Source organism: Mycobacterium sp. 141 (assembly GCF_000382405.1).
Lineage (GTDB): Bacteria > Actinomycetota > Actinomycetes > Mycobacteriales > Mycobacteriaceae > Mycobacterium.
On record NZ_KB908255.1, the window covers coordinates 379,861 to 494,927 of the forward strand.

106 protein-coding genes and 1 pseudogene are annotated in these 115,067 nt (G+C 66.7%); 82 read left to right on the plus strand and 25 right to left on the minus strand.

The features are described from left to right. The first annotated feature begins 71 nt into the window (after window positions 1–71). Together rnc and mutM are read left to right on the plus strand one after the other, a co-directional pair. Window positions 72–764 (plus strand): ribonuclease III, encoded by a 693-nt coding sequence (rnc, locus tag H276_RS0101945; RefSeq protein ID WP_026356482.1) that lies wholly within the window; start codon window positions 72–74, stop codon window positions 762–764. A 3-nt stretch (window positions 765–767) separates the two neighbouring features. Continuing rightward, the gene (gene mutM, locus H276_RS0101950; protein ID WP_019969624.1) at window positions 768–1,634 is read left to right on the plus strand and encodes a bifunctional DNA-formamidopyrimidine glycosylase/DNA-(apurinic or apyrimidinic site) lyase; all 867 of its coding nucleotides are present in this window, start codon (window positions 768–770) and stop codon (window positions 1,632–1,634) included. Between the two features lie 5 nt (window positions 1,635–1,639). Here mutM and H276_RS25145 read toward each other — a convergent pair whose 3' ends face one another. Then, on the minus strand, window positions 1,640–2,281 hold the full coding sequence (locus H276_RS25145; protein ID WP_036460411.1) for a hypothetical protein: 642 nt from the start codon (window positions 2,279–2,281) through the stop codon (window positions 1,640–1,642). Between the two features lie 197 nt (window positions 2,282–2,478). Here H276_RS25145 and H276_RS0101960 point away from each other — a divergent pair, with 197 nt between their 5' ends. From H276_RS0101960 to H276_RS0102000, 9 genes are all read left to right on the plus strand, one after another. After that, window positions 2,479–2,898, plus strand: a complete 420-nt coding sequence (locus H276_RS0101960; protein ID WP_019969626.1) for an OsmC family protein — start codon at window positions 2,479–2,481, stop codon at window positions 2,896–2,898. Further along, entirely contained in the window at window positions 2,895–3,182 is a 288-nt protein-coding gene (locus H276_RS0101965) for an acylphosphatase (protein WP_019969627.1), read from the plus strand. Before H276_RS0101960 ends, H276_RS0101965 begins: the two co-directional genes overlap by 4 nt. Window positions 3,183–3,208: 26 nt before the next feature. Then, the gene (smc, locus tag H276_RS0101970; protein WP_019969628.1) at window positions 3,209–6,796 is read left to right on the plus strand and encodes a chromosome segregation protein SMC; all 3,588 of its coding nucleotides are present in this window, start codon (window positions 3,209–3,211) and stop codon (window positions 6,794–6,796) included. A 137-nt stretch (window positions 6,797–6,933) separates the two neighbouring features. After that, entirely contained in the window at window positions 6,934–8,457 is a 1,524-nt protein-coding gene (gene ftsY, locus H276_RS0101975) for a signal recognition particle-docking protein FtsY (RefSeq protein WP_019969629.1), read from the plus strand. A 174-nt stretch (window positions 8,458–8,631) separates the two neighbouring features. After that, complete coding sequence (locus H276_RS0101980) at window positions 8,632–9,987, plus strand: ammonium transporter (protein ID WP_369758385.1); 1,356 nt, start codon at window positions 8,632–8,634, stop codon at window positions 9,985–9,987. 6 nt (window positions 9,988–9,993) lie between these two features. Beyond that, window positions 9,994–10,332, plus strand: a complete 339-nt coding sequence (locus tag H276_RS0101985) for a P-II family nitrogen regulator (RefSeq protein ID WP_019969631.1) — start codon at window positions 9,994–9,996, stop codon at window positions 10,330–10,332. Between the two features lie 44 nt (window positions 10,333–10,376). Then, a complete protein-coding gene (locus tag H276_RS0101990) occupies window positions 10,377–12,827 on the plus strand; it encodes a [protein-PII] uridylyltransferase (protein WP_019969632.1) in 2,451 nt (816 codons plus the stop codon). 76 nt (window positions 12,828–12,903) lie between these two features. Beyond that, on the plus strand, window positions 12,904–14,472 hold the full coding sequence (gene ffh / locus H276_RS0101995) for a signal recognition particle protein (RefSeq protein WP_019969633.1): 1,569 nt from the start codon (window positions 12,904–12,906) through the stop codon (window positions 14,470–14,472). Between the two features lie 11 nt (window positions 14,473–14,483). After that, a complete protein-coding gene (locus H276_RS0102000; RefSeq protein ID WP_019969634.1) occupies window positions 14,484–15,572 on the plus strand; it encodes an amidohydrolase family protein in 1,089 nt (362 codons plus the stop codon). 10 nt (window positions 15,573–15,582) lie between these two features. On the opposite strand, the gene H276_RS0102005 is transcribed toward H276_RS0102000, so the two are convergent. The 3 genes from H276_RS0102005 to H276_RS0102015 all read right to left on the minus strand — a co-directional run bounded on the left by H276_RS0102005 (window position 15,583) and on the right by H276_RS0102015 (window position 19,043). Then, window positions 15,583–17,163, minus strand: coding sequence for a sulfite reductase flavoprotein subunit alpha (locus tag H276_RS0102005; protein ID WP_019969635.1), 1,581 nt, complete (start codon window positions 17,161–17,163; stop codon window positions 15,583–15,585). Between the two features lie 93 nt (window positions 17,164–17,256). After that, window positions 17,257–18,078 carry a D-alanyl-D-alanine carboxypeptidase gene (locus H276_RS0102010; protein ID WP_019969636.1) on the minus strand — a complete coding sequence of 274 codons (822 nt, stop codon included), beginning with the start codon at window positions 18,076–18,078 and terminating at the stop codon, window positions 17,257–17,259. Window positions 18,079–18,155: 77 nt separating this feature from the next. After that, the gene (locus H276_RS0102015) at window positions 18,156–19,043 is read right to left on the minus strand and encodes a D-alanyl-D-alanine carboxypeptidase family protein (protein WP_019969637.1); all 888 of its coding nucleotides are present in this window, start codon (window positions 19,041–19,043) and stop codon (window positions 18,156–18,158) included. A gap of 294 nt (window positions 19,044–19,337) precedes the next feature. Here H276_RS0102015 and rpsP point away from each other — a divergent pair, with 294 nt between their 5' ends. Genes rpsP through trmD form a run of 4 tightly spaced genes read left to right on the plus strand, consistent with a single transcriptional unit; the run spans window position 19,338 to window position 21,317 of the window. Then, window positions 19,338–19,823 carry a 30S ribosomal protein S16 gene (gene rpsP / locus H276_RS0102020; protein WP_019969638.1) on the plus strand — a complete coding sequence of 162 codons (486 nt, stop codon included), beginning with the start codon at window positions 19,338–19,340 and terminating at the stop codon, window positions 19,821–19,823. 8 nt (window positions 19,824–19,831) lie between these two features. Beyond that, window positions 19,832–20,074: an RNA-binding protein gene (locus tag H276_RS0102025; protein ID WP_003881089.1), complete on the plus strand. Its 243-nt coding sequence runs from the start codon at window positions 19,832–19,834 to the stop codon at window positions 20,072–20,074. A 12-nt stretch (window positions 20,075–20,086) separates the two neighbouring features. Beyond that, window positions 20,087–20,605 (plus strand): ribosome maturation factor RimM, encoded by a 519-nt coding sequence (gene rimM / locus H276_RS0102030; RefSeq protein WP_019969639.1) that lies wholly within the window; start codon window positions 20,087–20,089, stop codon window positions 20,603–20,605. Window positions 20,606–20,618: 13 nt separating this feature from the next. Beyond that, on the plus strand, window positions 20,619–21,317 hold the full coding sequence (trmD, locus tag H276_RS0102035; RefSeq protein ID WP_019969640.1) for a tRNA (guanosine(37)-N1)-methyltransferase TrmD: 699 nt from the start codon (window positions 20,619–20,621) through the stop codon (window positions 21,315–21,317). 81 nt (window positions 21,318–21,398) lie between these two features. Here trmD and H276_RS0102040 read toward each other — a convergent pair whose 3' ends face one another. Further along, window positions 21,399–22,328: a hypothetical protein gene (locus tag H276_RS0102040; protein ID WP_026356485.1), complete on the minus strand. Its 930-nt coding sequence runs from the start codon at window positions 22,326–22,328 to the stop codon at window positions 21,399–21,401. Window positions 22,329–22,671: 343 nt separating this feature from the next. Here H276_RS0102040 and rplS point away from each other — a divergent pair, with 343 nt between their 5' ends. From rplS to H276_RS0102060, 4 genes are all read left to right on the plus strand, one after another. Then, the gene (gene rplS / locus H276_RS0102045; RefSeq protein WP_019969642.1) at window positions 22,672–23,013 is read left to right on the plus strand and encodes a 50S ribosomal protein L19; all 342 of its coding nucleotides are present in this window, start codon (window positions 22,672–22,674) and stop codon (window positions 23,011–23,013) included. Between the two features lie 10 nt (window positions 23,014–23,023). Then, window positions 23,024–23,917: a signal peptidase I gene (gene lepB / locus H276_RS0102050; protein WP_369758389.1), complete on the plus strand. Its 894-nt coding sequence runs from the start codon at window positions 23,024–23,026 to the stop codon at window positions 23,915–23,917. A gap of 20 nt (window positions 23,918–23,937) precedes the next feature. Further along, window positions 23,938–24,612 carry a ribonuclease HII gene (locus tag H276_RS22430; protein ID WP_051111360.1) on the plus strand — a complete coding sequence of 225 codons (675 nt, stop codon included), beginning with the start codon at window positions 23,938–23,940 and terminating at the stop codon, window positions 24,610–24,612. A gap of 79 nt (window positions 24,613–24,691) precedes the next feature. After that, window positions 24,692–24,997: a DUF2469 domain-containing protein gene (locus H276_RS0102060; protein WP_018600763.1), complete on the plus strand. Its 306-nt coding sequence runs from the start codon at window positions 24,692–24,694 to the stop codon at window positions 24,995–24,997. Window positions 24,998–25,006: 9 nt separating this feature from the next. Here H276_RS0102060 and H276_RS0102065 read toward each other — a convergent pair whose 3' ends face one another. Genes H276_RS0102065 through H276_RS0102075 form a run of 3 tightly spaced genes read right to left on the minus strand, consistent with a single transcriptional unit; the run spans window position 25,007 to window position 27,590 of the window. Next, window positions 25,007–25,711 carry a dienelactone hydrolase family protein gene (locus H276_RS0102065; RefSeq protein WP_019969645.1) on the minus strand — a complete coding sequence of 235 codons (705 nt, stop codon included), beginning with the start codon at window positions 25,709–25,711 and terminating at the stop codon, window positions 25,007–25,009. A gap of 23 nt (window positions 25,712–25,734) precedes the next feature. Next, window positions 25,735–27,207 carry a YdiU family protein gene (locus tag H276_RS0102070; protein ID WP_019969646.1) on the minus strand — a complete coding sequence of 491 codons (1,473 nt, stop codon included), beginning with the start codon at window positions 27,205–27,207 and terminating at the stop codon, window positions 25,735–25,737. Continuing rightward, complete coding sequence (locus H276_RS0102075) at window positions 27,204–27,590, minus strand: DUF2237 family protein (RefSeq protein WP_019969647.1); 387 nt, start codon at window positions 27,588–27,590, stop codon at window positions 27,204–27,206. The genes H276_RS0102070 and H276_RS0102075 overlap by 4 nt, the downstream gene beginning before the upstream one ends. A 157-nt stretch (window positions 27,591–27,747) precedes the next feature. On the opposite strand from H276_RS0102075, the gene H276_RS24440 reads away from it, so the two are divergent. The 4 genes from H276_RS24440 to H276_RS0102095 all read left to right on the plus strand — a co-directional run bounded on the left by H276_RS24440 (window position 27,748) and on the right by H276_RS0102095 (window position 32,518). Further along, window positions 27,748–27,927 (plus strand): hypothetical protein, encoded by a 180-nt coding sequence (locus H276_RS24440; protein ID WP_019969648.1) that lies wholly within the window; start codon window positions 27,748–27,750, stop codon window positions 27,925–27,927. A gap of 114 nt (window positions 27,928–28,041) precedes the next feature. Continuing rightward, complete coding sequence (locus tag H276_RS0102085; protein ID WP_026356486.1) at window positions 28,042–29,427, plus strand: aspartate aminotransferase family protein; 1,386 nt, start codon at window positions 28,042–28,044, stop codon at window positions 29,425–29,427. Window positions 29,428–29,529: 102 nt separating this feature from the next. Continuing rightward, a complete protein-coding gene (locus H276_RS0102090; protein WP_026356487.1) occupies window positions 29,530–30,303 on the plus strand; it encodes an HAD-IIA family hydrolase in 774 nt (257 codons plus the stop codon). Window positions 30,304–30,346: 43 nt separating this feature from the next. After that, a complete protein-coding gene (locus H276_RS0102095) occupies window positions 30,347–32,518 on the plus strand; it encodes a thiamine pyrophosphate-dependent enzyme (protein ID WP_019969651.1) in 2,172 nt (723 codons plus the stop codon). 4 nt (window positions 32,519–32,522) lie between these two features. Here the strand turns inward: H276_RS0102095 and H276_RS0102100 are convergent, their stop codons facing one another. After that, a complete protein-coding gene (locus H276_RS0102100; RefSeq protein ID WP_019969652.1) occupies window positions 32,523–33,332 on the minus strand; it encodes a class I SAM-dependent methyltransferase in 810 nt (269 codons plus the stop codon). Window positions 33,333–33,532: 200 nt separating this feature from the next. Between H276_RS0102100 and H276_RS0102105 the strand changes: the two genes are divergently transcribed. From H276_RS0102105 to H276_RS0102165, 13 genes are all read left to right on the plus strand, one after another. Beyond that, entirely contained in the window at window positions 33,533–34,993 is a 1,461-nt protein-coding gene (locus tag H276_RS0102105) for a PPE domain-containing protein (RefSeq protein WP_019969653.1), read from the plus strand. Window positions 34,994–35,134: 141 nt separating this feature from the next. After that, window positions 35,135–36,004 carry a TauD/TfdA family dioxygenase gene (locus H276_RS0102110; protein WP_019969654.1) on the plus strand — a complete coding sequence of 290 codons (870 nt, stop codon included), beginning with the start codon at window positions 35,135–35,137 and terminating at the stop codon, window positions 36,002–36,004. After that, a complete protein-coding gene (locus H276_RS0102115; RefSeq protein ID WP_019969655.1) occupies window positions 36,001–36,555 on the plus strand; it encodes an FcoT family thioesterase in 555 nt (184 codons plus the stop codon). Before H276_RS0102110 ends, H276_RS0102115 begins: the two co-directional genes overlap by 4 nt. A gap of 26 nt (window positions 36,556–36,581) precedes the next feature. Beyond that, window positions 36,582–38,183, plus strand: a complete 1,602-nt coding sequence (gene fadD10 / locus H276_RS22435) for a fatty acid--CoA ligase FadD10 (RefSeq protein ID WP_036460415.1) — start codon at window positions 36,582–36,584, stop codon at window positions 38,181–38,183. Then, window positions 38,176–38,421: an acyl carrier protein gene (locus H276_RS0102125; protein ID WP_019969657.1), complete on the plus strand. Its 246-nt coding sequence runs from the start codon at window positions 38,176–38,178 to the stop codon at window positions 38,419–38,421. Before fadD10 ends, H276_RS0102125 begins: the two co-directional genes overlap by 8 nt. Continuing rightward, window positions 38,408–42,589, plus strand: a complete 4,182-nt coding sequence (locus tag H276_RS0102130) for an AMP-binding protein (protein WP_026356489.1) — start codon at window positions 38,408–38,410, stop codon at window positions 42,587–42,589. The genes H276_RS0102125 and H276_RS0102130 overlap by 14 nt, the downstream gene beginning before the upstream one ends. Before the next feature lie 94 nt (window positions 42,590–42,683). Beyond that, window positions 42,684–43,046 carry a heavy-metal-associated domain-containing protein gene (locus H276_RS22440; RefSeq protein ID WP_231376579.1) on the plus strand — a complete coding sequence of 121 codons (363 nt, stop codon included), beginning with the start codon at window positions 42,684–42,686 and terminating at the stop codon, window positions 43,044–43,046. A gap of 382 nt (window positions 43,047–43,428) precedes the next feature. Next, the gene (locus tag H276_RS0102140; protein ID WP_026356490.1) at window positions 43,429–43,797 is read left to right on the plus strand and encodes a YraN family protein; all 369 of its coding nucleotides are present in this window, start codon (window positions 43,429–43,431) and stop codon (window positions 43,795–43,797) included. A gap of 1 nt (window position 43,798) precedes the next feature. Next, a complete protein-coding gene (locus H276_RS0102145; protein WP_026356491.1) occupies window positions 43,799–45,310 on the plus strand; it encodes a YifB family Mg chelatase-like AAA ATPase in 1,512 nt (503 codons plus the stop codon). Beyond that, window positions 45,307–46,428 (plus strand): DNA-processing protein DprA, encoded by a 1,122-nt coding sequence (gene dprA / locus H276_RS0102150; RefSeq protein WP_019969662.1) that lies wholly within the window; start codon window positions 45,307–45,309, stop codon window positions 46,426–46,428. Before H276_RS0102145 ends, dprA begins: the two co-directional genes overlap by 4 nt. Window positions 46,429–46,506: 78 nt before the next feature. Beyond that, the gene (locus H276_RS0102155; protein WP_019969663.1) at window positions 46,507–47,376 is read left to right on the plus strand and encodes a siderophore-interacting protein; all 870 of its coding nucleotides are present in this window, start codon (window positions 46,507–46,509) and stop codon (window positions 47,374–47,376) included. Window positions 47,377–47,400: 24 nt separating this feature from the next. After that, window positions 47,401–48,561, plus strand: coding sequence for an alpha-hydroxy-acid oxidizing protein (locus H276_RS0102160; protein ID WP_019969664.1), 1,161 nt, complete (start codon window positions 47,401–47,403; stop codon window positions 48,559–48,561). Between the two features lie 249 nt (window positions 48,562–48,810). Further along, window positions 48,811–49,698, plus strand: coding sequence for a tyrosine recombinase XerC (locus tag H276_RS0102165; RefSeq protein ID WP_026356492.1), 888 nt, complete (start codon window positions 48,811–48,813; stop codon window positions 49,696–49,698). Window positions 49,699–49,768: 70 nt separating this feature from the next. Here the strand turns inward: H276_RS0102165 and H276_RS22445 are convergent. Continuing rightward, window positions 49,769–50,733 (minus strand): annotated as a pseudogene (locus tag H276_RS22445) (TIGR03621 family F420-dependent LLM class oxidoreductase). 94 nt (window positions 50,734–50,827) lie between these two features. Further along, window positions 50,828–51,322: a M23 family metallopeptidase gene (locus H276_RS0102175; RefSeq protein ID WP_019969666.1), complete on the minus strand. Its 495-nt coding sequence runs from the start codon at window positions 51,320–51,322 to the stop codon at window positions 50,828–50,830. Window positions 51,323–51,646: 324 nt separating this feature from the next. Here H276_RS0102175 and rpsB point away from each other — a divergent pair, with 324 nt between their 5' ends. Genes rpsB through H276_RS0102190 form a run of 3 tightly spaced genes read left to right on the plus strand, consistent with a single transcriptional unit; the run spans window position 51,647 to window position 54,829 of the window. Further along, entirely contained in the window at window positions 51,647–52,480 is an 834-nt protein-coding gene (gene rpsB, locus H276_RS0102180) for a 30S ribosomal protein S2 (protein ID WP_019969667.1), read from the plus strand. 29 nt (window positions 52,481–52,509) lie between these two features. Beyond that, window positions 52,510–53,337, plus strand: coding sequence for a translation elongation factor Ts (tsf, locus tag H276_RS0102185; RefSeq protein ID WP_019969668.1), 828 nt, complete (start codon window positions 52,510–52,512; stop codon window positions 53,335–53,337). 49 nt (window positions 53,338–53,386) lie between these two features. Next, window positions 53,387–54,829, plus strand: coding sequence for an amidase (locus H276_RS0102190; protein WP_019969669.1), 1,443 nt, complete (start codon window positions 53,387–53,389; stop codon window positions 54,827–54,829). Window positions 54,830–54,872: 43 nt separating this feature from the next. Here the strand turns inward: H276_RS0102190 and H276_RS0102195 are convergent, their stop codons facing one another. Then, complete coding sequence (locus H276_RS0102195; protein ID WP_019969670.1) at window positions 54,873–55,301, minus strand: MarR family transcriptional regulator; 429 nt, start codon at window positions 55,299–55,301, stop codon at window positions 54,873–54,875. Window positions 55,302–55,337: 36 nt separating this feature from the next. On the opposite strand from H276_RS0102195, the gene H276_RS0102200 reads away from it, so the two are divergent. From H276_RS0102200 to rlmN, 5 genes are all read left to right on the plus strand, one after another. Continuing rightward, window positions 55,338–56,027 carry a class I SAM-dependent methyltransferase gene (locus H276_RS0102200; RefSeq protein WP_019969671.1) on the plus strand — a complete coding sequence of 230 codons (690 nt, stop codon included), beginning with the start codon at window positions 55,338–55,340 and terminating at the stop codon, window positions 56,025–56,027. Window positions 56,028–56,186: 159 nt separating this feature from the next. Then, the gene (gene pyrH, locus H276_RS0102205; RefSeq protein ID WP_019969672.1) at window positions 56,187–56,936 is read left to right on the plus strand and encodes a UMP kinase; all 750 of its coding nucleotides are present in this window, start codon (window positions 56,187–56,189) and stop codon (window positions 56,934–56,936) included. Window positions 56,937–56,964: 28 nt separating this feature from the next. Beyond that, entirely contained in the window at window positions 56,965–57,522 is a 558-nt protein-coding gene (gene frr / locus H276_RS0102210) for a ribosome recycling factor (protein ID WP_019969673.1), read from the plus strand. Beyond that, complete coding sequence (locus H276_RS0102215; protein ID WP_019969674.1) at window positions 57,522–58,412, plus strand: phosphatidate cytidylyltransferase; 891 nt, start codon at window positions 57,522–57,524, stop codon at window positions 58,410–58,412. The genes frr and H276_RS0102215 overlap by 1 nt, the downstream gene beginning before the upstream one ends. 123 nt (window positions 58,413–58,535) lie before the next feature. Further along, a complete protein-coding gene (gene rlmN, locus H276_RS0102220) occupies window positions 58,536–59,651 on the plus strand; it encodes a 23S rRNA (adenine(2503)-C(2))-methyltransferase RlmN (RefSeq protein ID WP_036460418.1) in 1,116 nt (371 codons plus the stop codon). Window positions 59,652–59,773: 122 nt separating this feature from the next. On the opposite strand, the gene H276_RS0102225 is transcribed toward rlmN, so the two are convergent. Beyond that, window positions 59,774–60,325 carry a TetR/AcrR family transcriptional regulator gene (locus H276_RS0102225; protein ID WP_026356495.1) on the minus strand — a complete coding sequence of 184 codons (552 nt, stop codon included), beginning with the start codon at window positions 60,323–60,325 and terminating at the stop codon, window positions 59,774–59,776. Between the two features lie 428 nt (window positions 60,326–60,753). Beyond that, window positions 60,754–61,992: a glucose-1-phosphate adenylyltransferase gene (gene glgC / locus H276_RS0102230; RefSeq protein ID WP_019969677.1), complete on the minus strand. Its 1,239-nt coding sequence runs from the start codon at window positions 61,990–61,992 to the stop codon at window positions 60,754–60,756. A gap of 236 nt (window positions 61,993–62,228) precedes the next feature. On the opposite strand from glgC, the gene H276_RS0102235 reads away from it, so the two are divergent. The 3 genes from H276_RS0102235 (at window position 62,229) to H276_RS0102245 (ending at window position 66,146) form a co-directional block, all read left to right on the plus strand. Beyond that, window positions 62,229–63,764, plus strand: coding sequence for a sugar porter family MFS transporter (locus H276_RS0102235; protein WP_255327452.1), 1,536 nt, complete (start codon window positions 62,229–62,231; stop codon window positions 63,762–63,764). Further along, on the plus strand, window positions 63,764–64,711 hold the full coding sequence (locus H276_RS0102240; RefSeq protein WP_019969679.1) for a carbohydrate kinase: 948 nt from the start codon (window positions 63,764–63,766) through the stop codon (window positions 64,709–64,711). The genes H276_RS0102235 and H276_RS0102240 overlap by 1 nt, the downstream gene beginning before the upstream one ends. A 181-nt stretch (window positions 64,712–64,892) precedes the next feature. Then, the gene (locus H276_RS0102245; RefSeq protein WP_019969680.1) at window positions 64,893–66,146 is read left to right on the plus strand and encodes a MinD/ParA family protein; all 1,254 of its coding nucleotides are present in this window, start codon (window positions 64,893–64,895) and stop codon (window positions 66,144–66,146) included. A gap of 36 nt (window positions 66,147–66,182) precedes the next feature. On the opposite strand, the gene H276_RS0102250 is transcribed toward H276_RS0102245, so the two are convergent. Both H276_RS0102250 and H276_RS0102255 read right to left on the minus strand, forming a co-directional pair. Next, complete coding sequence (locus H276_RS0102250) at window positions 66,183–66,437, minus strand: DUF2631 domain-containing protein (protein WP_019969681.1); 255 nt, start codon at window positions 66,435–66,437, stop codon at window positions 66,183–66,185. A 76-nt stretch (window positions 66,438–66,513) separates the two neighbouring features. Further along, complete coding sequence (locus tag H276_RS0102255; RefSeq protein ID WP_026356496.1) at window positions 66,514–67,836, minus strand: deoxyribodipyrimidine photo-lyase; 1,323 nt, start codon at window positions 67,834–67,836, stop codon at window positions 66,514–66,516. Between the two features lie 101 nt (window positions 67,837–67,937). Between H276_RS0102255 and H276_RS0102260 the strand changes: the two genes are divergently transcribed. Both H276_RS0102260 and H276_RS0102265 read left to right on the plus strand, forming a co-directional pair. After that, entirely contained in the window at window positions 67,938–68,414 is a 477-nt protein-coding gene (locus tag H276_RS0102260) for a hypothetical protein (RefSeq protein WP_019969683.1), read from the plus strand. A 25-nt stretch (window positions 68,415–68,439) separates the two neighbouring features. Then, complete coding sequence (locus H276_RS0102265; RefSeq protein WP_019969684.1) at window positions 68,440–69,252, plus strand: DUF4097 family beta strand repeat-containing protein; 813 nt, start codon at window positions 68,440–68,442, stop codon at window positions 69,250–69,252. Here H276_RS0102265 and H276_RS0102270 read toward each other — a convergent pair. Further along, complete coding sequence (locus tag H276_RS0102270; protein ID WP_019969685.1) at window positions 69,249–69,689, minus strand: nitroreductase family deazaflavin-dependent oxidoreductase; 441 nt, start codon at window positions 69,687–69,689, stop codon at window positions 69,249–69,251. The genes H276_RS0102265 and H276_RS0102270 overlap by 4 nt on opposite strands. Window positions 69,690–69,741: 52 nt before the next feature. Beyond that, window positions 69,742–70,590 carry an NAD(P)H-binding protein gene (locus H276_RS0102275; RefSeq protein WP_019969686.1) on the minus strand — a complete coding sequence of 283 codons (849 nt, stop codon included), beginning with the start codon at window positions 70,588–70,590 and terminating at the stop codon, window positions 69,742–69,744. A gap of 81 nt (window positions 70,591–70,671) precedes the next feature. Here H276_RS0102275 and H276_RS0102280 point away from each other — a divergent pair, with 81 nt between their 5' ends. From H276_RS0102280 to H276_RS0102330, 11 genes are all read left to right on the plus strand, one after another. Then, a complete protein-coding gene (locus tag H276_RS0102280; protein ID WP_019969687.1) occupies window positions 70,672–71,442 on the plus strand; it encodes a sigma factor-like helix-turn-helix DNA-binding protein in 771 nt (256 codons plus the stop codon). Between the two features lie 43 nt (window positions 71,443–71,485). Continuing rightward, window positions 71,486–72,658, plus strand: coding sequence for a 1-deoxy-D-xylulose-5-phosphate reductoisomerase (dxr, locus tag H276_RS0102285; protein ID WP_026356497.1), 1,173 nt, complete (start codon window positions 71,486–71,488; stop codon window positions 72,656–72,658). Next, window positions 72,655–73,881: an RIP metalloprotease gene (locus tag H276_RS0102290; protein WP_019969689.1), complete on the plus strand. Its 1,227-nt coding sequence runs from the start codon at window positions 72,655–72,657 to the stop codon at window positions 73,879–73,881. Before dxr ends, H276_RS0102290 begins: the two co-directional genes overlap by 4 nt. Window positions 73,882–73,913: 32 nt before the next feature. Continuing rightward, on the plus strand, window positions 73,914–75,047 hold the full coding sequence (gene ispG, locus H276_RS0102295) for a flavodoxin-dependent (E)-4-hydroxy-3-methylbut-2-enyl-diphosphate synthase (protein ID WP_019969690.1): 1,134 nt from the start codon (window positions 73,914–73,916) through the stop codon (window positions 75,045–75,047). A gap of 55 nt (window positions 75,048–75,102) precedes the next feature. Further along, window positions 75,103–75,957, plus strand: a complete 855-nt coding sequence (locus H276_RS0102300; protein WP_026356499.1) for a GNAT family N-acetyltransferase — start codon at window positions 75,103–75,105, stop codon at window positions 75,955–75,957. Window positions 75,958–76,147: 190 nt separating this feature from the next. Further along, a complete protein-coding gene (locus tag H276_RS0102305) occupies window positions 76,148–77,914 on the plus strand; it encodes a penicillin-binding transpeptidase domain-containing protein (protein WP_019969692.1) in 1,767 nt (588 codons plus the stop codon). Window positions 77,915–77,951: 37 nt separating this feature from the next. After that, window positions 77,952–78,539: a DUF1707 domain-containing protein gene (locus H276_RS0102310; protein ID WP_019969693.1), complete on the plus strand. Its 588-nt coding sequence runs from the start codon at window positions 77,952–77,954 to the stop codon at window positions 78,537–78,539. Window positions 78,540–78,628: 89 nt separating this feature from the next. Continuing rightward, window positions 78,629–79,486 (plus strand): type I methionyl aminopeptidase, encoded by an 858-nt coding sequence (gene map, locus H276_RS0102315; RefSeq protein WP_026356501.1) that lies wholly within the window; start codon window positions 78,629–78,631, stop codon window positions 79,484–79,486. A 130-nt stretch (window positions 79,487–79,616) separates the two neighbouring features. After that, entirely contained in the window at window positions 79,617–81,071 is a 1,455-nt protein-coding gene (locus tag H276_RS0102320) for a cobyric acid synthase (protein ID WP_051111370.1), read from the plus strand. Window positions 81,072–81,080: 9 nt separating this feature from the next. Next, window positions 81,081–81,743 (plus strand): hypothetical protein, encoded by a 663-nt coding sequence (locus H276_RS0102325; protein ID WP_026356502.1) that lies wholly within the window; start codon window positions 81,081–81,083, stop codon window positions 81,741–81,743. Between the two features lie 90 nt (window positions 81,744–81,833). Continuing rightward, complete coding sequence (locus H276_RS0102330) at window positions 81,834–82,397, plus strand: alpha/beta fold hydrolase (RefSeq protein WP_019969697.1); 564 nt, start codon at window positions 81,834–81,836, stop codon at window positions 82,395–82,397. A gap of 14 nt (window positions 82,398–82,411) precedes the next feature. On the opposite strand, the gene ngg is transcribed toward H276_RS0102330, so the two are convergent. Both ngg and H276_RS0102340 read right to left on the minus strand, forming a co-directional pair. After that, complete coding sequence (gene ngg / locus H276_RS0102335; RefSeq protein ID WP_026356503.1) at window positions 82,412–84,199, minus strand: N-acetylglutaminylglutamine synthetase; 1,788 nt, start codon at window positions 84,197–84,199, stop codon at window positions 82,412–82,414. After that, on the minus strand, window positions 84,196–86,004 hold the full coding sequence (locus tag H276_RS0102340) for an N-acetylglutaminylglutamine amidotransferase (RefSeq protein WP_019969699.1): 1,809 nt from the start codon (window positions 86,002–86,004) through the stop codon (window positions 84,196–84,198). The genes ngg and H276_RS0102340 overlap by 4 nt, the downstream gene beginning before the upstream one ends. A 372-nt stretch (window positions 86,005–86,376) precedes the next feature. Between H276_RS0102340 and H276_RS0102345 the strand changes: the two genes are divergently transcribed. The 6 genes from H276_RS0102345 to H276_RS0102370 are packed head-to-tail and all read left to right on the plus strand — an operon-like array spanning window position 86,377 to window position 91,509. Next, window positions 86,377–87,099: a gamma-glutamyl-gamma-aminobutyrate hydrolase family protein gene (locus H276_RS0102345; protein WP_019969700.1), complete on the plus strand. Its 723-nt coding sequence runs from the start codon at window positions 86,377–86,379 to the stop codon at window positions 87,097–87,099. Next, entirely contained in the window at window positions 87,096–88,475 is a 1,380-nt protein-coding gene (locus H276_RS0102350) for an aldehyde dehydrogenase (RefSeq protein WP_019969701.1), read from the plus strand. The genes H276_RS0102345 and H276_RS0102350 overlap by 4 nt, the downstream gene beginning before the upstream one ends. Next, entirely contained in the window at window positions 88,475–89,248 is a 774-nt protein-coding gene (locus H276_RS0102355; RefSeq protein WP_019969702.1) for a 3-oxoacyl-ACP reductase, read from the plus strand. Before H276_RS0102350 ends, H276_RS0102355 begins: the two co-directional genes overlap by 1 nt. Before the next feature lie 17 nt (window positions 89,249–89,265). Then, on the plus strand, window positions 89,266–90,012 hold the full coding sequence (locus H276_RS0102360; protein ID WP_019969703.1) for a FadR/GntR family transcriptional regulator: 747 nt from the start codon (window positions 89,266–89,268) through the stop codon (window positions 90,010–90,012). 14 nt (window positions 90,013–90,026) lie between these two features. After that, entirely contained in the window at window positions 90,027–90,365 is a 339-nt protein-coding gene (locus tag H276_RS0102365; protein ID WP_036460422.1) for a helix-turn-helix transcriptional regulator, read from the plus strand. 49 nt (window positions 90,366–90,414) lie between these two features. Beyond that, on the plus strand, window positions 90,415–91,509 hold the full coding sequence (locus H276_RS0102370; protein ID WP_019969705.1) for a HoxN/HupN/NixA family nickel/cobalt transporter: 1,095 nt from the start codon (window positions 90,415–90,417) through the stop codon (window positions 91,507–91,509). Here the strand turns inward: H276_RS0102370 and mtr are convergent. Beyond that, window positions 91,506–92,891, minus strand: coding sequence for a mycothione reductase (gene mtr, locus H276_RS0102375; protein WP_019969706.1), 1,386 nt, complete (start codon window positions 92,889–92,891; stop codon window positions 91,506–91,508). The two genes, H276_RS0102370 and mtr, sit on opposite strands and share 4 nt — an antisense overlap. Before the next feature lie 8 nt (window positions 92,892–92,899). Next, window positions 92,900–93,904: an alpha/beta hydrolase gene (locus tag H276_RS0102380; RefSeq protein WP_019969707.1), complete on the minus strand. Its 1,005-nt coding sequence runs from the start codon at window positions 93,902–93,904 to the stop codon at window positions 92,900–92,902. Window positions 93,905–94,083: 179 nt separating this feature from the next. Here H276_RS0102380 and mqo point away from each other — a divergent pair, with 179 nt between their 5' ends. From mqo to H276_RS0102420, 8 genes are all read left to right on the plus strand, one after another. Further along, entirely contained in the window at window positions 94,084–95,586 is a 1,503-nt protein-coding gene (gene mqo / locus H276_RS0102385; protein WP_019969708.1) for a malate dehydrogenase (quinone), read from the plus strand. Window positions 95,587–95,599: 13 nt separating this feature from the next. Further along, entirely contained in the window at window positions 95,600–96,085 is a 486-nt protein-coding gene (locus H276_RS0102390) for a GNAT family N-acetyltransferase (protein ID WP_019969709.1), read from the plus strand. Between the two features lie 78 nt (window positions 96,086–96,163). After that, on the plus strand, window positions 96,164–98,026 hold the full coding sequence (locus tag H276_RS0102395) for a magnesium chelatase subunit D family protein (protein ID WP_026356505.1): 1,863 nt from the start codon (window positions 96,164–96,166) through the stop codon (window positions 98,024–98,026). A 13-nt stretch (window positions 98,027–98,039) separates the two neighbouring features. After that, on the plus strand, window positions 98,040–98,654 hold the full coding sequence (gene cobO / locus H276_RS0102400) for a cob(I)yrinic acid a,c-diamide adenosyltransferase (RefSeq protein ID WP_019969711.1): 615 nt from the start codon (window positions 98,040–98,042) through the stop codon (window positions 98,652–98,654). A gap of 105 nt (window positions 98,655–98,759) precedes the next feature. After that, window positions 98,760–100,142 (plus strand): cobyrinate a,c-diamide synthase, encoded by a 1,383-nt coding sequence (locus H276_RS0102405; RefSeq protein ID WP_019969712.1) that lies wholly within the window; start codon window positions 98,760–98,762, stop codon window positions 100,140–100,142. A gap of 20 nt (window positions 100,143–100,162) precedes the next feature. Further along, on the plus strand, window positions 100,163–101,383 hold the full coding sequence (cobA, locus tag H276_RS0102410) for a uroporphyrinogen-III C-methyltransferase (RefSeq protein WP_019969713.1): 1,221 nt from the start codon (window positions 100,163–100,165) through the stop codon (window positions 101,381–101,383). A 91-nt stretch (window positions 101,384–101,474) separates the two neighbouring features. Further along, a complete protein-coding gene (locus tag H276_RS0102415; protein ID WP_051111371.1) occupies window positions 101,475–102,995 on the plus strand; it encodes an MFS transporter in 1,521 nt (506 codons plus the stop codon). A 58-nt stretch (window positions 102,996–103,053) separates the two neighbouring features. Then, on the plus strand, window positions 103,054–104,811 hold the full coding sequence (locus tag H276_RS0102420; protein ID WP_019969715.1) for a proline--tRNA ligase: 1,758 nt from the start codon (window positions 103,054–103,056) through the stop codon (window positions 104,809–104,811). Window positions 104,812–104,890: 79 nt separating this feature from the next. On the opposite strand, the gene H276_RS0102425 is transcribed toward H276_RS0102420, so the two are convergent. Both H276_RS0102425 and H276_RS0102430 read right to left on the minus strand, forming a co-directional pair. Next, window positions 104,891–105,370 (minus strand): ferritin-like domain-containing protein, encoded by a 480-nt coding sequence (locus H276_RS0102425; RefSeq protein ID WP_019969716.1) that lies wholly within the window; start codon window positions 105,368–105,370, stop codon window positions 104,891–104,893. Further along, on the minus strand, window positions 105,367–105,909 hold the full coding sequence (locus H276_RS0102430; protein ID WP_019969717.1) for a hypothetical protein: 543 nt from the start codon (window positions 105,907–105,909) through the stop codon (window positions 105,367–105,369). Before H276_RS0102430 ends, H276_RS0102425 begins: the two co-directional genes overlap by 4 nt. Window positions 105,910–106,098: 189 nt before the next feature. Here H276_RS0102430 and rimP point away from each other — a divergent pair, with 189 nt between their 5' ends. From rimP to H276_RS0102470, 8 genes are all read left to right on the plus strand, one after another. Beyond that, complete coding sequence (gene rimP / locus H276_RS0102435; RefSeq protein ID WP_019969718.1) at window positions 106,099–106,647, plus strand: ribosome maturation factor RimP; 549 nt, start codon at window positions 106,099–106,101, stop codon at window positions 106,645–106,647. Continuing rightward, complete coding sequence (gene nusA, locus H276_RS0102440; RefSeq protein WP_019969719.1) at window positions 106,644–107,675, plus strand: transcription termination factor NusA; 1,032 nt, start codon at window positions 106,644–106,646, stop codon at window positions 107,673–107,675. Before rimP ends, nusA begins: the two co-directional genes overlap by 4 nt. 174 nt (window positions 107,676–107,849) lie before the next feature. Next, window positions 107,850–108,071 (plus strand): YlxR family protein, encoded by a 222-nt coding sequence (locus tag H276_RS25155; RefSeq protein ID WP_231376580.1) that lies wholly within the window; start codon window positions 107,850–107,852, stop codon window positions 108,069–108,071. A 101-nt stretch (window positions 108,072–108,172) separates the two neighbouring features. Continuing rightward, a complete protein-coding gene (gene infB / locus H276_RS0102450) occupies window positions 108,173–110,989 on the plus strand; it encodes a translation initiation factor IF-2 (RefSeq protein ID WP_081625378.1) in 2,817 nt (938 codons plus the stop codon). A 34-nt stretch (window positions 110,990–111,023) separates the two neighbouring features. Beyond that, a complete protein-coding gene (gene rbfA / locus H276_RS0102455) occupies window positions 111,024–111,542 on the plus strand; it encodes a 30S ribosome-binding factor RbfA (RefSeq protein WP_019969721.1) in 519 nt (172 codons plus the stop codon). Then, window positions 111,532–112,515 (plus strand): bifunctional oligoribonuclease/PAP phosphatase NrnA, encoded by a 984-nt coding sequence (locus H276_RS0102460; protein WP_019969722.1) that lies wholly within the window; start codon window positions 111,532–111,534, stop codon window positions 112,513–112,515. The genes rbfA and H276_RS0102460 overlap by 11 nt, the downstream gene beginning before the upstream one ends. Next, on the plus strand, window positions 112,508–113,842 hold the full coding sequence (locus H276_RS0102465) for an MATE family efflux transporter (RefSeq protein WP_019969723.1): 1,335 nt from the start codon (window positions 112,508–112,510) through the stop codon (window positions 113,840–113,842). Before H276_RS0102460 ends, H276_RS0102465 begins: the two co-directional genes overlap by 8 nt. A 203-nt stretch (window positions 113,843–114,045) precedes the next feature. After that, window positions 114,046–114,276 carry a hypothetical protein gene (locus tag H276_RS0102470; RefSeq protein ID WP_026356507.1) on the plus strand — a complete coding sequence of 77 codons (231 nt, stop codon included), beginning with the start codon at window positions 114,046–114,048 and terminating at the stop codon, window positions 114,274–114,276. 133 nt (window positions 114,277–114,409) lie between these two features. On the opposite strand, the gene H276_RS0102475 is transcribed toward H276_RS0102470, so the two are convergent. Beyond that, entirely contained in the window at window positions 114,410–115,054 is a 645-nt protein-coding gene (locus H276_RS0102475) for a class I SAM-dependent methyltransferase (protein ID WP_019969725.1), read from the minus strand. Window positions 115,055–115,067: the final 13 nt, after the last annotated feature.

Consider the following 115,067-nt stretch of genomic DNA (forward strand, 5'->3'; position numbering starts at 1 on the left):
CGCGCATGAGGGTCAGCGAGAAGCGGAGCGGATCGCGCATGAGGGTCAGCGAGAAGCGGAGCGGATCGCGCATGAATGAAGCTCATGCGCAGCTGCTGGAGGCACTCGGGGTCGTGCTTCCCAGTGAATTGCTGACCATTGCGTTGACCCATCGCAGCTACTCGTACGAACACGGTGGGCTGCCCACCAACGAGCGACTGGAATTCCTCGGCGACGCCGTGCTCGGGCTCACCATCACCGAGGAGCTGTATCACCGCCACCCGGACCGATCCGAAGGCGACCTGGCCAAGCTGCGGGCCAGCATCGTCAACACCCAGGCGCTGGCCGATGTCGGCCGTGGGCTCAGCGATGGTGGCCTCGGCGCCCACCTGTTTCTGGGCAAGGGGGAGGAAAACTCCGGTGGCGCTGACAAGTCGAGCATTCTCGCCGACGGTGTCGAATCACTGCTCGGGGCAATCTATGTGGAGCACGGCCTCGACATCGTCCGCGAGGTGATCCTGCGGCTGTTCAGTGAACTGCTCGACACGGCACCGACTTTGGGCGCTGGTCTGGACTGGAAGAGCAGCCTGCAGGAGCTGACTGCCGCGCGCGGCATGGGTGTGCCCGTCTACCTGGTCACCTCGACCGGTCCCGATCACGACAAGGAGTTCACCGCGACCGTGGTGGTCGGCGAGGTCGAGCACGGCAGAGGAGTGGGCCGCACCAAGAAAGAAGCCGAACTCAAGGCTGCCGCCGCTGCCTGGCAGGCGCTCGACGATGGGTGATCGGTGCCCGAACTCCCCGAAGTAGAGGTTGTTCGGCGGGGGCTGCAGGAGCATGTCGCGGGCAAGACCATCACCGCGGTACGGGTGCATCATCCGCGTGCGGTGCGCCGGCACGAGGCCGGCCCGGCCGATCTGACTGCCCGACTGCTCGATGTGCAGGTCACCGGTACGGGACGGCGCGGAAAGTACTTGTGGCTGACGCTTTCTGACGGGTCGGCGTTGGTCGTGCACCTCGGCATGAGTGGCCAGATGCTGTTGGGTCCCATCGCCGATGACCGGCATCTGCGGATCGCCGCCCTGCTCGACGACGGCACCGCGCTGAGTTTCGTGGACCAGAGGACGTTCGGCGGCTGGCAGTTGACCGACCTGGTCGAAGTCGACGGTTCTGAGGTACCCCAGCCCGTCGCGCACATCGCCCGCGACCCGCTCGACCCCCGCTTCGATCGGGACGCTGTCGTTACGGTATTGCGGCACAAGCATTCTGAGATCAAGCGCCAACTGCTGGACCAGACTGTGGTGTCGGGCATCGGCAACATCTATGCCGACGAGGCGTTGTGGCGGACGAAGCTTCACGGGGCGCGGTTGGCGGCGTCGCTGCCGCGGGCCCGGCTCGGCGAGTTGCTCGATGCAGCCGCCGCGGTGATGGGCGAAGCGCTGGCGCAGGGCGGCACGTCGTTCGATTCGCTCTATGTCAACGTCAACGGGCAATCCGGGTATTTCGCACGATCACTGGACGCCTACGGCCGCGAAGGGCGACCCTGCCGCCGGTGCGGTGCACCGATGAACCGGGACAAATTCATGAACCGGTCGTCGTTCTACTGTCCGAAATGCCAGCCCCGCCCGCGAACGCGGGCGGTAGGTCGGCGGTGATCAGGTCAGGGCAGCCCGGGCAGAGAGGACAGACCGAGCGCATCGGTGGTGCACAGCTTCCAGTCGCCGCTTTCCTTGCGGAAATAGATGGTGCTGGTGTTGCCATTGACCTCGACTTTGGCCGTGGCCCGGTCGCCGTCAACCTTGATATCGCTGACCTTTGCTGATTCTGACGGGGCCTTGATCGTGGGCTTGGGCACGTTGATGCCGTACTTTTCCAAGCCGCTGTTGTCGATAGCGTCGAGAATCTTGCGGTCGCCCGCGCAGACGTACTTCTTCATGTCCGACATGCTGTTGCCGGAATTGCTGATGTTCTTGAGCAGTTGCCCGATCGCGCGCTCGTCACCAGAGGGCATCATCACGACGATCACGATGCCGATGATCACCACCAGAGCCACTGCGGCCGCGGCGATACCGCCGATGATCAGCACTTTGCGGTTGCCTCCGGGGGGCTGCGGCGGCATGCCGTAGCCGTAGGGCGGTTGGCCGTAGAGAGGTGGGCCGTATTGGGGCGCGCCGTACGGTGGGGCGCCGTATTGCGGCGCGCCGGGGTACTGCTGCGGACTCCCGTACTGCTGGGGCGGCCCGTACTGCTGAGGCGGCTGCTGCTGTGCCCACGGGTCGGGCGGTCCAGACGGAAATGTCATCGTGCTCCTCGGCAGAACGGCGGTTATGTCGAGTTTATCGTCCGCACGCCGCACCCCGCGGGTGCTGAGTCGGGCCGTCTCGCGGATGTGAGGAGCAAAACGGGTCTGCAGACGTGAGGGACAAGACGTGAGGAGCAAATGGTTGAGGGAGCCTTCCTGCGGGAACAGCCGATCGTCGCGGCGTGTAGAAATACCGCATGACCGAACTGTGGATGGAACGCACCGGCGTGCGCCGTTACACCGGGCGCAGCTCCCGGGGGGCTGAGGTGTTGGTTGGCAGCGAGGACGTCGAGGGTGTGTTCACCCCCGGCGAGCTGATGAAGATCGCCTTGGCGGCGTGCAGCGGGATGAGTAGTGACGGTCCGCTACGGCGCCGGCTCGGCGACGACTACGACGCAACCATCCGGGTCTCCGGGCCTCCAGACCGCGAGCAGGAGCGGTACCCGCTGCTCGCCGAGAAGCTCGAGGTGGACCTGTCCGGTCTCTCCGAGACCGAGGTGGCCAGGCTGTTGACGGTTGTCGAGCGGGCCATCGACCAGGTCTGCACTGTCGGCCGGACGTTGAAATCGGGCACTGAGGTGACCTTCGAGATTGTGGACAAGGTCACCACGGCGTGACCCGACCGGAAGACCAGGTGCGGCTCAACGCTTGGGTGCACGGCCAGGTCCAGGGGGTGGGGTTCCGCTGGTGGACGCGCGCGCGGGCGCTGGAACTGGGCCTGACGGGGTTTGCCTCCAACCGACCCGACGGCCGCGTCCACGTGGTGGTGCAAGGTCCGCGCGCGGGCTGTGAGCGACTCCTTGACCTGCTGCAGAGCGGTCAGACTCCAGGTGTTGTGGACAACGTCGTCGTCGATTGGTCTGACGCGGGCACACCGATGACGGGCTTTCACGAGCGGTAGCCGACTCGGCGGTAGGGTAAGTCGACGTGCACCTCAAGAGTCTGACGCTGAAGGGCTTCAAGTCCTTCGCCTCGCCGACGACTCTGCGCTTCGAGCCGGGTATCACCTGCGTCGTCGGCCCCAACGGGTCGGGTAAATCCAACGTCGTCGATGCGCTGACCTGGGTGATGGGCGAGCAGGGTGCCAAAACACTGCGCGGCGGCAAGATGGAAGACGTCATCTTCGCCGGCACCAGCTCACGGGCACCGCTGGGCCGCGCCGAGGTCACCCTGACCATCGACAACTCCGACAATGCGCTGCCGATCGAGTACTCCGAGGTGTCTATCACCCGCAGGATGTTTCGTGATGGCGCCGGTGAATACGAGATCAACGGCAGCAGCTGCCGGCTCATGGACGTTCAGGAGCTGCTCAGCGACTCCGGCATCGGCCGGGAAATGCACGTCATCGTCGGGCAGGGCAAGCTCGCGGAGATCCTGGAATCGCGGCCGGAGGATCGGCGCGCATTCATCGAGGAAGCCGCCGGGGTGCTCAAGCACCGCAAGCGCAAGGAAAAAGCGGTCCGCAAGCTCGACTCGATGGCCGCCAACCTGGCCCGGCTCACCGATCTGACCACCGAACTGCGCCGCCAGCTCAAGCCGCTGGGTCGCCAAGCCGAGATGGCCCGCCGAGCCGCAACCATCCAGGCCGATCTGCGCGACGCGCGGCTGCGGCTGGCAGCCGATGACTTGGTGACGCGGCGTGCCGAGTTCGAGAACACCAACCAAGCCGAGACGACGCTGCGCCGCGAGCATGAGATCGTCGCCGCGCGGTTGGAGGCGGCGACCGTCGAGCACGACGCCCACGAAGCGGCCGTCGCCGAACTGACGCGCCGCGCCGAGGCCGCGCAGCAGACCTGGTTCCGTGCGTCGGCACTGGCCGAGCGCGTCAGCGCAACCGTGCGCATCGCCACCGACCGGGCCCAGCTGCTCGAGGCCGAGCCGGAGGCGTCTTCGGGGCGTGACCCCGAGGAACTGGAGGCCGAGGCCGAAGAGGTCGCCGAGCTCGAAATGGAGTTGCTCGGCGAACTGGAGATCTCGCGCATCGCCTTGGAAACCGCGCGCGCCGAACTCGCCGACCGGGAACGCGTGGCCGCCGAGGCCGAGCGTGCCCATCTGGCCGCGGCCCGCGCCGAGGCCGACCGGCGTGAAGGACTGGCTCGGCTGGCCGGTCAGGTCGACACCATGCGCACGCGGGTCGAGTCGATCGACGAAGGCCTCGTGCGGCTTTCGGTCAGCATCGAAGAGGCTGCCGCCCGGGTACATCAGACCACGGCCGAGTTCGAAACCGTGCAGGGCCGCATCGGTCAGCTCGACGCCGGGGAAGTGGGTTTGGACGATCACCACGACCGCACCATGACCGCGCTGCGGCTGGCCGACGAACGGGTCGCCGAACTCCAGGCCGCCGAACGCAGCGCCGAACGTCAGGTGGCCTCGTTGCTGGCCCGTATCGAGGCACTCTCGGTCGGGCTCGATCGTCGCGACGGCGCTGCTTGGTTGCAGAAAAACCGGAGCGGCTCAGGTCTGTTCGGTTCGATCGGCGAGTTCCTCAAAGTACGCGGCGGATATGAGGTCGCCGTGGCGGCGGTGCTCGGAACGGCTGCCGATGCCCTCGCCGCCGAAGACTTCGGTGCCGCGGCGTCCGCGGTCGCCGCGCTCAAGGAATCCGACGGCGGCCGGGCTGCTCTGCTGCTCGGTGACTGGCCCGCGAACGGCTCGGAGCCGGCGGTGCCGCTGCCCGACGGCGCGATCTGGGCGGCCGACGTGGTGACCGTTCCCGATCGGCTGCGGGGTGCGATCACCGCGATGCTGTCGGGTGTAGCCGTGGTGGCCGACATGTCGGCCGGGCTGCGCCTGGTCTCGGGGCGGCCCGAGTTGCGTGCGGTCACCGCGGACGGGGACCTGGTCGGTGCCGGTTGGGTGAGCGGGGGGTCCGACCGTAAGCCCAGCACCTTGGAGATCGCCGCGGAGATCGACAAGGCCCGCCATGAGCTCGAAGCAGCCGAGAGACAGACGGCAGAGCTGGCGGCTGCCCTGTCCGGCGCGTTGACCGAGCAGTCGTCGCGCCAGATTGCCGCCGAAGAGGCGCTGGCCGCCCTCAATGAGTCTGATACCGCGATCTCGGCGATCTACGAGCAGCTGGGCCGGCTTGGTCAGGACGCGCGTCTCGCCGACGACGAGTGGCGGCGGTTGATCAAGCAGCGCGACGAGCTGGAAGCCGGACGCACCAAGACCGTTGAAGAGCTGGTCGAACTCGAGGCTCGGTTGCGCGGGGCCGAACAAGTCCCGATGTTCGAGGCAGAACCGGTGGACCGGCAGGAGTCCGTGGTTGCCGCCGAGGCAGCTCGATCGGTCGAGGTGGAGGCCAGACTGGCAGTTCGCACGGCCGAGGAACGCGCGAATGCTGTTCGTGGACGAGCGGATTCACTGCGTCGCGCGGCCGCTGCCGAACGTGAGGCCAGGTTGCGGGCGCTGCGGGCGCGCGAGGCGCGCGAACATGCCGCCAAGGTCGCCGCGGCCGTCGCCGAGTCGGGACGTCTTGTGGCCCAACGCTTGAGCACCGTGGTGGCGGTGGCCTCCCGAGCCCGCGACGAGCTGGCCACCGAGCGTCAGATCCGCGGCTCCGCCCTTGCCAAAGCACGCGAAGAGGTCAGCGAGCTCGGCGCCAAGATCAGCCAGTTGACCGATGCGCTGCACCGTGACGAAGTGGCGAAAGCTCAAGCCTCTCTTCGCATCGAACAGTTGGAAGCCCAGGTGCTCGAGCAGTTCGGGATGCCGACGGGCGATCTGATCGCCGAGTACGGACCACACGTGCCGCTGCCGCCCACCGAGTTGGAGCTGGCCGAATATGAGCAGGCCCGGGAACGCGGCGAACAGGTCACCGCACCGGCGCCCATGCCGTTCGACCGCCCCACCCAGGAGCGCAGGGCCAAGAAGGCCGAGCGCGAGCTGACCGAGCTGGGCCGAGTAAACCCGTTGGCGTTGGAGGAGTTCGCTGCGCTGGAAGAGCGCTACAACTTCCTGTCCACGCAGCTCGAGGATGTCAAGGCGGCCCGGCAGGACCTTCTCGACGTCATCGCCGACGTCGACACCCGCATCCTGCAGGTGTTCACCGAGGCCTACGCCGACGTGGAACGCGAATTCGAACAGGTCTTCGCCACCTTGTTCCCCGGCGGCGAGGGCCGGCTGCTGCTGACCAATCCCGACGACATGCTCACTACCGGCATCGAGGTCGAGGCTCGTCCGCCGGGTAAGAAGATCAAGCGGCTTTCGCTGCTCTCCGGTGGCGAGAAGTCGCTGACCGCGGTGGCGATGCTGGTGGCGATCTTCCGGGCCCGGCCGTCGCCCTTCTACGTGATGGACGAGGTTGAGGCCGCCCTCGACGACGTCAACCTGCGCAGGCTGATCAGCCTGTTCGAGCAGCTGCGGGAGCGTTCGCAGCTCATCGTGATCACCCATCAGAAGCCCACCATGGAGGTCGCCGACGCGCTCTACGGGGTGACCATGCGCGGTGACGGCATCACCACGGTGATCTCCCAGCGGATGCGCGGCCAGGAGCTGGTCGCCAACTCCGGCTGACCGCCGGATCGGCAGCTGCGTTCTGCTTTCCACCGCGCAGTGGGCGATCGGTTTCCCGTGCGCTCTGATTGTGATGCGGTCGTGCTCGACCACGGCCTTGGCGGGGCCGATCGTCCGTCGGCGACACCCCTGAGACAATGGCTTCCGTGTCGGAAGGTCTCTGGATCGCGATAGCGGTCATTGCTGTTCTGCTGGTTACCGCGCTTGTCGTCGGGCTGGTCCGCTACCGCCGTGGGCGGATCAGCTTGTCCGGTCCGGACGAAGCCAAACCGATCGACCGGTCAGGCGGGTATTCGGCTTCTTCTGGCATAACGTTCAGCCAGTCGCCGACCGCTCCACCGGAGCCCCCGAAAGTGCGACGCATCGACACCAGCGGGCTTCCCTCGGTCGGTGACGATGCCACGATCCCGCGCGACGCGCCGAAGCGTCCCATCTCCGACGTGCGGCTGCCTGAACCCCCCGTCAAGGAGGCTGCACCTGCGCCTGAGGCTGCACCGGAGGAAGCGCCACCCGCGCCTGAGGTCACGCCGGTTCAGGATGCAGCACCGGCACCCGCCGCACCGGTGGCACCCACCGCACCGGTGGAACCCGCCGAGCCGGAAGCCCCTGCCGAGCCGCAGGTACCGGCCGAGCCGGAAGCCCCTGCCGAGCCGCAGGTACCGGCCGAACCGGAAGCCCCTGCCGAGCCGCAGGTACCGGTCGAACCGGAGGCGCCCGCCGCGGCTGTGCTCGAGGAGATTGCGCCCACGGACGGGCGTTTGGACCGCCTGCGCGGGCGGCTGTCGAAGTCACAGAATGCGCTGGGTCGCAGCATGCTCGGCTTGCTCGGCGGCGGCGATCTGGACGAGGACTCCTGGGAGGAGGTCGAGGACACGCTGCTGATCGCCGACCTCGGGCCGGTCGTCACCGAATCCGTTGTTGCCGCGCTGCGTTCGCAGATGGCCAGCAAGGGCGTGCGCACCGAGGCCGAGGCGCGAGCGGTGCTGCGTGACGTTCTGATGTCCGAGCTGCGGCCCGAGCTGGACCGCTCGATTCGTGCCCTGCCGCACGCCGACAAGCCGTCGGTGCTGCTGGTGGTCGGGGTCAACGGCACCGGCAAGACCACCACGGTCGGCAAGTTGGCGCGTGTTCTGGTGGCCGACGGTCGGCGGGTGGTGCTGGGTGCCGCCGACACGTTCCGGGCGGCCGCTGCCGATCAGCTGCAGACCTGGGCGGTGCGCGTGGGTGCCGACGTGGTGCGCGGTGCCGAGGGCGCCGACCCTGCGTCGGTGGCGTTCGACGCCGTCGATGAGGGTATCTCCACGGGCGCCGACGTCGTGGTCGTCGACACGGCCGGTCGGCTGCACACCAAGACGGGCCTGATGGACGAGCTGGGCAAGGTCAAGCGGGTGGTGGAAAAGCGTGCCGCCGTGGACGAGGTGTTGCTCGTGCTGGACGCGACCATCGGGCAGAACAGCCTGCCGCAGGCCAAGGTGTTCGCCGAGGTCGTTGACATCACCGGCGTGGTGCTGACCAAGCTCGACGGGACGGCCAAGGGCGGCATCGTCTTCCGCGTGCAGCAGGAGCTCGGCGTACCGGTCAAGCTCGTCGGTCTCGGCGAGGGACCCGACGACCTGGCTCCGTTCGAGCCCGCCGCATTCGTCGACGCCCTGCTCGGCTGAGGTCCGCAGCGGAAAACGCACGGTGTAACACCGGCGAAACGCGACTCGTCTATCCGTTCACGCGAGCGAAACACGACGGCGCTGTAGCTGAAACATCCACTCAGCATTGTCTTGGACCAGGTCAACGGTTCGTAAACCCTTGCGGCCGTGGCGTGGTGAAGGAGGAAACTGCGAGTGGAGCAATTCCCGTTGATGGGCGCACCGGATACCGGTGATACAGCGTGGATGTTGGCCAGTGCGGCGCTGGTGCTGTTGATGACGCCAGGTTTGGCCTTCTTCTACGGCGGTATGGTGCGCGCCAAAGGTGTGCTCAACATGATCATGATGAGCATCGGCGCCATGGGCGTCGTGACCGTGTTATGGGTGCTGTACGGCTACTCGGTTGCCTTCGGCGACAACACTGCCGGTGTGATCGGTGACCCGGCCCAGTTCTTCGGTCTCAAGGGTCTGATCGGAACGAATGGGACGGCCGATGCGCCAATCGCGCTTGCCGGCACCATTCCTGCCACCGTGTTCGTCGGCTTCCAGCTGATGTTCGCGATCATCACCGTCGCGCTGATCTCCGGCGCGGTCGCGGACCGCTTGAAATTCGGCGGATGGCTGCTGTTCGCAGGGTTGTGGGTCACGATCGTGTACTTCCCGGTGGCGCACTGGGTGTTCGACTTCGATGTCAAGGATCCCAAAACCGCAGCGATCATTCACCACGGTGGCTGGATCGCCAACCAGCTCAAGGCAATCGACTTCGCCGGTGGCACCGCGGTGCACATCAATGCCGGTACCGCAGGCTTGGTCCTCGCGATCATCCTGGGCAAGCGCCTCGGCTGGCCGGGTACGCCGATGCGCCCGCACAACCTGCCGTTCGTGATGCTCGGCGCCGGCCTGTTGTGGTTCGGCTGGTATGGCTTCAACGCCGGATCCGCGGTGTCGGCGAACGGGGCCGCTGGTGCGACCTTCATCACGACCAGCGTGGCGACCGCCGCGGCGATGTTGGCGTGGCTGCTCACCGAACGCATCCGCGACGGCAACGCGACTTCGCTGGGTGCGGCTTCTGGCATCGTGGCCGGACTGGTCGCGATCACCCCGTCGTGCTCCTCGGTGAATGTCTTGGGCGCGCTCGTGATCGGCGCGGCCGCAGGTGTGTTGTGCGCGTTGGCGGTCGGGCTGAAGTTCAAATTCGGGTTCGACGATTCTCTCGACGTCGTGGGTGTCCACCTCGTTGGCGGCATCGTCGGCACGTTACTCATCGGCCTGGTGGCCACCAAGGAAGCACCCGCCGGCGTCGCCGGGCTGTTCTACGGCGGCGGGTTCGACCAGCTGTGGCGACAGGCGGTCGGGGCCGGTGCGGTTCTACTCTATTCGGCGGTGGGTACCGCTATCTTGGCGTTGATTGTCAAATACACCGTGGGCCTGCGCCTGGACAAAGAAGAGGAGGCGTCCGGCGTTGACGAGGCCGAACACGCGGAAAGCGCGTACGACTTCGTCGCAGTCGGAACCGGATCTGTTCTTGGTCGTCGCGGCGGGGAGGGATAAGGAAATATGAAGCTAATCACTGCGATCGTCAAACCGTTCACTCTGGAAGACGTCAAGACGGGTCTCGAACAGACCGGCATTCTCGGAATGACGGTCAGTGAGGTCCAGGGATACGGCCGCCAAAAGGGACACACCGAGGTCTACCGGGGCGCTGAGTACTCGGTCGACTTCGTACCCAAGGTGCGGGTGGAGGTCGTCGTCGAGGACTCCGCGGTGGACAAGGTCGTCGACGTCATCGTGCAGGCTGCCCGCACCGGCAAAATCGGCGACGGCAAAGTGTGGGTCAGCCCCGTCGACACCGTCATTCGCGTTCGCACCGGGGAGAGGGGCGCCGACGCCCTGTAGCCGGTCGGTCGAGGGCGTAATCGCCCGGGGGAGGGGAGTCGAAAATGTCGGAGCAGCAACCGGACTCGTTGCGGCCGGCCACTGATCTGGCGGCGGCCACCGCACAGTTATTGTCGGGTCCGCATCAACTGGAAGCGGCAGCACTGCGGAACGCCTTGCTCGACCTACACGAATTCTGGCTCGCCACAAAGGCAACCGAGATCGGTATCACGGCCGACAGTGGGTTCGCGATCGTGGCGTCCGGTGGGCTCGGCCGCGGTGAGATGCTGCCGTATTCCGACTTGGATCTGATGCTGCTGCACAACAACATGCCGGCAGAAGTGGTCAGCGAGGTCGCCGAGAAGCTGTGGTATCCGTTGTGGGACGCCAACATTCGCATCGACCACAGCGTGCGGACGGTGCCGGAGGCATTGCAGGTCGCCAATGACGACATCTCGGTCGGCCTGGCGATGCTCGAGGTGCGACACATCGCCGGCGACGCCGAGCTGTCCTCGCTGCTGGTCGGCGGGGCGCGGCGGCAGTGGCGGATCGGCATCGCGTCGCGATTCGACGAACTCGTCGAGAGTGCGCAGGCCCGGTGGCAGCGCAGTGGCCAGATCGCCCATCGTGCCGAGCCTGATCTCAAGTCCGGCCGTGGTGGGTTGCGCGATGTCCAGCTGCTCAACGCCCTGGCCATCGCGCAGTTGGCCGACGTGTACCCGAGCCCGGCCCTGGCTTCCCCGACCGGAACCCTGGGTGACGCACACCTGGCGTTGCTCAACGTTCGCACCGAACTGCACCGGGTCTCCGGGCGTGGCCGAGAACTGTTGCTGGCCCAGCACGCCGACGAGATCGGTGCGGCCCTGCGCATCGGGGACCGGTTCGACCTCGCCCGGGTGTTGTCCGATGCCGCACGTACGGTCAGCTACTACGTCGACGCCGGTATTCGCACCGCCGCGAATGCATTACCCCGCCGTGGGTTCGCCGCGTTGCGGCGACCGGTGCGCCGCCCGCTCGACGAGGGTGTCATCGAATATGCCGGAGAGGTGATCCTCGCTCGCGACGCGCGGCCGGAACGTGACCCCGGCCTGATCCTGCGGGTCGCCGCCGCATCGGCCACCACCGGGCTGCCGATGGCCGCGTCGACCCTGGGTCGGCTGGCGGAGAGGGCACCCGAGCTGCGCACGCCATGGCCCCGTCAAGCCCTCAAGGATCTGCTGGTACTGCTCGCGTCCGGCGCCGCTGCGGTGGCCACCATCGAGGCCCTGGACCGGACCGGACTGTGGGGCCGGCTGTTTCCCGAATGGGGCGCGGTGCGCGACCTGCCGCCCCGCGACGTCGTGCATATCTGGACCGTCGACCGGCACCTGGTCGAAACCGTCGCGCGGGCAAGCGCTTTCACCACCCGGGTGTCCCGCCCCGACCTGCTGTTGCTCGGCGCCCTGTGCCACGACATCGGCAAGGGCCGCGGCGGCGATCACAGCGTGATCGGTGCGGAGCTGGCCGCGCAGATCGGTACGCGGCTGGGCCTGTGGCCATCGGACATCGAGGTCCTGTCGAAAATGGTGCGCTACCACCTGCTGCTACCCAACACGGCCACACGGCGTGACCTGCAGGACCCCAAGACCATCGACGCCGTCGCCGAAGCACTCGACGGCGACCTGGTGTTGCTGGAGCTGCTCGCCACCTTGGCCGAGGCCGACTCGCTGGCGACCGGCCCCGGGGTCTGGGGTGAGTGGAAGGCTTCGCTCATCGGCGATCTGGTGCGACGCTGCCGACTGGTGATGGCCGGTGACCCGCTGCCGCAACCGGATCCGATCGAGCCGCGGTTCGTGCAGTTGGCCGCGGATGGCGGCGTGCATGTCGAGCTGGCCGAGGGCGACGGGCAGCACATCTACAACGTCACGATGATCGCGCCGGACCGGCGCGGTCTGCTGTCGAAGGCCGCCGCGGTGTTGGCGTTGAATTCTCTGCGGGTGCACTCGGCCTCGGTGAACAGCCATGACGGGTCGGCGATCAACACCTTCGTCGTGTCCCCGCTGTTCGGTTCGCCCCCCGCGGCCAGGCTGCTGCGTCAACAGTTCATCCTGGCCCTCGACGGGGAGCTCGATGTGCTCGGCATGCTGCTGACCCGCGAGCGCGAGGCAGCCCAGCATCCGACCACGCGAGCCGGCGAGATCCTGGCCTCCGTTCCGGCCAATCATGTGCCGGCACCACCACGGATCCTGTGGTCGGACGACAGCGCATCGGGGGAGATGGTCGTGCAGATCCGCAGCATCGACCGGCCCGGGCTGCTGGCCCGGTTGACCGCGGTGTTCGAGCGCGACGGTGTCGACATCGCCTGGGCAAAGGTGACGACGCTGGGATCGTCGGTGCTCGACGCGTTCGGCATCACCGTGCCGGGTACCGGCGCCGACGGCTTCGGCCGCGCCGCGCTGCGCGAGGAGCTGGAACGCGACCTGTACGCGATCCTGCCCACGCCGCCACCGGCCAAACCCGCCGAGCAGGCGAGCTGAGCCGCCGGACACCGGATAAGACGAGGTCCGGCGACACGCGGCACCCCCTGTCGCGGTCGCCCGTTAGGCTTACGACGTGTTTGAGAGCCTGTCTGACCGGTTGACCGGTGCCCTGCAGGGGCTACGCGGCAAGGGGCGGTTGACCGACGCCGATATCGATGCCACCGCCCGGGAAATCCGGCTGGCCCTGCTGGAGGCCGACGTCTCGCTACCGGTGGTGCGTGCGTTCGTCGCACGTATCAAGGAGCGAGCCAAGGGCGCCGAGGTATCTGCCGCGCTGAACCCGGCCCAACAGGTCGTCAAGATCGTCAACGAGGAACTGATCGGCATCCTCGGCGGTGAAACCCGTCAGCTGGCATTCGCGAAGATTCCGCCCACGGTGATCATGCTGGCCGGTCTGCAGGGCGCCGGTAAGACCACCCTTGCCGGCAAGTTGGCGAAATGGCTTAAGGGCCAAGGGCATACGCCTTTGCTCGTGGCCTGTGACCTGCAGCGCCCCGGCGCCGTGCACCAGCTCAAGATCGTCGGCGAGCGCGCCGGGGTCGCGGTGTTCGCGCCTCATCCCGGCACTTCGGTGGAAGGCCTGGAGAACGCCGGTCACGGTGATCCGGTCGCGGTCGCCGGCGCCGGTCTGGCCGAGGCCAAAGCCAAGCACTTCGACGTGGTCATCGTCGACACCGCCGGTCGCCTCGGCATCGACGAGGAACTGATGGGCCAGGCGGCCGCCATCCGCGAGGCCGTCAGCCCCGACGAAGTCCTGTTCGTGCTCGACGCCATGATCGGCCAGGACGCCGTCGCCACCGCCGAGGCGTTCCGCGAGGGCGTCGGCTTCACCGGTGTCGTGCTGACCAAGCTCGACGGCGACGCCCGCGGTGGTGCAGCACTGTCGGTGCGCGAGGTCACCGGCATGCCGATCCTCTTCGCGTCGGCCGGCGAGAAGCTCGAAGACTTCGACATCTTCCACCCGGACCGGATGGCGTCGCGCATCCTCGGCATGGGTGACGTGCTCACCCTGATCGAGCAGGCCGAACAGGTCTTTGATCAGCAGAAGGCCGAGGAGGCCGCGGCCAAGATCGGCTCGGGGGAGCTGACGCTGGAGGACTTCCTCGAGCAGATGCTCGCCATCCGCAAGATGGGCCCGATCGGCAACCTGCTCGGCATGCTTCCCGGCGCGGGCCAGATGAAGGACGCGCTGGCCGCGGTCGACGATAAGCAACTCGACCGGGTCCAGGCCATCATCCGCGGTATGACGCCCACCGAGCGGGCCGACCCGAAGATCATCAACGCCTCGCGGCGGTTGCGCATCGCCAACGGTTCGGGAGTCACGGTTTCGGAGGTCAACCAACTCGTCGACCGATTCTTCGAGGCACGCAAGATGATGTCCTCGATGGCCGGCCAGATGGGCCTGCCGTTCGCCCGCAAGAGCGCCACGCGTAAGGCCGCCAAGGGTAAGAACAAGCAAGCCGGGAAGGGCCGCAAGTCGGGGAAGGGCCCGACGCCGCCCAAGGTGCGCAATCCGCTTGGCGGACCGGGTATGCCCGCCGGGTTCCCCGACCTGTCCAACATGCCCAAGGGGCTGGACGAGTTGCCGCCCGGCCTGGCCGATTTCGATCTGTCGAAGCTGAAGTTCCCGGGCCAGAAGTAGGGCCATGGCCGATGAGTGCTTGCGCGAAAGAGCAGACCGTCGCGCTGCACGTTCGCGGTCGGGAACTCCCTGACGGCGAAGCCGTGCAATGGTGGATCGACCGCGGTGTGCTGCATGCGGATCCGGTCGCCGGCGCCGAGACGGTGTTTGACGGCGGCTGGATCCTGCCCGGCCTGGTCGATGCACACTGTCACGTCGGCCTCGGACCGCACGGGCCGGTCGAATTCGACGAGGCGGTCACCCAGGCCGAGACCGAACGTGGGGTCGGGGCGCTGCTGTTGCGCGACGCCGGGTCACCGGTGGACACCCGCAGCATGGACGACCGCGAGGATCTGCCCAGGATCATCCGCGCCGGCCGACACCTCGCCCGGCCGAAGCGGTATTCGCCGGGTCTGCCGATCGACATCGAGGACGAATCGCAGCTGCCGGACGCGGTGGCCGAGCAGGCGCGCTGGGGCGACGGCTGGGTCAAGCTCGTCGGTGACTGGATCGACCGCGCCGTGGGCGATCTGGCGCCGCTGTGGTCCGACGAGATCCTCAAGGCCGCGATCGAGGCTGCCCATGCCAACGGGGCCCTCGTCACCGCCCACGTGTTCGGTGAAGACGCGCTGCCCGGGCTGATCAACGCAGGTATCGACTGCATCGAGCACGGCACCGGCATCACCGACGAGATCATCGAGTTGATGCTGGCCAACGGCACCGCACTGGTGCCGACGCTGATCAATATCGAGAACTTTCCCGGGATTGCCGACGCCGCGGCGAAGTATCCGGTCTACGCGGCGCATATGCGGGAGTTGTACGCGACGTGCCGAACGCGTATCGGCGCCGCACACGACGCAGGGGTGCCGATTTTCGCGGGCACCGACGCCGGCGGCATGATCGCCCACGGTCGGATCGGTGACGAGGTCGAGGCGCTCAAATCGGTGGGGCTGAGCCCGACCGATGCCCTCGGTGCGGCATGTTGGGACGCGCGGGCCTGGCTAGGTCGGCCGGCGCTTGCCGACGGCGCCCCCGCCGACCTGATCTGTTATGCCGACGACCCCCGCGCCGGTGGCGTCGACCACCCGGATCTGGTGATCCTCCGCGGCCGGGTGTACTGACTGCGCGAGCTCAGTACACGTCGCGCACGTAGCGGTGGGTCTTGACGAGGTCGTTGACGTAGGCATGCGCGGCCTCGGCGTCCATGGCGCCGCAGCGGGCGACGATGTCGTGCAGCGTCGCGTCGACATCCTTGGCCATCTGCTTCTCATCGCCGCACACGTAGAGATGTGCGCCATCGGATAGCCAGCCGAACAGCTCGTCTGCATTCTCCTGCATACGTTGCTGGACATAGACTTTCGTGCTCTGATCGCGCGAGAAGGCGAGGTCCAGCCGGGTCAGTGTGCCGGACCCGGCGAAGCTCTCCAGTTCGGCGCCGTAGAGGAAGTCGGTGGCGCGGTGCCGGTCTCCGAAGAACAGCCAGGCCCGGCCAGGAGCGTCGATCGCCCGGCGTTCCTGCAGGAAGGCGCGAAACGGCGCGATACCGGTGCCCGGCCCGATCATGATGATCGGTACGTCCGCGGCGGGCAGGCGGAACGTGTGATTGGGGCGCAGGTGCACGCGCGCCGTGGCGGTGCGGTCGGCCAGGAACGTCGAGGCGACACCGCCGTGGCGGCGGTCACCGACGGTGTAGCGCACCGACGCGACAGTGAGATGGACTTGGTCGGGATGCACCAGCGGGCTGGATGCGATCGAGTAGTCACGGGGCTGCAGCGGCCGCAGGGTGTCGACGACGTCGTCGACGGTTAGGGTCGCGAGCCTGATCAGGTCGAGAACGTCTCTGCTCACGGTGTCATCGGCCAGGGCTGCGGCAATGTCGGGGTCGCCGGTGCGGGAAGTGACGAGCGCCAGCAGGGCCCGCGACGGCGTGCGGATCTCGAAATGGTCGGTGAGGAGCACCCCGAGCGATTCCCGGTGATCGAGCACCCGATGCTCGGGGCCTACGCCCAGTGCGCTCAGGATGTCCGTGACGAGGGCGGGGTCGTTGCTCGCGTGCACCGCGATGGAATCGCCCGCGTGGTAGGTGATCCCGGAATCGGTGAGGTCCAGTTCGTAATGGCGGACCTCCTTGTCGGACGCGGGGGAGGTGAGCAGCCGATTGACGGCGACGCGGACCGCGACGGGATCGTGGTGTTCCCGGCCGGCCGTTGCGGGCGTGCCGGCCGCGACAGCCGGTGCGGCGCTGCTGTTCACAGTGTCGGCGAGTAGCTGTTTGACCAGGTCGGTCGTCCATGCCGCGGCCTGCTGCCGATAGGGGCCGTCGATGTCGACGCGGTCGGTGAGCCGCGTGGCGCCGAGAGCTTCGAGCCGCTCATCGAGCAATTTGCCAGCGTTGCAAAAGAATTCGTAGCCGCTGTCCCCGAGGGCGAGCACCGCGAAGCTCAGGTTGTCGAGCCGGTCGGTGGCGTCGCTGATGGCCTCCCAGAACAATGTGGCCGTGTCGGGGAACTCGCCGTCGCCGAACGTGGAGGTGGCGACGACGAAATGGGTTGCCATCTGAAGCTCAGCCAGATCGACCTGGTTGAGTTCAACCGCGGTGGCTGCGACCCCGGCAGCCGTGACGGCCTCGGCGAACGCGATGGCGGCATCCTCGGCATTGCCCATGTCGGTGCCGTAGGCGACGATCAGGGAAAGATCGCGGTGTCCGGTCACGGTGACCCCCTAGGTTGCACGTAGGACGATGTCCCGCACTAGTTAGGGTTACCTTACTTCTATGTCGACACCTGTAGGGACGTCCGTCCGGCGTCAGCCGTACTGACCGAAGCCCCAGTCCAGCAGCTGTATCGCCTGGCCGTACAGATCGCCGGTGCCGTACATCTGCACGACGATCAGCCGGTGGTTGCCGCGCTGGGCGGCGCCGACATAGGTCTTGCGGGCCAGATCCGTGTAACCGGTCTTGCCGGCCAGATCACCCGGGTAGCGGGTGAGCAACTCGTTCTGGTTGGTCAGCGTCCTGCCCGGGAACTGGGCCGTCGTCTGCCGCATGATCTGGGCGATCAGCGGATAGGTCAGCGCCGCCCGGTAGATCACCGCGAGGTCGTGTGGTGTGGTGAGCGATTCCCAACCGGGTCCGTCCAGGCCAGACGGTGAGCCTGCGTGGGTGTTGCGCGCACCCAGGCTTGCCGCCTTACGGTTCATCGCGGCCACTGCGACGCGCTGCCCGCCGAGCATGTCGGCCAGCATGTTCGCGGCGTCATTGCCCGACACCATGAGCAGCCCCTCCAGCAGCTGCTGGGTGGTGTACGCCTGACCAGGTTTGAGCCCGACGCACGAGCATTCCACCTTGGTGTGCGAGTTGTTGGCTCTGGCGAAGTTGTCCGGCCGCAGGTTGTCCAGGACCACCATGGCCAGCAACGGTTTGATGGTGCTGGCCGGAGCGTAGGAGCCATTGGGATCCTTGGCTGCCAACACCTGGCCCGTGTCGAGGTCGGCGACCAGCCACGCCTTGGCGGGGCCGTTCGCGAACGCTTGTGCGCCAGCGGGTTCCACGGACGGTTCGGCCGCGGCTACAGGCGCCGCCAGCACCGTGCTGAAGGCGAGCGTGGTCGCCACGAGCAGTCTGCGCACGAGCGCCGACCCTACGGTTTGCAGGACTCGTTCGGCGCGCGCTCAGGTCTCTGTCGGGTATCGACGCCGAACCGGTTTCAGAGCGAGCCGATGCTGGCGGCGTGATCCTGCAGGAAACCCCAGTCCAGCAGGGCAGCGGCCTGATCCCAGTACGTCGGGCCGCCTTCTTTTACCAACCCGTGCATCATCGAGATGACCAGTCGACGACCATCACGCTGAGCTGCCGCGACGAACGTCTTGCGCGCGATGTCGGTGAACCCTGTCTTGCCGCCGATCGTGCCGGGATACCGACGCAGGAGCTCGTTCTGGTTCTGCAACACCCGCTCGCCGGACTTGGTGGGGAACACCGTCGATGGCATGGCCGTGATCTGGGCGAACACGGAGTTGGCCATTGCGGCGCGGAAGATCACCGCCATGTCGTGCGGGGTGGACCAGAACGGCATGCCGGGGGCGTCCAGGCCCGACGGTGTCACCACATTGGTGTCGTGCGCACCGAGCTGGGCGGCCTTGGCGTTCATCTTGGCCACCGCAGTGTCCGGGCCGCCGAGCATGTGGGCCAAGGTGTTTGCGGCGTCGTTGCCCGAGTCCAGCAGCGCGGTCTCCAGCAGTTGGCGTGCGGTGTAGGTCTGGCCGGGGGTGACGCCGGCGCACGTGCACTCGGCCTGCGAATCGGCCTCGTCGGCGACGATGGTGCTGTCCAGCGGGAGCTCGTCGAGCACGACCTGAGCGAGCAGCGTCTTGATGGTGCTCGCCGGTGCGTAACGGGTGTTCTCGTTACGAGCCGCCAACACTTCGCCGGTGTCCAGGTCGGCGACCACCCAGCCTTCCGCGGGCCCGTCGGGGATCGGCGCCGAGCCGATCTGCTGCACGCCCATATCGGCTCTGGCGGCGGGCGGCTCGACCGAGCTCAACACCGTGCTCAAAGCCGCCAACAGGACTGCGAGCGCGCAGATCAACCTCCCCATGGCCGGCCAGCCTAATCGTGTTGAATCGAGACATTTGAGCCTGGCTGAGATTTCGTCGAGGCTAAATGCTTCGATGACGCTTGGTCTTAGTCGGCTCCGACGACGCCTGGCCTGAGTCGCTTCCGGCGACGTAGATTTGGGTGGGCCGGACGCCCTCTGGCACAATGTTGGGCTGTCTGCCGTGCGACTCGTTCAATGCGCTGCGCGGTGGTCACACACGTAAGGCAAAACCGGACCCGGGCAACCCGCCCTGATCGCTGAATTGCAGCGTGGCAACCATCTAGGAGTTCCATCATGGCTGTCAAGATCAAGCTCACCCGGCTTGGCAAGATCCGCAACCCCCAGTACCGCATCGCTGTCGCCGACGCGCGCACCCGCCGCGACGGCCGCGCGATCGAGGTGATCGGCCGCTACCACCCGAAGGAAGAGCCGAGCCTGATCGAGATCGATTCGGAGCGCGCGCAGTACTGGTTGGGCGTTGGCGCACAGCCCACCGAGCCGGTGCTGGCCCTGCTGAAGATCACCGGTGACTGGCAGAAGTTCAAGGGCCTGCCAGGCGCCGAAGGCACGCTGAAGGTCATGGAGCCCAAGCCGTCCAAGCTGGATCTGTTCAATGCCGCGCTCGCCGATGCGGAGGGCGGCGCCACCACCCAGGCCGTCACGCTGAAGAAGAAGAAGTCCAAGGCGGACGAGGCCGCTGCTGAGACCCCGGTCGCCGCTGAGACCCCGGCCGCGGCCGACGAGGCTGCCGCCGACGAGTCTGCCGTCGGCGAGAGCTGAGCGCCGAAGTGAGTTCTGTCGTGGTCGACGCCGTCGAGCACTTGGTCCGCGGGATCGTGGACAACCCTGACGACGTGCGGGTCGATATGGTGACCAGTCGCCGCGGACGCACCGTCGAGGTGCACGTCCACCCGGACGACCTGGGCAAGGTCATCGGCCGCGGCGGCCGGACCGCCACCGCGCTGCGTACCCTGGTCGCCGGTATCGGCGGGCGGGGTATCCGCGTCGACGTGGTGGACACCGACCAGTAGCGTCGGCGCCATATGGATCTGGTTGTTGGACGGGTCGTCAAGGCGCACGGGATCACCGGCGAGATCGTCGTCGAGGTCCGCACCGACGACCCGGACGCCCGCTTCGCACCCGGTATGGAGCTGCGGGGCAGGGCCAAAGGTGGCGCCGAGCGACCCTTCGCCGTCGAATCCGTGCGTGAGCATGGGGGCCGGTTGCTGGTCAGGCTGGTCGGGGTGGCCGATCGCAATGCCGCAGACGAACTGCGTGGCACCGTTTTCGTCGTCGACACCGCCGATCTGCCCGCCATCGACGATCCCGACGAGTTCTATGACCATGAGCTCGAAGGTCTGCAGATGGTGTGCATTGACGGCACACCGGTCGGCAAGGTCTCGGAGGTTCTGCACACCGCGGCGGGGGAGTTGCTCGCAGTGACAGACGCCGACGGCCGCGAGGTGCTGGTGCCGTTCGTCAGCGCCATCGTCACCGCGGTCTCCCGGGAGGACGCTACGATCGTCATCGACCCGCCCGACGGCCTGCTCGACCTGAGCTGACGGGAGCGTCGCTGTGCGCATTGACGTCGTGACCATCTTCCCGGCGTACCTCGATCCGATCCGGCAATCGCTACCGGGCAAGGCCATCGAAGCCGGCATCGTCACGCTGGCCGTGCACGACCTGCGGACATGGACCCACGATGTGCACCGGTCGGTCGACGATTCTCCGTACGGCGGTGGACCGGGCATGGTGATGAAGGCCCCGGTATGGGGTGAGGCGCTCGACGAAATATGCACGAACGAAACACTTTTGGTGGTACCCACCCCCGCCGGCCGGCTGTTCACCCAGGCGGTGGCCGAGCGCTGGAGCGCTGAGCGGCACCTGGTGTTTGCGTGCGGCCGATATGAGGGTATCGACCAGCGGGTCCCCGACGACGCGGCCCGTCGGATGCGCGTGGAAGAGGTGTCGATCGGGGACTACGTGCTCACCGGTGGCGAGTCCGCGGCGTTGGTGATGATCGAGGCGGTGGTTCGCCTGCTGCCCGAGGTGCTCGGCAATCCCGAGTCCCACCAACAGGATTCGCATTCAGACGGACTGCTCGAAGGGCCCAGCTACACTCGTCCGCCGAGCTGGCGGGACTTGGAGGTGCCTCCGGTGCTGCTGTCGGGTGACCACGCGAAGGTGGCCGCCTGGCGTCGGGAACAAGCGCTGCTGCGCACGCGGGAACGCCGGCCCGACCTCCTCGACAACTCCCCGCGAGCAGACGCATAGGTCCCCGACACGCCGGTTTTCAGGGACCTCCGCTGGGGGCACCTCCCGCTTGCGGGGGACTGCTCGCGCGGTGGAGGTGCGTCAGATGCGCCCGCCGGGGAACATCACCTTGACCGCGTCGGTGATGGTCTTACGCGCGGTGGCGTCGTCGGTGGGTTGCATCGAGCCGATCACCATGATGAACCGGCGGTCAGCGCCGATCACCCCGGTGGACAGATGCACCCAGTTGCCGCCGTTCCAGCAGCACATCCAGCCTTGCTTGACGGCCACGGGTTCGGCGTACAACCCATCAGGGATACCGAAACGCTGTGGGTAGCCGTCGATTCCGTTCGCGGTGGACTGGGCCAGGTTGGACAGGATCGTGTTGGCCTGTTCCTGCGGCAGGCCGCCGCTGCCGTTCATCAGCATGTCGTAGTAGCGCGCCAGGTCGTCGGCGGTACTCATGGTGTTCCACCAATGGCCGTCGTACGGGGTCGTGGTGGACGTCAATCCGTAGCGCGCCGCCACGCGGGTGATAATTGCGCTCCCGCCGCTCTGGTTCCAGAAGTTCTCTGCAGCACTGTCGTCAGAGGATCGCAGCATCACGTCGAGGGCGTGACGGTCGTCAGCGCTCACCGTGGTCTGTCCCTTGGACTCCTGCAGCAGCAGGTCATCGGCGATGAAGAGTTTGGCCACCGATGCGATCGGGATGGGCGTCGAGTTCCCGTTGGAGACCACTTGACCGGTGCTGCGGTCGAGTACCAGTGCCGTGATGGTGGCTCCGGCTTTCGACGCGGATGCGGTGGCGAGGCTCGTCCGGTTCTGCAGGCCGTCGAACGTTGCGGCGGGGCCGTCTGGAGGTGCCTCAGGCAGTGGTGCTGCGGTGCCCTGGGGCACGACCACGGTGAACTGCGGTGCGGTGGGTACCGGTGGTGGTGTTCCGTACACCCTGGCTTCGCAGCCGGCGACGGTGACCATCCCGATCACGACGGCCGCGGTCACGGTCATCACTCTCGACGGCCGCCGTTGCATGCCTCTCCTTAGACCCGGTAACTGGAATCCAGACGTCCGAGCCGAGCGACAGATGCGCATCGGTCGTCGGCAACCGCGTGTGCGGACGGTTCAGAATAACTGGTGCCCGGCGGAATCGCGTAGCTTGTCGGTTGCGGTAATTCCGGTGGTTGCGGTGCAGCCCAACCGCCGGATTTCACTGGACCGGTGCTCATCTGGCACAATTGAGCAGTTGTCTGCTGCAGCCTAGGGCTGGGTGCTGCCTGCCCGCTGTCAGATACGCCCCGATACACCCGAAAACTAGCTTCGGCTGCGCGAGTCTGCGCATCGGCCCGGAGCCGCTAACAACAAGGAAGTGTCACCGATGAACACGCTGGACTTCGTCGATCAGGCGTCGCTGCGCGACGACATCCCGACCTTCAGCCCCGGCGACACCGTCAACGTGCACGTGAAGGTGATCGAGGGCTCGAAGGAGCGCATCCAGGTCTTCAAGGGTGTCGTGATCCGTCGCCAGGGCGGCGGCGTCCGCGAGACCTTCACCGTGCGTAAGGAGAGCTACGGCGTCGGCGTCGAGCGGACTTTCCCGGTGCATTCGCCCAACATCGATCACGTCGACGTCGTGACCCGCGGTGACGTGCGTCGCGCCAAGCTGTACTACCTGCGCGAGCTGCGGGGTAAGAAGGCGAAGATCAAGGAAAAGCGCTGAGCGCGTTGTCCTGCTCGGTGTGGTTCGGCGGTCAGACGCCGCTACTGTGGACGCCGTGACCGGACCCACCGACTCTGCCGACTCGTCATCGGAAGACTCCGTCAACACCGATTCCGAGACGCCCAAGCCGGATCCCGGCGCAGCTGAAGTCACTGAAGAAGACCCCAAACCCAAGCGGTCCTCGCTGCGTGAGGGTGCCATCCTGGTGACCATCGCGATTGTCCTGTACTACGTGATGCTCACGTTCGTCGCCAGGCCGTACCTGATTCCGTCGGAGTCGATGGAACCGACGCTGCACGGCTGCAGCGGCTGTGTCGGCGATCGGATCATGGTCGACAAGGTCACCTATCGGTTCTCCCATCCGAGCCCCGGTGACGTGGTGGTGTTCAAAGGCCCGCCGTCGTGGAACATCGGCTACAAATCGATCCGCTCGGACAACGCCGCCGTGCGTTGGGTGCAGAATGTGCTCTCCTTCGTCGGTTTCGTACCGCCCGACGAGAACGACCTGGTCAAGCGGGTAATCGCGGTCGGCGGTCAGACGGTCGAATGCCGCGCAGATACAGGTCTGACTGTCGACGGCAAGCGACTCCACGAGCCATACCTGGACCCGGCCACCATGAACGCCGATCCGGCGGTGTACCCGTGCCTCGGCAACGAGTTCGGTCCGCTCACCGTGCCGCAGGGCCGGCTGTGGGTGATGGGCGACAACCGCACCCATTCGGCCGATTCCCGGATCCATTGCGCGAATGTGCCCGCCGATCTGCAACGCGGCGTGCATTGCACCGGGGATCCGAGGGCCGGCACCGTACCGGTGGACAATGTGATCGGAAAGGCCCGATTCATCGCCTGGCCGCCGAATCGCTGGGGTGGCGTCAGCGACGTGAATCCGCAGACCGCCTCGTAGGACTCGTAGGAGCTGTCCCAGTGCCGGCATCGTGGCCACCTCGAACGGTGATCCGGAAGGCCTCGGGCCTGCGGACCCTGGAGTCCGCGCTGTACCGGAACGGGCTGGGACCCGTCGCCGGCGTGGACGAGGTGGGCAGAGGTGCCTGTGCGGGCCCGTTGGTTGTGGCCGCATGTGTGCTCGGGCCGAACCGGCTGGAGAGCTTGGCGGCTCTGGACGATTCCAAGAAGCTCGGCGAGAAGGAGCGGGAACGCTTGTTTCCGTTGATCCGCCGCTATGCGCTGGCCTATCACGTGGTGTTCATTCCGTCGGAAGAGGTGGACCGCTGCGGCGTGCACGTCGCCAACATCGAAGGCATGCGGCGCGCGGTGGCCGGGTTGTCGATGCGGCCGGGTTATGTGTTGTGCGACGGATTCCGGGTACCTGGTCTGGCTGTGCCGTCCCTTCCGGTGATCGGTGGTGACGGAGTTGCCGCGTGTATTGCCGCCGCCAGCGTACTGGCGAAGGTCAGCCGCGACCGGCTGATGGTGGAGATGGAACGTGAGCATCCGGGCTACGGGTTCGCCGACCACAAGGGTTACAGCACGCCTGCGCACACCGCGGCGTTGGCGGAGCTGGGGCCGTGTGTGCAGCACCGCTACTCGTATGTGAACGTGCGGCGGGCCGCAGAGACGGCTGGCGTGTGGCGGGCGTGAAGTTTGGGGGATCAGTGCGACGTGATGAGCTCGGGTGGGGAATGATGGAACGCAACCTAGACGAAGGACAGCAGAGTTTATGAGTGCCGAGGATCTCGAGAAGTACGAAACCGAGATGGAGCTCTCGCTGTACCGCGAATACAAGGACATCGTCGGACAGTTCAGCTACGTGGTGGAGACCGAACGGCGGTTCTACCTGGCCAACAGTGTCGAGCTGGTGCCGCGCAATGCCGATGGTGAGGTCTATTTCGAACTGAGGTTGGCTGACGCGTGGGTGTGGGACATGTACCGGCCGGCCCGGTTCGTCAAGCAGGTACGGGTCATCACCTTCAAGGACGTCAACATCGAAGAGGTCGAAAAGCCTGAGCTGCGGCTGCCGGAGTAGCCGACGCGGTCAGGCCGATTCGGTGTGTAGGTGTTGATCGAAAAACGCGAACACGCGGTCCCAGGCGTCGGCGGTGGCCGCCTCGTTGTACCCGAATCCAGTGACCCGCAGGAGCGGTTGAGCCGGTAGCTGATTGGCGAAGGCGTGTCCGGCTTCGGGGTACACCTTGATGTCGGACGTGATGTTCTTGGCGGCGACAATCCTGCGTAGCCGTGCCGGGGCGCCGATGCCCAGCGGGTCGCGGTGGCCGAAGCTGGCCACGACCGGGCAGGACGCGTCGAGGGTCTCGTCGAGCCGCCGCGGCAGGGGAGTGCCGTAGAACGGCGCCGATGCGGCGAAGCCCTTGGGACCCATGAGAAGTGCGAATTGTCCGCCCATGCAGAAGCCGGCGATGCCGACCGTTCCGGTGCATTCCGGCAGGGACCGTAGGTGATCCCGGGCGGCAAGGATGTCATCGAGCGTTCGGCCACGTTGACTCAGCAGATCGCGCATCACCCGCGTGATACACCGCGCCCGGCCGCCGCGGGCGTACAGGTTCGGGGTCAGTGCGAGGTAGCCGGCTGCGGCGATGCGTTCCGATATCGACTCGTTGTCGGGTGCGTAGCCGATGCCGTCGTGGACCACCACGACACCCGGCCATGGCCCGTTGCCTTCCGGCCGGTCCAGTAGCGCGTCGATGGGGCCGTCGGAGGTGTCGAGACTGATCGTCGTCACCCTTGCCAACCTAATCGCGCGGTTCAGGTCCCGCAGAACGTGCGGTAGGCGCCGAAGTCGGCCGGTGCGGGTGCTGCGTAGCGCTGCAGGCCTGGCTGCTCGTCATACGGCGTCGACAGTGCTACCAGCAGGTCGTCCAGCGGGGTCAGTTCGCCACTGGTAGCCGCGGCCAGCGCCTCCTCGACCAGATGGTTGCGGGGGATGTAGATGGGATTGACGCGGTCCATCGCATCAGGCCGCGGGTCGAGTGCACGCCAGCGCGTCAACCAATCGTCGAACCCGTCGGGCCCGGCGAACAACTCCTGCGTCGGAGTGATGTTGCCCCGCCCTGCTCCGGCGAGGCTGCGGAAGAACGACGTGTAGTCGACGCGGCCGGATTTCAACAGCGTGAGCAGATCGTCGACCAGGCCGGTGGCCTGCTCGTGCGAAACACCTTCCGGCAAACCGAGTTTGGCCCGCATTCCGGCCAACCACGCGTTCTGGAATCGGATGCGGAACCCGGCGAGCGCGTCGGTTGCCAGCGCCGCTGCCCGGTCGCCGTCCTCGGCGATCAACGGCAGCAGGGTTTCGGCGAACCGGGCGAGGTTCCATTGGGCCACCGCGGGCTGGTTGCTGTAGGCGTAGCGCCCGCCGTGATCGATCGAGCTGAACACGGTCGCCGGGTCATAGGCCTCCATGAAGGCACACGGGCCGTAGTCGATGGTCTCGCCCGAGATGGTCATGTTGTCGGTGTTCATCACACCGTGGACGAAGCCGACCAGCATCCACCGTGCCACCAGCTCCGCCTGCACCGCGACGACCGCTTCGAACAAGGCCAGATACGGGTTGTCGGCTGTCGCGGCGTCGGGGTGGTGGCGGGCGATGGCGTGGTCGGCCAGGCGCCGCAGCACGCCGGGGTCGCCGGTGGCCCGGCCGTAGGCGGCGGCGTACTGGAAGCTGCCGACCCGCAGATGACTGGCTGCGACCCGGGCCAGCACGGCCCCCGGCTGGCGGGTTTCGCGTAGCACATCGCGTCCGGTCGACGTCACGGCCAGCGACCGCGTGGTCGGGATGCCCAGTGCATGCATGGCCTCGCTGACGACGTACTCGCGCAGCATGGGCCCGACCACAGCCAGGCCGTCGCCGCCCCGCGCGAACGGCGTGCGTCCAGAACCCTTGAGATGCAGGTCGCGGAGCTGCCCGTCGCTATCGACGAGTTCGCCGAGCAGCAATGCGCGGCCGTCGCCCAGCCGCGGTACATAGCCGCCGAACTGATGGCCCGCGTAGGCCTGGGCCACCGGGCGGGCACCTTCGGGAACCGTGACACCCAGCAACAGTTCGATGCCGTCGGTGCTGTGCAGCCACGCGGGGTCGAGGCCTAGTTCGGTGGCCAGTGCCTCGTTGAGTACCAGCAGCCGAGGTGACGGCGCGGCCTCGGCCTGCCACTCAACGGCCAGTTCAGGCAGCTCGCGGGCGAACCAGTTGTCGAGCACGACAGCCGGTTTCACGCCCGTCACAGGTCGCCCAGATCGTCGGGGACGTCAACGGCGTAGCGCTGAAGGACGTCAAGGGACACGACGTCGAGCGTGCGTTCATGGGTCGCGGCCAGCACGACGGGGGCAGCGCAGCCGTCATGATGGGCCCGTAACCAGTTGACCGCGGTGACACACCAGCGGTCCCCAGGTTTCAGGCCGGGGAACCGGAAATGTGGCGCGGGCGTCGACAAGTCGTTTCCGATCGATCGCTGATGGTCGAGGAATTCGGCGGTCACCACCGCGCAGATGGTGTGGCTGCCCGCGTCGGCCTCGCCGGTCGAACAGCAGCCGTCGCGGTAGAAGCCGGTGAGGGGATCGGTGCCACACTCATCCAGCGGGCCGCCCAGCACGTTGCGATCAGCCATCGCACCAGTATCGCTCGTCGTTTCCCGTCCTCCGTCGCAGGCCGGGAATCAGGACAGCGAAACGGACACGTGCTCCGGTCAGCGACGTGCCGCTGTTCACGAACGGCGACCAGAATCGCACCAGATCTCGCAGGCAGGAGTTGATGCCACCGTCGATGTGCCGGATTCGCTGAGCGATGTCCACGACGACCCCAGCTCAGCGCGGAACGGCGCCACCATCAAGACCGGCGACGGCACCGCGATCTTCACCAACGACGGCGGCGCCGCGCGGCGCTTTCAGAACGAGGTCGAGGTGTGCATGGTCGGCATCAACCTGGGCTTCCCGCAGAACGGGTAATCCCGGATTGCTGTGTGGCCCAGCCGGACAACCCTTCGCCGGACGGGCCATGCAACTGGAGAAGGAACGGCAATCGACCCCCAGCTGCTGCGAGCATAAGTGAGAGACTTGACCATGACTTTGACTGACGAGTCCACCCTGCTGCCCAACGGATTGACCGTGCAGGCGGCCCGCGCCGAGGCTGCGCGTACCTACGAGCTCGACCGTGTGCACGTGTTCCACTCCTGGTCCGCGCAGGCCGAGATCACCCCGATGACGATCACCGCATCGCAGGGATCGTATGTCTGGGACGGTGACGGTAACCGGCTGCTGGATTTTTCCTGCCAGCTGGTCAACACCAACATCGGTCATCAGCACCCCAAAGTCGTTGCCGCCATCGCCGAACAGGCCGCCAAGCTGTGCACGGTGGCCCCGCAGTACGCCAATGACGCGCGCTCGGAGGCAGCGCGGCTGATCGCCGAGCGCACACCGGGCGATCTGAACAAGATCTTCTTCACCAACGGTGGCGCCGACGCCATCGAGCACGCGGTGCGCATGGCCCGGCTGCACACCGGACGGTACAAGGTGCTCACCCGGTACCGCTCCTACCACGGTGGCACGGAGACCGCGATCAACATGACCGGCGACCCGCGCCGGTGGCCCAACGACCACGGCAACGCCGGCATCGTGCACTTCTTCGGGCCGTTCCTCTACCGCTCGCGCTTCCATGCCGCCACCGAGGCCGAGGAGGCCGAGCGCGCGCTGGAGCACCTCGAGGAGACCATCCGCATGGAGGGTCCGTCGACCATCGCCGCCCTCGTGCTGGAGTCCATCCCGGGTACCGCGGGCATCATGATCCCGCCGCCGGGGTACATCGCCGGCGTGCGTGAGCTGTGCGATCGCTACGGCATCATGTACATCGCCGACGAGGTGATGGCCGGCTTCGGGCGCAGCGGAAAGTGGTTCTCCGTCAACCACTTCGACGTGGTACCGGACCTGCTCACCTTCGCCAAGGGCGTCAACTCCGGGTACGTACCGCTCGGCGGCGTCGCGATCAGCCCGGCCATCGCCGAGACCTTCGACCACCGCGCCTACCCGGGTGGGCTGACCTACTCGGGTCATCCGCTGGCCACCGCGGCCGCCGTCGCCACCATCAACGCGATGGAGGACGAAGGCATGGTCGACAACGCCGCGGCCGTCGGCGCCGAGGTGATCGCGCCCGGCCTGGCCGAGCTGGCCGCCAAGCATCGCAGCATCGGTGAGGTGCGCGGTACCGGTGTGTTCTGGGCCGTCGAGCTTGTTGCGGACCAGCAGACGCGCGAACCGCTGGCCCCGTACGGCGGTTCGAGCCCGGCGATGAACGCGGCGATCGCGGCGTGCAAGGCCAATGGTCTGCTGCCGTTCGCCAACTTCAACCGGATCCACGTCGTGCCGCCTTGCAACGTCACGGCCGACGAGGTGCGCGACGGTCTGGCGATCCTGGACAAGGCGTTCGACGTCGCCGACGAGTACACCCGCTGACTTCCCGTCCGACGCCCGGCCGGGACCGGGTGTCCGATTGTGACGCCTGCCTGTGGATGTGTTGAAGTGCCATATCCGAGCCGGCTTGGCACACTTATCCTCGTGCGTTCACATGCCCAGTGCTGGCTTACCGATATGGATGGCGTCCTCGTGCACGAAGACGCCGCGATTCCCGGCGCCGATGAGTTTCTGCAGACGTTGGCCGACAAGGAACGACCGTTCCTGGTTCTGACCAACAACTCGATCTTCACGCCGCGAGATCTAGCGGCCCGGCTGCTGCGCTCGGGCCTGTCGATACCCGAGTCCGCCATCTGGACGTCCGCGCTGGCGACAGCGGCGTTCCTCGACGATCAATTGCCCGGTGGGTCCGCCTACGTCATCGGCGAGGCCGGGCTCACCACTGCGCTGCACGAGGTCGGCTACACCCTCACAGATACCGATCCCGACTTCGTGGTGCTGGGCGAAACCCGCACCTATTCGTTCGAGGCGATCACCAAGGTGATCCGGCTGATCATCGGTGGCGCCCGGTTCATCGCTACCAACCCCGATGTCACCGGCCCGTCGGCGGAAGGCCCGCTGCCGGCGACGGGGTCGGTGGCAGCGATGATCACCAAGGCCACCGGCCGCGAGCCCTACTTCGTCGGCAAGCCCAACCCGATGATGTTCCGCAGTGCGCTCAACCGGATCGCGGCGCATTCGGAGAGCACCGTGATGGTGGGGGACCGGATGGATACCGACGTGGTGGCTGGTATCGAGGCCGGGCTCGACACCATTCTGGTGTTGACCGGTTCCACCCAGGTGGACGACATCCAGCGTTATCCATTCCGGCCCAGTCGCGTGCTGCCGTCGATCGCCGAGGCGATCAGCCTCATCTGAACCGGTCCACCGCGACCGAGCCACATCGCGTTCAGGAGGTCGGGTGACCGAGTCCATCGACGAGTATTTCACCGCCACCGTTTCGGGCTGGCCCGATATCGAGGTCACCGAGGCCGGTTGCGGGCTGACAGTGCCGAATGCGTTGGTGCTCTTCGATGCTCAGCTGGCCAGCCGCCACCTTGACCTGGCGGCCCGCTGGTTGCGGTCGCAGGGCAAGGGGTTTTACACCATCGGCTCATCCGGGCATGAAGGCAACGCCGCCGTTGCCGCCGCACTACGGCCCACCGACCCGGCGCTGCTGCACTACCGATCCGGCGGTTTCTATCTGGCCCGGGCCGCGCAGGTGGGCGGATCGGATCCGGTGCGCGATGTGTTGCTCGGCCTGGTTGCGGCGACCGAGGAGCCGATCTCGGGCGGACGGCACAAGGTGTTCGGCCGCTACGACTTGAACATCATTCCGCAGACCTCCACCATCGCCTCGCACCTGCCGCGCGCGGTCGGGGTGGCGTTCTCGATCGCCCGGGCCCGCAAGCTCGGCGTGGCCTGTCCGTGGCCGGAGGACGCGGTGACGGTGTGCAGTTTCGGCGACGCGTCGGCCAACCACTCGACCGCCGTCGGTGCGATCAACGCAGCGCTGCACGCCTCCTATCGAGGACTGCCGATGCCGCTGCTGTTCGTGTGCGAGGACAACGGAATCGGGATCAGCACACCGACGCCGCGCGGCTGGGTGGAACACGCCTACGGGCATCGCGAAGGACTGCAATACTTCGCCGCCGACGGTTGCGATCTGGCCGACGCATACGGCACTGCGGCCGCCGCTGCCGACTGGGTGCGCAGCCAACGCCGGCCGGCCTTTCTGCACCTGAGCACCGTGCGACTGATGGGGCATGCCGGCTCCGATTACGAGCCCGGGTATCGCCGGCCCGCCGAGATAAGCGCGGACTTCGACAGGGACCCGGTGCTGAGAACGGCTGAACTCCTTGTGGCGCAGGGGATCCTGACACCGGATCGGGTGCTGGAGCGGTACGAGGCCATGCGCACCGAGGTGGTCGAGCTGGCCCGCGAACTCGCCGAATATCCTCAGCTCGACTCCGTACACGCGGTGACCCGGCCGCTGGCCGATGTCATCGAGGCGGCGCGCGCGGTGTCGGTCACGCCGCCGGCGGGCGAGCCGAATCTGACTGTGGCCCTTGCTATCAACCGCGCGCTACACGATGTGCTGGCAGCCCATCCCGAGGCCATCGTGTTCGGGGAGGACGTCGCACGCAAGGGCGGGGTGTATGGAGTGACGCGCGGCCTGCAGGCCGCCGCGGGCCCGGCCCGGGTGTTCGACACCCTGCTGGACGAACAGACCATTCTCGGACTGGCCCTCGGCGCGGGGATCTCGGGCCTGCTGCCGATCCCGGAGATTCAGTACCTGGCTTATCTGCACAACGCGGCCGATCAGATCCGCGGTGAGGGCGCCACGCTGCAGTTCTTCTCCAATCGGCAGTATCGCAACCCGATGGTGGTGCGTATCGCGAGCTACGGCTACCAGAAGGGATTCGGCGGGCACTTCCACAACGACAACTCGATCGCCGCGATCCGCGATATCCCCGGTGTGGTGATCGCGTCGCCGGCGCGCCCCGACGACGCAGCGGCCATGCTGCACACCTGCGTCGGTATCGCGAAAGCCAGTGGGGCGGTATGCGTTTACCTCGAACCCATCGCGCTGTATCACACCCGCGACCTGTACGTCGACGGCGACGGGGAATGGTTGTCCGACTATCCGGCGCAACCGGTCGGGCTCGGCCGGGCCCGCACCTACGGCGAGGGAACCGACCTGACGATGCTCACCTTCGGCAACGGGCTGAGAATGAGCCTGCGCGTCGCCCGGCGCCTGGCCGGCCTCGGCGTCAACGCCCGCGTGGTCGACCTGCGCTGGCTGGCCCCGCTGCCGATCGAGGACATGCTCGCCGAATCCGACGCGACGGGCCGCGTGCTCATCGTCGACGAGACCCGCCGGACCGGCGGCGTCGGGGAGGGCGTGCTGGCCGAGCTACTGGCGCACGGCTATTCCGGGCAGGTGGCGCGAGTGGCCAGCAGCGACAGCTTCATCCCGCTGGGTGACGCCGCGCTGCAGGTACTGCTCTCCGAGGACACCATCGAGGCCGCGGCGGTGGTGCTGGCCGCTGCACCGCAAAGACACACCGATTATTCAGCGCCCTCCCGCTAGCCCATCAACCGAATTCGACCAACGTGGTCGGGGCTCGAAACCGCGCCAGGCAGCGGGTCCGGTAGGCAAATGCAGCAGCATGGCGGAGCAGCTTGCCTCGCCCCGCAGGCATCCGGAGTTCTCGTACGGCCCGAACGCCGGGAAGCGCGCGCAGTTCATCGTATTGGCCGGCGGTGAACCAGAATGGCATCGCCGGCGCCGTGTACTGTTTGCTGAGTCTGATGCCGCGGCGCTGCGAATAGTGGCTCAGAAAGCGCGGGACACTGTCGAAGATCAGCTGTCCACCCGGAAAACGTCTGGCGCACATACCAATGAGCCCGAACACAGCGTCGCGATCCAAATACTGGAACAAGCCCTCGGCGGTGATGAGCATGCCGTTGGTGTCGTCGACGTGGTCCATCCACGAATGATCGAGCGCGGATTGCGCGAGATAGCGCAGCCGTTCGGAAGATGGCAGCGATTCCTCGCGTAGCCGCACGATCGGTTCAAGGTCTACCGACAGCCAGGTCACCGCGCCGTTGTCGATACGCCAGAAGCTCGTCTGCAGCCCCTCGGCCAGGGCGACGACCGTTGCCCGTGGGAATCGCGCCAGGTAGTCGCGAGAAGCGTTGTCGAACACCAAGGCTCGCAACGCCGTCGCCTGATGGGTGCGGCCGAAAGCGCAGTAGTCATAGCCAAGATTGTCACGGAGGCTGATCGCCATCGGGTCATCGATGATGCCGTCGGGCCGCGCGGCTTCGGTCGCCCGCTGATGCAGCGTCAGCAGCGCGGTTTCCGAAACACCATTCAGATGACGGGCGTCGATCACTGGCATATGTCCACCGTACTAGCCGCAGATCGTCCCCGGTGACTGTGCTGGTGTGTCGAGAACCGCTGCCGCCGCGGCGTTATCGAGCACATCAGCGAAATCTCCGGGAACTTTCTGGACGCGGCGGCCGACTAACGGACCGAAGGACGGCTAGCGCGACGCACCCGACATCGACGGGTGCAGCGTTGCCGAGAGGAGGTGATGCGGTGACAGTGCCGATCTGGCTGGCTGTCCCGCCCGAAGTGCATTCAGCCTTGCTGAGCACCGGCCCGGGTCCTGGCCCGTTGATCGCGGCGGCAGCGCAGTGGCAGGCCCTGAGTTCTCACTACAGTGCGGCAGCGGTGGAACTCACCAGGCTTCTGGCAGAGATCCACGTCAGCAGCTGGCAAGGGGCCAGTGCCGTACAGTATGTCGCCGCCCACCTGCCCTATCTCGCGTGGCTCGAACAGATGTCGGTGGACAGCGCTGTGACCGCCATCCACCATGAAACAGTCGCCGCCGCGTACAGCAGCGCCGTGGCGGCGATGCCCACACTCGGGGAACTCACCGCCAACCATGTCACGCGCAGCCTGCTGGTCGCCACCAATTTCTTCGGAATCAACACGATCCCGATAGCCCTCAACGAGGCTGACTACGTCCGAATGTGGTTGCTGGCCGCCGAGACGATGACTGCTTACGAGGCCGTCGCAAGTGCCGCGGCCGCAGCGATGCCCGTATCTGCACCCGCACCCGCGATTCTTCAGCCCGGCGGTGAAGTCCGGAGCGGGCAGCAGAACACGCCGAACCCGACATCGGGTGGTCTGTTCGACGACGTCGTGAAGTTCATCTCGGAGCTGGGCAGCCCGCAGCAGATCGAACAACTCCTCCAAGGCTTTCAACAGTTTTTCGAGCAATTGGGTTTCAATCCCGCGGAGGCCGCGGCACTTGCCGCGATCGCACTGGTGTTGTACGACATGCTGTGGTATCCGTACTACGCCTCCTACGCTTTGCTACTGGCCCCGCTTTTCGCCCCGGCGCTCAGCGCGTTGAGCGCCCTGGGCGTGCTGGCCCATCTGCAGAATCAGCAGCCCGACCCGGGTACTTCACCGACTCCAGCACCGGCGAACAACCCGCCCGGCCGCATCGAGTCGAACATCAAAGCGGGCACGACGTCGGCCTCAGCCGAAGGCTCCGGCGGAGCACCTCAGACGGGCAGCCCGGCGACAGGCACTCCCGTGCCCCCCTCGGGCAGCTCCGTGGCCCTGTCGGCAGTCAGTTATGCCGTCCCGGGTCTGCAGCCACCAGAGGAAACCTCGGGCCCCACCATCAACGGGCAGGCCCGCGACTATGTAGCGCAGGCACTTTCAGCACCGGGCGCAGCACGGTCGGTAATCGCGGCGCGCGGTCGGCGCAAGCGCGCCGGCAGTGCCCGTGATCGAACCCGCGGCCACCGCTACGAATTTCTCGACGCGTCAGCAGATTCGAAGGCAGTCGGCGACCTGGGCGGCGCCGCACCGATATCGACCTCACCGAGCCGGCAAGGAGCCGGCGTGCTCGGGTTCGCGGGCACCGTCGCGGTCCCGACTGCCGCATCCGCTGGCGGGTTGGGCATCTCGCAAGACTCGGGAGGTTCAGTTCCCATGCTGCCGACCAACTGGCGAAACGACTTCGAGGAAGACCACGAATAACTGGAACTTCCCGAGAGTTTCATCCGACTACTTCAAGGGTCGCCACTCGATGAAGTCGAACTCGTTGCGTCCGACCAACACGATCGCCAGCGGGTCTCACCTAGCTACCCCCATACCGGGCCCACCGACCAAGGAGAACAGATGACCCTCAACGTCAAAGGGGAGGGACTCGGGGCGCAAGTCACGGGTATCGATCCGGAGAATCTCGATGACATCACCACCGAGGAAATCCGGGAAATCGTCTACCGGAACAAGCTCGTCGTTCTGAAAGACGTTCATCCAACGCCCGACCAGTTCATCAGACTGGGCCGCATCATCGGAGACATCGTCACCTACTACGAGCCCATCTACCATCACAAGGATCACCCGGAGATCTTCGTCTCCTCGACCGAAGAGGGCCAGGGCGTGCCAAGGACCGGCGCGTTCTGGCATATCGACTACATGTTCATGCCCGAACCCTTCGCATTTTCAATGGTGGTTCCGCTGGCCGTACCGGGACGCGACCGCGGGACATATTTCATCGACCTCAACAAGGTGTGGGAATCCTTGCCTGCGACGCAGCGGGACCCGGTTCGCGGCACATTCGCCACCCACGATCCGCGCCGGCACATCAAGATTCGTCCCCGCGACGTGTACAAGCCGATCGGTGAGATCTGGGACGAGATCACCAGGACCACTCCGCCGATCAAGTGGCCGACCGTGATCGAACACCCGAAGACCGGGGAAGAGATCCTCTACATCTGCGCATCGGGGACCACGAAGATCGAGGATGACGACGGAAATGTCCTGGAACCGACCGTCCTTCGAGAACTCATGACTGCGACGGGGCAACTCGACCCCGATTTCAGTTCACCGTTCATCCATACCCAGTACTACGAGGTCGGCGATGTTGTGTTGTGGGACAACCGAGTTCTGATGCACCGTGCGAAACATGGAACGGCTTCGGGAACTCTCACCACTCATCGGCTGACCATGCTGGACGGTCTCCGGACCCCGGGGTACGCGGCATGAGCACCACCGAAATGACGGCTTGGACGGAGACCGGGCAGGCGATCACGGATATCGCCGCCATCCCCGAAGAGTTGCTCGTCAAGGTACTGGAGCCCTATTCCTACAAGGGATGCCGTTACCTCCTCGACGCAGAGTACAAGGCTACGAAGAGCTCCGTGTTCGCTCAGGGCAACTTCAGCATTGCCGAGCCGGCTTACATCCGCGACACGGGCCATTTCAACGCCGCCGAGTGGGTCCTGTGCTTCAACCAACTGGCCTACAGCGCGTTCGCGCCGGCCATCGTCAACGAGGAAATCCCAGAACTCCGCGGATGGTCGATCGAGGACTACTTCGATTACCAGCTCCCCAGCATGTTGATCAAGGCCACGGTGGCACGGTTCAGACGACCGATCAAGGCCACGAAGTTCTCGGCACGCTTGTTGTGCAAGGACTTCGAGGTCGTCGAACGTAGGGTTCGGTATCTCAAGATTCCGTGTGCCATCGAGTTCTGGGACGAGCACGGGGGCGCCGCGTCCGGCGAAGTAGAGCTCGCGGCACTCAACATCCCATAACGCGGGTAGGGAGAGAAAACACAACCATGGCACACCTGCCAGCTACGGTCTTGGAACGGATCTTCGAGAAAGCCTGGGAGCGGCCCGAAGCCATTGCCTTACGTCGTTGCGACGGCACCGGCGTTCTGCGTTACACAGACCTGGTGGCCGAGATCGACAAACTTGCCGACGACCTCGAGTCACGGAATGTTTCGCCGGAGTCTCGGGTTTTCGTCCTCTCCGACAACGGACCCGAAACATATCTTGCGGTATTGGCCTGTGCCAAGATACGCGCTATCGCAGTCATCGTCGACGGGAACCTGCCACCGGCTGCCGTCAACAGATTCGCCGAGCTCACCGGTCCGGAGGCGATGCTGATCGCACCGCAGATCCGGCTTCAAACGTCGGATCTGTGCGAGACACTTCAGTCGATTCCCACCCGCACCGTTCAGATTCCCGCCGACACCACCGATTCCCCTCGTGACCTGATCTCAGAACAGCTCATCGCCCCCGCGGACGCTGGCGCCGACGATCCGCTGGCCATGATCTTCACGAGCGGTACCACAGGCACACCGAAAGCCGTGGTACTGCCCAACCGCTCCTTCTTCGCGATCGCCGATATCCTGCGGCAAGAGCAGTTGACCTGGGTCGACTGGGTGGATGGCGAGACCACATACTCGCCGCTGCCCGCGTCGCACATCGGTGGATTGTGGTGGATCCTGAACTGCCTTATGCACGGCGGATTGTGTGTCACCGGTGGTGAGAACACATCGTCCATCCTGAGCACCCTCGCGGTGAACGGCGTCGCTACGACATGTCTGGTGCCCACACTGTTGACCCGGCTGGTATCGGAGCTCCGGTCCACGGGAGGTTCCGTCCCGTCGTCACTGCGCCTGATCGGGTACGGCGGGTCCCGCGCGATCGCCTCAGACGTCGCCTTTGTCGAATCGGCAGGTGTTCGCACCGCGCAGGTTTACGGGCTGAGCGAAACAGGTTGTACGGCCCTGTGTCTGCCCAGCGGTGGGCTGTCGATCGCGAGAATCGAGGCCGGCGCGGTCGGCCGCCCCTATCCCGGGGTGCAAGTCCGGCTGGCCAACGAGGACGGCGGTGAGCCCGGTCGGATCGGAGCCGATTCGGCTTCGTTCGGAACCCTGTGGATCAAGTCGCCGGCAAATATGCTGGGGTACTGGAACGACCCGGACCGCACCGCGGAAGTGCTGGTCGACGGATGGGTGAACACCGGAGATCTCCTGGAACTGCGCCACGACGGCTTCTTCTATATCAAGGGCAGGTCGTCGGAGCTGATCATTTCAGGTGGGGTGAACATCGCGCCCGACGAGGTCGATCGAATTGCCGAAGATGTCGCGGGCGTCCGCGAAGCCGCATGTTTCGAGATCCCCGACGAGGAGTTCGGTGCACTGGTCGGACTGGCTGTAGTCGCATCGACACCGCTGAGTGAACCCGGATCGCGCAAGCTCAAACAAGACATCGCCGCGCGGTTCCGGCGGGAGTTCGAGACGATGGCTCGTCCGGCGGCGATCGTCGTCGTGCAGGACATCCCGCGAACCCCGTCCGGCAAGGTCGTGCGGTCGGCGCTGGCCGCGACTGGCGCCTTTGAATTCGGAGTCGAAGTGGGCGCCGGTGACTGAAACCCCGCGGGAGAGAATACTCGCGGCACTTGCCGAGGTGCTCTATGCGGACGAATCGGATCTCGTCGACGGCGAAGCCACCGATCTGCGAGACCTAGGGCTGGATTCGGTTCGATTCGTCCTTCTGATGAAGCATCTCGGCATCGACAGGGAATCTGACGTACCGAGGCGATTGGCCGACAACCTGTCGATCGCAGGTTGGGTCCGGGAACTGGAGTGTCCCGATGCCGTTACCTGAAAGTGCCAGCAGGCAACGTATTCCATTGAGTGCAGCGCAGCGCAATATCTATCACGGTGTGCTGCAGGCTGCTGATCCGGCGCTGTACTTGATCGGTAGACACTATCGGTTTCATCCGCTGCAGCCGTCGAGGTTCTTGGCGGCGCTGCACGCAATGATCCTGGCGAACCCCATTCAGTTGTGTGTTCTCGATATGGCGTCGGGAGCCGCCGGGTATCCAGACCTCGTGCCCCAGCTGCAGGTCGATGACATTGTGGGGGTGCGCGTGAACGGCGGCCGCCCGACCGGTGCGGCCGGCGAGCTCAGCGGCACGTGGGCGTCGGGGCTTTTCGGTAAGCCCCTGGTGCGCTACACGGTGTACCTCGACTCCGCGGGTCTGGTGAGCGGCCTCGGCGCCTATTCGCACCACATCGTGGTTGACGGCGGGGCGACGGGAATCCTCGAAGCTCACCTCGGGCGCCGCCTCGTAGCCGCGAACCGATGCGAGAATACCTGTGTCAGTGACGGATTGGACAAGGTTGCGGCGGCACATCGCCGAGAGGCGGGCCGCATTTCCGAATCGCTGGAGCGGCTCACGCCGCTCGTCGAGCGCGAACTCACCGCGGACGCCCGCGCGGCCGATCACGGACATGAATCCCACGTTGGGGCAATGGCGGCAATAGGGGTTCTCAACGAGTCCGCGGTGATCTCCGGCAGCGGGTTCGACGCAATTCTCGATTTGGCCGACCAAAAGCGCGTACCGCTCAACGTTCTGCTCGCCGCGGCGGCAACCGCCGTGGACGCAAGCATCCGGCAGAGCACGCAGGGTCTCCTGGTGCACGCTGTGGACAACCGGTTTGGCGATCCCGATCTCGACGTCGTGACATGCCTGGTCAACTCTGTTGCACAGCCGATTCGATTCGCACCGTTCGCGTCGGTCGCCGACGTGGTGCGCACGCTCGACCGGGGCTATGTCAACGCCGGTAGGCGCCGCTGGTTCCGCGAAGAGCTCTACCGCCGCAGGTATCTGGCAATCAACCGAACATCCGCCGTGGACGCCCTGACACTGAATTTTCTGCGTGAACCCTGTGCCCCGGAACTGCGCCCGTTCCTGTCCGATACGCCGGTCACGACTGATATCGGCCCGATCGAGGGCATGACGGTGGCGGCTGTGCTGGACCAGCAGAAGCGCACCCTCACCCTGAATATCTGGAACAAAGCCGGCCTCGGATCCGGGAGCCGCACCGAACACATCGGGGACCGAATCGCCGCTGTCCTGGCAGCCATGCCATCGATGTGGGAGCACCCCGTTGCGATGATCGTCGACGAATGGTCGGGGATAGCAGACGACGGTACGCGACGCCAGGCCGCCCCGACGTCGCCGCCGGAGAATCCTGCACCCGCCTGGTTTCTCGACGCCTCGTGGGACAGGCCGCGCTGTCTACAACAGCGGCGCCACGTATTGCCCTGGGTGAGTTGGCTCATCGGCATCGGGGCAGAACCGGGTGATGTCCTGGTACTCATCGACGACAACACGGACAAGACAGTCGATCTGCTGATCGCGGCGCACTTGGCCGGTTGCGGCTACAGTGTCTGCGACCGCACGGATCAAATGATCATCCGGGCCGAACGGATCGCCGAACTCGGCGTCTCGACACATATCGTCGACATCGGGTCGGCGACTGTCTCACGAGTCCTCGACGAGGGATGTCGGGATCTGCTCGAGGCACGTCTCGTACGGGTGGCGCAGGATCCGCACCTCGCCGCCAAGACCGCCTACGTCATGCCCACCTCCGGTTCGACGGGCGAACCCAAACTCATACCCGTCAGCCACAACTCGCTGGCGGTGTTCATCGCGGCGGTGGTACGCGCCTACGGTTGGGGCCCGAACGACACCGTTCTGCAGTGCGCACTGCTGACGTCGGACATCAGTGTCGAGGAGGTTTTCGGGGCCGCTCTGAGCGGGGCGACACTCATCCGCTCGACCGCCATGAAACGTGCGGACCTGCAGGCCCTCACCCGCGACCTGGTCACCCACCGGTCCACAATCGTCGATTTGCCGACGGCGGTGTGGCACCTGTTGTGCGACGACGACGAGGCGATCGAGGCGATCAGCCGCTCTCAGCTGCGCCAGATCGTCATCGGTGGAGAGGCGATCCGCCCCAGCACCGTCGCCAAGTGGGTCAATACCGATGCCGCGGAGAATATTTCGTTGATATCGAGCTACGGTCCGACAGAAACCACTGTCGTGGTCACCTACCTGCCGATCACTGGACACGGGCATGTTGTCGAGCCCGCCGCATGTCTGCGGCTGGGCCGGCCGATCATTCCGAACACTGTCGTTATCGCGTTCGGCGAGATCGTGGTCGTCGGGGAGATGGTGGCGGCGGGCTACCTCGGGCAGGCGGGGCCGAGTTTCGGGACGGTCGCGATGGTCGGCGGCGCTCAATACCGGGCTTTTGCGACCGGCGACCGGATAGCCGTCGACCAGGACGGCTATCCAGTCTTCTCCGGGCGTAAAGACGCCATCGTCAAAGTTTCCGGCATGCGGGTCGACACCGCCGAGATCACCGGACAGATCGTGGCGGACCCGGCGGTATCCGATGTCGCCGTCAAACTTCACAACGGCGGCTTGGGTGTATGGTTCGAGACCTCGCGCACCCGCCGCGGTGTCGACGACCCGGCCGTCGCCGCGCGGATCAGGAGCATCCTGGTGAGTGCCCGCGTGCCCTCGTTCTTCCTCCTCGGTGTAGAGGGCATCGCGCGGAAGCCGAACGGCAAGATCGACGTTGTCGGCCTGCCGGCGATTCCTGCGTCGCGGCAAGCCGGGTCGCCCCATACGGAACCTCCCGAGAAAGCGGCTGGCCTTGCCGCCATGTGGAGCCGGCAGCTCGACCGGGTGATCGCCCCGGAGGCGTCTCTGCTGCGGGAAGGTGTCGGTTCGTTGGATCTGATCCGAATCCTGCCCGATACCCGCAGATATCTTGGTCGACACATCTCCATCCTGGACGTGATCGGTGCCGACTCCGCTGCCAATCTTGTTGCCACGCCGATCATCGACACCTGGATGGACGCCGACACCGCGGCTGCGATCGACCGTGACTTCGCCGCACTGGCGACGCGCCGCGCGGACGATCCGGCGAATATACGGCGACCGGCGGCAGCCGGAAGTGCCGGGCCGATCCTCGTGCTGGGCGCGGCCGGGATTCTCGGCACCGGATTCGCAGCGGCCGTCCGGGATTTCGCGCAGGCAGGGGTCGACCTTCCCCCAGTGGTGCTGGCCATGAGGTCAATTCCACCTGCCCGAGGTGTCTGGACAGCGCTGAGTAACTTGCGCGGCGTTCGGATCGAGCACCTCGCGCCCAAGCTCGGTCCAGCGGAGTTGGCCACGCTCATCCGCGAGACCGGAGCCCGAACTCTGGTGAACTGCATCGGAAGCACCAATGTGCTTGTGCCGTACCGTGAATTGCGGCGGGCCAATGTGGAGCTGGTGGCAGCCATGGCCGAGGCGTGCGCGATCACCGGTACGAGGCTGGTGCACCTGTCGACATACGTCGTCAATGCGGAAGCCGCCGCGCCACAGGTGGTGGACCCACGCGAGGCGCCGTACCCGTACGCGGCTTCCAAGTCGCTCGCGGAGTTGGCGGTGGCTGGGGCTCCAGAAGAACTCGATTTCTCGATCGTGCGCTTACCCAGGGTACTTGGAGAACCCGAGCAGATACGTGAGTCCGCCGACATCCTGGTCTCGATCGTCGATGCGTGCCGGGCGCTGCGGGTCTATCCGATGGTGGAGCTGACCGAGGAAGTCACCACCGGCCGCGCCGCTGCGAGAAGCATCCTCCGCCGGCTGCCGGAGCTCGCCGGGCCCGCCGAGCTGGGACGCGGAATCGACGTGCTTCGTGGGGAAGCGGTCGGGTATCCGGAATTGCTCAGCACATTCGCCGACGACCCACTCGATGTCCTCGAGTGGAGACGGCTCTTGGATGAAAGCGATTGGGCAAGAAGGAATCCACGACGATGGTCGGTCATAGACGCGTGGATCGGGCTGGGAACGAAGCTCGGTGGGCGTTCATACGCGCGGTACCTGGCCGACTACCCGGCTCTCGCACTTGGCATTGAATCCGTGGCGGAGCTTGTCGCAATGCCTGCATCGGTGGACGGTCTGTTGGCCCACGGATGTTCGCCCTGACGAAACGCGTTGACCGAGAGCCGATGGTCGAGAACCTGACACGCACTTCCAACGATCCTCTGACCAGAACGACACAAGAAAGTGGGGAATGACCATGACAGACACAGCGACCCGCGAGAACGAGTCATCAGGTGTCAGACAGGTGCGGCTCGACGTGGCAGGCATGTCCTGCGGGGCATGCTCGCGGCGGGTCGAGAAGGCGCTGAACAACATCGACGGAGTACGCGCATCGGTCGATATCGGTACCAAGGTGGCCACCATCGACGTCGGCCACGAAATCAGTGTCTCCGACCTATGCGAGGTAGTTCGGCAGGCCGGTTACCTGGCCGAGGAGTGCCCGGCCGGCAGCATCGGTCCCGGTCAAGGCGGTGAAACGGGCCAGAGCCGGTCCTCAGGCGCCGCGAGGTTCATCGGCTGGCTGACGCTTGGGCATATGGGAGGTGCCGGCCGTGGGTAGTCCGCCCCCGGCCCGACTCCGCCGCTTACTGAGGCCGATTGGGGCGTAGCACTCATGCATGACCAGCGATAAGACAACCGAGTCGACGCGATGTGAGAATCCCGACTGTCGGTGCGAAAACTGCACTTGTGGGGACACCTGCAGCTGCGGTTCCGACCCTGCTGAGTTAATCGAGCGCACCGGCGCTCACGCTGCGGGCGGTGACGACAGCACGACTGGCGGACCGCAGTGGGTGACATCTGTCTGAGGCAGTACGCCCCTCTTTACCGTCCTCGGCGCTTGTTCCGAAGTCGCCGTTCCTGGCTTGTGGATGAAGTGCAGATTGGGGATAACCGACCGGGTGTGAGCGAGTTCTGTCGGACCCGGGGCGCACGGTGTGCGCATGACTTCAATGACTCGGACCGAGATCGGCGCGCTGGGTGAGCAATTGGCCGTTGAGCATCTGACAACTGTCGGGCTGCGGGTCTTAATTCGCAACTGGCGGTGTCGGTACGGCGAACTCGATGTGATCGTTGAGGATCCGGTCAGACGCACCGTGGTGTTCGTCGAGGTGAAGACCCGTACCGGAGATGGTTTCGGTGGACTGGCTGAGGCCGTGACGGCACAGAAGGTCCGCCGTATCCGCCGACTGGCCGCGTTGTGGCTTGCCGAACAGGACATCAGATGGGCTGAGGTGCGTATCGATGTGATCGGAGTGCGCATCGGCCGGCACCGGGAACCGGAGATCGTGCATCTGCAGGGGGTGGGTTGAAATGGGTTTGGGTAGAGCTTATTCGGTGGCAGTGCGCGGTCTGGACGGTGTGATCGTGGAGATCGAGGCCGATATCACCTCCGGTCTGCCCGGCGTGCATCTGGTCGGGCTACCCGATGCCGCCTTGCAGGAGTCGCGCGACCGGGTGCGCGCGGCCATCACCAATTGTGGCCACAGCTGGCCGATGTCGCGACTCACCTTGGCGCTCTCACCGGCGACGTTGCGCAAGGTCGGTTCGGCCTATGACCTAGCCCTGGCCAGCGCGGTGCTGTCGGCGCACACCAAGACCGCCTGGGCGAGGTTGGAGAAGACGGTGCTGCTGGGTGAGCTGGCACTCGACGGCAGGGTACGTCCGATTCACGGTGTCCTGCCTGCGGTGCTCGCAGCCAAGCAGGAGGGGTGGCCGACAGTGGTGGTGCCTGTCGACAACCTCGCAGAGGCCAGCTTGGTCGATGGAGTCGAGGTGTGGGGCGCGCACAGCCTGGGTCAGTTGACGGCGTGGTTCGAGAACAAGGTTGAACTGGAGAATCGGGTCACCGTCGGGAGAAGCGTTGTTGAACCAGCCGCTGACCTGGCCGATGTCGTCGGTCAAGCGCAAGCCCGCTACGCCGTCGAGGTCGCCGCGGCAGGCGCGCACCATTTAATGCTCACCGGACCGCCAGGTATCGGTAAAACCATGCTGGCACAACGGCTTCCCGGTCTGCTGCCGGCGCTGTCGCACAGCGAATCACTTGAGGTGACCGCGGTTCATTCCGTCGCCGGGTTGCTGGCCGGTGACACCCCGTTGATCACGCAGCCGCCGTTCGTCGCGCCGCACCACACCTCGAGTGTCGCTGCCCTCGTCGGCGGCGGCAGTGGCTTGGCGCGCCCCGGTGCCGTCAGCCGCGCCCACCGCGGTGTGCTGTTCCTCGATGAATTCGCCGAGATGGGCAGCAGCGCACTGGAAGCATTGCGAACACCGTTGGAGGACGGTGAGATCAGGCTGGCCCGGCGTGACGGGGTCGCTTGTTATCCGGCCCGTTTCCAGCTGGTCTTGGCCGCCAACCCATGTCCTTGCGCACCGCCCAACCCCGCCGACTGTATCTGCTCGGCACAGGCCCGGCTGCGGTATCGGGGCAAGCTGTCCGGGCCACTGGTGGACCGGGTGGATCTGCGGGTCGAGCTTCACCCCGTCAGCACGGGTGCCTTCGTGCCGGACGCAGGGGAGTCCAGCGCCACGGTGCGCCAACGGGTTGCGGCTGCACGGCTCGCCGCGGAGGAACGGTGGCGGCCCCACGGTATCCGGACCAACGCCGAGGTAAGCGGGCCACTGCTGCGACGTGAGTTCAGGTTGTCCAGGGCCACGATGGCGCCGCTGCAGAACTCGCTGGACCGTGGCGTGATCAGCATGCGAGGGGCGGACCGGTGTTTGCGGGTGGCGTGGACCTTGGCCGATCTGGCCGGGCGGACTACTCCCGCGGCCGCAGATGTGTCCACCGCATTGAGTTTCCGCCAATCCGGAGGTGTGCGATGACCGAGGAAGAGCGGCTGGCCTGGGCATACCTGTCACGTGTGGCCGAACCGCCGTGCCCTGAGCTGGCCGCGTTGGTGATGAAGTGCGGCCCGGTCGATGCGGCCGGGAAGGTGAAAATGGGAGATGTCGATACGTACCTGGCGCGCAGGACCGAGGCACGCCGCGAGTTGGATTGTGCCGTAGCCGATCTCGACATCCTGGACCGGATGGGTGGCCGACTGGTCACACCCAATGACAGCGAATGGCCGTTGTTGTCGTTCGTGGCGTTCAACGGGATTGACAACCGGCCGAACGGGCATCCGCCGTTGGTGCTGTGGGCGGTCGGGCCGGTACGCCTCGACGACGCTGCCGCGCGGGCCGTGGCCGTCGTGGGCACCCGCGCCGCCACCGCCTACGGTGAGCATGTATCGGCTGAACTGGCGGCAGGTCTGGTGGCACGGGACTTCGTGGTCGTCTCGGGCGGTGCTTACGGTATCGACGGAGCGGCGCATCGCGCCGCGCTGGCCTGTGAGGGGATCACCGTCGCGGTGGTGGCCGGCGGCATCGACAATCCTTATCCGGCCGGGCACAGCGCATTGTTCCGGCGGATTCGTGAGGAGTGTCTGCTCATCAGCGAGTACCCGCCTGGCACTGCGCCGGGGCGGTTACGCTTCCTCACCCGCAATCGTCTGGTCGCCGCGCTGTCGCAGGCGACAGTGGTTGTCGAGGCCGGTCTGCGCAGCGGTGCGGCCAATACCGCGTCGTGGGCCAAAGGGCTCGGGAGGCCGGTGTGTGCGGTACCGGGTCCGGTGACCTCGGCGGCCTCCGCGGGTTGTCATGCGCTGCTGCAGGGTGACGCCCGGCTGGTCGCCCGCGCTGACGATGTTGTCGAATTGGCTGGCCGCATCGGCGAATTTGCCGCTGATGAGCCGCACCCGGTCGGGCCGCTCGACGCGCTCGGCCCGGATGAGAAACGGGTATACGACGCGCTGCCCGCGCGTGGTGGTCACACCGTCGACGAGATCGCAGTGGCCGCCGGTATACCAGCGCACGAGGTGCTGGGCCCGCTGACCATGCTTGAGATCGCCGGGTTGGCGTCCGCGCAGGCCGGTTGTTGGCGTAGGCGCAGACCTCGGTAGACCCCAACTGCGCGGACCGGCTCCGTATAGTCGGTGAGGTCGGCTAACCATTGGCCACGACTGAATTTTGGAGGCGGTATGGCGGGACGTCCGGTCCACACGTTTGCGGTGGTGCGTCGTGAGCAGGTGACGCCGCACATGGTCAGGGTGGTACTCGGTGACGCCGGTCCAGGCACTGGGTTCGACACCTTCTCGCCGAATGAATTCACCGATGCCTACGTCAAAATCGTCGTCGTCCCCGACGGTGTAGATGTCGGCGCCTTGCCGCGGCGGAGGCTGACCCTCGACAGTTTTGCCGATCTGCCCGTAGAACAGCGGCCAGTTCTCCGGACCTACACCATCCGGTACGTCGACCCGCAGCGCCGCGAGATCGCCATCGACTTCGTCGTGCACGGAGATCAGGGTGTCGCTGCGCCATGGGCCGCCGCGGTCGTCCCGGGCCAACCCGCCTACCTGATGGGCCCGGGCGGTGCCTACGCACCGGACCCGGCGGCGGACTGGCACCTGCTGGCCGGTGATGAAGCCGCGCTCCCGGCGATCAGCGCGGCCTTGGAAGCCCTCCCCGCTGACGCGATCGGCAAGGCCTTCATCGAAGTCGCGGGACCCGACGACGAGGTGGCTCTGACCGCACCTGCGGGTGTCGAGGTGAGCTGGATCCACCGCGGTGGACGGGCCGACCTGGTCGGTGATGACCGGGCCGGTGACAATGCGCCGTTGATCGCCGCTGTCAAGGCCGCCCAGTGGCTGCCAGGCCAGGTACAGGTGTTCATCCACGGTGAGGCCCAGGCGGTCATGCACAACCTACGGCCCTACATCCGCAAGGAACGTGGCGTCGCCGCCAAATGGGCCGCGTCGATCTCGGGTTACTGGCGCCGCGGCCGCACCGAGGAAACGTTCCGGCAGTGGAAGGCCGAGCTGGCCGAAGCCGAGTCCGTCACCGCTGGCTGACGAAGAACTGGCAGGGTAGCCGTCATGGCATTCGGCGACTACCAACTCGAGATCTACCTCCAGGGCCTGGCTGGTGTTTTGCCAAGTCTGCCGATGGACTATGCGGGACTGGAAGCCAAGGCGCAGGCCGCCATGCCACCATCGGTGTGGTCCTATGTCGCCGGTGGGGCCGGTGACGAACGCACCCAACGGGTCAACCGCACAGCGTTCGATCGGTGGGGCCTGATGCCGCGCATGTTCAATGCGCACAAGGATCGCGACCTGAGCATCGAACTGTTCGGCCTCAAGCTGTCGTCACCGGTATTCATGGCCCCGATCGGGGTGCTCGGCATCAGCAGTCAGGATGGACACGGCGACCTCGCCGCTGCCCGCGCAGCCGCGAAAATCGGTGTTCCGTTGATGCTTTCGACCCTGTCCGAGGACCCGATGGAAGATGTCGCCCTTGAATTCGGCGACACCCCAGGCTTTTTCCAGCTCTACACTCCGACCGACAAGGAGTTGGCGGCCAGTCTGGTGCAGCGCGCCGAGGCCGCGGGGTTCAAGGCCATCGTCGTCACGCTCGACACGTGGGTGCCGGGGTGGCGCCCACGCGACCTGGCTACGTCGAACTTTCCGCAACTGCGTGGGAAGTGCCTGGCCAACTACACTAGTGATCCCGTGTTCCGCGCTGGGCTGGCCCAGCCGCCCGAACAGAACCCGCAGGCCACAGTGCTGCGCTGGGCGAGTGTGTTCGGGAATCCCCTGACCTGGGACGACCTGCCGTGGTTGAGGTCGTTGACCACACTGCCGCTCATCGTCAAGGGCATCTGCCACCCGGACGACGCCCGGCGGGCCAAGGACGGGGGAGTGGACGCCGTTTACTGTTCCAACCACGGTGGACGCCAGGCCAATGGTGGCCTCCCTGCGATCGACTGTTTGCCGGGGGTGGTTGAGGCCGCCGAGGGGTTGCCGGTGTTGTTCGACTCGGGTATCCGCAACGGCGCCGACATCGTCAAGGCGCTTGCGCTCGGTGCCACCGCGGTCGGTGTCGGCCGGCCTTACGTGTACGGGTTGGCGATCGGTGGCGCGGACGGCGTCGTGCACGTTTTGCGTTCGCTGCTCGCCGAAGCCGATCTGATCATGGGCGTCGACGGGTATCCCACACTGGCCGATCTCACGCCCGACGCATTGCGTCGAGTTGACTAACACCGTCTCCTGATCGCCGTGGGGAGGGGGCCGACAGATGCTGGATCCAATTTTCATTCATGGAGTATTTTCCTTCATGCCTGCAGGAATGCGCCGTGAGCGGGCCGCTCATGTGGGGCCCGAGCGGCGCCGGGCTCGCTACGAGATGAAGCCGTGATGATGACAGGCGGCGCGTCGGGTGCGTGGCTGTCGGGCGTCTGCCACGGTAGGACCGTGGACACCGGCGGGCGGGAGTGCAGCGACCCGGGGATCAGGCCTGTACTCGACGGGTTCGATGAGTATCTCGCGCTGCAGCGAGGCCGGTCCGAACACACCCGCCGGGCCTACCTGGGCGACCTGCGGTCATTGTTCGACTACACCGGCGGCGGGCTGGAGACCCTGACCCTGCCGACGCTGCGGTCGTGGCTGGCCGCCCAGGCCGGCGCGGGGGCGGCGCGCACCACCCTGGCCCGCCGCACGTCGTCGGTCAAAACGTTCACCGCCTGGGCCTGCCGGCGCGGACTCATGGCCAATGATCCGGCCGCGCGGCTGCAAACCCCCAGATCGCGTCGCACCCTGCCCGCGGTACTGCGCCAGGATCAGGCCCTCGACGCCATGTCTGCGCTGAATTCTGGTGCACAGCAAGGAGATCCGTTAGCACTGCGGGACCGCTTGATCGTCGAGATGCTCTACGCCACCGGTATCCGGGTCAGTGAGTTGTGCGGGCTGGACATCGATGACGTCGACCATCCGCGGCAGGTTGTGCGGGTTCTGGGCAAGGGCAACAAGCAGCGCACCGTACCGTTCGGTGCACCTGCCCAGCGAGCGTTGACCGCATGGCTCTCCGACGGGCGGCCCGCACTGGCCACAGCTGACTCTGGTCCGGCGTTGTTACTCGGAGCGCGCGGTGGACGACTCGACCCGCGTCAGGCCCGCACTGTGGTGCACCAGACCATGGCAGCGGTCGATGGCGCGCCCGACATCGGTCCGCACGGCCTGCGGCACAGTGCGGCCACTCACCTGCTGGAGGGCGGTGCCGATCTGCGCGTCGTGCAGGAGTTGCTCGGCCACTCCACGCTGGCGACCACGCAGCTCTACACCCATGTCACCGTGGCACGGTTGCGCGCGGTGCACGACCAGGCGCATCCGCGAGCTTGACGCGCCGAGCGGGAGAAAAGTGCACGGGCCGACACGCACGACCGTCGGGTTCAGCACGACCGGCCGGACGCTAACGCAACAGCTTGATGACCTCCGCCAGATGCGGCAGTGCTGAGGCGCGGCCCGGCCACGCGTCGAATACGGTCCAGTAGCTGATGCCGAACCGGCGCTGCCGGTCAACGAGGGCTTCGGCCATCTGCTCGTAGCTGCCGAGCAGCGCGAACGGGGATTCCACCAGCAGGTTCGCCGATACTCCGAGCGGACCGGCCAGTTCGGCGGCGGTTGCGGCCCGATTCTCGGTATGCACGACGAACTGCAGCAGCGCGTTGAGTTCGATGGCTTCGAAACGGTCACGCGCGGCGTCTCGCACCACGCTGATCCGGTCCGCCAGGCCGGTGGGATCGAAATGGGTCAGCCGTACTTCAGTGGCGGCACTGTTGTGGCTGAAACCGGCGAGTCCGGCGATGTCGGCGACCCGCCCGGCAAGCTGCAGCACCCGGGTGCCGTTGCCGCCGATGAGCAGCGGAACCGGCACGCCCGGTGGCGCAACGAGTTGGCCGGCCGGGGCCCGCACACAGTAGTGGGAGCCGTCGACATCCACGGCCTCGCCGGACAGCAGCGGACGGATCACCTCGACGGATTCGATCAACCGATCCACCCGGGTGGCGCCGGGATCGAATCTCAGCCCGGCCGCGTCATATTCGGATTTCATATGGCCGGCCCCGAGCCCCAACTCGAAGCGGCCGCCGGACAGCGCCGCCAGCGTTACTGCCTCGCGCGCGGTGTCTACCGGGTGGCGTAGATCGTTGTTGAGCACGAGCGTGCCGGTATGCAATGACGAGGTCGCAGCGCGCACGCCGTCGCGGCGCCGGCGAACGGAGCCAGCGAGGCCGTCAGATGGTCGGGGATGGTCAGCACGTCGAACCCCGATTGTTCGACGGTGACGGCGAATTCGGTGAAGTCCGAGCTGCGGGGCAGGGCGGTGTGCAGACCGAATCGCATCGGTCGGTTGCGATGAGCCACCGCCGCAGTCATGGTTCTGACAATAGGCCGCTCCGATCGCGGCGGTGAGTGTGCGCAAACTGCTGACATTCGTCGGTGTGCCGGGCAGCAGACGCGCACGCTCGCGTTAGGGGGCGAGCGGCTTGAGTCGAATTGGGGTTTCCGCCAGCAGCCCCAGCGGATCGATGTAGTCGGCTCGCGCTGCCGGACCCCACATCGCACCCCAATGCAGGCATGCGGCGACCGGACACCCGGGATGGCCCGCGGCCAGCTCGCCGAGTAGCTGCCCGGAGGTCACGAGTTGTCCCACCCGCACGGCGGCCTGCACCGGCTCGTAACTGGTGTGCAGTCCACCCGGATGAGCGATGGACACCACGGGACGCCCGGCGAGCATCCCGGCGAAGATCACGGTGCCCGCGCCGGCCGCGTAGATGGATTGCCCAGCTGTCCCGGCCAGATCGACGCCCCGGTGGCCGCGGCTCCAGTTCGGCGACGGCGCGTCGAACCCACGGGTGACCATCGGCCGCGGTGTCACGGGCCACTGCAGCCGTCCGTCGTCGGCTCGTGCGGTAACCGGCCAGATCAGCGTGGCGACCGTCAGGACGAGAGCCAGCGTCTTCATCCGATCAGTTCAGCGCGGCCGCGTTCCGGTGGAAAGTCTGAAGTCGCGGGGCTGTGGATAACCTCGGGACGGGGCGCGGTGTGACGGTGGACGCCGTCCGCGCGTGGACAAAGCACGCCACGTCGGCGTGTAAGCTTCTACCCGCAGCTCGCCGAGCGGGCTGACTTCGCGTGTTCGCGCCACGATCGCCCCAGTGGGGAATCGTAACCGGATGCCGGCGGTCCTGACCTGGGATTCCAGGGCGGGTCCGGCAACCAGCGGACACCAGGGCCCGGCATCACCGATATCGGGCGACAACCGACAATAAGAGGACATCGGCTCACTATGGCTGTTGTAACCATGAAGCAGCTGCTTGACAGCGGCGCCCACTTCGGGCATCAGACGCGGCGCTGGAACCCCAAGATGAAGCGGTTCATCTTCACCGACCGCAACGGCATCTACATCATCGACCTGCAGCAGACGCTGACCTACATCGACAAGGCGTACGAGTTCGTCAAGGAAACCGTGGCCCACGGTGGCAGCGTGCTGTTCGTCGGCACCAAGAAGCAGGCGCAGGAATCCATCGCCGATGAGGCCACCCGCGTCGGCATGCCGTACGTGAACCAGCGCTGGCTGGGCGGCATGCTCACCAACTTCTCCACCGTGCACAAGCGCCTGCAGCGCCTCAAGGAGCTCGAGGCCATGGAGCAGACCGGTGGCTTCGAGGGTCGCACCAAGAAGGAAATCCTCATGCTCACGCGTGAGAAGAACAAGCTTGAGCGCAGCCTCGGTGGTATTCGGGACATGCAGAAGGTGCCGTCGGCGATCTGGGTCGTCGACACCAACAAGGAGCACCTGGCGGTCAACGAGGCCATCAAGCTGGGCATTCCGGTCATCGCGATCCTCGACACCAACTGCGACCCCGACCAGGTCAACTACCCGATCCCGGGCAACGACGACGCGATCCGCTCAGCAGCGCTGCTGACCAAGGTGATCGCCTCCGCCGTGGCCGAGGGTCTGCAGGCCCGCGCCGGCCAGGGTGGGGCCAAGCAGGACGCCGAAGGTGCCGAGCCGCTTGCCGAGTGGGAGCAGGAGCTGCTCGCCGGGGCGGCCGCGACACCTGCCGAGGGCGGTGCCGAAGGTGCTCCCGCAGCTGAATCATCCACTGACGCTTCCTGATTTTTTTCGGTCCAAGGAGGACTGCCTACATGGCTAATTACACCGCTGCCGACGTCAAGCGGCTTCGGGAGCTGACCGGTGCCGGCATGCTCGACTCCAAGAACGCGCTGGTCGAGTCCGAGGGCGATTTCGACAAGGCCGTCGAGCTGCTGCGCATCAAGGGTGCCAAGGACGTCGGTAAGCGCGCCGAGCGCGCGACGGCCGAGGGCCTCGTCGCCGCCAAGGACGGCGCCCTGATCGAGCTCAACTCCGAGACCGACTTCGTCGCCAAGAACGCCGAGTTCCAGGCGCTGGCTGATCTGGTCGTCGCGGCTGCCGCCGCCTCGAAGGCCGCCGATGTCGAGGCGCTCAAGGCCGCACCGGCCGGCGACACGACCGTCGAACAGGCCATCGCGGACCTGTCGGCCAAGATCGGCGAGAAGCTCGAGCTGCGCCGGGTCGCCTACTTCGACGGCACCGTCGAGCCCTACCTGCACAAGCGTGCGGCCGACCTGCCGCCCGCCGTCGGTGTGCTGGTGGAGTTCGAATCCGGTGGCAACGGAAAAGGCACAGAGGCCGCCCATGCGGTCGCGTTGCAGATCGCTGCGCTGAAGGCCCGCTACCTCACCCGTGAGGACGTGCCGGAGGACCTGGTGACCAACGAGCGCCGCATCGCCGAGGAGACCGCTCGCAACGAGGGCAAGCCCGAGCAGGCGCTGCCCAAGATCGTCGAGGGTCGCGTCACGGGCTTCTACAAGGACGTCGTGCTGCTGGATCAGCCGTCGGTGTCCGACAACAAGAAGACCGTCAAGGCTCTGCTCGACGAGGCCGGCGTGACCGTGACCCGGTTCGCCCGCTTCGAGGTCGGCCAGGCCTAGCTGATAATCGCGCTCATGGGCTGGCGGTACCACTTGGTACCGTCGGCCCATGAGTCGTATTAGCGCCTTTGGCGATGACGCCCTCGGCGAGTATGACGCCGTCGGACTCGTCGAGGAGTTGCGGGCCGGTCGGGTATCGGCCGACGAACTCGTCGAGGCCGCCATCGCCCGCGTGGGGGCCGTCAATCCCGCCCTGAACGGTCTGGCGTTCGAAGCGTTCGACCGCGCCCGTACCCGGGTGGCCGCGCCCAGCCGCTACGGCGGCTACTTCGACGGCGTGCCGAGCTTCATCAAAGACAACGTCGCCGTCGAGGGCATGCCCACCATGCAGGGCACCGACGCGTGGGAACCCCGCCCGCAGAGCACCAATGGTGATTTTGCGCGTGCCTACCTCGCGACAGGTCTTGTGCCGCTGGGCAAGACGCAATTGTCCGAGTTCGGCTTCAGCGCGTCAGCCGAGCATCCGCGGCTGGGGCCGGTTCGCAACCCATGGAATCCCGACTACACCGCCGGTGCGTCCTCGGCGGGCGCGGCCGCCTTCGTCGCGGCCGGGGTGGTACCCATTGCGCACGCCAACGACGGCGGCGGCTCGATCCGGATTCCGGCCGCTTGCAACGGATTGGTGGGGCTCAAACCGTCCCGCGGCAGGTTGCCCCAGGACGCCGAATTCCGGCAGATGCCGCTGCGGATCGTCGCCGACGGCGTCGAAACCCGTTCGGTGCGTGACACCGCGGCGTTCTACCGGGAGATGGAGCGGGTGTACCGCAGCCCGAAGCTGCCACCGATCGGGGACGTCAGCCGTCCCGGCAAGCAGCGGCTGCGCATCGCGGTCTGCACACAGTCCGTCGTTCGCGACGCCAGCCCGGAGATGCGCGAGCACACCCTCGAGACGGCGGCGTTGCTGGAAGAACTCGGCCACCGGGTCACCCAGATCGGCAATCCGGTGCCGGTGCAGTTCAAAGACGACTTTCTCTTGTACTGGGCGTTTTTGGCGTATGCGTTGGTGCGCGGTGGGGAACGGGCCTTCGGCCCGAGCTTCAACCGTGACCGGCTCGACAACCTGACCCGCGGGCTCGAGACTCTGGCTGGCAGCCATCTGTACAAACTGCCGGTTGCCATCACCAGGCTGGCGCGCTCGCACAGGATCACCGAGCGGCTCTCGAACAGTTACGACGTGGTCCTCATGCCGACCCTGGCGGAGACCACGCTGCCGATCGGGCAGCTCGACCCGACCGCCGACTACGAACAGATCGTCGAGCGACTCATCGACTGGGTGGCATTCACGCCATTGCAGAATGCGACCGGTGATCCGGCCATCTCGCTGCCGCTGGTGCAGACCGCCGACGGAATGCCGGTCGGCATGATGTTCTCGGCCACCCTCGGCCGCGAGGCACGCTTGCTGGAGTTGGCCTATGAGCTGGAAGAAGCGCGTCCGTGGCGCCGCATCCAGGACGCGAAGCCTCGCAAACGCGCCCGAAAAACCATGAGATAGCGGCTATTACGCGCCAGGAAGACGCGCCGACAAGTTCGTCGTGCTAATCGACGGCGCGTGCGAGCAGGTGTTTGAGCTCGTGGAGTTCCTCGGCGCTGAGATTGGCCAGCGCTGCCACGTCCGCGGCGTGGACCACGTCCTCGGCCCGTTTGAGCAGGGCCGAGCCGGCGGGTGACAGTTCGGCAGGCAGGGCGCGTCCAGAGGGCACGCTCGCGGGTCTGCGCACCACGCCCCGGTCTTGTAGGCCGCGCAGCACGTTGTTCATCGCCTGCGGCGAGACGTTGATATGGCGGGCCAGCTCGGCGTTGGACTGCCCGGGGGCCGTCGACAGCACCCGCAAACAGACGAATTCGGGCAGGGTCAATCCCAGCGGTTGGAGCCGTGCGGCCACGATCGGCTGCAGCACCGCAGTGACGCGGTAGATCAGGAAACCGAGCGGCTGGTCGGCCAGGATGTCACCCATGTCAACCATATTGACACATATCAACGTGGTTGATATACCGGACCTATGACCACACCTCAGGAAGTACACGAAGTATTCGAATCGGCATATCGCGGCGAGGCTCCCGAGTTCGCCGGCGTCCGGCCGCCGTGGAGTATCGGTGAGCCGCAGCCGGAAATCGCGGCACTGATCGCCGAGGGCAAGTTCCACGGCGATGTTCTCGACGCCGGCTGCGGGGAGGCGGCGACCGCGCTCTACCTTGCCGAACAGGGCTTTACCACCGTCGGCTTGGACCTGTCGCCCACAGCCATCGAACTGGCCCGGTCCGAGGCCGCCAAACGTGGACTGGCCGACGCCAGCTTCGAGGTCGCCGACATCAGCTCATTCACGGGCTACGACGGCCGATTCGGCACCATCGTCGACAGCACGCTGTTCCATTCGATGCCCGTCGAGCTGCGCGAGGGCTACCAACAGTCGATCGTGCGCGCCGCCGCGCCCGGCGCGTCGTACTTCGTGCTCGTATTCGACAAGGCATCCATGGGCGATACCGGCCCGGCCTACCCCGTCACCGAGGACGAGCTGCGTGAGGTGGTCGGCAAGTACTGGGTGATCGACGACGTCCGCCCTGCCCGCATCCACGCCAACGTGCCGGCGGCGATGGCCAACTTCGCCGATTTCGCCGGCACCGACATCCGCGACGAAGGCGGTGACCGCAAGTCCGTGGCCGCCTGGCTGTTGCAGGCGCACCTGGACTAACCGGTCGGTCGGCGACACACGAGCCCGGGCGTTCCCTGTCACTTCGCTGGTCTGGGAACAACCCGGGCTTCGCGCGCTGCCCGCGATAGGGCAGGATGGGGTTGCCGTCCTGGGGTATCCCCGGATGGCTCTCTGATGCGAGGAGTGCCGAGGAAACCAATGGCGGATCCGAATATCGCCGGCCAGGCCGCAGCACCAATTCGCCCCCTCTATACGCGGGTTCTGCTCAAGCTCGGTGGTGAGATGTTCGGCGGCGGCCAGGTGGGCCTTGACCCCGATGTCGTGCACCAGGTGGCCCGCCAGATCGCCGAGATCGTTCGCGCCGGCGCCCAGGTCGCGGTCGTCATCGGTGGGGGCAATTTCTTCCGCGGCGCCCAGCTGCAGCAGCGCGGTATGGAGCGCACCCGCTCGGACTACATGGGCATGCTCGGCACTGTGATGAACAGCCTTGCCCTGCAGGACTTCCTGGAGAAGGAAGGCATCGACACCCGCGTGCAGACGGCCATCACGATGGGTCAGGTCGCCGAGCCCTACATCCCGCTGCGCGCCGTGCGGCACCTGGAGAAGGGCCGTGTGGTCATCTTCGGCGCCGGCATGGGCCTGCCGTACTTCTCCACCGACACCACCGCTGCCCAGCGCGCGCTGGAGATCGGCGCTGAAGTGGTGCTGATGGCCAAGGCGGTCGACGGTGTCTACACCGACGATCCGCGCACCAACCCGGACGCCGAGCTCATCACCGCCATCAGCCATCGTGAGGTCATCGACCGCGGTCTCAAGGTCGCCGATGCGACGGCGTTCAGCCTCTGCATGGACAACGGAATGCCGATTCTCGTGTTCAACCTCCTCACCGACGGCAATATTGCTCGAGCGGTCGCGGGTGAGAAGATCGGAACACTGGTCACCACCTGAGGGTGCGACAGGGACGGGAGAACCCAACGTGATCGACGAGACTCTCTTCGATGCCGAAGAGAAGATGGAAAAGGCCGTCACCGTGGCCCGCGACGATTTGGCGTCGATTCGCACGGGTCGGGCCAACCCCGGCATGTTCTCCCGCATCAACATCGATTACTACGGTGCGATGACCCCGATCACGCAGCTGTCGAGCATCAACGTGCCCGAGGCGCGGCTCGTCGTCATCAAGCCCTACGAGACATCTCAGCTCAGGCCGATCGAAGACGCCATCCGCAACTCCGACCTCGGCGTCAACCCCAGCAACGACGGCAACGTCATCCGCATCTCCGTCCCTCAGCTGACCGAAGAGCGCCGTCGGGACCTGGTCAAACAGGCCAAGTCGAAGGGCGAGGATGCCAAGGTGTCGGTGCGCAACATCCGGCGTAAGGCGATGGAAGAGCTCGGCCGCATCAAGAAGGACGGCGAAGCCGGTGAGGACGAGGTAGCGCGCGCCGAGAAGGATCTCGACAAGTCGACGCACACCTACACCGCTCAGATCGACGACCTGGTCAAGCACAAAGAAGGCGAACTGCTGGAGGTCTAGTGACCAATCAGCAGGCAAGTTCAGTGGCAAACACACCGGCTTCCGAGCCGACGAACGAGGCCGTGAAAAAGACGGGACGCGCCGGGCGCAACTTGCCGGCAGCAATCGCCGTCGGCGCCGGGCTCGGCGGCTCGGTCATCGCCATACTGCTGTTCGCGCCCAAGGTCTGGGTCGGCGTCGTTGCAGTGGCTATGGCGGTGGCCACCCACGAGGTGGTGCGCCGACTGCGGGAGGGCGGCTACTCGGTGCCGATCGTGCCGCTGCTGATCGGTGGGCAGGCCATGATCTGGCTGACCTGGCCGTTCGGCCCGGCCGGCGCGCTGGGCGGGTTCGGCGGCACGGTGGTGCTGTGCCTGATCTGGCGACTGCTGTCCGGTGGCCTGTCGGCAGCGCCGGTCAACTACACCCGTGACGTCTCGGTCACCATCTTCCTGGCCGCCTGGATACCTTTGTTCGGCGCGTTCGGCGTGCTGCTGATCTACCCGCCCGACGGTGCGGGCCGGGTGTTCTGTTTGATGCTCGGTGTGGTGGCCTCTGACGTAGGCGGCTACACGGCCGGGGTGTTGTTCGGAAAGCACCCCATGGTGCCGGCGATCAGCCCGAAGAAGTCCTGGGAGGGCCTCGCCGGCTCACTGGTGCTCGGCGTCGTCGTGTCGGTGCTGGCCGTGCGGTTCCTGCTCGACAAGCCGGCCTGGGTGGGTGTGCCGCTCGGCATAATGCTCGTCGTCACCGGCACGCTGGGCGACCTGGTCGAATCCCAAGTCAAACGCGACCTGGGGATCAAAGACATGGGCACGCTGCTGCCCGGCCACGGGGGCCTGATGGACCGCATCGACTCAGTGCTGCCCTCAGCCGTCGCCACCTGGATCGTGTTGACGCTGCTCGCCTGAACCCCGGGTTCCTTCGCTGCAGCCCACCGAACCGGAACGCCAGTACCGCGATCGGTGTGACGGACTGCGGTGCTCGTCCAAATCAATTTCGGCCACGTTGAGATGAGATACTGACAAAACATCATGTCCCGATCCCTGCCCCTGGTTTTCGATGCACCGCGACGCGCCATGCCGCCGCGGCATCTCGCCGACCTCGACGAGGAGGGTCGTGCGACCGCGGTCGCCGAGCTGGGGCTGCCGAAATTCCGGGCAAAACAGCTGGCCAACCAGTACTACGGCCGGCTCATCGCCGACCCTCAGCAGATGACCGACCTGCCCGCCGCCGTGCGCGATCAGGTGGCCGAGGCGCTGTTCCCGACTCTCATCGACCCGGTGAAGCAGATCCAGTGCGACGCGGGGGAGACCCGCAAGACACTGTGGCGCGCGGGTGACGGCACGACGTTCGAGTCGGTGTTGATGCGTTACCCGCAGCGCAACACCGTGTGCATCTCGTCACAGGCCGGGTGCGGGATGGCCTGCCCGTTCTGCGCGACGGGGCAGGGCGGCCTCAAGCGCAACCTCTCGACCGCCGAGATCCTCGAACAGGTGCGCGCCGCGTCGTCGGCCATGCGTGACGAACACTTCGGTGGAACTGCCGGCGGTGGCCGCCTGTCCAACATCGTGTTCATGGGCATGGGGGAGCCGCTCGCCAACTACAACCGGGTGCTGGCCGCTGTGCGGCGCATCATCGCACCGCCGCCCAACGGTTTCGGCATCAGCGCGCGGTCAGTGACGGTGTCGACGGTGGGGCTCGCGCCGGCCATTCGGAAGCTGGCCGACGAGCGCCTGGGCGTCACGCTGGCGGTGTCTCTACACACTCCTGACGACGAGTTGCGTGACACGTTGGTGCCGGTGAACAACCGGTGGAGTGTCGATGAAGTTCTTGAGGCCGCACGCTATTACGCCGATGTCACCGGTCGGCGGGTTTCCATCGAGTACGCGCTGATCCGTGATATCAATGACCAGCCTTGGCGCGCAGATCTCCTGGGTCAGAAGCTGCACAGCAAGCTCGGTCCTTTGGTGCACGTGAACCTCATCCCGCTCAATCCCACGCCGGGCAGCAAGTGGGACGCCAGCCCCAAGCCGGTCGAACGGGAATTCGTCAAACGTGTTCAGGCCAAGGGTGTGTCGTGCACGGTGCGCGATACCCGCGGCCAAGAGATCGCGGCTGCCTGCGGTCAGCTCGCCGCCGAGGGCTGAATTACTCGTGTCACGCTGGAGTGACCATCGGCCGCGAGAGCCACTCTGGCGTGACAAAGCGGGGTGGTGGGTCCGGTGCGGGACGAAAGCCGATGTGCGAGCGGGGCGCCTGCGGCGCAACACTAGTTCGCGTCGGGAAGCTTGATTCCGACGGCCTGGCGCAGCTGCGTGAGGAACTGATCGTCGTCGTCGCTGCGCACGATGTAGTGCGACACCGCCAGCCGGGTCACGATCGCGGCCTTGACCGCGGCATTGGGGCCGGACAGCAGCTTCTGTAGGCGGTCCCGCATCACCGGGACGACCTGTGCCATTTGCGCGATCACGACCTCAGGTTCGATGTCGACCAACCGCACCCCCGAATAGGACTGTTGGAAGGAGACGATGAATCGCAAAGCCGCGTCCAGCTTTTCGGTTCCGCGCAGCCCGACGATGGCACGCCCGACACCGGAATCGAACATATCCCGCTCGAATTGCCCGAAGGCGTCGAGCAATTCCTGTTTATCGGCAAACCAGCGGTACAGCGTTGGACGCGACACCCCGGCCTGCAGAGCAACCTCGGACAGGCTGAGCTTGGTCTGCCCGCTGCGGGCGAGCACCTCGGCCGTCGCCGCCAGGATCCGGTGGCGCGTCGAAGTATCCTCGACATCCCGCTGAGCGGGCACTGGTTCATTCACATCCAAGCCTCGGTCGACAATGGGTTTCCCAAATCGTAGGGCCATCACAGCGATTTCCTCAGCATTGCCACAGCTATCCGGACGCAAGCGTAGAGCAGCGGCGGCCTTGCGGGCCGCTCGGTGCTGAGCGTCGACCGTATGAGGGCCGAATACTATTGTGTCGCTGGAACTTTGTATGGTGCGCTTCGTGCTGCACCAACTCGGAGTCCCGGTTCTGAGCGGGTGGGAGACACGCGGTCGGCTCGCTCGCACCGAGGCCCAGATGATCTGTGGCAGCGCTGAATTGCTTACGCACGCGGTATGGTCCGGTACCCCGTCGACGGCCTTGGTGGTCCAGAAGGTGGCTCCGCCACCAGCTCGGCCCGGTGCTGCAAAATGTGTAAATGACAGCCCGGGGATGTCAGCCATGCACCCCGGGCTATCGGGCCTCAGCCGGTGACTTGCTGAAACTTGCCGAGGACGGTCACGCCGCAGTCGGAGACGACGAATCCGCGGGCACGGTCGTCATCTTTGTCGACACCAATCTTGACCCCCGGGGGTATCACGACGCCCTTGTCGAGGATGGCGTTGCGCACCACGGCCCCCGCCCCGATGACCGTGTTGTCCATGATCACCGAGCGTTCGACGCTGGCGTATTCCTCGACGCGTACCCCGGGGGACAGCACCGACTCACGCACCAGTGCACCCGAGACGATGACGCCGTTGGAGACGACGCTGTTGATGGCGCGACCCACGCGGCCGTCGTCCTCGTGGACGAATTTGGCTGGGGGGTGGGGTGGAATGTGAGTGAGGATCGGCCATTTGCTGTTGTACAGGTTGAAGACCGGCACAACGGCGCACAGGTCCATGTGGGCGTCGTAGTAGGAGTCCAAGGTTCCGACGTCGCGCCAGTAGCCGGTATCGTTGGGTGCGGCGCCGGGTACCTCGTTGCTCTGGAAGTCGTAGACCTGAGCGAGGCCCCGCTCGACCATCATCGGCATGATGTTGCCGCCCATGTCGTGCTTGCTGGCGGCGTCGTTGGCATCAGCGCGCAGCGCCTCGAGTAGCACGTCGGTGGAGAACAGATAATTGCCCATGGAGACGAAGGTTTCGTCGGGGGCGCCGGGCAACCCCGGTGGGTCGGACGGCTTCTCCAGGAACGCCTCGACTGTGCGGCCGTCGGCGGCAGTCTTGATGACGCCGAAGGCGCTGGCTTCGCTGCGGGGCACACGAATGCCGGCGACGGTGGCGCCTGCCCCGGTGTCGAGGTGCTGGGCGATCATCTGGCGCGGGTCCATGCGGTAGACGTGGTCGGCGCCGAAAACGATGACCAGGTCCGGTTTTTCGTCGTAGATGAGGTTCAGCGACTGGTAGATCGCGTTGGCCGAACCCGTGTACCACTGCGGGCCGAGGCGTTGTTGGGCGGGCACCGGGGTCACGTAGTTGCCGAGCATGCTGCTCATCCGCCAGGTCGTGGTGATGTGGCGGTCAAGACTGTGGCTCTTGTACTGGGTGAGGACCGCGATGCGGAGTATCCCGGCGTTGACCAGGTTCGACAAGGCGAAGTCGATCAATCGGTACAGTCCGCCGAACGGAACCGCTGGTTTGGCCCGGTCGAGGGTCAGTGGTGAGAGACGTTTGCCTTCACCGCCGGCCAGGACGATGCCGAGAACTTTTGGATCGGCCATCTTCAGTACTCCTCTAGCGAGCAATAGAGCGCACATCAGCGCGGGTTTCAGGTTCGATCGCCAATTCGTCTGGACACTAAATCGTAAATGCGTCAACTCCGCACATGTGCGGTCTCCGCGAAATCAACACGATGGGATCCGTGGGATTGGTGCACCGAACGCATGTATTTGTCGGGCGCATCGGCGATCACGCCTGCGTACGTACGCCACCGTGACGGGGAAGACTGCGCGCGTGGATGATTCGGATCAGAAAACATGAAAGTCAACAGAACGCAACGGAAAACCAACACGATTGGCCTTCTGGTACGAAATCGCCGATCAAGAGTCGGCATTGCCCTGCGAACGTGCTGTACCGAGTTCTAGTTTTAGCTTCCATGAAGCCTCTGGTGATTCGCAGCGCCGTGGTGGCTGCACTGGGCGGTCTGATTTTTGGGTTCGACACCGCGGTCATCTCGGGTGCCGAGGAACAGATCCAGCACGTCTTCGCTCTCAGCGATGCCAAGTTGGGGTTCACCGTCACCACCGCCCTCATCGGAACGATCGTCGGAGCACTGACCGCGGGACGGCCCGCCGACCGCTACGGACGCAAGAAGGTCCTCTACGCCATCGGCGTCTGCTACGTGCTCGGCGCGCTGGGCTCGGCGCTGGCCACGGACGTGGAGATGCTGATGGCTTTCCGGTTCCTCGGTGGCCTCGGCGTCGGCGCCGCCAGTGTGTGTGCCCCGATCTACACCGCCGAAGTGGCTCCGGCGGCTCACCGCGGTCGATTGGTGGGTTTGGTGCAGTTCAACATCGTGTTCGGCATCCTGCTGGCCTACGCATCCAACGCGATTGTCCGGGCTCTCGCGGATGATGAGCACGCCTGGCGCTGGATGCTCGGCGTGATGGTTATTCCCGCCGTGGTCTTCCTGTTGCTGTTGCCGACGGTTCCCGAGACGCCGCGCTGGCTCGCGACTGCCGGCCGCTGGGATGAGGCCACTGTCACCTGCAACCGTCTGTGCTCGACGCCGGAGGAGGCCACCTTCGAGATGGCCGAGATCCGCTCGTCGTTGGCGGCCGCCGTGAACGCGCCGTCGGTGCCGTTCTTCACCCCCGGACACCGAAAAGTCATCCTGCTGGCGGTAGCGATCGCGTTCTTCAACCAGATGTCGGGTATCAACGCGATCCTGTACTACGCGCCGCGGGTCATGCAGGAGGCGGGCGCGAGTACCAGCGCCGCATATTGGATGAGCGTCGCTGTCGGCGCGATGAATCTTGTTGCCACCATGGCCGCCTTGTCGGTGATCGACAAGATCGGCCGCCGCAAGCTGATGATCGTCGGTTCGATCGGGTACCTCATCTCGCTGGGCTTCCTCGCCGGGGTGATGTTCTTCTACGAGGACTTCCGCGGCGGCGCATTCACCAGCACCTCGTCGGTGTTGGTGCTGGCCGGTCTGATGGTGTTCATCGCCGCGCACGCGTTCGGGCAGGGTTCGGTGATCTGGGTGTTCATCTCCGAGATCTTCCCCAACCGGATCCGGGGGCGCGGGCAGTCGCTGGGCAGCCTGACGCACTGGGTGTTCGCGGCGATCACCTCATTCGCGTTCCCGCCGATCATCGGTGCGTTCGGCGGAGGTGTCGCGTTCAGCATCTTCTTCATTGCGATGATCGGCCAGTTGGGTTGGGTGTTGAAGGTCATGCCTGAAACCAAGGGCGTGCCACTGGAAGAGGTGGAGGCCAGACTGGGGCTCATGAACGAACCGGGCGATCCGTTCGCAGCGACGGGCCGTTGATGACCGCGCGCGTGCTCAGCCTCGGTGAGGCGTTGATCGACGTCGTCATCCGGCCCGGGTCCACCGAGGAACACGTCGGCGGTAGCCCGCTCAACGTCGCGGTAGGTATTGCCACGCTCGGGCATCCGGCGAGCATTTGTGCGCACTGGGGCATGGATGCCCGAGGGGAACTGCTGCGGCAACGCGCGGAATCGGCGGGACTGGACATCGTCGCCGGCACCGACTCGGCGGAAAAGACGCCTGTGGCGTTCGCTCATGTCGACGAACATGGGCACGCCACTTATGATTTCGACCTGACGTGGGAAGTCCCGCCGATACCCGACGTTTCCTCGTTCGGGCATCTGCACACCGGCAGCATCGCGGCCACGCTCGAACCCGGAGGTTCGGCCGTCGTCGATGTCGCCAAGCGGATGAAGGGGCACTGCACCGTCTCCTACGACCCGAATATCCGGCCGGCGCTGATGAAATCCCCCGACGCGGTCGTGGACCGCGTCGAACAGATGGTCGCGCTGTCCGACGTGGTCAAGGCCAGCGACGAAGACTTGGCCTGGCTGTATCCCGAAACGCCAGTCGAAGACATCATGCGCAGGTGGGTGAAGATCGGTCCGGCCATGGTCGTGATCACCCGCGGACCATGGGGTGCCTACGCGTTGCTCGCCAGCAATCGGGACATGCTGCATCTCGACCAACTGACCGTCGAAGTGGGCGACTCCGTCGGTGCCGGCGACTCATTCATGGCGGGGTTGATCTCGGGGCTGATGGATGCCGACCTCCTCGGCTCGTCTGAAGCGCGCCAACGGCTTCTCGCGGTCGATTGGTCCGATGTCCAGCCCGCCCTGCACCGAGCCGTCATCACCAGTGCGCTGACCGTCAGTCGCTTCGGTGCCTACGCACCGACGATGGCCGAGGTACGGGCGGTTCAGGCGGCTGATCCGATGCTGCGCTGAACAGCTGCGCCGGCCTGTACGCTGCGGGGATCCCGACCGGCGACCTGCCGCCAGGTGGCATTCGGCTGGTGAGCTGGACAACAATGTCTCGACCAGGCCATGTCCGGATTGCGACGCAACCGCGAACATCGTGACACCCATCGGCGGTACGTCAGCGCGAGTGACCGATTGAGAGGTATCTATGTCGGCCGACAACGACCGGCTCATGTACTCCCGCGACCCCAAACACGCCAAGGAACCTGCGACCTACGGCGGGAATGACGCTCTGTTCGGTGGGTCCGTCACGCCATTGAGCGAGGTCCGATCACGGGACGGTGAAATGACGGCGGCAGGGCCGCCCATCAGCGAGGCACCGGCCCCGTCGGTGATGGCTCCGGACCCGACCGAGGCCGAGACCACCACCAAGATCCAACCGATCCCGCCGCGACCCCCGTGGCCTCCTCAGGACGGCCTGCAGCCGGTCGACAGCTGGTCGGGGGTCGGTACCGGAGTCGGTTTGAGCGAGCACCGAGCTGTCGACAACCTCGCACGGGTCGGTGTGCGGCCGACGGTCAAGATGCATTCGCAACGGGGTTGGCGCGGGTTGCTGTACCGCACCACCCGCGTGAATCTGGGCTTGTCGCGCGACGAGCGCTACGAACTCGACCTGTATGCGCGGATCCGCCGCAACGCCAGGGAGGCATACCAGATAGGGGTCTTCGGCCTCAAGGGCGGCGTCGGGAAGACGGCCATCACCGTCGCACTCGGGTCGATGCTGAGCAAGGTGCGCGGCGACCGGATCTTGGCCATCGATGCCGACCCGGCCAGCGGCAATCTGGCCGACCGGGCCGGTCGGCAATCCTCGGCGACCGTCGCGGATCTGCTCGCCGCCGAAGATCTGTCGCGCTACAACGACGTGCGCGGGTTCACCAGCATCAACGAGTCGAAGCTCGAGGTGCTGTCGAGTATGGAGTACAGCGCGGCGACCCGCGCATTCAACGACGCCGACTGGAAAGCCGCCACCGACATCGTGTCGCGGCACTACAACCTGGTTGTCGCCGACTGCGCGGCCGACATGTTCCAGCCCGCGGCCCGCGGCGTGCTGAGCTCAGTTTCGGGAGCCGTGATCGTGGCCAGCGCCTCGATCGACGGCGCGCGTCAGGCCGCCGTAACGCTCGACTGGCTGTGGCAGAACGGCTACCGGGACCTGCTGAACCGCACCTGCGTGGTGATCAACCATATCGGCTCAGGCCGACCCAACGTCGACACGGGCGCACTCGTCACGCAGTTTCAGAAGCATCTGCCACCGGGTCGGGTGTTCGTCCTGCCCTGGGACAAGCACGTTGCCGGCGGCACCGAGATCCATCTCGACCTGCTCCGGCCACGGTTCCAGCGGCGCATCCTCGAACTCGCTGCTGCGTTGTCCGACGATTTCGACGGATCCATCGCCACCTGATGGCGAGTTCCGGTCTCCACCGCCGGGTGGTTCAGGTCAGCGAATCCAGCCGCGGCGGCGCAGCCACCAATCGCGACCGACCAGCGCTACGAGCAGTATCGCAAATCCGATGAGGAAGACGTCCTCGACGTGTCCGACGTGGTTGCCGCGGAGCATCACCAGCAGGAAAGCCGCGGAGAGCAGGCCACCGATGTGGATGACCTTGATGTTCTCCTTGGACCAGCCCCAGGCCGCTGAAGGCACGTCCTCGACGTCGACGCCGTTGTGTCGCTCCACTTCGGTGCTGGCCACGGTTGCTCCTCACAGTCGGGCAGGGACTGCAGACATTCTGGCATACGACACTGCGTCGTATGTCGACCGGCACCGGTCATCTCAACTGTTGGTATCGGCGCAACGCTTCACGCCGTTCCTCTGCGTGGTCCACGATCGGCGCCGGGTACTGCTCGGGCCGTGCCTCGCCGAGCTTGTGTACGTCGGCGACCTCGGCGAGCTCGGGCACCCAACGCCGGATGTACTCGCCCGCGGGATCGAACTTCGCGCCCTGCACGGTCGGGTTGAACACCCGGAAATATGGAGCAGCGTCGGTGCCGCACCCGGCGACCCACTGCCAGCCATGCTGATTGTTGGCCACATCGCCGTCGGTGAGCTGGTCGAGGAACCATCGCGCCCCCCACTGCCACGGCAGGTGCAGGTCTTTGACGAGAAATGACGCGGCGATCATCCTGACCCGGTTGTGCATGAAGCCGGTCCGGGCGAGCTGGCGCATCCCGGCGTCGACGATCGGGAAGCCCGTCATCCCGGCGGTCCAGGCGTCGAACATGCGCTGCGCGTCGGGTCCGTCATCCACCTCGATCGAGGCCAGGCCGCGATTCCAGCTCTGCCAGGCACTTTCGGGCCAGTGGTGCAGCACGGTGGCGTAGAAGTCGCGAAAAGCCAGCTCCCGCAGATACGCATCGGCGTCCGCGCCGAGATCGACCGCCATCGTGCGCGGGTGGATGGTGCCGAACTTCAGATGGGCCGACATCCGGCTGGTGGTGTCGAGGTCGGGACGGTCGCGGTCGGTGGCGTAGCCGGGCAGCGACGTCTCGACGAACTTCCGCCACTGCGTCGTGGCCGCGAGCTCACCCGCGGGCGCGTCCAGCCGGCCGGGGATGTCCGGGATCTCGGTCGCGCCGGGCAGCCCGGCCGGGTCGATCCACCGCGCCGAGTCGGGCCCCGAGGCGGCAGGAGCGCGCCACCCATGGTCGCGCCAGGCCCGATAGTACGGGGTGAACACCTGATAAGGCGCGCCGTCCTGCTTGCTGATGCGCCCGGGCGAGACCAGGTAGGGCGAGCCCGTCGCGCACAGCGATACGTCGGCGAGCGCGGTCCGCACGGCGTCGTCGCGCCGCCGCCCGAACGGTGAGTAGTCCTGTGAGACGTGCACCGAATCCGCTCCCACGCCCCGGGCGAGGCGTGGAATCTGCTGCTCGGGCCTGCCCTGTACCACCAGGAGCCTGCCGTCCAGGCGCGCCCGCAGCTCGTGCAGCGACCGGTAGAGGTAGCGCAGGCGGCGATGTCCCGCCGATGCGGTCAGCCGTGGGTCGAGCACGTAGCAGGCGAGCACCTCGGCGTCGTCCTGCGCGGCGGCCAGCAGGGCGGGGTGGTCGGCCAGGCGCAGATCGCGCCGGAACCACAGCAAGGTGGGCATGCCTCCGATGGTGCCCGAACCGAACGGACCGGAGGTCGGGCAGCTGCCATGCACCACAGTGACACTTGAAGTGACCGTCATAATGATGTCATGATGACATCATGGATTTGCAGCCGTATGTGGACGCCGTCCGACATGAACTGGCGGTGGCGGCCGCTGCGGGTGGTACTGAAGCTGAGGCGCTCGCGCAGCGGCTGACCGCGCCACTGGACTCGGCGCTACGGCTCGCGTTGCTCGAAGCCCTCTCCGAGGCCGCCGAGCACATCACGCGGGAACTCGCGCCCGGGGCCGTGCACGTCCGGCTCGACGGCAGGGATCCGGAGTTCGCGGTGGAGCTCCCAGAACCCACGATGTCTCCGGTGCCCTCGGGCGCCGAGATTCCCGACGACGACGCGGGCGGTACCTGGCGCGTCACCCTGCGGCTTCCCGAGAACCTGCGCGCCGGGGTCGAGGCCGCGGCGCGTGGTGAAGGCATCTCGGTGAACGCCTGGCTGGTGCGTTCGGCGAGCGCGGGCCTCGGTGGATCCGCCGGCCGAACCCGCAGCGGCGGCAAGAATTTCAGCGGCTGGGTCCGCTGAACCGATCGATCGACAGGAGAATGCGATGCCCACATTTCACACGCCCGAACCCATCGCGGCCGACGTCGAGGTGGCGGCGGGCGTCGTCCACGTGCGCGCGTCGCAGCGTGACGACACCGTGGTCGAGGTCGCGCCCCGCGACCCGAGTCGGCCTTCCGACGTGCGGATCGCCGAATCAGCACGCATCGACTACCGCGACGGCGCGCTGACCGTCAGCACGGGCCGGCGAATGCTGTCGCTCGGTCGCGGGGGAGCGGTACGCATCGACATCGTCCTGCCTGCCGGATCCCGGCTGAAGGTATCCGCCGCGTCGGCCGACACCGAGGCCGACGGCAGCTACTCCGACTGCCGGTTCGCGACCGCCAGCGGCGACGTACGCGTCGATTCCGTGACCGGAAACCTCAAGGCGGACAGCGCATCCGGTGACATCGCGATCGGCAGATTGGTGGGTGACGCGCGCATCGCGACAGCGTCGGGCGATGCGCGCATCGACCACGTCGAGGGCGACGTGAAATACCAGGCGGCCAGCGGCAACCTCGGCGTCGGCACGTTGCGAGGCCGTCTGACGGTCCAGGCGGCATCGGGATCTGTGACCGTCGCCGTCGCTGCCGCCGGTGCGCTCAGTGCGCACACCAGCAGCGGCGAGGTTCAGGTCGGCATTCCGGAGGGCACCGCCGCGCGGCTGGAGCTCACGACCGGCTCCGGATCCGTCGACGACCGGCTGGGAGCGGCCGATGGACCGCTCGCCGGAGACGACACCCTGATCGTGCACGCCCGCACCGGCTCCGGTGACATCTCGATCCGTCGCGCGACGCCCACGCCTGCCGGGCGCAACTAGTCGGGATCGAACCGGAACACCGTCAATCGTCCTGCCAGCGCCTCGAATTCGTCGGGTGTTCCCTCGAGCACCAGGCCGCTGCGCTTGGCGAAGCCGACGCCCACCGGAACCTTCACGGCGAACGTGCGCAGGATCGGGCGGGAGTCTTCGGGACTGAGTTCGACGATGCGGACCCGGCGAGACCGGCGTCCCCTGGTGAGGGTGCCGGCGCCGGCGGCCCGGGCGTTGGCCGCCCAGTCCGAGCCCGGATAGCCGGCGACGGTGTACAGGCCCCCATCGTGGTCGAACGGGGTCATCGGGGTGCTACGGGGTTGCCCGGTGCGGCGGCCGGGCACGGTCAACACCATGGCGGGTCCCGTCGGAATGCCCAGGCGTTGCACCGCCATCATCACCTTGTTCATGGGCTTGAGCCAGCGGGGCGGGGTTGGTTCGGACATGTGTGTGCTCCTTGTTCTTCGAGGACGCGGGTCGTTTCAGGGCACCGTCGTTTCAGGGCGCCGTCGAGAACCGGTCCCGGTTGTCGGCGGCCCAGCGGGCGAAAGCCGTTGCGGGACGGCCCAAGATCTTGTCCACCTCGTGGGTGACCAGTGCCGGCCTGCCGACGGTGTCGGCCAGCAGCGCCAGATACGCGTCGGCGAACGCCGCGGGGAAGCCGACCGCGTGAAATCGCTGCCGCACCGCGGCCGGCGGCACCTCCTGGTAGCGCAGCGGCCGGCCCAGGGCGGTGCCGAGGGCGGCCACCAGCTCGGTATTGGTCAGCGCCTGTGGCCCGGTCAGTGGAATACGTTGCCCGACAAGGTCGTCGGTGAGCAGAGCGACGGCCGCCACGGCCGCGACGTCGGCGTCGGCGATCACCGCGATCGACGCGTCGGCGTACGGACCGTTCACCACGTCGCCCGCGGCGAGCTGCGGTGCCCACATGCCCGCGAAGTTGGACGCGAAGATCGTCGGCCGCAGGCTCACCCACTCCAGGCCCGACGCCACCGCCGCGTGTTCACACTCGCGGTTGCGGTCCCCGCGTACGCGGGACGGCTGGCGGGCATCGTCGTCGTCGGCATTGATCGCCGACAGCGCGACCAGCCGACGTACCCCGGCGGAGCGGGCCTGTTCGACCGTCGCGGCCAGTTCGGCGCCGAGCGCGCGGGAATTGAGAAAGACGGCGTCGGCCCCGGCCAGCCCGGCCGCCGCGGTCGGCTCCACCTCGACTCCGGCGGGCAAGCCCGCCGGGGCCGGATGCCTGCTGACGGCGCGCACCCGGGCGCCGGCGGCGACGAGTTCGGATACCAGTGGACGCCCGACGTTGCCCGTGGCGCCCGTGACGAGAATGGTGGTGTTCATGCGATCAAGGACGGGGTGGCCCTCGGGAAAGTTACAGCGCAGCGCCGGTAACTTTCCGGGCCGGCATTTCGTCGTAACGGCATGAACGAATCCCTGGTCGAGGCGGCGTGGCGGGAGCACCGCCCGTACCTGGTCAACCTCTGCTACCAGATGCTCGGTGACATCGGTGAGGCCGAAGACGTTGCGCAGGAAGCGTTTCTGCGGCTGGCGCGCCGTGAGCAGCCCGGGACGGTGGAGTCCACCGTGTCGTCGGAGCCCGACCCGGCCGACCGCGCGACCCTCGACGACCAGGTGCGGACCGCATTGTTCGAAGTCCTCAACCGGCTCAGCCCGGGGGAGCGGGTCGCGTTCGTACTGCACGACGTGTTCGCGGTGCCGTTCGACGAGATCGCCGAAACGGTCGGCAGGCCGGTCGGAACCTGCCGACAGCTCGCCCGGCGGGCCCGCATCAAGTTTGCGGATGTCACACCGCATCGGGTCGACGAACACGCGGAGGCCGGCGGTGTCACCGCGGACGAGCACCGCGTCGTTCTGGAGAAGTTCATCGCCGCCTGCGCCTCCGGCGACGTCGTCGCGCTCGGCGCCGTGCTCGATCCCAGCGTGTGGGGAGTCGGCACCATCCTGGCCGAGCCCGCCCCACCCCAACAGGTCAACCACGGCCGCGACGCGGTCGCCGCCAATCTCTTGCTCTACCTCGGGCCGGGCGTGACCCTGGTCGGCGGGCCCGCCGGCGAACCGGTCCTGCTCGCCTACACCCGCCGCAGGCTCTTCGCCGTGGTCGTACTGACCATTCGCGACGGCCTGATCCTCAAGATCGACGCGACGGCCGATCCGTCGGCGCGAAACCAGTAATGCGTGGTTGGGGACGCCGCCCACCGCGCGGCACAATGTATCGGTGACGGAAAAACAGCGCGTGCTGGTTCTCGGCAGTACCGGGTCCATCGGCACTCAGGCGCTGGAGGTCATCGCCGCCAATCCCGACCGCTTCGAAGTGGTGGGTCTGGCTGCCGGTGGCGGCAATCCGGAGTTGCTCGCGGCGCAACGCGCCGAAACAGGTGTCAGCAGCGTCGCCGTCGCCGATCCGGCCGCTGCCGCACAGGTCGGTGAGGTCACTTACACCGGGCCCGATGCCGTCACCCGGCTGGTCGAGAACACCGAAGCCGACGTCGTGCTCAATGCCCTGGTCGGAGCGCTCGGCCTGGAGCCCACCCTGGCCGCGCTGGCCACTGGCGCGCGGCTGGCGCTGGCGAACAAGGAATCACTGGTGGCAGGCGGGCCGCTGGTATTGAAGGCCGCCGCTCCGGGTCAGATCGTCCCGGTCGACTCCGAGCATTCGGCGATGGCACAGTGCCTACGCGGGGGAACCGCCGACGAGATCGCCAAAATCGTCCTCACCGCCTCCGGCGGGCCGTTCCTGGGTGCCTCGGCCGCAGACCTCGAAGCTGTCACCCCCGAACAGGCCGGCAAGCATCCCACCTGGTCGATGGGACCGATGAACACGCTGAACTCGGCGACCCTGGTGAACAAGGGCCTTGAGCTCATCGAGACCCACCTGTTGTTCGGCATCGACTACGACCGCATCGAGGTCGTGGTGCATCCGCAGTCGATCGTCCACTCGATGGCCACCTTCACCGACGGTTCCACCCTGGCCCAAGCCAGCCCGCCGGACATGAAACTGCCGATCGCGCTGGCCCTCGGGTGGCCGGCCCGGGTTCCCGGCGCTGCGGCTGCCTGCGATTTCAGCACGGCTTCGACCTGGGAATTCCTGCCGCTGGACAACGAGGTGTTCCCCGCAGTGGAGCTGGCGCGGTATGCCGGGCAGCGGGGTGGCTGCTTGACCGCGGTCTACAACGCCGCGAACGAAGAGGCTGCTGCGGCGTTCCTGGACGGCCGCATCCGGTTCCCGGCGATCGTGCACACAGTGGGTGACGTGTTGCACGCTGCCGACCAGTGGGCCGCCGAACCCGCTACCGTGGAAGACGTACTCGACGCGCAACGCTGGGCCAGGGGTCAGGCGCAACGGGCTGTCGAGCGGGAATCCGTCAGAAGAGGTCTCGTTACCAAATGATGTTTGCACTCGGTATAGCGGCGTTTGCGCTAGCCATTCTGGTCTCGGTGGCCCTGCACGAATGCGGGCACATGTGGGTCGCGCGGGCCACGGGGATGAAGGTCCGGCGCTATTTCGTCGGCTTCGGCCCCACCCTGTGGTCGACCAAGCGACCCAATGCGCTGGGCGAGACGGAGTACGGCGTCAAGGCCATCCCACTGGGCGGGTTCTGCGACATCGCCGGCATGACCTCGGTGGAAGAGATCGCCCCCGAGGATCGGCCGTATGCGATGTACCGGCAGAAGGTGTGGAAGCGCGTCGCGGTGCTGTTCGCCGGGCCCGCCATGAACTTCATCATCGGGCTCGTGCTGATTTACGCCATCGCGGTGATCTGGGGGCTGCCCAACCTGCACGCTCCCACCGGCGCGGTGGTCGGCGACACCGGCTGCCTGACCAGCGAGGTCAGCAAGGGGCAACAGGGTCCCTGCGTTGGCCCGAGCCCGGCTGCGCAGGCCGGTATCAAGCCTGGCGACACCGTGGTCAAGGTCGGCGACAAGGATGTGAAGACCTTTTCCGAGATGGCCGCGGCGGTGCGCAAGGCCAACGGCCCCACGCAGATCACCGTCGAGCGCGACGGTAAGCCGATCACCACCACGGTCGACGTCACCCAGACCCAACGGTTCATCGCCAAGGACGGCTCCAGCGAGGCGACCCCGGCTCAGGTCGGCGCGATCGGGGTGAGCGCGGCCCAATTCGGCCCCACGCAGTACAACGCGCTGACGGCGGTGCCCGCGACGTTCACGTTCACCGGTGACCTCTCGGTCGAGCTGGGCAAGTCGCTGGCGAAGATCCCGACCAAGGTCGGCGCGCTGGTGCACTCCATCGGCGGCGGGCAGCGCGACCCCGAAACCCCGATCAGCGTCGTCGGCGCGAGCATCATCGGCGGTGAGACCGTCGAGGCCGGCCTCTGGGTGGTGTTCTGGTTCTTCCTGGCCCAGCTGAACTTCGTGCTCGGCGCGGTGAATCTGGTGCCGCTGCTGCCTTTCGACGGCGGTCATATCGCGGTTGCCACGTACGAGAAGCTTCGTAACATGATCCGCTCGGCGCGCGGCAAGGTGGCTGCCGGTCCGGTCAACTACCTCAAACTGATGCCCGCCACGTACGTGGTGCTCGCGGTCGTGGTCGGCTACATGCTGCTGACCGTGACCGCGGACCTGGTCAACCCGCTCAGCATCTTCCAGTAGGAGAGACCCCTGTGACATCGATCGGTTTGGGTATGCCCGCACCGCCGCCGCCCGTCCTTGCGCCCCGGCGCAAGACCCGCCAGCTGATGGTGGGCAACGTCGGCATCGGAAGCGACCACCCGATCGCCGTGCAGTCCATGTGCACCACCAAGACCCACGACGTCAACTCGACACTGCAGCAGATCGCCGAGCTGACCGCGTCGGGCTGCGACATCGTGCGGGTGGCCTGTCCTCGCCAGGAGGATGCCGACGCGCTCGCCGAGATCGCGCGGCACAGTCAGATCCCGGTGATCGCGGACATCCACTTCCAGCCCAAGTACATCTTCGCCGCGATCGACGCGGGATGCGCGGCCGTGCGCGTCAACCCGGGCAACATCAAGGAGTTCGACGGCCGGGTCAAGGAGGTCGCCAAGGCGGCGGGGGACGCGGGGATCCCGATCCGGATCGGCGTCAACGCCGGCTCGCTCGACCCGCGGTTGCTGAAAAAGTACGGCAAGGCCACCCCGGAGGCACTCGTCGAATCCGCGCTGTGGGAGGCGTCGCTGTTCGAGGAGCACGGCTACGGCGACATCAAGATCTCGGTCAAACACAACGACCCGGTGATCATGGTGGAGGCTTACCGCCAGCTGGCCGCGCGGTGTGACTACCCGCTGCACCTCGGGGTCACCGAGGCGGGCCCGGCGTTCCAAGGCACCATCAAGAGCGCGGTGGCCTTCGGGGCGCTGCTCAGCGAGGGCATCGGCGACACTATCCGGGTGTCGTTGTCGGCGCCGCCGGCCGAGGAGGTCAAGGTCGGCAATCAGATCCTGGAGTCGCTGAACCTGCGGCCGCGGGGCCTGGAGATCGTGTCGTGCCCGTCGTGCGGGCGGGCACAGGTCGACGTGTACACGCTGGCCAATGCGGTGAGCGCGGGTCTGGACGGGCTTGAGGTTCCGCTGCGGGTGGCCGTGATGGGATGTGTGGTCAACGGTCCCGGTGAGGCGCGCGAAGCTGACCTGGGCGTGGCATCCGGCAACGGCAAGGGCCAGATCTTCGTCAAGGGTGAGGTCATCAAGACCGTCCCGGAGGCCCAGATCGTCGAAACGCTGATCGAAGAGGCGATGCGACTGGCTGAACAACAGGGTTCAGGCGATGCAAGCGGTTCCCCGGTGGTGACCGTAAGCTGAGTGTGACCCTGTGAGTAGGGTCACCACCGCCCGGGTTGAGCAGAGAGAATCGCCGATGTCGGCTCCGCCAATTTTCCGTCTTGTCGATGAGCGACGGGTATCGGTGGTGCGCGACGCTGCTGCGGTGCTACAGGTGCTCGACGAGGATCCGGTCGGGTCGTGCATGGTGGCCTCGCGCGTCGCCGAGCACGGGGTCGAACCCGGTGCGATCGGCGGTGAGCTGTGGACGCGTCGTCGCGTCAGCGAAGCCCTGTGTTACGCCGGTCCCAACCTGATTCCGTTGCGGGGCAACCTCGAGGATCTGAAGGCGTTCTCCGACAAGGCGATGAGTGTGCCGCGGCGCTGCTCATCGCTGGTCGGCCACGCTCAGCTGGTGCTGCCGATGTGGCAGCGGCTGGAAACGGTCTGGGGCGCGGCCCGCGATGTGCGTGAGCAGCAGCCGTTGATGGCCCTGACCGCCATGCCGCAGTGCCAGATCGACCCGGCGGTGCGGCCAGTACGAATGGAAGAGCTCGACGCCTATCTGGTGGCGGCGATCGACATGTTCATCGGTGAGGTCGGTGTCGACCCACGGATGGGTGACGGCGGCCGGGGGTATCGACGTCGCATCGCCGGACTGATCGCCGCGGGGCGCGCGTGGGCCCGGTTCGAACGCGGTGAGGTGGTGTTCAAGGCCGAAATCGGTTCGCAGTCACCAGCCGTCGGGCAGATCCAGGGTGTCTGGGTGCGCCCGGACTGGCGTGGGCACGGCCTGGGCACCGCGGGAACAGCCGCGCTGGCAGCTGCGGTGGTCGCCTCAGGTCGTATCGCGAGCCTCTACGTCAACGACTACAACACAGTCGCGCGGGCCACCTATGCGCGGATCGGCTTCGATCAGGTCGGCGTCTTCGCGACCGTGCTGATGGACTGAGCTGGGCGCTCTCGCCACATCTGTCACAGCAGCACCGGAAAGCGTGCGCGGCCACGTGCGCCGCTCGCGTGCATCTCATTTCGATCACGGTGCGCCTCCAACCATTCTCATCCTGGAGTTCATAACATCAGCCTCAATGGCAACGCGAACATCATCAGTAACACGGACGGCGAGCTTGTTGACCGCGGCGATGGTCGTGGCGGCTGTGGCGCTCAGTGCATGCACGCCGCGGCCGGACGGCCCGGAACCGGCCGCAGAGAAGTTCTTCGCGGCTCTGTCCACCGGTGACGCCGCAGCCGCATCCGCACTATCCGACAAGCCTGCCGAGGCCAAGACCGCGCTGACCGAGGCGTGGGCTGGACTGCAGGCCACCCGGCTCGACGCGCAGATCCTGGGATCGAAGTACGCGCAAGACACCGGCAGCGTCACCTACCGGTACACCTGGCATCTGCCGAAGAACCGCACCTGGACCTACGACGGTCAGCTCAACATGGTGCGCGACGAGGGACATTGGGAAGTCCGTTGGAGCGCAACGGGTTTGCACCCACGGCTGGGTGAACACCAGACCTTCGCGCTACGTGCCGACCAGCCCCGCCGCGCATCAGTCAACGAACGAGGCGGCACCGACGTGCTGGTTCCGGGCTACCTGTACCACTACGGGCTGGATGCGCGGACGGCCGGTGTCGCGCTGATGTCGACGTCCAAGGCGGTTGCCGACGCGCTGCGCCCCTTCGATCCGACGATGGATGCCCAGCAGCTGGCCGAGCAGGCCAGCTCGTCGGCCCAGCCGCTGAGCCTGATCACGCTTCGGCAGTCCGACCACGACCGTGTCGGCCCTGCCATCGACGCGTTACCCGGAGTCGTGGTCACGTCGCAGGACGAGATGTTGCCCACCGACGAGACGTTCGCACCCGCGGTCGTCAACGAGGTCAAGAAGGCAGTGGTCGACGACCTCGACGGGCAGGCCGGCTGGCGAGTCGTCACCGTCAACCAGAACGGCGTCGACGTCGACGTCCTCAACGAGGTGCCCGGCAACCCGGCGCCGTCGGTGACCATCAGCCTCGACCGGGCCGTGCAGAATGCCGCCCAGAACGCGGTGAACACCACCGGCCGCAAGGCGATGATCGTCGCGATCAAACCGTCCACCGGAGAGATCCTGGCCGTCGCGCAGAACGGCGCCGCCGACGCCGACGGACCGATCGCGACCACAGGCCTGTTTCCGCCGGGTTCAACCTTCAAGATCATCACCGCGGGCGGTGCGATCGAACGCGATATGGCCAACCCGAACACGCTGCTGGGGTGCCCCGGCACACTGGAGATCGGCCACCGCATCGTCACCAACTACGACGCGTTCGACCTCGGCGTGGTGCCGATGTCGCGGGCCTTCGCCAATTCCTGCAACACCACGTTCGCCGAGCTGGCGAGCAAGATGCCGCCACGGGCACTGAACGAGGCGGCCGCGCAATACGGCATCGGCCCCGACTACCACGTCGATGGCATCACCACGGTCTCCGGGTCGGTGCCGCCGACTGTCAGCCTCGCCGAACGCACCGAGGATGGGTTCGGCCAGGGCAAGGTGCTGGTCAGCCCGTTCGGTATGGCACTGGCCGCCGCGACCGTGGCAGCAGGCAAGACGCCCGTGCCGCAGCTGATCGAGGGGCACCAGACAACCATCGACGGCGCCGGCACGCCGATCACGCAGAAGATGGTCGACGGCTTGCGGCCGATGATGCAGTTGGTGGTGACCAACGGCACGGCCAAGGACATCAACGGATTCGGCGATGTGCGCGGCAAGACCGGTGAAGCCGAATACAACGGCGGCTCACACGCATGGTTCGCCGGCTACCGCGGGGATCTGGCGTTCGCGGCGCTGATCGTGGGCGGTGGCAGTTCGGAGTACGCGGTGCGGATGTGCAAGACGATGTTCGAGGGATTGCCGCCGGACTACCTGGGGTGATCTGCGGTAGCGCCGATCCCGGTAGCCTGGACAGGTCATGACCGGGATCAATGAGCAATCGGTGGAGCTGCGTGTCTCGGACGCGGACCGCAATGGCACGTTGCGGCGCCTGCACAACGCCGTCGCACTCGGTTTGATCGCGATCGACGAATTCGAGGAGCGTTCGGCTCTGGTGTCGCGGGCGCGGCTGCAGGCTGACCTCGACACGCTGGTGGGCGATCTGCCCGGGCCGGGAGCGGTCGTGACGTCGGCGGCCGACCGGGTCGAGCTGCGCGGCGTCATGGGTTCGCTCAAACGGCACGGCGAGTGGACCGTGCCGACCCGTCTGGCGTTGGTGCGGCGCATGGGTTCGGTCGAACTGGATCTCACCCGGGCTCGGTTCGCCGGACCGATGGTGGTCATCGAGCTCGACTTGAAATTCGGCTCGCTGGAGATGCGGTTGCCCGACGGTGCGAGTGCGTCGATCGACGATGTGGAGGTGATCGTCGGCAGCGCCGCCGATCATCGGCGCGACGCACCCGCCGACGGAACCCCGCACGTCATCCTCACCGGCCGCGTGGTGTGCGGCTCGGTGGACATCCGTGGCCCACGCAAGGGCTGGTTCGGTCGCGGCACACGTAGCTAGCGGGTCGAGCATCGCCAACCAGGACGCCCTCCCCCCGGACGGGTCCACTGGTCGCCCGGCGAGCACGGCCGATCGGTACCCTGACCGGTATGTCTGTACGTTCTGCCTTGCGCCCCGGCGTGCTCTCACCGACCCTGCCGGTGCCCAAGTCGATTCCGCGTCCTGAGTACGCATGGAAGCCGACAGTCCAGGAGGGTAGCGAACCCTGGGTGCAGACGCCCGAGGTGATCGAGAAGATGCGGGTCGCGGGTCGTATCGCGGCTCAGGCCCTGGCCGAGGCGGGCAAGGCCGTCGCTCCCGGCGTGACCACCGACGAACTCGACCGGATCGCCCACGAGTACATGATCGACCACGGTGCTTATCCGTCGACGTTGGGCTACAAGGCATTTCCCAAGTCCTGCTGCACGTCGCTGAACGAGATCATCTGCCACGGCATCCCGGATTCGACCGTGATCGAGGACGGTGACATCGTCAACATCGACGTCACCGCTTATATCGACGGGGTGCATGGGGACACCAACGCGACCTTCCTGGCCGGCGACGTCTCCGAAGAACACCGTCTGCTCGTCGAGCGCACTCATGAGGCCACCATGCGGGCCATCAAGGCCGTCAAACCGGGCCGTGCGCTGTCGATCGTCGGGCGCGTGATCGAGTCATATGCAAACCGGTTTGGCTACAACGTGGTTCGCGATTTCACAGGGCACGGCATCGGCACCACGTTCCACAACGGTCTGGTGGTGCTGCACTACGATCAGCCGGCCGTGCAGACTGTGCTCGAACCGGGCATGACCTTCACCATCGAACCCATGATCAACCTCGGCGGCCTGGACTACGAGATCTGGGACGACACCTGGACCGTGGCCACCAAGGACGGCAAGTGGACCGCACAGTTCGAGCACACGCTGGTGGTCACCGAGGACGGTGCCGACATTCTCACCTTGCCGTGACCTTTTTCCCGCGAGCAGACACTGAGGTCCCCGTTTCCTCGGCGTGTCGGGGACATTCACGTCTGCTCGCGCGGGAAAAGTGAGCGGTGCACTGCTGGTCGCCGGCACCACCTCGGACGCCGGAAAATCGATGGTGGTCGCCGGTCTGTGTCGGCTGTTGGCGCGCAGGGGAGTGCGAGTGGCGCCGTTCAAGGCGCAGAACATGTCCAACAACTCGGCGGTCACCGTCGACGGCGGCGAGATCGGCCGGGCCCAAGCAATGCAGGCCCGCGCTGCGAGGCTGGCACCGCACACCCGGTTCAATCCGATCCTGCTCAAACCCGGATCCGATCGCACCTCGCAACTGGTGGTCCGCGGTCGCGTCGCCGGATCGGTGGCCGCCGGCGACTACTTCACCCATCGGGACCGGCTCGCCACTGTGGTGGCCGACGAATTAGCCTCGCTGCGAGCCGAATTCGACGCGGTGATCTGTGAAGGCGCCGGATCGCCCGCCGAGATCAACCTGCGCGCAACCGATCTGGCGAACATGGGACTGGCACGCGCCGCGCACCTGCCGGTGGTCCTGGTCGGAGACATCGACCGCGGCGGACTGCTGGCACACCTGCACGGCACCGTCGCGGTCCTCGAACCCGCCGACCAGGCACTCATCACAGGATTCATCGTCAACAAGTTTCGGGGTGACCCGGCGCTCCTGCAACCCGGTTTGCGACAGCTGCAGGAGCTGACCGGCAGGCCGACCTACGGCATCGTCCCGTTTCACGACGGAATCTGGCTGGACACCGAGGACTCGGCATCGGTACTGGCCGGTGGGCTGGTCGGCCCGCTGCAGCCACCGCGCGGCGCGCAGACCTTGACGGTCGCGGCCATCCGGCTGCCACGCATCTCCAACTCCACCGATATCGAGGCGCTGGCGTGCGAACCAGGTGTCGACGTGCGGTGGGTGGCCGACGCGGCGGACCTCAGCAGTGTCGATGCCATCGTGATCCCAGGCAGCAAGGCCACCGTCAGTGATCTGGCCTGGTTGACCGAGCGAGGCCTCGCCGAGGCGATCCGCACGCACGCCCTGCGAGGCCGGGCTGTGCTGGGAGTGTGCGGCGGGTTCCAGATGCTGTGCCGCCGGATCGACGACTCCGTAGAAGCGGCAGCGTCCGATGCGGTCACTGTCGAGGGCCTCGGACTGCTGGCCGCCGACATCGTGTTCGAACCGGAAAAAACGTTGCGGCACTGGGAAACTCCGCTATACGGCTACGAGATCCATCACGGCAGGCTGGTCGGCGCCGAGGAACAGGATTGGCTCGGTGTGGGCATCCGGCGCGGTGCCGTCTACGGCACGCACTGGCACGGCCTCCTCGACAACGACGCGGTACGCCGAGCCTGGCTCACCGAGGCTGCCGAGGCCGCGGGGCGCACCGGATTCGTCGTTGCCGACGACGTCGACGTCGCCGCGCGGCGCGACGCACAGCTGGACCTGATGGCCGATCTGCTCGCGGCGCATCTCGACACCGACGCCGTCATGGACCTGCTGACCTACGGTCCGCCGCGCCGACCCACCATGAGCACGGCGCTGCACGGGCCGAGTGAGTAGCCTAGGCCCATGATCGGGGTCCGCATAGGTGTGCCATTACTGGCAGTGCTGCTGCTCACCGGTTGTGCATCCATAGTGTCGGGCACCCCGACTTGGCCCGGCGCGACCCTGGAGAAGGTTCTGCTCACCGCAGAAGATTTCCCGGCCGGAGTGCAGTACGACCGCATCATCGAGAAGCCCGGCGAGCCCGATGGCGCAGGTGCGCCGCCGGCCATGTTGTCGAATCCACAGGGCTGCTCCGACGGGCTCACCCGGGTCATCGCGCGCTCGGCCGAGAGAGGCCCGGGCAGTGCGGGCAAGTACGTGGTGTCCTACGACGGTGCGCGCATGGTCATCACCGTGCTGAGCTCACCGCTGCCCCTTGACCAGCTCGACGCGACCGCGCAGCGGTGTGCGCAATTCCGCACCTTCTTCGACCCGGCCGACGAAGGCATCCTGATCACCACCACCAAGCTGCCGACAGAGCGGCCGTCGGAGCTGGTCTACCAACAGACCATGCAGCTGGGCGGGGCGGAGAGCAGTGCCTACTTCGCGTTCGAGAACGTCGGGTCCTGGTCGGTGTTCGGGGTCACCTTCCCGACCCACAACCCGGCCATACCCGTCAAAGCCACGTTGCCGCAGACCTTTCTCGACGCGTTCGACCACCAGGTGCAGCGCATCCAGGCTCGATGACATATCCGCTCTGCCAGAACCGTTTACGTCAGCGTCAAGGACCGGCTGATTCCCACCCGCATACCAGCACCGAGCGGTAGGTTTGTCTCAATGTTGACCAGCGTGGCGACGATCGACGGCTTTTCGGTGCCCGTCGACGTGGACGGGCCTGAGAAAGGCTCGGCGGTCGTGCTGCTCGGAGCCGGCCATCACGGTCCCGCGGCGTACGGCGCGGTATGCCAACGGTTGCATACTGCGGCGCTCCGAACCGTCATCATCTCGCCCGATCCTCGGCTGACCGCCAAATCTGTGGTCGGCATTCTCGACTCACTCGATGTCAAGTGGGCGGTGCTGGTGGGGGACCGGCTCGGTGGCGAGCTGGCCTGGGAATTGGCAGCGACCCGGCTGGACCGGTTCACCAGCCTGGTCGTGGTGGACCGCGGGCACCCACGCGTCGCCGATCTCACGGGGGTGATCCGCGATGAGGGCTGCCCCGCGGTGGAGATGAACACCACCGTTCTGGTCAGCACGCCGGCCGCGCGAGCGGTGGCCAAGGCCAGCCAGCGCTTCGTCTACGGCGACTTCCGTCTGGTGGAGATGCTCGGTAGGCGCAACGCGCAGGAGTCGACCGCACAGCTGGCCGCCGAGATCGTGATGCGCACCAGCACCTGGTAGCCGGCCGCATGCGCTCAGGACGTCTGCGACGGCATCCAGGCCTGCGGCAGTCCGGGTTGCCCGGGGAACAGATAATCGATGAAAGCTGCTGCGGTGGGCTGTGGTTCATGGTTGGCCAGCCCCGGACGTTCGTTGGCTTCGATGAACACATACTCGCGGCCGGTGATGTCGGGCACCAACAAGTCGATGCCGGTGACCGGGATGCCGATGGCGGCGGCCGCCGTCACGGCTACGCGGCACAGCTCGGGATTCACCTCTGCGGTGACATCGTGGATGGTGCCCCCCTGATGCAGGTTCGCCGTGCGGCGCACCCGCAGATGCTCGCCCTCGGGCAGTACGTCGTCTAACGCCCACCCCGCCTCGGCCACCGTGGCCGACGTGATGTCGTCCATCGGAATTCGGGACTCCCCGCCGGTCGCGGCCGCGCGCCGGCGGCTCTGCGCCTCGATGAGTTCGCGGACGGTGTGTGCTCCAGTCCCGGTGATCTCGGCGGGTTTTCGGATCGCGGCCGCCACTACCTTGCCGTCGATCACCACCAAGCGTAGATCGTTGCCGGGAGCGCGCTGTTCGATGAGCACCTCGGGGTGCTGCTCGCGGGCCCGCTCCAGCGCAGCGTCCAACTCGGCGTCGCTGCCGACCCCGACGGTGATGCCCTTGCCCTGTTCGCCGCGGGTGGGCTTGACTACGACATCGCCGGCCTCGGCCAGGAACTCGTGATCGGCGCCGCCGAACATGGCCAGCCGACCGTTGGGCACCGTGATACCGGCCTCGCAGACGATGCGCCGGGTCTGGCGCTTGTCGTCGCAGCGCGCCATTGCCACCGCGGAGGTGAACTCCGACAACGACTCGCGGGTGACGACGCTGCGTCCGCCGTGCGACAGGCGCATCTCGCCCGCGCCGGCGTCGAGCACCTCGACCCAGATCCCGCGACGCATCGCCTCGTCGGCGATGATGCGCGCGTACGGATTCAGGTCGTCGACGGTTTCCGGGGGATGGGTGAACAGCGGCTCGTTGATGGCGTTCTTGCGTTTGACAGCCAGCACCGGCACCCGCTGGAACCCGAGCTTCTCGTACAGCGCGATCGCCGCAGCGTTGTCATGGGCTACGGACAGGTCGATATAGGCCCGGCCCCGGTCGCGGAAGATGCCGGCCAGGGTGCGGGTCAGTGCCTCGCCCACCCCGGGCAGGCCGGCGGTCGGATCGACGGCCAGCGACCACAGGCTCGATCCGTTTTCCGGATCGCTGAACAGCTTGTGGTGGTCGACGCCGGTCACGGTGCCGATCACCGAGCCGTCGTCGCGAACCGCCACCAGATACACCGCCGAACTGCGGATGTGGTTGTCCCAGATGACCTCTACCGGCGCAGGCACCATGCCGCACCGCACGTATACCCGGTTCATCTCGTCAGCGTCGTCACGGACCCGCAGCGTTCTGATGCTAAAGCCGATCGGTTCCGGTGCCGCCAGGTCTTCGCTGAACCGCAACCGGTACGTGTGGCTCGGGTCGATGAACAGTTCGGCAGGCGAGCGGGCGACCAGCACGTGCGACTCGCGAGCGTATATGCAGATGTCGCGGCGGCCCGGGCCTTCCTGGCCCAGCACTTCGGCGAGCTTCTCGGGATCGGCGAAGGTCTGCCCGAAAATCAGCCGGCCCCAACCTAATTCGAGTACGACATCGTCGGCCATGGCGTCGACGAGGTGCTGCGGAGAGGCGTCGTGCAGCCCGAGGGTGATGGCCTCGGTGTGATCATCTTCCGGATGCGCCGCGGCGCGATTACCGGCGTCCGGATCCACGCTGGTCATGCCGCCGCCCCCGTGATGCCGTGGCGCTGCAGCCACAATTCCAGCAGGGCGATCTGCCACAGCTCGTTGCCGCGCAGCGGCGTGAGCCGGCCGTTCGGATCGGCCAGCAGCCGGTCGACTGCCTCCGGCCGAAACAGCCCGCGTTCCTTTGCTTCCGGTGCGTAGAGCGCGTCGCGGACCATATCGAGGTAGGGGCCTTCCAGATGGGTCAGTGCCGGCACCGGGAAGTAACCCTTGGGCCGGTCGATCACCTCGGCCGGGATCACCCGCCGCGCAGCCTGTTTGAGCACGCCTTTGCCGCCGTGAGCGGTCTTCAGCTCGGGCGGGCAGGTCGCGGCGAGCTCGACCAGTTCGTGGTCGAGGAACGGGACCCGGCCCTCCAGGCCCCACGCCATCGTCATGTTGTCGACGCGTTTGACCGGATCGTCGACCAGCATCACCGTGGTGTCCAGGCGCAGCGCGCGGTCCACCCCGGTCTGCGCCCCGGGAACGGCGAAGTGGTCCGTGACGAAAGCCCCACTGGGATCCTCGGTCGCGGCGCGATAGGCGTCACTGATCAGCGCGTTCACTCCGGCGCTGTCCCGGTCGAAGAACGCGCCGCGATAGCCGGCCACCGCTCCGTCGAGCGTGGCGGCGCTCGATGCGGCCATGGGCGGATACCAGTGGTAGCCGGCGAAAACCTCGTCTGCGCCCTGCCCCGACTGCACGACCTTGACGTGCTTGGCCACCTCTTGGCTGAGCAGATAGAACGCCACACAGTCGTGACTGACCATCGGTTCGCTCATCGCGTCGATGGCATCGCCGAGGGCGGGCAGCATCCGGTCGGTGCCGATCCGGATCTGATGGTGCGCGGTGCCGAACCGCTTGGCGATGATGTCGGAGTACTTGAACTCGTCACCGGCCACGCCGCCGACCGACTCGAAGCCGATCGAGAAGGTGGACAGGTCCTGCTGGCCGGCCTCGGCCAGCAGCCCGACGATCAGGCTGGAGTCGACACCGCCGGAAAGCAAGCACCCCACCGGAACATCAGCGACCAAGCGGCGTTCGACCGCCAGCCGCAGCGATTCCAGTACCGCGTCCTCCCAATCCCGTTCCGACCAGTCGGCGCGGTCCGCGTGGCGGCTGAAATCCGGCGACCAGTACGTCGTGGTGCGGACGGCGCCGTCGGGCTCGATGGCGACCACCGATGCGGGTGGCACCTTGCTCACCCCGCGCAGGATGGTGCGCGGCTGCGGCACCACGGAATGGAACGTCAGGTAGTGGTGCAGCGCGACCGGGTCGATCCGGGTGTCGACCCCGCCACCTGCAAGCAGTGCCGGCAGCGTCGATGCGAACCGGATCCGGTGCCCATCCTGGGTCAGATACAGCGGTTTGATGCCGAGCCGGTCGCGACCCAGCAGCACCCGGCCGGTCTCGCGCTCGGCGATCGCGAACGCGAACATGCCCTTGAGGTGCTCGACGAAGCGGTCACCCCAGTGGTGATACGCCTTGAGCAACACCTCGGTGTCGCCGTGCGAGAAGAACCGGTAGCCGTGTGCGGACAACTCACGGCGCAGTTCCCGATAGTTGTAGATGCAGCCGTTCCAGCAAACGGTCAACCCCAGTTCGGAGTCGACCATTGGCTGGGCGGCGGCTTCGGTCAGGTCAATGATTTTCAGTCTGCGGTGGCCCAGGGCGACCCGGCCTTGCGACCACACTCCGGCCGCGTCCGGACCCCTGGGCGCCATCGCCTCTGTCATGGCCGACACCGCTGCAATATCGGGTGACCGGCCATCGAGACGCACCTCGCCGGTGGCTCCACACATCAATTCGACCCTACAAGCATTGGGCGCCGGTGTCTCATTGGCGGCGTGTCCCGACCGGTTCTCCCAGTTCAGGCCGACGCCTACCGGGCACGTGCTCAGATAGGCGCGTACGCATTCGCTTCCGTCAAGTCCGGTCAGGTGCGGCGAACTCGCGAGCCGGGATTCGCTGAATCGAATGTGTCGAGGGTGAGATCCAAGAGTGTCGTGTTATTGGTCTGGTGCCCTACCTTTCAGCGAAAAAGTCGTGCATATTAGGGACGGGATCGCCGGGTCCGTCGTGATTGCAATGGTCGGATTACCGGAAGTAACCGTCGGACAGAAAGGGTGCGGGTTTTGGACGGCGCTGACGCGCGGGCTCGCCCGGTGGTCGGGATGACCACCTACCTGCAGCGGGTGCAGACCGGCGTGTGGGATGTGAACGCCAGTTTCCTGCCCGCCGCCTACATCGAAGGAATAAACCGGGGTGGTGGCGCCGTGGTGCTGTTGCCACCGCAGCCGGACGGCGGGCAAATCGTCGAGCGGATCCTCGACGGGCTCGACGGGTTGGTGATCACCGGCGGGCGTGACGTCGACCCGGCCCGGTACGGTCGGCCGCGTCATCCGTCGACCGACGAACCTGTGGGCCACCGCGACGAATGGGATTTCGCCCTGGTGCGCGCCGCGCTGAGGCGCGGGCTACCGCTGCTCGGGATCTGCCGCGGTGCGCAGGTGCTCAACGTCGCGCTCGGTGGCACGCTGCACCAGCACCTACCCGACGTGCTCGGCCATACCCGGCATCGGCGGGGCAATGCCGCGTTCAGTACGTCGTCGGTGCAGACGGTGCCGGGTACCCGGCTCGCCACGTTGATCGGGGATCACGCCGATGTGCAGTGCTATCACCACCAGGCCATCGACCGGCTCGGTGACGGCCTGGTGGTCGGTGCTCGCGACACCGCAGAGGGTGTCGTCGAGGCCATCGAGAGGGATCGGGCGCTTCCGGGCGACGCGTTCGTGCTGGCGGTGCAATGGCATCCCGAGGAACGCCTCGACGACGTACGACTGTTCGGCGGCCTGGTCGAAGCCGCCGGATCATATGCGACAGAGAGGGTTTCATGAGCACCACCCAAGTCATCAATCCGGCCACCGAAAAGGTCCTGCGCACCGTCGAACTGCTCGACGAGGCGGCAGTCGACGACGCGGTGGCCCGCGCCAAGGCCGCGCAACGGCGGTGGGCGCGGTTGGCGCCGGCGGAGCGCGCCGGGGCCTTGCGGGCCTTCGCGGCCGTCGTCGACGCTCACGTCGATGAGCTGGCCACGCTCGAGGTGGCCAACTCCGGGCATCCGATCGGACAGGCCGAATGGGAGGCCGGGCACGTCCGCGACGTCCTGCAGTTCTACTCGGCCAGCCCGGAACGGTTGAGCGGCAAGCAGATTCCGGTGGCCGGCGGCCTCGACGTGACGTTCCACGAGCCGCTCGGCGTGGTCGGCGTGATCACCCCGTGGAATTTCCCGATGCCTATCGCGGCGTGGGGGTTTGCCCCGGCGCTGGCCGCAGGCAACGCGGTGGTGCTCAAACCCGCCGAATGGACCCCGTTGACCTCAATGCGGCTCGGAGAACTCGCCGTGGAGGCGGGGCTGGATCCGGATCTTTTCCAGGTGCTGCCCGGTGAGGGCTCGGTGGTGGGGGAGCGCTTCGTCACCCACCCCGATGTGCGCAAAGTGGTGTTCACCGGCTCCACCGAGGTGGGGACGCGGGTGATGGCCGGCGCCGCAACCCAGATCAAACGGGTCACCCTGGAATTGGGCGGCAAGAGCGCCAACATCGTCTTCGACGACTGCGATCTGGAAAAGGCCGCAGCCACCGCACCCTACGGGGTATTCGACAACGCCGGCCAGGACTGCTGTTCGCGCAGCCGGATTCTGGTGCAGCGCAACGTCTGCGACCGCTTCATGGCACTGCTGGAGCCGGCCGTCAAGGGTGTGGTGGTCGGTGACCCGACAGTGCGTGCCACGGAGATGGGGCCTCTGGTGTCGCGTCCGCACTGGGAGTCGGTGGCCTCCTACATACCCGATGACGCTCCCGTCGCATTTCGGGGTTCCGCTCCGAATGGCCCCGGATTCTGGTTCCCGCCAACGGTTCTCACCCCGCAGCGCACCGACCGCGCGGTGACCGACGAGATCTTTGGCCCGGTGGTCACGGTACTGCCGTTTGACGACGAAGCCGAAGCCGTCGAGCTCGCCAACGACACCCCCTACGGGCTGTCGGGCTCCATCTGGACCGACAACTTGTCACGTGCCCTGCGGGTATCCCGCGCGGTCGAATCGGGCAATCTGAGCGTCAACTCGCATTCGTCGGTCCGGTACAACACGCCCTTCGGCGGCTTCAAGCAGTCCGGTCTTGGCCGTGAGCTGGGGCCGGACGCGCCCCTGTCTTTCACCGAAACCAAGAACGTCTTTTTCGCCGTGGAAGATCGAGCAGAGGAGTCCTTGTAATGGATCTGACCCAACGACTGGCCGGCAAGGTAGCCGTCATCACGGGCGGTGCCAGCGGTATCGGACTGGCCACCGGCAAGAGGCTGCACGCCGAGGGCGCCATGATCGTGGTGGGTGACATCGACCCCAGCACCGGCCAGGCCGCTGCCGACGAACTCGAAGGTCTGTTCGTGGCCGTCGATGTCGCCGATCAGGCAGCCGTGGACAATCTCTTCGACACGGCCGCTTCGACATTCGGCGGCGTCGACATCGCGTTCAACAATGCCGGGATCTCGCCGCCGGAAGACGACCTCATCGAGAACACCGAACTGCCGGCGTGGCAGCGGGTGCAGGACGTCAACCTCAAGAGCGTGTACCTGTCGTGCCGGGCTGCGCTGCGGCACATGGTGCCCGCGGGCAGGGGGTCGATCATCAACACCGCGTCGTTCGTCGCGGTGATGGGCTCGGCGACATCGCAGATCTCCTACACCGCGTCCAAGGGCGGGGTGTTGGCGATGTCGCGCGAGCTCGGTGTGCAGTACGCGCGCAGCGGCATCCGGGTCAACGCGCTGTGCCCCGGGCCGGTGAACACTCCGCTGTTGCAGGAGCTGTTCGCCAAAGACCCCGAACGCGCGGCGCGGCGCCTGGTGCACATCCCGCTGGGCCGGTTCGCCGAACCCGAGGAGGTGGCGGCCGCGGTGGCGTTCCTGGCCAGTGACGACGCATCGTTCATCACGGGCTCGACGTTCCTGGTCGACGGGGGCATCAGCTCGGCCTACGTGACACCCCTGTGACACCCTGGTAGCTCGCCATGACAGCCGAACCGGACTCGCAGCAACCGGCCGCTTCCGCCGCGGAGGTCACGGCCGATTCTCTGCTGCGGCCGGTCCGGCTGGGCAATGCGTTCGAGGAAACCGTGGGCCGGCTGCTGGAGACCATCCGCCTCGGCGTGCTGGCACCCGGTGAATCGCTGCCGCCGGAACGCGAACTGGCCGCCCGGCTCGGGGTCAGCCGCGACACCGTGCGGGAGGCGATCAAGTCGCTGGCCGACGCCGGATATCTGGTGTCCCGGCGCGGCCGGTACGGCGGCACGTTCCTGTCCGAGCAGTTGCCGCGGCACCCCACCGAGGTGGCCCGGCCCGGTCGGGGGGAGATCGACGACGCGCTGCGGCTGCGGGAGATCCTCGAGGTGGGAGCGGCCAGGATGGCGGCCGGGCGCACGCTCAGCGCGGCCGAACGCGACGGACTGTTCTCGCGACTGGCCGATGTCCGGGGTGCGCCGCCGGATGACTATCGGCGGCTGGATTCGCGGCTGCACCTGGCAATCGCCGAGGCCGCCGGTGTGCCATCGCTGGTGCCGCTGGTTGCCGAGAACCGGATGCGGCTCAATGCGTTGCTCGACCAGATCCCGCTGCTGGTGCGCAACATCGCGCACTCCGACGAACAGCACGAGGCCATCGTCATCGCGATCCTGGCCGGCGATGCCGACAGCGCGGCCGCGGCGATGCTGGCCCACGTCACCGGGTCGGCCGCGCTGTTGCACGGCTTCTTGGACTGACCGCGCTGGGCTACATTCGAAGCGTGGACCAGCCCGAAAGCCAGGTGCAGATCGACCGGGCGACCTCAGCGTTGGCAGACGTCGACACCGTGGGCTGGGCGCGGCGGTTCGACCTGCTGTCCGATCCGCACCGACTCGAGATCCTGTTGTGCCTGCACAAGGCGCCCGGCATCTGCGTCGGAGACCTGGCCGCCGCGCTGGGACGCTCGGAAAATGCCGTCTCGCAGGCCCTTCGGGTGCTCCGTGATCAGGGCTGGGTGAGCTCGGTCCGGGTGGGGCGGATGGTCAGTTACCGCCTGGAGGACGAGGTGGTCCACGATCTGCTGCACTGGCTCGGCGCACGGCACGGCTGAATTACCTGTTTATCTAGACAGATGAAAAGATGAGTTCTACGCTCGGTCGATGAGCATCGGCACGTTGACCGAGAGCACCACCCCCACCCGCTTCGACCGTGCCGACTGGGTGTCGATCGCCGCCACCGGCGGGTTCGTGGCACTTCTGCACATCATCGGCTGGGGTGTGCTCGTGATCGGCGTGGCGCCGCAACACATCACGCTCGGATCGGCCGGGGTGTTCGGTGTGGGCCTCGGCGTCACCGCCTATCTGCTCGGCGTGCGGCACGCCTTCGATGCCGACCACATCGCCGTCATCGACAACACCACCCGCAAGCTGGTCGGGGAGGGCACCCGGTCACTGTCTGCGGGTTTCTGGTTCTCGCTGGGACATTCGAGTGTGGTGTTCGGCCTGGCGTTGTTGCTGGCGCTGGGTGTGCGGGCGCTGGTCGGCCCGGTCCAGGACGAGGGCTCGCCGATGTTGCAGACCCTTGGCTTGATCGGTTCGCTGGTGGCCGGAACGTTCCTGATCCTGATCGGGCTGACGAATCTGATTGCCGCAGTGGGGATCGCCAAGGTGTTCCGGGCGATGCGCACCGGCGAACTCGACGAGCAGGAGCTCGAACGCCAGCTCGCCCGTCGGGGCTTTCTGGCGCGCCTGCTCGGCCGGGTGATGGGTCGGGTGAACAAGCCGTGGCATCTGTACCCGGTCGGGTTCCTGATGGGATTGGGATTCGACACGGCCAGCCAGGTGGCGTTGTTGGTACTGGCGGCCGGGACGGCGGCATTCACCCTGCCGTGGTATGCGGTGCTGGTGCTGCCGGTGCTGTTCGCCGCGGGCATGAGTCTGTTCGACACCCTTGACGGCATCTTCATGACGAGGGCCTACGGCTGGGCATTTCTGCAGCCGGTCCGCAAGGTGTACTACAACCTGACGGTCACAGTGCTCTCGGTGATCGTCGCGCTGGTCATCGGGGTCATCGTGCTGGCCGGTCTGCTGGTGGATCGTCTCGGCATCACCTCGGGCCCGCTCGCGGTGATCGGGTCGGCCGACCTGGAATTCGCGGGCTTTGCCATCGTCGGCATCTTCGTGGTCAGCTGGATCGCCGCCCTGGCCATCTGGCGGTTCGGCCGGATCGAGGAACGCTGGAGCACGCAGACCTAGTCGGCGAGCCCCAGCAGCGCGTTCTCGATCACCTCGGGCAGCGCCGGGTGGATCCAGTACTGCCCGCGCGCCACGTCGTGGGCGGTCTGGCCGAAGCTCATCGCCTGGATCAGCGGCTGGATGATCGACGACGCCTGATAGCCCATGATGTGCGCGCCGAGGATCTTCCCGGTGGCGCGTTCGCCGACGAGCTTGGCGATGCCGGTGGTGTCCTCCATAGCCCAGCCGTACGCGGTGTCGCCATAGTTCTGCACCTTGACCACGAGGTCGTGGCCGGCATCGCGGGCTTCCGCCTCGGTCAGGCCCACCGTGGCGATCTGCGGATCGGTGAACACCGCCGACGGCACGAACCGGTGGTCGCTGCGCACGAGGTTGCCCGTGTCGTCCCAGTCGCGCAGCAGGTTCTCCCTCACCACCCGGGCCTCGTGATTGGCGACATGCTTGAGCTGGTACTCCGACGACACATCGCCGAGCGCGAAAATTCCACGCGCTGTCGTGCGTTGGAAGTCATCGACGATCACCCGCCCGTCCTCGTCCACTTCCACACCCGCCAGGTCGGCGTCGAGCAGGTCCCCGTTGGGAATCCGTCCGGTGGCCACGAGTAGCACGTCGGCGGGCAGGGTCTTGCCGTCGTCGAGTTCCAGAACGATCTGATCGCCGTTCTGGTGGGAGCCGACCACGTTCTCGTGGGTGCGCAGGTCCCATTTTTCGGCGGCCAGCGCGGTGAACCGACGCCAGATGGTCTCGTCGCAGTGCGTCAACAGGCCGGCGCCGCGGACCACGATGGTGACCCGCACCCCCAGCGCGGAGAAGATGTGGGCGAACTCGGCTGCCACGAACCCGCCACCGACGATCACCAGATGCTCGGGCAGCGTGGGAATCCGCATGATGTCGTCGCTGGTGTAGTACGTGACGCCGCACTGCGCGATGGCAGGTGGGATCCGGATGCGGGACCCCGCGGCGATGACCACCTGGTCAGAGCTGAACTCATCGCCGTCCGCGGTGCGCAGGGTGTAGCGACCGTCGGGCAGTTTCGGGCCGAATCGGGTGTGTCCGGGGTACACCGTGATGTTCTCATCGGAGCGGCGGTACCGTTCGCCGTCGGCCGCGATCGGATCGATGCGGCCGAACACCCGTGACACGATGTCGGGCCAGCGCACCTTGTCGATGTGGGAGTCGATGCCGTACTTCGCACTGTCGCGGATCGTGTCGGCTACTTCGGCGGCGTAGACGAACATCTTCGTCGGGATGCAGCCGACGTTGAGGCAGGTGCCGCCGAAGGTGCCCTGCTCGCAGATCGCCACCTTCTTCTCGGCGTAGCGCTCGTCGAGAACGCTGTTGCCCGAACCGGTGCCGATGATCGTCAGGTCATAGTGCTCCACGTCAACCTCTATCCGGAAGGTATTGCGCTCGACTGTGATTGCGAATCCAGGTAGCTGACCAGCCACCGGTTGAGCTCGCGGTAGGCGGTGGCCCGCGGTTCGGCCACCGACAAGAAGACGTCGTGCTTGGCGTCGGTGATCGGGACGATTGTGCTGCGGTTGCCGACGCACCCGGCCCACCGAGCGATCTGGCTGACGTCGAGCACGGCGTCGCCGCGCTGGATGGCTGCGGGGTCGGGGGTTTCGGTGACGCTGTGGTCTGACCGCAGGATCAGATTGGGCACCCCGACATCCAGCCCGCGGTGCAGCCGGGCCTGGCCGCGCCGGATGGCGTTGATCCACCCGAATGTGATGGGGAAGCCACCCAACGGTTTCCAGTCGAGGTTGTAATCGAACTCACCGCCGTAGTCGCGGTGCAGGCTCGTGCCGTAACCACCTTCGGTGGGTTTGCGCGCCACGCTCAGCTTGCGCAGCCGGGCGAGCGCGACCAGCGCGGCCGAGGTCGGTGCGGTCCGCAGGATGGCCGGGCCGTGTAGGTCGAAGAACGGGCTGTTGAGGATCAGGCCACCGACGTTGTGGGCGGCCAACCCGCCGCGGTGGCGCAGACTGTCGAGGAACAGCGTCACGATCAGGCCACCGGCGGAGTGGCCGCAGAGGCAGACTCGGGCACCGCCGGTGTCGGCGGCGATGATCTCCAACGCCCGGACCAGTTCGGCGTCGTAACGGCTCAGGTCGGTCGTGAAGTGCGGGGTCTGGCCCTCGCGCCGGGACCGGCCGCACTTGTGCAGATCGATCGCGTAAAAGGCGAATCCACGCTCGGCGAACCGGTCGGCGAGCTCGGTGTGGAAGAAATAGTCGGTGTAGCCGTGCAGGGCCAGGACCGAATGCCCGGCGCCACCGGCAGTGCCGCCGTCACCCCGGCGCACCAGCGTGGCGACCAGATCGCCCTCGCCGTCAGGATCCGACCCGAGCGCGATCGTGTGCTGCCAGAAGCCGGGTAGTACATCCGGCACCCAAACGGGCTCCCGTGACGTCACGGGTTCACCCTACTGGCGGTAGCGGCTGCTGGGGTGACCGACAGCACTGGTACGCCCGCTCACCGATTGGTCGGGTCACGATAATCTTGGCAGGAGAAACAGCCGTCGAAGTGACGCGCGCTGCAACATCGCAACATGAAGGACGAGCGATTCAGGTGTCTGACGCAAAGGTAGCTGGGACCGAGAAGACCGACGTCGTCCTGGTGGGTGCGGGGATCATGAGCGCCACGTTGGGTGCGTTGCTCCGCCTGCTGGAACCGGACTGGTCCATCACCCTCGTCGAGCGCCTGGACGCCGCCGCCGCCGAGAGCAGCGACCCGTGGAACAACGCGGGCACCGGGCACTCCGCGCTGTGTGAGCTCAACTACACCCCGGAGAGCACCGGCGGCACCATCGACATCGCCAAGGCCGTCAACATCAACGAGCAGTTCCAGGTGTCGCGGCAGTTCTGGGCCTACGCGGCCGAGAACGGCGTGTTGCCCGATGTCCGCAGTTTCCTCAACCCGATCCCGCATGTCGGCTTCGTGCATGGCGCGCAGAACGTCGACTACCTCAAGCGCCGCTACGACGCGCTGGTGGGAAATCCGCTGTTCGCCTCGATGGAGTTCATTGACGACAAGGATGAGTTCTCTCGTCGGCTGCCGCTCATGGCCAAGGGCCGCGACTTCTCCGACCCGGTGGCGTTGAATTGGACCCAGACCGGTACCGACATCGACTTCGGCTCGCTGTCGCGCCAGCTGATCGGTTTCGCGGCGCAGCGCGGTATGGACACGCTGTTCGGACAAGAGGTGCGCGATCTGCACAAGGAATCCGACGGCAGTTGGACGGTCAAGGTTGTCAACCGTCGCACCGGCACCAAGCGCAAGATCAACGCCAAGTTCGTGTTCGTCGGCGCCGGGGGCGGGGCGCTGCCGCTGCTGCAGAAATCCGGCATCCCGGAGGCCAAAGGGTTCGGCGGGTTCCCGGTCGGTGGGGCATTCCTGCGTACCGACAACCCGGCGTTGACCGCAGCACATCAAGCCAAGGTGTACGGGCTGCCCCCACTGGGTGCCCCACCGATGTCGGTGCCGCACCTGGACACCCGCGTGATCAACGGCAAGTCGTGGCTGCTGTTCGGCCCGTTCGCGGGGTGGTCACCCAAGTTCCTCAAGCAGGGCAAGGTCACCGACCTGCCGTTGTCGGTCAAGCCCAACAACATCATGTCGATGCTGGGGGTCGGGTTCACCGAGATCGGTCTGGTGAACTACCTCGTCGGCCAGCTGTTGCTGAGCGAGGCTGACCGGGTCGACACGCTGCGTGAATTCGCGCCCAGCGCAGTCGATTCCGATTGGGAGCTGGACGTCGCCGGACAGCGCGTGCAGGTGATTCGGCGTAACGGCGCCGGCGGTGTGCTCGAATTCGGCACCACTGTGCTCTCCGCGTCCGACGGCAGCATCGCCGGCCTCCTGGGTGCGTCGCCCGGGGCGTCCACCGCCGTGCCTGCCATGCTCAACGTGCTCGAACGGTGCTTCGCCGACCGCTATGCGGGCTGGACGCCCAAGCTCAAGGAGATGGTGCCGTCACTGGGCACCAAACTGTCCGATGAGCCCAAGCTGTACGAGGAGGTGTGGGCGTGGGGTACCCGGGCGTTGCAGCTCGACACCCCGGCCGACGCGTGACGGCGGTAGGCATATGACCGTCGCTCCTCGTCGCAGCTGGGCCAAGGACCTCGACGCCGCAACGCTTTACGAGTTGCTCAAGCTGCGGATCGAGGTTTTCGTGGTGGAGCAGGCATGCCCATATCCCGAGCTGGATGGTCGTGACCTGCTCGCGGAAACCCGGCACTTCTGGCTCGAAGACCGCTACGGCGAGGTGGTCTCCACGCTGCGGCTGATGGAGGAACATCCCGGAGGGGAGAAGGCTTTTCGGATCGGGCGGGTGTGCACCAAGCGTGATGCGCGTGGCCAGGGGCATGCCGCCCGGCTGATGCAGGCCGCCCTGGCCGAGGTCGGCGACTATCCGTGCCACATCGACGCCCAGACCTATCTTGAGGAGATGTACTCCCGCCACGGCTTCGTGCGTGACGGGGACGAATATCTCGATGACGGCATCCCGCATGTGCCGATGGTGCGCCCCGGTGCCCGTAGCGACGAGCGCTTGCGCGAGGAGCCGATGTGACTGACGAGCGCTTGCGCGAGGAGCCGATATGACCGACGAGCGCTTGCGCGAGGAGCCGATATGACTGACGAGCGCTTCATGACCCGGCACGCCTATCCGTTCAGTGCGATCGTCGGGCAGGACCGACTACGTCTCGCCTTGGTGTTGTGCGCGGTGCGGCCCGAGATCGGCGGGGTGCTGATCCGCGGCGAGAAGGGCACCGCCAAGTCGACCGCGGTGCGCGCACTGGCGACGGTGCTGTCTGCGGTCGATGACGATGCGAGGCTCGTCGAGCTGCCGATCGGCGCGACCGAGGACCGAGTGGTCGGTTCACTGGATCTGCAGAAGGTGCTCCGCGACGGCGAACACGCATTCTCGCCGGGTCTGCTGGCCAGGGCCCACGGTGGGGTGCTCTACGTCGACGAGGTGAATCTGCTGCACGACCATCTTGTCGACGTGCTGCTGGATGCCGCCGCGATGGGCCGGGTGCACGTTGAGCGCGACGGCATCTCGCACTCGCATGAGGCCCGGTTCGTGCTGATCGGCACGATGAACCCCGAGGAGGGTGAACTGCGGCCGCAGCTGCTGGACCGGTTCGGGTTGACGGTCGACGTCGCGGCGTCGCGTGACGTCGAGGTGCGGGTCGAGGTGATCCGGGCCCGGATGGACTTCGAGGCCGATCCCGAGGCGTTCGTGCGTCGTTACGCCGAGGCCGACGCGCAGGTGTCCAGGAAAATCGCCGAGGCGCGGGTCGCAGTGAACTCAGTTGTGTTGCCCGACAATGAATTACGCCGTATTGCTGCACTGTGTGCGGCGTTCGACGTCGACGGTATGCGGGCCGATCTGGTGGTGGCCCGCACGGCGGTGGCGCATGCCGCGTGGCGTGGGGCGATGACGGTCGAGGAAGAAGACGTCCGGGTGGCCGCCGAATTGGCATTACCGCATCGGCGTCGCCGCGATCCGTTCGATGATCCCGGGTTGGATCCCGAACGTCTGGACGAGGCCATGACGCAGGCGGCCGAGGCCGCGTCACCGCCGAGCGTTGACGACGATCCCGAGTTAGACCCCAATCCGCCCGGTGGCGGTGGTGGATCTGGTGCTTCCCCGGAAAGTCAACCTTCACAAGGTAATTCGAAGTCCGCGCCGAACCGCCCCAGCGCGCCGCCCGCGGCGGTGTTCCGGACCAAGGCGCTGGTGGTGCCCGGAGTCGGTGAGGGTGCGCCGGGCCGACGGTCGCGGGCACGCAATCGCACCGGGACGCCGATCGCGGCCACGGCCGAACCGGGTGCCGGGCAGGGCCTGCACGTGTTCGGCACGCTGCTGGCTGCAGCCGGTCGGCAGCGGCAGCCGGGCCGGGCCCGCCCGGCGCCCGATGACGTGCGGCGCGCGATCCGTGAGGGCCGCGAAGGCAACCTGGTGATCTTCGTCGTCGACGCGTCCGGGTCGATGGCCGCGCGCGATCGCATGTCGGCCGTGGGTGGTGCGACGCTGTCCTTGCTGCGCGATGCTTATCAGCGCCGGGACAAGGTCGCGGTCATCACTTTCCGTCAGCAGGACGCGCGGGTGCTGTTGCCGCCGACGTCCTCGGTGCACATAGCCAGCCGACGCTTGGCGCGTTTCGACACCGGCGGGAAAACCCCACTGGCACAAGGCTTATTGGCGGCCCGCGACGTGGTGGTGCGAGAGCGGGCCCGGGACCGGGCGCGACGTCCACTGGTGGTATTGCTCACCGACGGCCGGGCCACCGGCGGTCCCGACCCGCTGGGCCGTACCCGCACGGCCGCCGCGCTCCTGGTCGCCGAAGGGGCGGCGGCTGTCGTGGTGGACTGCGAAACGTCTTTCGTGCGGCTGGGTTTGGCGGGGCAACTGGCCGATCAACTCGGCGCCCCTGCCGTGCGACTGGAACAGCTGCACGCCGACAGCCTGACCCGGCTCGTCACGGCCCGGGCCGACGCCGCGTAGAGAGGGGCCGCCCATGCCTCAGGGCCAGCCGCTGACCGTTCCCGACGACGGGCTGACCACCAAAGCCCGTCGCAACGCACCCCTGCTGGCTGTGCACACGGGGCCGGGTAAGGGGAAATCCACCGCTGCCTTCGGTATGGCACTGCGGGCGTGGAATCAGGGGTTCCGCGTTGCGGTGTTCCAGTTCGTCAAGAGCGCGAAGTGGAAGGTGGGGGAGGAGGCCGCGTTCCGTGAGCTCGGCCGGCTGCATGACGAACACGGCACCGGTGGGCCGGTGGAATGGCACAAGATGGGCTCGGGTTGGTCATGGACTCGCAAGCACGGCACCGACATCGACCACGCCGCGGCGGCCGCGGACGGGTGGGCCGAGATCACCCGTAGGCTGGCCGCCGAGCAGCACGACTTCTACGTGCTCGACGAGTTCACCTACCCGCTCAAGTGGGGTTGGGTGGATGTCTCCGATGTTGTTGCGACCCTTACCGCGCGCCCCGGCACACAGCACGTGGTGATCACCGGTCGCGATGCTCCGCAAGAACTGGTCGGCGCTGCCGACCTCGTCACTGAGATGGCCAAGATCAAGCACCCCATGGATGCCGGCCGTAAGGGCCAGAAGGGCATCGAGTGGTAGCAGGACGGCGATGGCGCACGCTCGCAGGTGTCGAGCGTGCGGGCGATGCCGGTGTGAGGCGGCGTGTCGGGCAACAGACGTGCACGCTCGCGGTGCTGAGGTGAGGTGAGCACCAGAACCAGCACCACGACGCCGGCGGTGGTCATCGCTGCACCGGCCTCAGGCAGCGGAAAGACAACGGTGGCAACAGGTCTGATCGGCGCGCTGGGTCGGGCCGGGGACACGGTGGCGCCGTTCAAGGTCGGCCCGGATTTCATCGATCCCGGTTACCACGCCCTGGCTGCCGGCCGACCGGGACGCAACCTCGATCCGGTGCTGGTCGGCACCGAGCTGATCGGTCCGCTGTACCGACACGGCAGTTGCGGTGCGGACATCGCCGTCATCGAGGGGGTGATGGGACTGTTCGACGGGCGCATCGATGATCGGATGCACGGCACGCCCCGGGGTTCCACCGCACAGGTGGCCGGTCTGCTGGGCGCCCCCGTGGTGCTGGTGGTCGATGCGCGTGGGCAGAGTCACAGCGTGGCCGCACTGCTGCACGGCTTCGCGACCTTCGACCCCGACGTGCACATTGCCGGGGTCATCCTCAACCGGGTCGGATCGGCCCGGCACGAGCAGGTGCTGCGACAGGCCTGTGAGCAAGCCGGGGTACCGGTGTTCGGTGTCATCCCGCGCGACGACGAACTATCTGTTCCGTCAAGGCATCTGGGTCTCGTCACGGCCGTAGAGCACGGCCGTCGCGCCACCGCTGCGGTGGCGGCGATGACCGCGCTGGTGGCCCGTCATGTCGACCTCGCAGCGGTGCGTTCCGTCGCCGCGGCACACGTGGCCGCCGAGCCGTGGTCGCCGGTCGCTGCCCGGCCGGTGGCCGAGATCACGGTTGCGCTCGCGGCAGGCAAAGCCTTCAGCTTCGGCTACGCCGAGCACGGTGAACTGCTGCGCGCGGCCGGTGCGGTCGTCGTCGAGTTCGATCCGCTGACCGACCCATTGCCGGCCGACACCGATGCGCTGGTACTGCCGGGCGGCTTCCCCGAGCAGTTCACCGCCGAATTGTCCGCCAACGACGTTGTGCGCGAGCAGATCCGCGATCTCGCCTGCCGTGGCGCGCCGGTACATGCCGAATGCGCCGGTCTGACCTATCTGCTCGATGATCTCGACGGGATTCCGATGTGCGGGGTCTTGCCCGGCTCGGCGCGGTTCACCGAACGGCTGACCCTCGGATACCGCGACGCCGTCGCGGTTGTAGATTCCTCGCTGCACGCCGCGGGCTATCGTGTCACCGGACACGAATTCCATCGCACCGCAGTGACTTTCACTGACACCCGGAATCCGGCCTGGGCGTTCACCGACGCACAGCGGCGGCCGGTTGCCGATGGGGCCGTACGGGGTGGGGTGCATGCGGGCTACCTGCACACCCACCCTGCTGCTCACCCGGAGGCCATCACCCGGTTCGTGGCGGCGGCGGCACGCTCTAAGCTCGGCGGGTGATGCAGACGCGAGGAGCCAAAATGACAGAGAACACCTATCTCGTCGGCCTGCGTTTGTCCGGTAAGAAGGTGGTTGTCGTCGGCGCCGGAACCGTTGCCCAGCGCCGACTGCCACTGCTGATCGCCAACGGCGCCGACGTGCACGTCATCGCCCGCGCCGCCACCCCGGCGGTGGAAGCGCTGGCTCAGAATGAGCCTGGGATCACCCTCGCGCTGCGGGATTTCCGGCCCGGGGACTTGGACGGCGCGTGGTATGTGATTGCGGCCACCGACGATGGTGCTGTCAATGCGGCCGTCGCCGCTGAGGCCCAGCAACGCCGCATCTTCTGCGTGCGTGCCGACATCGCCCGCGAGGGTTCGGCCGTCACCCCGGCAACCTTCGACTACGACGGACTGTCGGTGGGTGTGCTCGCCGGTGGGGAGCACCGCCGTTCCGCGGCGATCCGGTCGGCCATCCACGAGGCCCTGCAACGCGGTCTCATCACCGCGGAGATGACGGGGGAGACGCCCAGCGGGGTAGCCCTTGTGGGTGGGGGGCCTGGAGACCCCGAACTCATCACCGTGCGGGGACGGCGGCTGCTGGCCAGCGCCGACGTCGTCGTCGCCGACCGACTGGCGCCGCAGGATCTGCTCGCCGAGCTCGGGCCGCACGTCGAGGTGATCGACGCCGCCAAGATCCCCTACGGACGGGCGATGGCACAGGACGCGATCAATCAAGTGCTCATCGATCGGGCCAGGGCAGGCAAGTTCGTGGTGCGACTCAAAGGCGGCGACCCGTTCGTGTTCGCACGAGGCTACGAGGAGGTGTTGGCCTGCACCGAAGCCGGGATTCCGGTCACCGTCGTGCCGGGTGTGACCAGTGCCATAGCAGTTCCTGCGTTGACCGGCGTTCCGGTCACCCATCGCGGTCTCACCCACGAATTCGTGGTGGTCAGCGGCCATGTTGCGCCTGGGCACCCAGAATCGTTAGTGAATTGGAATGCACTGGCCCAGATGAGCGGCACCATCGTGCTGCTGATGGCCGTCGAACGCATCGAGTTGTTCGCCAAGGCCCTGCTCGATGGTGGCCGACCTGCGGATACGCCGGTCCTGGTCGTGCAGCACGGAAGTACGGTGGCTCAGCGGACGTTGCGGGCCACGCTCGGGGACGCGCCGGAGAAGATCCGCGAAGAGGGCATCCGACCCCCCGCGATCATCGTCATAGGGGCTGTGGCCGGGTTCGCGGGGGTAAAGGATTCTTAAGATTACTGTAAGGTAATTCTCTATGACGGCTCTCAATGACGCAGAGCGCGCAGCAATGGACCGCGACGCCGGGGAGGACCGGGTTTTGCCGATGTACCAGGCGGCAGACAGCGACGGCGGCCAGTGCGAACGGGTTGCCTCGCGGCTCCCGGCCTGGATCCCGTCCTGGGGTTTCCTGTCGGCGGTCATCGCCATTGCAGGCATGCAGTTGCTCGCCACCATGGACAGCACCGTCGCGATCGTTGCGCTGCCGAAGATTCAGGACGAGCTGAGCCTGTCCGACGCCGGACGCAGTTGGGTCATCACGGCCTACGTGCTCACCTTCGGTGGTCTGATGCTGCTGGGCGGACGGCTCGGCGACACCATCGGCCGCAAGCGCACCTTCATCGTCGGTGTCGCGCTGTTCACCATTGCCTCGATCCTGTGTGGCAGCGCGTGGAACGAGGCCACCATGGTGACCGCCCGGCTGCTGCAGGGCATCGGCGCCGCCATCGCCTCGCCCACCGGTCTGGCCCTGGTCGCCACCACGTTCCCCAAGGGGCCGGCCCGAAACCTGGCCACCGCGGTGTTCGGTGCGATGACCGCCATCGGGTCGGTGATGGGACTGGTGGTCGGCGGGGCTCTCACCGAGGTGTCCTGGCGCTGGGCCTTCATGGTCAACGTGCCTATCGGGCTGGTGATGCTCTACCTGGCCCGCACCGCGCTGCGGGAGACGCACCGCGAGCGGATGAAGCTGGACGCAGCAGGTGCGCTGCTGGCCACGCTGGCCTGCACGGCCGCGGTGTTCGCCTTCACGCAGGGCCCCGAGCGCGGCTGGCTCTCGCCCGTCACGCTCGGTTCGGGTGCGGCCGCCGCGGTCTTCGGTCTCGCCTTCCTCATCGCCGAACGCACTGCGGAGAACCCCGTGGTCCCGTTCGATCTGTTCCACGAGCGCAACCGGCTCGCCACCTTCGCGGCGATCTTCCTCGCCGGCGGTGTGCTGTTCACCCTGACCGTGCTGATCGGCCTGTATGTGCAGGACATCCTCGGCTACACCGCGCTGCACGCGGGCATCGGCTTCATTCCGTTCGTGATCGGGATGGGCATCGGGCTCGGAGCGTCCTCGCAGGCCGTGCGATTCTTCTCGCCGCGGGTGTTGGTCATCGCCGGCGGAATCCTGGTATTGGGTGCGATGCTGTACGGCTCGACGCTGCATGCGGGCATCCCCTACTTTCCGAACCTGGTGATTCCCATCACGGTCGGCGGCATCGGCATCGGCATGATCGTGGTGCCGCTGACCCTCGCGGCGATCGCCGGTGTGGGCTTCGACCGGATCGGCCCCGCCTCGGCGATCGCGCTGATGCTGCAGAGCCTCGGTGGCCCGCTGGTGCTGTCGGTGATTCAGGCCGTCATCACGTCGCGCACGCTCTACCTGGGCGGCACCACCGGCCCGGTGAAGAATATGAACCCGGCGCAGCTCGCCGCGCTGGACGCCGGCTACACCTACGGCCTGCTGTGGGTGGCGGCGGTGGCGGTCCTGGTCGGCGGCGCTGCGCTGTTCATCGGCTACACCGCCGAGCAGGTGGCACATGCGCAGGACGTCAAGGAAGCGCTGGACGCCGGAGAGCTGTAGGCCTGCATCTGTACCTGGCAGAGTCGGGACTGAGCCCCACGCTTTAAGGTTGTCGGCTGTGATCACCCGTATGTCAGAGCTGTTCCTGCGCACTCTGCGCGACGACCCCGCCGATGCCGAGGTGCCCAGCCACAAGCTGCTGATCCGGGCCGGATACGTCCGTCCGGTCGGCCCAGGCATCTACAGCTGGCTGCCACTGGGGCTGCGGGTTCTGCGCCGGATCGAGAAGATCGTCCGCGACGAGATGAACGCGATCGGCGGCCAGGAGATCCTCCTGCCCGCCCTGCTGCCACGGGGCCCGTACGACACCACCAACCGGTGGACCGAGTACGGCGACAACCTTTTCCGGTTGCAGGACCGTCGAGGCAACGACTATCTGCTCGGCCCCACGCACGAAGAGATCTTCACGCTGACGGTCAAGGGGGAGTACTCCTCCTACAAGGACTTCCCGGTCCTGCTGTATCAGATCCAGACCAAGTACCGCGACGAGGCGCGTCCGCGTGCCGGCATTCTGCGGGGCCGCGAGTTCGTCATGAAGGACTCGTACTCGTTCGACATCGACGACGACGGCCTCAAGAACGCGTACCACGCGCACCGCGAGGCCTACCAGAAGATCTTCGACCGCGCGGGCGTGCACTACGTGATCGTGTCGGCGGTTTCGGGAGCCATGGGCGGCAGTGCTTCGGAGGAGTTCCTGGCCGAAAGCGAGGTCGGTGAGGACACCTTCGTGCGGTGCGTCGAATCCGGCTACGCCGCCAACGTCGAAGCGGTCGTGACCCGGGCGCCGGCGCCACTGCCGATCGAGGGGCAACCAGCGGCCGTGGTGCATGACACTCCGGACACCCCGACTATCGCAACACTGGTCGACTGGGCCAATTCGGCCGGCCTGGAACAGTTCTCGGACCGAGCGGTCACCGCGGCCGACACCCTCAAGAACATCTTGCTCAAGACCCGCGAGCCGGGCGGAGACTGGGAGTTGCTGGCGGTCGGCGTGCCCGGCGACCGCGAGGTCGACGAGAAGCGGCTGGGTGCCGCGCTCGAGCCGGCCGAGTTCGCCCTGCTCGATGACGCCGACTTCGCCAAGAACCCCTTCCTGGTCAAGGGATACGTTGGACCGAAAGCGTTGCTGGCGAACGGGGTTCGCTATCTCGTCGACCCAAGGATCGTGGACGGCACGGCGTGGATCACCGGCGCCGACGCCCTCAACAAGCACGTCGTCGGCCTGGTCATGGGCCGTGACTTCACCGCCGACGGCACCATCGAGGCCGCCGAGATCCGAGACGGCGACCCGTCACCAGACGGTGCGGGTGTGTTGACCTCGGCGCGTGGCATCGAGATCGGTCACATCTTCCAGCTCGGCCGCAAGTACACCGACGCATTCACCGCCGACGTACTGGGTGAGGATGGCAAGCCGGTCCGGTTGACCATGGGCTCGTATGGCATCGGGGTATCGCGGATGGTCGCGGTGATCGCCGAACAACGGCACGACGAGTTCGGGCTGCGCTGGCCGGCCTCCGTAGCGCCGTTCGACGTGCACGTGGTGGTGGCCAACAAGGACGAGGCGGCGCGCGCGGGCGCCACCGAGCTGGTGGCCGGCCTGGACCGGCTCGGCCACGAGGTGCTCTTCGATGACCGCAAGGCGTCGCCCGGTGTGAAGTTCAAGGACGCCGAGCTGCTCGGCATGCCGTGGATCGTGGTGGTCGGCCGCGGCTGGGCCGACGGAACCGTCGAACTCCGCAACCGGTTGACCGGCGAGAACCGTGAGATCGCGGTGGATGACGCCGTCACGGAGATCTCGGCGGCGCTGGCCGGTTAGGGCGAACAGACACGGCGGTACCCGTAGAGCGGCGTGTCGGGTACCCGCGCGACTGTTCGCGGGGCTAGGAGGCGCCGGGTCAGCCGGACTCGGCGCCGCCCGGGAAGGCGACGGTGACCGGCCAGGTGCCCAGCCGCGCACGCCATTTCGCCGCGGTGACCGCCGCTTGGGTCAATGCGGTCACCGCGAAGGCGCGGTCCTCGCTGCGGGTGGCCTGTTCGAGCACCGCGCGCCAGGCCACTGCGGCGTCCTGCTCCATGCGTACGGCGAGGTTCGCCGCGTCGGTGGGGTTGGCCACTGGTATCGGAAGCTGATATCCGGCCGCGGGCAGTGGCGGGGACACCGATCGGGCGGTGAGCATGGCGATGGCCGCTTCGCGACGGTTTCGGTGTTCGGCCATGGCGGCAGCCACCAGCGCATTGTCGTCGGGTGTCGAATGCGCCGAAACTATGCCGTAGCCGTAGATGATGCTGTGCTCGGTGGCTATGGCGTCGAATAGGGCCCGGTCGGCGGCATCGGCCGGGCGCGCGGGTTCCGAAGGTGGTTCGGTGGTCGTCATTGCGCACCGCCGAGTGCGACGGTGTAGGCAGCCGTGCACGACGCTGCGATGGAGCCCATGAGACCGGCGCGGTAGCCAGAGAGTCGGGAGGCCAGCTGCGCCGCATCCTGCGCGGACTGCTTGAGAGCGCTGATCACGTCGGCCACGGTCGGTGCGGGTGCCGGGCTGCCCGCCGCCGTCGATGTGCCCGCTGCCGTCGATGTGGCCGACGAGGTCGACGGTTGCGCGGTCGGCGCCTTGGTGCCGGCCATCCGGACCAGCTCGTCGGTGAGCGCCTGGGCGTGCGCCGAACGTTCGGCGGCCACCACCGCCAATGCCCGCACCTGCGCCGACTGCGCCGACTGGGCACCGGCCGCGTCGGCGGCCAGCTTGCTGTCCGCGCGGGCCCGGTCCAGTTGCGCCGCCAGGTCGGCGAGATCCGGCGGTGGTGGGGGTTGCCCGCAGCCTGCGGCGGCGGTGCCCAGCAGGGCCAGGGCGGCGGCCGAGAGCAAAGCCCGCCGCCGGCTGATTTTCGGTAGGGCACTCGGCACGTGCAACATCCTGCCATTGCTCGGCACGGCCGCAGCAGGCCGGCAAGGTGCGCGGGTGGCACTGGCGACATTCCGGTGCCCGACTTGGTCTGCCGATTGCTGCCTTGCCCCTGGCGTATCGTGGAAAGTCGATTCCAGGGGCCTGCCAGGACTTGGCTTGGGGATCGTGTCCGTACAACTCAAGATGAGGAGCTCGCCGTGGCACCGGATCCGAAGTTGCGGTCTGCGGATTTGCCGTCGCAGAAGCAGGTGATCGAGCTGCTGGACGGAGAGTTTGCGCGCGCCGGATACGAAATCGACCAGGTCGTCGTCGACGCTGCCGCGCGTCCGCCCCGGATCACCGTGGTGGCGGACGGGGACACCGGTCTCGATCTCGAATCACTCGCAGCGCTCTCCAGGACGGCTTCGGAGTTGCTCGATCAGCTCCAGCGGGCGGGCGACACGCCGTATGTGCTGGAGGTCACGTCGCCCGGGGTGGACCGTCCGCTCACCGAGGAGAAGCACTTCCGTCGGGCCCGCGGCCGCAAGGTGGAGTTGACATTGGCCGACGATTCGCAGCTGACCGGCAGAGTGGGGCGCACCGACTACGAGGCGGTCGAGATCGTGGTCAGGGACGGGCGTGATTTCGCCGTGCGCCGGATCAATCCGGCCGACATTGTTAAAGCTGTTGTCCAAGTGGAGTTCTCGCCACCAAGCCAACGCGAGTTGGAGTTGGTCGGAGAGACTGGGAAGGGGGCTCGGGCATGAACATCGACATGACGGCGCTGCATGCCATCGAAGCCGACAAAGGCATCACGGTCGACGTGGTCGTGGATACCATCAAATCAGCCCTGCTGACCGCATACCGACATACCGAAGGGCATGAGCCCGACGCCTACATCGACATCGACCGGAAAACCGGTGCGGTCAAGGTCATGGCCCGTCAGACCGATGCGGACGGCAACGTCCTCCATGAATGGGATGACACGCCAGAGGGTTTCGGTCGGATCGCGGCAACCACCGCCCGTCAGGTGATCCTGCAGCGGCTGCGCGACGCGGAGAACGAGAAGACTTACGGCGAATTCTCGGCGCATGAGGGCGACATCGTGGCCGGGGTCATCCAGCGTGACGCGCGGGCCAATGCCCGTGGGCTGGTGGTCGTGCGCATCGGCACCGAGACCAAGGGGTCCGAAGGGGTCATCCCTGCGGCCGAGCAGGTGCCGGGGGAGCGTTACGAACACGGCGACCGGCTCCGCTGCTACGTCGTCGGGGTCACCCGCGGCGCCCGCGAACCGCTGATCACGTTGTCACGCACGCATCCGAACCTGGTGCGGAAGCTGTTCTCGTTGGAGGTGCCCGAGATCGCCGACGGATCGGTCGAGATCGTGGCTGTGGCCCGCGAGGCCGGCCATCGGTCCAAGATCGCCGTCGCCTCGCGGGTGCCCGGGCTCAACGCCAAGGGTGCGTGCATCGGGCCGATGGGCCAGCGGGTCCGCAACGTGATGAGCGAGTTGTCCGGCGAGAAGATCGACATCATCGACTTCGACGAGGACCCCGGCCGATTCGTCGCCAACGCGCTGTCGCCGGCGAAGGTCGTGTCGGTGTCGGTGATCGACGAGGCGGCACGCGCGGCGCGGGTGGTGGTGCCGGACTTCCAGCTGTCGTTGGCCATCGGCAAGGAAGGCCAGAACGCCAGGCTGGCGGCCCGATTGACGGGCTGGCGGATCGATATTCGTAGCGATGCCGCCGCACAATCGGACTCCGACACGGCCTCGCGTGTGGTGCCGGAGCATTAGCGCCGACCGGCGGTTCGGAGCACAGCCCGCGGGGCGGTAGACTCAGCCGTGATCCAGCGCGAGTCTCCGACCTCTACGCGTCGACGCAACCCCGGCAGTCCTGCCGGACCGGTGCGGACATGCGTCGGGTGTCGGAAGCGAGAGTTGGCCGTCGAATTGTTTCGTGTAGTCGCGGTGACCGACGGGAATGGCCAGTGTGCCGTGACCGTTGACACAACGGCAAGCCTGCCCGGGCGAGGTGCGTGGTTGCATCCCGACCAGCAGTGCGTACAGATGGCAGTCCGGCGGCGAGCATTCGTACGAGCGTTGCGCATCGCCGGTTCACCGGACACCTCAGCGGTGGTCGAGTACGTCGAACAGTCGTCAGCTCGTCCACCCGGTCAGAAGAACAGGTAGCGAAGAACATGAGCACACCGTGAAGTCTCGATGACCATGCGTCATAGCTAACCCGAGGCACGGCGCCTACCACCGCTGTTGCCTCCAGATGAGGAGAAGTAGTGGCAGGTAAGGCCCGTGTACACGAGTTGGCGAAGGAACTCGGTGTCACAAGTAAGGAACTTTTAGCCAAGCTCAAGGAGCAAGGCGAGTTCGTCAAGTCGGCGTCTTCCACCGTGGAACCGCCGGTCGCGCGTCGCTTGCGCGAATCGTTCGGTTCGAAGACCGAGACCAAGCCGGAGGCCAGGCCCAGCGCCAAGCCCGGCGAGAAGGCTCGCGGCCGCCAGAGCAGCGGTGTGCCCGCGCCCGGTCCGGCGCGTCCGGTCGCCACTCCTGGCACACCGGCTCCTACGCCCGGCCCGGCCGCCAGGCCGACTCCGGCCCCTCCCGCGCCTGCGGCAGTGGCTCCGGTCGCCCCGGCCCCGGAGAGTCCCGCCCCGGCAGCGCCGGCCCGGCCGTCGGCACCCAAGCCCGCAGCCCCGCAACCGCCCGCCGCGCCGACTCAGCCCGCGGCCGCCGCGCCCAGCGCGCCGTCCGCGGCTTCGCGTCCGGCACCGGGCGCAACGCCCGGCCCACGTCCCGGACCGTCCAGCGCACCTAAGCCGGCTCCGCGCACCCCGCGTGTCGGCAACAACCCGTTCTCGTCGCAGCAGCCCGTGGAGCGGCCCATTCCGCGGCCGCAACCGCGTCCCGGCAGCCCGCGGCCCACGCCCGGCAACATGCCTCCGCGTCCCGCGGCCGGCGCCCCCGGTCGTGGCGGCCCGCGCCCCGGTCCGCGACCCGGTGGTGGTCCTCGTCCGGGCGCAGGCCAGGGCAGTCGTCCGGGTGGTGGCGGCGGCGGTAACTACCGCGGCGGCGGTGCCGGTGGTAATGCCGGTGGCGGCGGAGCAGCTGCCGGCGGTTTCCGGGGTCGTCCCGGTGGTGGCGGCGGCGGTGGTGGCCGTCCCGGCCAGCGCGGCGGCGCTGCGGGTGCCTTCGGTCGTCCCGGCGGCGCGCCCAAGCGTGGTCGCAAGTCGAAGCGGCAGAAGCGCCAGGAATACGACTCGATGCAGGCACCGGTAGTCGGTGGCGTGCGGTTGCCGCACGGCAACGGCGAGACCATCCGGTTGGCCCGCGGCGCGTCGTTGAGCGATTTCGCCGACAAGATCAACGCCAACCCGGCATCGCTGGTGCAGGCGCTGTTCAACCTCGGTGAGATGGTCACCGCGACCCAGTCGGTCGGCGATGAGACCCTCGAGCTGCTCGGCAGCGAGATGAACTACGTCGTGCAGGTCGTGTCCCCGGAGGACGAGGACCGCGAGCTGCTCGAATCGTTCGACCTCACCTATGGCGAGGACGAAGGCGGTGAGGAAGACCTGCAGATTCGTCCGCCGGTCGTCACCGTCATGGGTCACGTCGACCACGGCAAGACGCGGCTGCTCGACACCATCCGTAAGGCCAATGTCCGCGAGGGCGAGGCCGGTGGCATCACCCAGCACATCGGTGCCTACCAGGTCGAGGTGGATCTGGACGGCAACGTCCGGCCCATCACCTTCATCGACACCCCGGGTCACGAGGCGTTCACCGCCATGCGTGCTCGTGGTGCGAAGGCCACCGACATCGCGATCCTGGTGGTCGCCGCCGACGACGGTGTCATGCCGCAGACGGTCGAGGCGATCAACCACGCGCAGGCCGCCGATGTGCCGATCGTGGTCGCGGTCAACAAGATCGACAAGGAAGGCGCTGACCCGCAGAAGATCCGGGCCCAGCTCACCGAGTACAACCTGGTGGCCGAGGATTACGGCGGCGACACCATGTTCGTCGACATCTCGGCACGGCAGGGCACCAACATCGACCAGCTGCTCGAAGCGGTGCTGCTGACCGCCGACGCGGCCCTGGACCTGCGGGCCAACCCCGACATGGAAGCCCAGGGTGTGGCTATCGAGGCGCACCTGGACCGTGGCCGTGGGCCCGTGGCCACCGTGCTCATCCAGCGCGGCACCCTGCGGGTCGGCGACTCGATCGTCGCGGGCGACGCCTACGGGCGTGTCCGCCGGATGGTCGACGAGCACGGCGACGACATCGAAGAGGCACTGCCGTCCCGGCCGGTGCAGGTCGTCGGTTTCACGTCGGTGCCCGGCGCAGGCGACAACCTGCTGGTTGTCGACGAGGACCGCATTGCCCGCCAGATCGCCGATCGTCGCAACGCGCGCAAGCGCAATGCGCTGGCCGCACGCTCGCGCAAGCGGATCAGCCTGGAAGATCTCGATTCGGCGCTGAAGGAAACCAGCCAGCTGAACCTGATCCTCAAGGGCGACAACTCGGGTACCGTCGAGGCCCTCGAGGAAGCTCTCATGGGTATTCAGGTCGACGACGAGGTGGAGCTGCGCGTCATCGACCGTGGCGTCGGTGGTGTCACCGAGACCAACGTCAACCTGGCGTCGGCTTCGGACGCGATCATCATCGGGTTCAACGTCCGTGCCGAGGGCAAGGCGACCGAGCTGGCCAACCGCGAAGGCGTGGAGATCCGCTACTACTCGGTGATCTACCAGGCCATCGACGACATCGAGAGTGCGCTCAAGGGCATGCTCAAGCCGGTCTACGAGGAGAAGGAACTCGGCCGCGCCGAGATCCGGGCGATCTTCCGGTCGTCCAGGATCGGCAACATCGCCGGCTGCCTCGTGCAGTCCGGGATCATGCGCCGCAATGCCAAGGCCCGGTTGCTGCGCGACAACGTCGTGGTCGCCGAGAACCTCACGGTTTCCTCGCTCAAGCGGGAGAAGGACGATGCCACCGAGGTCCGCGAAGGCTACGAGTGTGGTCTGACGCTGACCTACTCCGACATCAAGGAAGGCGACGTCATCGAGACGTACGAGCTGGTCGAGAAGGCGCGTACGTAAGACATGGCCGACGAACGCTTGCGTGAGGAGCATTGTGGCTGATCCTGCCCGCGCGAAGAGGCTCGCCAAGCGGATCTCCACGATCGTCGCCTCGACCATCGAGTACGAGATCAAGGATCCGCGGCTGGCCGGTGTCACGATCACCGATGCGAAAGTGTCGGGTGACCTGCATGACGCCACGCTGTACTACACGGTGCTGGGGCAGACGCTGGACGACGCGCCGGATTACGCCGGCGCGGCGGCCGCCTTGGAGAAGGCCAAGGGCGTGCTGCGGACCAAGGTGGGCGCCGGGACCGGGGTGCGGTTCACCCCGACCCTGGCGTTCGTCCGCGACACCGTGCCCGATGCGGCGCACCGCATGGAGGAGCTGCTGGCCGCCGCGCGGGCCGCGGATGAGGATTTGGCAAGAGTTCGGGAGGGCGCCAAACATGCCGGCGACGCCGACCCGTACCGTGTGAGCGGGGCGGAGGACGCGAACGGGCCTGCCGACGGGGCAGACACAGAGGACGCCGGTGACAGTTACGGATTCCAAGACCGAACATATGGCGACTGACATCGTCGCCCCCGGTGTGCGCGTCGACGCGCACGGGGCTGTCGAGCTGTTGTCGGTCGCGTCGAGCATCAGTGTGGTGTGCCACATCTATCCCGATGCCGACACCATCGGTGCGGGGCTGGCGCTGGCTCAAGTCCTCGAAGCGGCGGGCAAACACGTCCAGGTCGCGTTCGCGGCTCCCGAGACATTGCCCGAGTCCTTGCAGACACTGCCCGGTGGCCACCTGCTGGTGGTACCGGAAGGTGTTCGTGAGGATGCCGATCTGGTTGTCACCGTCGACATCCCGAGCATCAACAGGCTCGGCGCGCTGAGCGATCTCGCTGAGGGCGGGCGGGAGGTGCTGGTCATCGACCATCACGCCTCCAATCAGCTGTTCGGAACCGCCAACTACGTCGATCCAACAGCGGACTCCACCACCATGCTGGTGGCCGAGATCCTCGACGCGTGGGACAAGCCGATCGACCGGCAGGTCGCCCATTGCCTGTACGCAGGTCTGACCACCGACACCGGATCGTTCCGTTGGGCCAGTGCGCGGGCTCACCGGCTCGCCGCACGGCTCGTCGAACTGGGCGTGGACAATGCCTCGATCAGCCGTGCGCTGCTCGATACCCATCCGTTCGCTTGGCTGCCGATGCTGTCGCGCGTGCTGTCCTCGGCGCAGCTCTGTCCGGAGGCCCTCGACGGTCGCGGCCTGGTGTACGTCGTTGTCCCGCACTCCGAGTGGTCGGGTGCCCGGCCCGAGGAAGTCGAGAGCATCGTCGATATCGTTCGCACCACGCAGCAGGCCGAGGTCGCCGCGGTGTTCAAGGAGATCGAGCCGCAGCACTGGTCGGTGTCGATGCGAGCCAAGTCGGTCAACCTCGCCCAGGTCGCCAGCTCGTTCGGTGGTGGCGGTCACCCCCATGCGGCCGGATACTCGGCCACGGGCCCTGTCGACGATGTGATCCGGGCGCTGCAGGCTGCTCTTGGTTGAGCCGGAAGGCGATCTGCCCGTCGTACCCGCGACGAGTCGGCGTATCGCTGCGTTGGCGTTCCCGGCGCTCGGAGTGCTGGCGGCCGAACCGCTCTATCTGTTGTTCGACACCGCGATCGTCGGGCGGTTGGGTGCGGTCAGCCTGGCCGGCTTGGCCATCGGTGGTCTGGTCCTCAATCTGGTCGGTTCGAATCTGACCTTTCTGTCCTACGGAACCACGGCGCGATCGGCTCGATTCTTCGGAGCCGGGGATCGGACGGCCGCGGTCGGCGAGGGTGTTCAAGCCACCTGGCTGGCCGTGGCGATCGGATTGGTGCTGTGCGCCGTCGTGCAGGTTGTCGCGGCTCCGCTGCTGACGGTGATCGCCGGTGGCGGCGCGATTGCGCAGGCGGCGCTGCCGTGGCTGCGGATCGCAGTCTTCGGCGCGCCCGCGATCCTGATCTCGATGGCCGGCAACGGTTGGATGCGCGGTGTGCAGGACACCGTCCGGCCATTGCGCTACGTGATCGCCGGGTTTTCGGTGTCGGCGGTGTTGTGTCCGCTGCTCGTCTACGGCTGGCTGGGGATGCCGCGGTTGGAGTTGGTCGGCTCGGCCGTCGCGAATCTGGTGGGGCAGTGGGTGGCGGCGGTCCTGTTCATCCGGGCGTTGCTCTCAGAGCGGGTGCCGCTGCGGTTGCGCCCGTCGGTGCTTCGCGCCCAGGTGGTGCTGGGCCGGGACTTGTTGTTGCGGACCATGGCGTTTCAGGCGTGTTTCGTGTCCGCGGGAGCAGTCGCGGCCCGATTCGGCGCGGCCGCTGTGGCCGCTCACCAGGTGGTGCTGCAGCTGTGGAGTTTCCTTGCGCTGGTGCTCGATTCACTGGCGATCGCGGCGCAGTCGTTGGTGGGTGCCGCGCTGGGTGCGGGGCAACTCGACCACGCCAAAGTGGTGGCCTGGCGCGTGACGTTGTTCTCGACGGCGGCCGGTGCGGTACTGGCGGCGGTGTTCGGGATCGGGGCCCACGTGCTGCCCACATTGTTTACCGATGATCGGTCGGTCCTCGACGAGATCGGCGTGCCGTGGTGGTTCCTCGTAGCCCAATTGCCCGTCGCTGGAATCGTTTTCGCCCTCGACGGAGTTCTGCTCGGCGCCGGCGACGCCAAATTCATGCGCAATGCCACGCTGATCAGCGCGCTGGCCGGCTTCCTGCCGCTGGTCTGGCTGTCGCTGATCTTCGGCTGGGGCCTACTTGGCATCTGGGCCGGACTGAGCACCTTCATGGTGCTGCGGTTGGTGTTCGTCGGCTGGCGGGCCTTATCGGGCCGCTGGCTGGTGGCGGGCACGGCCTGAGCGACGACCATCGGCGAGCTTGGGGTCCGCGCAGTTCACTCCAACGCTGGTGAACGACGCCCATCCCGGTGCTCGGCCAGATCGCTTGTGCCCCAGTGCGTCGACGTCATCATGCGGCGAGCTGGAGGTTTCGCAAAGTGGCCGACGGGGTACAGGCGTTCGAGCGATGCATCTGCGCATTGCACGGAGTCCAGGAGCCTGCGATGATCCACGACCTGATATTGGCCGCTCAAACCCAACCGGAAGCCGCAGGATTCATCCTCCGTGGTCTCAAAGGCATCGTGGTCGCAATCGGGAGCATCGTGGCGGCGGTGATCTGCGCGGTCATCGCCGGGTTCAAAGGACGTAGCGTCATAGGTTGGGGAATTCTGGGACTGTTCTTTTCGATTATCACCCTGATCGTGGTCATTGTGATTCCGTCGAAGAAATCTTGACGAGCTCGGGTAAGGGACGCTCGTACCGAACCAACCCACGCGGAAGCTGCAGAGCCGGCCCATATCGCCTAGGCGACGGATGGTGGGGACTTGACCCGTTGGGCCCGCTGTTGCGATTGGGGCACAACGGTATTCACGGGCGACCCTCCACCCCGTGTGGATTCAAACCACATCGGACCACCCATACAGCAGTGCGGCCGCTACCGTGCCGGGCCACCGACACACTGGTAAAGCCCTTGTCGCGACACAACGCGCCGAACGATTCGGCCTGCTGCTCTGTCCAGCCGTGACTGTCCGATCCGGTTGCGCCGGCGGCTACCTGCCGCTCGATCGCGATCAACCGCCCACCCGGCACCAGCACGCGGCGTACCTCGGCGAGCGCCCTGTCGACATCCTGCCAGTGGTGCACCGTGGCCAGTGCCCACACCATCGTGGCGGAGTCGGCACCCATTGGCAACGCTTCGGCGGTGCCCTCGCTCCAGGTGATGTCCGCGTGCCTCGGCGTGATCGCGGCCGCGATGCGGAGCATGACCGACGACGGGTCGACACCCGTCACACGCGCCCCGCGCCGGGCCGCGACCCGCGCGGCGGTGCCAGGTCCGCAACCCACATCCACCACATGATCTTTGGACGAAACCTGCGCGATAGCGGTGACCAACCTCGCCCTGGACCGGCCCACCACGAGGAACCGCAACCCGCATAGCACACCGCCGACACCTGCGAAACCGGGGTAATCGGCGTGGTGGTTGACGGCTTGTGCGTCCGACGCATCATTCATAGGTAGACCTTGC

Bases quoted from the DNA above. Each gene is read 5' to 3' on its own strand.
- H276_RS0102145 (WP_026356491.1), top strand. From the start codon at position 43,799: ATGGGTTTGGGTAGAGCTTATTCGGTGGCAGTGCGCGGTCTGGACGGT.
- H276_RS0102290 (WP_019969689.1), top strand. From the start codon at position 72,655: ATGATGTTTGCACTCGGTATAGCGGCGTTTGCGCTAGCCATTCTGGTC.
- H276_RS0102325 (WP_026356502.1), top strand. From the start codon at position 81,081: ATGATCGGGGTCCGCATAGGTGTGCCATTACTGGCAGTGCTGCTGCTC.
- H276_RS0102395 (WP_026356505.1), top strand. From the start codon at position 96,164: ATGACCCGGCACGCCTATCCGTTCAGTGCGATCGTCGGGCAGGACCGA.
- H276_RS0102015 (WP_019969637.1), bottom strand. From the start codon at position 19,043: ATGGGGAGGTTGATCTGCGCGCTCGCAGTCCTGTTGGCGGCTTTGAGC.
- H276_RS0102195 (WP_019969670.1), bottom strand. From the start codon at position 55,301: ATGGTTGACATGGGTGACATCCTGGCCGACCAGCCGCTCGGTTTCCTG.
- ngg (WP_026356503.1), bottom strand. From the start codon at position 84,199: ATGACCAGCGTGGATCCGGACGCCGGTAATCGCGCCGCGGCGCATCCG.
- map (WP_026356501.1), top strand. From the start codon at position 78,629: ATGTCTGTACGTTCTGCCTTGCGCCCCGGCGTGCTCTCACCGACCCTG.
- tsf (WP_019969668.1), top strand. From the start codon at position 52,510: ATGGCTAATTACACCGCTGCCGACGTCAAGCGGCTTCGGGAGCTGACC.
- H276_RS0102360 (WP_019969703.1), top strand. From the start codon at position 89,266: ATGACAGCCGAACCGGACTCGCAGCAACCGGCCGCTTCCGCCGCGGAG.
- H276_RS0101960 (WP_019969626.1), top strand. From the start codon at position 2,479: ATGACCGAACTGTGGATGGAACGCACCGGCGTGCGCCGTTACACCGGG.
- H276_RS0102110 (WP_019969654.1), top strand. From the start codon at position 35,135: ATGACCCTCAACGTCAAAGGGGAGGGACTCGGGGCGCAAGTCACGGGT.
- H276_RS0102075 (WP_019969647.1), bottom strand. From the start codon at position 27,590: ATGGCTGATCGCAACGTGCTGGGCGGCCCGCTGGATGAGTGTGGCACC.
- ftsY (WP_019969629.1), top strand. From the start codon at position 6,934: ATGGCTTCCGTGTCGGAAGGTCTCTGGATCGCGATAGCGGTCATTGCT.
- H276_RS0102300 (WP_026356499.1), top strand. From the start codon at position 75,103: ATGTCGGCTCCGCCAATTTTCCGTCTTGTCGATGAGCGACGGGTATCG.
- H276_RS0102275 (WP_019969686.1), bottom strand. From the start codon at position 70,590: ATGAACACCACCATTCTCGTCACGGGCGCCACGGGCAACGTCGGGCGT.
- H276_RS0102235 (WP_255327452.1), top strand. From the start codon at position 62,229: ATGATTCGGATCAGAAAACATGAAAGTCAACAGAACGCAACGGAAAAC.
- H276_RS0101985 (WP_019969631.1), top strand. From the start codon at position 9,994: ATGAAGCTAATCACTGCGATCGTCAAACCGTTCACTCTGGAAGACGTC.
- H276_RS0102245 (WP_019969680.1), top strand. From the start codon at position 64,893: ATGTCGGCCGACAACGACCGGCTCATGTACTCCCGCGACCCCAAACAC.
- H276_RS0102430 (WP_019969717.1), bottom strand. From the start codon at position 105,909: ATGTTGCACGTGCCGAGTGCCCTACCGAAAATCAGCCGGCGGCGGGCT.
- H276_RS0102140 (WP_026356490.1), top strand. From the start codon at position 43,429: ATGACTTCAATGACTCGGACCGAGATCGGCGCGCTGGGTGAGCAATTG.
- H276_RS0102270 (WP_019969685.1), bottom strand. From the start codon at position 69,689: ATGTCCGAACCAACCCCGCCCCGCTGGCTCAAGCCCATGAACAAGGTG.
- H276_RS0102265 (WP_019969684.1), top strand. From the start codon at position 68,440: ATGCCCACATTTCACACGCCCGAACCCATCGCGGCCGACGTCGAGGTG.
- pyrH (WP_019969672.1), top strand. From the start codon at position 56,187: ATGGCGGATCCGAATATCGCCGGCCAGGCCGCAGCACCAATTCGCCCC.
- H276_RS0102155 (WP_019969663.1), top strand. From the start codon at position 46,507: ATGGCGGGACGTCCGGTCCACACGTTTGCGGTGGTGCGTCGTGAGCAG.
- H276_RS0102355 (WP_019969702.1), top strand. From the start codon at position 88,475: ATGGATCTGACCCAACGACTGGCCGGCAAGGTAGCCGTCATCACGGGC.
- H276_RS0102320 (WP_051111370.1), top strand. From the start codon at position 79,617: ATGGTGGTCGCCGGTCTGTGTCGGCTGTTGGCGCGCAGGGGAGTGCGA.
- H276_RS0102350 (WP_019969701.1), top strand. From the start codon at position 87,096: ATGAGCACCACCCAAGTCATCAATCCGGCCACCGAAAAGGTCCTGCGC.
- H276_RS25145 (WP_036460411.1), bottom strand. From the start codon at position 2,281: ATGACATTTCCGTCTGGACCGCCCGACCCGTGGGCACAGCAGCAGCCG.
- H276_RS0102340 (WP_019969699.1), bottom strand. From the start codon at position 86,004: ATGTGTGGAGCCACCGGCGAGGTGCGTCTCGATGGCCGGTCACCCGAT.
- H276_RS0102310 (WP_019969693.1), top strand. From the start codon at position 77,952: ATGACCGGGATCAATGAGCAATCGGTGGAGCTGCGTGTCTCGGACGCG.
- H276_RS0102060 (WP_018600763.1), top strand. From the start codon at position 24,692: ATGAGTGCCGAGGATCTCGAGAAGTACGAAACCGAGATGGAGCTCTCG.
- H276_RS0102260 (WP_019969683.1), top strand. From the start codon at position 67,938: ATGGATTTGCAGCCGTATGTGGACGCCGTCCGACATGAACTGGCGGTG.
- rnc (WP_026356482.1), top strand. From the start codon at position 72: ATGAATGAAGCTCATGCGCAGCTGCTGGAGGCACTCGGGGTCGTGCTT.
- dprA (WP_019969662.1), top strand. From the start codon at position 45,307: ATGACCGAGGAAGAGCGGCTGGCCTGGGCATACCTGTCACGTGTGGCC.
- rplS (WP_019969642.1), top strand. From the start codon at position 22,672: ATGAACACGCTGGACTTCGTCGATCAGGCGTCGCTGCGCGACGACATC.
- rlmN (WP_036460418.1), top strand. From the start codon at position 58,536: ATGTCCCGATCCCTGCCCCTGGTTTTCGATGCACCGCGACGCGCCATG.
- H276_RS0102240 (WP_019969679.1), top strand. From the start codon at position 63,764: ATGACCGCGCGCGTGCTCAGCCTCGGTGAGGCGTTGATCGACGTCGTC.
- cobO (WP_019969711.1), top strand. From the start codon at position 98,040: ATGCCTCAGGGCCAGCCGCTGACCGTTCCCGACGACGGGCTGACCACC.
- H276_RS0102345 (WP_019969700.1), top strand. From the start codon at position 86,377: ATGACCACCTACCTGCAGCGGGTGCAGACCGGCGTGTGGGATGTGAAC.
- glgC (WP_019969677.1), bottom strand. From the start codon at position 61,992: ATGGCCGATCCAAAAGTTCTCGGCATCGTCCTGGCCGGCGGTGAAGGC.
- H276_RS0102200 (WP_019969671.1), top strand. From the start codon at position 55,338: ATGACCACACCTCAGGAAGTACACGAAGTATTCGAATCGGCATATCGC.
- H276_RS0102460 (WP_019969722.1), top strand. From the start codon at position 111,532: ATGGCGACTGACATCGTCGCCCCCGGTGTGCGCGTCGACGCGCACGGG.
- H276_RS0102130 (WP_026356489.1), top strand. From the start codon at position 38,408: ATGCCGTTACCTGAAAGTGCCAGCAGGCAACGTATTCCATTGAGTGCA.
- nusA (WP_019969719.1), top strand. From the start codon at position 106,644: ATGAACATCGACATGACGGCGCTGCATGCCATCGAAGCCGACAAAGGC.
- ispG (WP_019969690.1), top strand. From the start codon at position 73,914: ATGCCCGCACCGCCGCCGCCCGTCCTTGCGCCCCGGCGCAAGACCCGC.
- rimM (WP_019969639.1), top strand. From the start codon at position 20,087: ATGGATCTGGTTGTTGGACGGGTCGTCAAGGCGCACGGGATCACCGGC.
- H276_RS0102000 (WP_019969634.1), top strand. From the start codon at position 14,484: ATGAGTGCTTGCGCGAAAGAGCAGACCGTCGCGCTGCACGTTCGCGGT.
- H276_RS0102255 (WP_026356496.1), bottom strand. From the start codon at position 67,836: ATGCCCACCTTGCTGTGGTTCCGGCGCGATCTGCGCCTGGCCGACCAC.
- H276_RS0101990 (WP_019969632.1), top strand. From the start codon at position 10,377: ATGTCGGAGCAGCAACCGGACTCGTTGCGGCCGGCCACTGATCTGGCG.
- fadD10 (WP_036460415.1), top strand. From the start codon at position 36,582: ATGGCACACCTGCCAGCTACGGTCTTGGAACGGATCTTCGAGAAAGCC.
- H276_RS0102280 (WP_019969687.1), top strand. From the start codon at position 70,672: ATGAACGAATCCCTGGTCGAGGCGGCGTGGCGGGAGCACCGCCCGTAC.
- rpsB (WP_019969667.1), top strand. From the start codon at position 51,647: ATGGCTGTTGTAACCATGAAGCAGCTGCTTGACAGCGGCGCCCACTTC.
- H276_RS0102475 (WP_019969725.1), bottom strand. From the start codon at position 115,054: ATGAATGATGCGTCGGACGCACAAGCCGTCAACCACCACGCCGATTAC.
- H276_RS0102370 (WP_019969705.1), top strand. From the start codon at position 90,415: ATGAGCATCGGCACGTTGACCGAGAGCACCACCCCCACCCGCTTCGAC.
- H276_RS0102175 (WP_019969666.1), bottom strand. From the start codon at position 51,322: ATGAAGACGCTGGCTCTCGTCCTGACGGTCGCCACGCTGATCTGGCCG.
- H276_RS0102100 (WP_019969652.1), bottom strand. From the start codon at position 33,332: ATGCCAGTGATCGACGCCCGTCATCTGAATGGTGTTTCGGAAACCGCG.
- H276_RS0102305 (WP_019969692.1), top strand. From the start codon at position 76,148: ATGGTCGTGGCGGCTGTGGCGCTCAGTGCATGCACGCCGCGGCCGGAC.
- H276_RS0102415 (WP_051111371.1), top strand. From the start codon at position 101,475: ATGTACCAGGCGGCAGACAGCGACGGCGGCCAGTGCGAACGGGTTGCC.
- H276_RS0102160 (WP_019969664.1), top strand. From the start codon at position 47,401: ATGGCATTCGGCGACTACCAACTCGAGATCTACCTCCAGGGCCTGGCT.
- H276_RS0102330 (WP_019969697.1), top strand. From the start codon at position 81,834: ATGTTGACCAGCGTGGCGACGATCGACGGCTTTTCGGTGCCCGTCGAC.
- H276_RS0102115 (WP_019969655.1), top strand. From the start codon at position 36,001: ATGAGCACCACCGAAATGACGGCTTGGACGGAGACCGGGCAGGCGATC.
- H276_RS0102425 (WP_019969716.1), bottom strand. From the start codon at position 105,370: ATGACGACCACCGAACCACCTTCGGAACCCGCGCGCCCGGCCGATGCC.
- cobA (WP_019969713.1), top strand. From the start codon at position 100,163: ATGACAGAGAACACCTATCTCGTCGGCCTGCGTTTGTCCGGTAAGAAG.
- H276_RS0102390 (WP_019969709.1), top strand. From the start codon at position 95,600: ATGACCGTCGCTCCTCGTCGCAGCTGGGCCAAGGACCTCGACGCCGCA.
- rpsP (WP_019969638.1), top strand. From the start codon at position 19,338: ATGGCTGTCAAGATCAAGCTCACCCGGCTTGGCAAGATCCGCAACCCC.
- H276_RS0102470 (WP_026356507.1), top strand. From the start codon at position 114,046: ATGATCCACGACCTGATATTGGCCGCTCAAACCCAACCGGAAGCCGCA.
- H276_RS0102040 (WP_026356485.1), bottom strand. From the start codon at position 22,328: ATGCAACGGCGGCCGTCGAGAGTGATGACCGTGACCGCGGCCGTCGTG.
- H276_RS0102085 (WP_026356486.1), top strand. From the start codon at position 28,042: ATGACTTTGACTGACGAGTCCACCCTGCTGCCCAACGGATTGACCGTG.
- H276_RS0102190 (WP_019969669.1), top strand. From the start codon at position 53,387: ATGAGTCGTATTAGCGCCTTTGGCGATGACGCCCTCGGCGAGTATGAC.
- H276_RS22440 (WP_231376579.1), top strand. From the start codon at position 42,684: ATGACAGACACAGCGACCCGCGAGAACGAGTCATCAGGTGTCAGACAG.